At 45.5% G+C, this 115,343-nt stretch carries 99 protein-coding genes, 1 tRNA gene and 1 rRNA gene (1 of these 101 running past the window's edge); 46 read left to right on the forward strand and 55 right to left on the reverse strand.

The window, feature by feature from the left end; genetic code table 11:
• The 7 genes from rrf to FHS86_RS03030 all read left to right on the forward strand — a co-directional run.
• Positions 1-93 (forward strand): 5S ribosomal RNA (rrf, locus tag FHS86_RS03000); the annotation flags it as partial.
• A 1,088-nt stretch (positions 94-1,181) separates the two neighbouring features.
• Complete coding sequence (locus FHS86_RS03005; protein WP_429410998.1) at positions 1,182-1,556, forward strand: hypothetical protein; 375 nt, start codon at positions 1,182-1,184, stop codon at positions 1,554-1,556.
• 46 nt (positions 1,557-1,602) lie between these two features.
• The gene (locus tag FHS86_RS03010) at positions 1,603-2,544 is read left to right on the forward strand and encodes a hypothetical protein (protein ID WP_429411000.1); all 942 of its coding nucleotides are present in this window, start codon (positions 1,603-1,605) and stop codon (positions 2,542-2,544) included.
• Between the two features lie 8 nt (positions 2,545-2,552).
• Positions 2,553-3,434, forward strand: a complete 882-nt coding sequence (locus FHS86_RS03015) for a hypothetical protein (RefSeq protein ID WP_429411002.1) — start codon at positions 2,553-2,555, stop codon at positions 3,432-3,434.
• 179 nt (positions 3,435-3,613) lie between these two features.
• The gene (locus FHS86_RS03020; protein ID WP_429411004.1) at positions 3,614-4,528 is read left to right on the forward strand and encodes a hypothetical protein; all 915 of its coding nucleotides are present in this window, start codon (positions 3,614-3,616) and stop codon (positions 4,526-4,528) included.
• A gap of 59 nt (positions 4,529-4,587) precedes the next feature.
• The gene (locus FHS86_RS03025) at positions 4,588-8,298 is read left to right on the forward strand and encodes an Ig-like domain-containing protein (protein ID WP_429411006.1); all 3,711 of its coding nucleotides are present in this window, start codon (positions 4,588-4,590) and stop codon (positions 8,296-8,298) included.
• Between the two features lie 26 nt (positions 8,299-8,324).
• Positions 8,325-9,233 (forward strand): PorP/SprF family type IX secretion system membrane protein, encoded by a 909-nt coding sequence (locus tag FHS86_RS03030; RefSeq protein ID WP_429411007.1) that lies wholly within the window; start codon positions 8,325-8,327, stop codon positions 9,231-9,233.
• 266 nt (positions 9,234-9,499) lie between these two features.
• Here FHS86_RS03030 and FHS86_RS03035 read toward each other — a convergent pair whose 3' ends face one another.
• From FHS86_RS03035 to FHS86_RS03050, 4 genes are all read right to left on the reverse strand, one after another.
• Positions 9,500-10,414 (reverse strand): metallophosphoesterase, encoded by a 915-nt coding sequence (locus tag FHS86_RS03035; protein WP_429411009.1) that lies wholly within the window; start codon positions 10,412-10,414, stop codon positions 9,500-9,502.
• 96 nt (positions 10,415-10,510) lie between these two features.
• A complete protein-coding gene (locus FHS86_RS03040; protein WP_429411011.1) occupies positions 10,511-11,557 on the reverse strand; it encodes a UDP-glucose--hexose-1-phosphate uridylyltransferase in 1,047 nt (348 codons plus the stop codon).
• 17 nt (positions 11,558-11,574) lie between these two features.
• A complete protein-coding gene (locus tag FHS86_RS03045) occupies positions 11,575-12,738 on the reverse strand; it encodes a galactokinase (RefSeq protein WP_429411013.1) in 1,164 nt (387 codons plus the stop codon).
• Positions 12,739-12,953: 215 nt separating this feature from the next.
• A complete protein-coding gene (locus FHS86_RS03050) occupies positions 12,954-13,961 on the reverse strand; it encodes a GntR family transcriptional regulator (RefSeq protein ID WP_429411015.1) in 1,008 nt (335 codons plus the stop codon).
• A gap of 254 nt (positions 13,962-14,215) precedes the next feature.
• Here FHS86_RS03050 and FHS86_RS03055 point away from each other — a divergent pair, with 254 nt between their 5' ends.
• The 4 genes from FHS86_RS03055 (at position 14,216) to FHS86_RS03070 (ending at position 18,328) form a co-directional block, all read left to right on the forward strand.
• The gene (locus FHS86_RS03055) at positions 14,216-14,482 is read left to right on the forward strand and encodes a hypothetical protein (protein WP_429411017.1); all 267 of its coding nucleotides are present in this window, start codon (positions 14,216-14,218) and stop codon (positions 14,480-14,482) included.
• Between the two features lie 68 nt (positions 14,483-14,550).
• Complete coding sequence (locus tag FHS86_RS03060; RefSeq protein ID WP_429411019.1) at positions 14,551-16,464, forward strand: AMP-dependent synthetase/ligase; 1,914 nt, start codon at positions 14,551-14,553, stop codon at positions 16,462-16,464.
• A gap of 20 nt (positions 16,465-16,484) precedes the next feature.
• Positions 16,485-17,480 carry an alpha/beta hydrolase gene (locus FHS86_RS03065; RefSeq protein WP_429411021.1) on the forward strand — a complete coding sequence of 332 codons (996 nt, stop codon included), beginning with the start codon at positions 16,485-16,487 and terminating at the stop codon, positions 17,478-17,480.
• 17 nt (positions 17,481-17,497) lie between these two features.
• On the forward strand, positions 17,498-18,328 hold the full coding sequence (locus FHS86_RS03070) for a response regulator (protein ID WP_429411023.1): 831 nt from the start codon (positions 17,498-17,500) through the stop codon (positions 18,326-18,328).
• Here FHS86_RS03070 and FHS86_RS03075 read toward each other — a convergent pair.
• Together FHS86_RS03075 and FHS86_RS03080 are read right to left on the reverse strand one after the other, a co-directional pair.
• Positions 18,325-18,975, reverse strand: a complete 651-nt coding sequence (locus tag FHS86_RS03075; protein WP_429411025.1) for a DUF3267 domain-containing protein — start codon at positions 18,973-18,975, stop codon at positions 18,325-18,327. The two genes, FHS86_RS03070 and FHS86_RS03075, sit on opposite strands and share 4 nt — an antisense overlap.
• 1 nt (position 18,976) lies before the next feature.
• Complete coding sequence (locus FHS86_RS03080; protein ID WP_429411027.1) at positions 18,977-20,422, reverse strand: oligosaccharide flippase family protein; 1,446 nt, start codon at positions 20,420-20,422, stop codon at positions 18,977-18,979.
• A 179-nt stretch (positions 20,423-20,601) separates the two neighbouring features.
• Between FHS86_RS03080 and FHS86_RS03085 the strand changes: the two genes are divergently transcribed.
• The 7 genes from FHS86_RS03085 to FHS86_RS03115 all read left to right on the forward strand — a co-directional run bounded on the left by FHS86_RS03085 (position 20,602) and on the right by FHS86_RS03115 (position 32,048).
• Entirely contained in the window at positions 20,602-21,726 is a 1,125-nt protein-coding gene (locus FHS86_RS03085) for a glycosyltransferase family 4 protein (protein ID WP_429411029.1), read from the forward strand.
• Positions 21,723-22,337 (forward strand): ribonuclease HII, encoded by a 615-nt coding sequence (locus FHS86_RS03090; RefSeq protein WP_429411031.1) that lies wholly within the window; start codon positions 21,723-21,725, stop codon positions 22,335-22,337. The genes FHS86_RS03085 and FHS86_RS03090 overlap by 4 nt, the downstream gene beginning before the upstream one ends.
• A gap of 412 nt (positions 22,338-22,749) precedes the next feature.
• Entirely contained in the window at positions 22,750-24,903 is a 2,154-nt protein-coding gene (locus FHS86_RS03095) for a S46 family peptidase (protein WP_429411033.1), read from the forward strand.
• Positions 24,904-25,040: 137 nt separating this feature from the next.
• The gene (gene rnhA, locus FHS86_RS03100) at positions 25,041-25,502 is read left to right on the forward strand and encodes a ribonuclease HI (protein WP_429411035.1); all 462 of its coding nucleotides are present in this window, start codon (positions 25,041-25,043) and stop codon (positions 25,500-25,502) included.
• A gap of 9 nt (positions 25,503-25,511) precedes the next feature.
• The gene (locus tag FHS86_RS03105) at positions 25,512-26,735 is read left to right on the forward strand and encodes a 3-deoxy-D-manno-octulosonic acid transferase (protein ID WP_429411037.1); all 1,224 of its coding nucleotides are present in this window, start codon (positions 25,512-25,514) and stop codon (positions 26,733-26,735) included.
• 316 nt (positions 26,736-27,051) lie between these two features.
• Positions 27,052-29,607 carry an adenosylcobalamin-dependent ribonucleoside-diphosphate reductase gene (locus FHS86_RS03110; RefSeq protein WP_429411039.1) on the forward strand — a complete coding sequence of 852 codons (2,556 nt, stop codon included), beginning with the start codon at positions 27,052-27,054 and terminating at the stop codon, positions 29,605-29,607.
• A gap of 182 nt (positions 29,608-29,789) precedes the next feature.
• Positions 29,790-32,048, forward strand: coding sequence for an NADP-dependent malic enzyme (locus tag FHS86_RS03115; protein ID WP_429411041.1), 2,259 nt, complete (start codon positions 29,790-29,792; stop codon positions 32,046-32,048).
• Positions 32,049-32,096: 48 nt separating this feature from the next.
• On the opposite strand, the gene FHS86_RS03120 is transcribed toward FHS86_RS03115, so the two are convergent.
• From FHS86_RS03120 to FHS86_RS03130, 3 genes are all read right to left on the reverse strand, one after another.
• Positions 32,097-32,180, reverse strand: a tRNA-Leu gene (locus FHS86_RS03120).
• A gap of 116 nt (positions 32,181-32,296) precedes the next feature.
• The gene (locus tag FHS86_RS03125; RefSeq protein WP_429411043.1) at positions 32,297-32,677 is read right to left on the reverse strand and encodes a hypothetical protein; all 381 of its coding nucleotides are present in this window, start codon (positions 32,675-32,677) and stop codon (positions 32,297-32,299) included.
• Positions 32,678-32,750: 73 nt separating this feature from the next.
• Positions 32,751-33,119: a MotA/TolQ/ExbB proton channel family protein gene (locus tag FHS86_RS03130; RefSeq protein WP_429411045.1), complete on the reverse strand. Its 369-nt coding sequence runs from the start codon at positions 33,117-33,119 to the stop codon at positions 32,751-32,753.
• Positions 33,120-33,382: 263 nt separating this feature from the next.
• Here FHS86_RS03130 and FHS86_RS03135 point away from each other — a divergent pair, with 263 nt between their 5' ends.
• The 8 genes from FHS86_RS03135 to FHS86_RS03170 all read left to right on the forward strand — a co-directional run bounded on the left by FHS86_RS03135 (position 33,383) and on the right by FHS86_RS03170 (position 39,406).
• Positions 33,383-34,399, forward strand: coding sequence for a sensor histidine kinase (locus FHS86_RS03135; RefSeq protein ID WP_429411047.1), 1,017 nt, complete (start codon positions 33,383-33,385; stop codon positions 34,397-34,399).
• A 3-nt stretch (positions 34,400-34,402) separates the two neighbouring features.
• Positions 34,403-35,125: a LytR/AlgR family response regulator transcription factor gene (locus FHS86_RS03140; protein WP_429411049.1), complete on the forward strand. Its 723-nt coding sequence runs from the start codon at positions 34,403-34,405 to the stop codon at positions 35,123-35,125.
• 94 nt (positions 35,126-35,219) lie between these two features.
• Positions 35,220-35,672: a D-aminoacyl-tRNA deacylase gene (gene dtd, locus FHS86_RS03145; protein WP_429411051.1), complete on the forward strand. Its 453-nt coding sequence runs from the start codon at positions 35,220-35,222 to the stop codon at positions 35,670-35,672.
• Positions 35,673-35,690: 18 nt separating this feature from the next.
• Positions 35,691-36,026, forward strand: a complete 336-nt coding sequence (locus FHS86_RS03150; protein WP_429411053.1) for a nucleotide pyrophosphohydrolase — start codon at positions 35,691-35,693, stop codon at positions 36,024-36,026.
• 57 nt (positions 36,027-36,083) lie between these two features.
• Positions 36,084-36,557 (forward strand): ORF6N domain-containing protein, encoded by a 474-nt coding sequence (locus FHS86_RS03155; RefSeq protein WP_429411055.1) that lies wholly within the window; start codon positions 36,084-36,086, stop codon positions 36,555-36,557.
• A gap of 34 nt (positions 36,558-36,591) precedes the next feature.
• Entirely contained in the window at positions 36,592-37,452 is an 861-nt protein-coding gene (deoC, locus tag FHS86_RS03160) for a deoxyribose-phosphate aldolase (RefSeq protein WP_429411057.1), read from the forward strand.
• Between the two features lie 9 nt (positions 37,453-37,461).
• Positions 37,462-38,448: a 2-hydroxyacid dehydrogenase gene (locus FHS86_RS03165; RefSeq protein ID WP_429411059.1), complete on the forward strand. Its 987-nt coding sequence runs from the start codon at positions 37,462-37,464 to the stop codon at positions 38,446-38,448.
• A gap of 1 nt (position 38,449) precedes the next feature.
• On the forward strand, positions 38,450-39,406 hold the full coding sequence (locus FHS86_RS03170; protein ID WP_429411060.1) for a lipoate--protein ligase: 957 nt from the start codon (positions 38,450-38,452) through the stop codon (positions 39,404-39,406).
• Here the strand turns inward: FHS86_RS03170 and FHS86_RS03175 are convergent.
• The 16 genes from FHS86_RS03175 to FHS86_RS03250 form a co-directional block, all read right to left on the reverse strand.
• Complete coding sequence (locus tag FHS86_RS03175) at positions 39,403-41,940, reverse strand: carboxypeptidase regulatory-like domain-containing protein (protein ID WP_429411062.1); 2,538 nt, start codon at positions 41,938-41,940, stop codon at positions 39,403-39,405. The genes FHS86_RS03170 and FHS86_RS03175 overlap by 4 nt on opposite strands.
• Before the next feature lie 8 nt (positions 41,941-41,948).
• Positions 41,949-43,469, reverse strand: a complete 1,521-nt coding sequence (locus tag FHS86_RS03180) for a carboxypeptidase-like regulatory domain-containing protein (RefSeq protein WP_429411064.1) — start codon at positions 43,467-43,469, stop codon at positions 41,949-41,951.
• 33 nt (positions 43,470-43,502) lie between these two features.
• Positions 43,503-45,041, reverse strand: a complete 1,539-nt coding sequence (locus FHS86_RS03185; RefSeq protein WP_429411066.1) for an aspartyl protease family protein — start codon at positions 45,039-45,041, stop codon at positions 43,503-43,505.
• Between the two features lie 11 nt (positions 45,042-45,052).
• Entirely contained in the window at positions 45,053-46,030 is a 978-nt protein-coding gene (locus FHS86_RS03190; RefSeq protein ID WP_429411068.1) for a FecR family protein, read from the reverse strand.
• 95 nt (positions 46,031-46,125) lie between these two features.
• Entirely contained in the window at positions 46,126-46,731 is a 606-nt protein-coding gene (locus FHS86_RS03195) for an RNA polymerase sigma-70 factor (protein WP_429411070.1), read from the reverse strand.
• A 127-nt stretch (positions 46,732-46,858) separates the two neighbouring features.
• Entirely contained in the window at positions 46,859-47,404 is a 546-nt protein-coding gene (locus tag FHS86_RS03200) for a 2'-5' RNA ligase family protein (RefSeq protein ID WP_429411072.1), read from the reverse strand.
• An 81-nt stretch (positions 47,405-47,485) separates the two neighbouring features.
• Complete coding sequence (locus FHS86_RS03205) at positions 47,486-49,111, reverse strand: amidohydrolase (protein ID WP_429411074.1); 1,626 nt, start codon at positions 49,109-49,111, stop codon at positions 47,486-47,488.
• A 239-nt stretch (positions 49,112-49,350) separates the two neighbouring features.
• The gene (locus FHS86_RS03210) at positions 49,351-49,791 is read right to left on the reverse strand and encodes an ArsC/Spx/MgsR family protein (RefSeq protein WP_429411076.1); all 441 of its coding nucleotides are present in this window, start codon (positions 49,789-49,791) and stop codon (positions 49,351-49,353) included.
• Positions 49,792-49,926: 135 nt separating this feature from the next.
• Positions 49,927-51,012 carry a TIGR04133 family radical SAM/SPASM protein gene (locus FHS86_RS03215; protein WP_429411078.1) on the reverse strand — a complete coding sequence of 362 codons (1,086 nt, stop codon included), beginning with the start codon at positions 51,010-51,012 and terminating at the stop codon, positions 49,927-49,929.
• A complete protein-coding gene (locus FHS86_RS03220) occupies positions 51,009-51,443 on the reverse strand; it encodes a radical SAM-associated putative lipoprotein (protein WP_429411080.1) in 435 nt (144 codons plus the stop codon). Before FHS86_RS03220 ends, FHS86_RS03215 begins: the two co-directional genes overlap by 4 nt.
• Before the next feature lie 73 nt (positions 51,444-51,516).
• Entirely contained in the window at positions 51,517-52,221 is a 705-nt protein-coding gene (locus FHS86_RS03225) for a M48 family metallopeptidase (protein ID WP_429411082.1), read from the reverse strand.
• A 27-nt stretch (positions 52,222-52,248) separates the two neighbouring features.
• Positions 52,249-55,275 (reverse strand): glycosyltransferase family 117 protein, encoded by a 3,027-nt coding sequence (locus tag FHS86_RS03230; protein WP_429411084.1) that lies wholly within the window; start codon positions 55,273-55,275, stop codon positions 52,249-52,251.
• A gap of 112 nt (positions 55,276-55,387) precedes the next feature.
• A complete protein-coding gene (locus FHS86_RS03235; RefSeq protein WP_429411086.1) occupies positions 55,388-56,299 on the reverse strand; it encodes a rhomboid family intramembrane serine protease in 912 nt (303 codons plus the stop codon).
• 2 nt (positions 56,300-56,301) lie between these two features.
• Positions 56,302-57,135 (reverse strand): rhomboid family intramembrane serine protease, encoded by an 834-nt coding sequence (locus FHS86_RS03240; RefSeq protein WP_429411088.1) that lies wholly within the window; start codon positions 57,133-57,135, stop codon positions 56,302-56,304.
• 88 nt (positions 57,136-57,223) lie between these two features.
• Positions 57,224-59,071: a DNA mismatch repair endonuclease MutL gene (gene mutL, locus FHS86_RS03245; RefSeq protein WP_429411090.1), complete on the reverse strand. Its 1,848-nt coding sequence runs from the start codon at positions 59,069-59,071 to the stop codon at positions 57,224-57,226.
• A gap of 9 nt (positions 59,072-59,080) precedes the next feature.
• Positions 59,081-59,389, reverse strand: a complete 309-nt coding sequence (locus FHS86_RS03250) for a hypothetical protein (protein WP_429411092.1) — start codon at positions 59,387-59,389, stop codon at positions 59,081-59,083.
• A 325-nt stretch (positions 59,390-59,714) separates the two neighbouring features.
• On the opposite strand from FHS86_RS03250, the gene FHS86_RS03255 reads away from it, so the two are divergent.
• Entirely contained in the window at positions 59,715-61,256 is a 1,542-nt protein-coding gene (locus FHS86_RS03255; RefSeq protein WP_429411094.1) for a YifB family Mg chelatase-like AAA ATPase, read from the forward strand.
• 239 nt (positions 61,257-61,495) lie between these two features.
• Entirely contained in the window at positions 61,496-62,965 is a 1,470-nt protein-coding gene (locus FHS86_RS03260) for an OmpA family protein (RefSeq protein WP_429411096.1), read from the forward strand.
• Between the two features lie 63 nt (positions 62,966-63,028).
• Here FHS86_RS03260 and FHS86_RS03265 read toward each other — a convergent pair whose 3' ends face one another.
• Positions 63,029-64,237: a uracil-xanthine permease family protein gene (locus FHS86_RS03265; protein ID WP_429411097.1), complete on the reverse strand. Its 1,209-nt coding sequence runs from the start codon at positions 64,235-64,237 to the stop codon at positions 63,029-63,031.
• A 162-nt stretch (positions 64,238-64,399) separates the two neighbouring features.
• Here FHS86_RS03265 and FHS86_RS03270 point away from each other — a divergent pair, with 162 nt between their 5' ends.
• From FHS86_RS03270 to mdh, 6 genes are all read left to right on the forward strand, one after another.
• Positions 64,400-65,080 (forward strand): inorganic pyrophosphatase, encoded by a 681-nt coding sequence (locus FHS86_RS03270; RefSeq protein WP_429411099.1) that lies wholly within the window; start codon positions 64,400-64,402, stop codon positions 65,078-65,080.
• Between the two features lie 18 nt (positions 65,081-65,098).
• Positions 65,099-65,566 carry a nucleoside deaminase gene (locus FHS86_RS03275; RefSeq protein ID WP_429411101.1) on the forward strand — a complete coding sequence of 156 codons (468 nt, stop codon included), beginning with the start codon at positions 65,099-65,101 and terminating at the stop codon, positions 65,564-65,566.
• A 2-nt stretch (positions 65,567-65,568) separates the two neighbouring features.
• Positions 65,569-66,078: a DNA-3-methyladenine glycosylase gene (locus FHS86_RS03280; RefSeq protein ID WP_429411103.1), complete on the forward strand. Its 510-nt coding sequence runs from the start codon at positions 65,569-65,571 to the stop codon at positions 66,076-66,078.
• Between the two features lie 159 nt (positions 66,079-66,237).
• Entirely contained in the window at positions 66,238-67,902 is a 1,665-nt protein-coding gene (locus tag FHS86_RS03285) for a S41 family peptidase (RefSeq protein ID WP_429411105.1), read from the forward strand.
• 255 nt (positions 67,903-68,157) lie between these two features.
• Positions 68,158-68,880 carry a head GIN domain-containing protein gene (locus FHS86_RS03290; protein ID WP_429411107.1) on the forward strand — a complete coding sequence of 241 codons (723 nt, stop codon included), beginning with the start codon at positions 68,158-68,160 and terminating at the stop codon, positions 68,878-68,880.
• 246 nt (positions 68,881-69,126) lie between these two features.
• Positions 69,127-70,065 (forward strand): malate dehydrogenase, encoded by a 939-nt coding sequence (mdh, locus tag FHS86_RS03295; protein ID WP_429411109.1) that lies wholly within the window; start codon positions 69,127-69,129, stop codon positions 70,063-70,065.
• A 98-nt stretch (positions 70,066-70,163) separates the two neighbouring features.
• On the opposite strand, the gene FHS86_RS03300 is transcribed toward mdh, so the two are convergent.
• Both FHS86_RS03300 and FHS86_RS03305 read right to left on the reverse strand, forming a co-directional pair.
• Complete coding sequence (locus FHS86_RS03300) at positions 70,164-70,703, reverse strand: hypothetical protein (RefSeq protein WP_429411111.1); 540 nt, start codon at positions 70,701-70,703, stop codon at positions 70,164-70,166.
• Positions 70,704-70,807: 104 nt separating this feature from the next.
• Positions 70,808-71,284, reverse strand: a complete 477-nt coding sequence (locus FHS86_RS03305) for a globin domain-containing protein (RefSeq protein WP_429411112.1) — start codon at positions 71,282-71,284, stop codon at positions 70,808-70,810.
• 132 nt (positions 71,285-71,416) lie between these two features.
• Between FHS86_RS03305 and FHS86_RS03310 the strand changes: the two genes are divergently transcribed.
• Positions 71,417-72,091, forward strand: a complete 675-nt coding sequence (locus FHS86_RS03310) for a hypothetical protein (RefSeq protein ID WP_429411114.1) — start codon at positions 71,417-71,419, stop codon at positions 72,089-72,091.
• Between the two features lie 623 nt (positions 72,092-72,714).
• Positions 72,715-74,586 carry a CocE/NonD family hydrolase gene (locus FHS86_RS03315; protein ID WP_429411116.1) on the forward strand — a complete coding sequence of 624 codons (1,872 nt, stop codon included), beginning with the start codon at positions 72,715-72,717 and terminating at the stop codon, positions 74,584-74,586.
• Between the two features lie 16 nt (positions 74,587-74,602).
• Here the strand turns inward: FHS86_RS03315 and FHS86_RS03320 are convergent, their stop codons facing one another.
• The 9 genes from FHS86_RS03320 to FHS86_RS03360 all read right to left on the reverse strand — a co-directional run bounded on the left by FHS86_RS03320 (position 74,603) and on the right by FHS86_RS03360 (position 85,623).
• Positions 74,603-75,280 (reverse strand): RloB family protein, encoded by a 678-nt coding sequence (locus FHS86_RS03320; protein WP_429411118.1) that lies wholly within the window; start codon positions 75,278-75,280, stop codon positions 74,603-74,605.
• A gap of 2 nt (positions 75,281-75,282) precedes the next feature.
• Entirely contained in the window at positions 75,283-76,617 is a 1,335-nt protein-coding gene (locus FHS86_RS03325) for an AAA family ATPase (RefSeq protein ID WP_429411120.1), read from the reverse strand.
• Positions 76,618-76,805: 188 nt separating this feature from the next.
• Positions 76,806-77,369: a c-type cytochrome gene (locus FHS86_RS03330; RefSeq protein WP_429411122.1), complete on the reverse strand. Its 564-nt coding sequence runs from the start codon at positions 77,367-77,369 to the stop codon at positions 76,806-76,808.
• Positions 77,356-78,549, reverse strand: a complete 1,194-nt coding sequence (locus FHS86_RS03335; RefSeq protein WP_429411124.1) for a hypothetical protein — start codon at positions 78,547-78,549, stop codon at positions 77,356-77,358. Before FHS86_RS03335 ends, FHS86_RS03330 begins: the two co-directional genes overlap by 14 nt.
• Entirely contained in the window at positions 78,546-79,067 is a 522-nt protein-coding gene (locus FHS86_RS03340; protein ID WP_429411126.1) for a DUF3341 domain-containing protein, read from the reverse strand. Before FHS86_RS03340 ends, FHS86_RS03335 begins: the two co-directional genes overlap by 4 nt.
• Positions 79,068-79,069: 2 nt before the next feature.
• Positions 79,070-80,461, reverse strand: coding sequence for an NrfD/PsrC family molybdoenzyme membrane anchor subunit (gene nrfD, locus FHS86_RS03345; protein ID WP_429411128.1), 1,392 nt, complete (start codon positions 80,459-80,461; stop codon positions 79,070-79,072).
• Between the two features lie 35 nt (positions 80,462-80,496).
• The gene (locus FHS86_RS03350) at positions 80,497-83,433 is read right to left on the reverse strand and encodes a 4Fe-4S dicluster domain-containing protein (RefSeq protein WP_429411130.1); all 2,937 of its coding nucleotides are present in this window, start codon (positions 83,431-83,433) and stop codon (positions 80,497-80,499) included.
• 43 nt (positions 83,434-83,476) lie between these two features.
• Positions 83,477-84,619 (reverse strand): cytochrome c3 family protein, encoded by a 1,143-nt coding sequence (locus FHS86_RS03355; RefSeq protein ID WP_429411132.1) that lies wholly within the window; start codon positions 84,617-84,619, stop codon positions 83,477-83,479.
• A gap of 359 nt (positions 84,620-84,978) precedes the next feature.
• The gene (locus FHS86_RS03360) at positions 84,979-85,623 is read right to left on the reverse strand and encodes a trimeric intracellular cation channel family protein (protein WP_429411134.1); all 645 of its coding nucleotides are present in this window, start codon (positions 85,621-85,623) and stop codon (positions 84,979-84,981) included.
• 45 nt (positions 85,624-85,668) lie between these two features.
• Between FHS86_RS03360 and FHS86_RS03365 the strand changes: the two genes are divergently transcribed.
• Positions 85,669-86,469: a 2-oxo acid dehydrogenase subunit E2 gene (locus FHS86_RS03365; RefSeq protein ID WP_429411136.1), complete on the forward strand. Its 801-nt coding sequence runs from the start codon at positions 85,669-85,671 to the stop codon at positions 86,467-86,469.
• A 7-nt stretch (positions 86,470-86,476) separates the two neighbouring features.
• Here the strand turns inward: FHS86_RS03365 and FHS86_RS03370 are convergent, their stop codons facing one another.
• Complete coding sequence (locus tag FHS86_RS03370; RefSeq protein WP_429411138.1) at positions 86,477-87,271, reverse strand: cation transporter; 795 nt, start codon at positions 87,269-87,271, stop codon at positions 86,477-86,479.
• Between the two features lie 236 nt (positions 87,272-87,507).
• Between FHS86_RS03370 and FHS86_RS03375 the strand changes: the two genes are divergently transcribed.
• Positions 87,508-88,740 (forward strand): outer membrane protein assembly factor BamB family protein, encoded by a 1,233-nt coding sequence (locus tag FHS86_RS03375; RefSeq protein WP_429411140.1) that lies wholly within the window; start codon positions 87,508-87,510, stop codon positions 88,738-88,740.
• A 71-nt stretch (positions 88,741-88,811) separates the two neighbouring features.
• Here FHS86_RS03375 and FHS86_RS03380 read toward each other — a convergent pair whose 3' ends face one another.
• On the reverse strand, positions 88,812-90,452 hold the full coding sequence (locus FHS86_RS03380; protein ID WP_429411143.1) for a T9SS type A sorting domain-containing protein: 1,641 nt from the start codon (positions 90,450-90,452) through the stop codon (positions 88,812-88,814).
• 147 nt (positions 90,453-90,599) lie between these two features.
• Here FHS86_RS03380 and FHS86_RS03385 point away from each other — a divergent pair, with 147 nt between their 5' ends.
• Together FHS86_RS03385 and FHS86_RS03390 are read left to right on the forward strand one after the other, a co-directional pair.
• Positions 90,600-91,328: a hypothetical protein gene (locus tag FHS86_RS03385; protein WP_429411145.1), complete on the forward strand. Its 729-nt coding sequence runs from the start codon at positions 90,600-90,602 to the stop codon at positions 91,326-91,328.
• Between the two features lie 32 nt (positions 91,329-91,360).
• The gene (locus FHS86_RS03390) at positions 91,361-92,824 is read left to right on the forward strand and encodes a T9SS type A sorting domain-containing protein (RefSeq protein ID WP_429411147.1); all 1,464 of its coding nucleotides are present in this window, start codon (positions 91,361-91,363) and stop codon (positions 92,822-92,824) included.
• Here FHS86_RS03390 and FHS86_RS03395 read toward each other — a convergent pair.
• The 6 genes from FHS86_RS03395 to FHS86_RS03420 form a co-directional block, all read right to left on the reverse strand.
• Complete coding sequence (locus FHS86_RS03395; RefSeq protein ID WP_429411149.1) at positions 92,802-93,707, reverse strand: metallophosphoesterase family protein; 906 nt, start codon at positions 93,705-93,707, stop codon at positions 92,802-92,804. The genes FHS86_RS03390 and FHS86_RS03395 overlap by 23 nt on opposite strands.
• Before the next feature lie 290 nt (positions 93,708-93,997).
• Positions 93,998-94,768 carry a TIGR03915 family putative DNA repair protein gene (locus FHS86_RS03400; RefSeq protein ID WP_429411150.1) on the reverse strand — a complete coding sequence of 257 codons (771 nt, stop codon included), beginning with the start codon at positions 94,766-94,768 and terminating at the stop codon, positions 93,998-94,000.
• Between the two features lie 188 nt (positions 94,769-94,956).
• Positions 94,957-96,270 (reverse strand): putative DNA modification/repair radical SAM protein, encoded by a 1,314-nt coding sequence (locus FHS86_RS03405; protein ID WP_429411151.1) that lies wholly within the window; start codon positions 96,268-96,270, stop codon positions 94,957-94,959.
• 145 nt (positions 96,271-96,415) lie between these two features.
• Entirely contained in the window at positions 96,416-96,949 is a 534-nt protein-coding gene (gene rsmD / locus FHS86_RS03410; RefSeq protein WP_429411153.1) for a 16S rRNA (guanine(966)-N(2))-methyltransferase RsmD, read from the reverse strand.
• Complete coding sequence (locus tag FHS86_RS03415; protein ID WP_429411155.1) at positions 96,940-97,779, reverse strand: DUF3822 family protein; 840 nt, start codon at positions 97,777-97,779, stop codon at positions 96,940-96,942. Before FHS86_RS03415 ends, rsmD begins: the two co-directional genes overlap by 10 nt.
• A gap of 10 nt (positions 97,780-97,789) precedes the next feature.
• Complete coding sequence (locus FHS86_RS03420; protein ID WP_429411157.1) at positions 97,790-98,431, reverse strand: hypothetical protein; 642 nt, start codon at positions 98,429-98,431, stop codon at positions 97,790-97,792.
• Between the two features lie 92 nt (positions 98,432-98,523).
• Between FHS86_RS03420 and FHS86_RS03425 the strand changes: the two genes are divergently transcribed.
• Positions 98,524-99,963 (forward strand): ATP-dependent DNA helicase, encoded by a 1,440-nt coding sequence (locus tag FHS86_RS03425; RefSeq protein WP_429411160.1) that lies wholly within the window; start codon positions 98,524-98,526, stop codon positions 99,961-99,963.
• Positions 99,964-100,041: 78 nt separating this feature from the next.
• Here the strand turns inward: FHS86_RS03425 and FHS86_RS03430 are convergent, their stop codons facing one another.
• The 3 genes from FHS86_RS03430 to rpsA are packed head-to-tail and all read right to left on the reverse strand — an operon-like array spanning position 100,042 to position 103,320.
• Positions 100,042-100,974 carry a ribonuclease Z gene (locus FHS86_RS03430; protein WP_429411162.1) on the reverse strand — a complete coding sequence of 311 codons (933 nt, stop codon included), beginning with the start codon at positions 100,972-100,974 and terminating at the stop codon, positions 100,042-100,044.
• A gap of 31 nt (positions 100,975-101,005) precedes the next feature.
• Positions 101,006-101,356, reverse strand: coding sequence for an STAS domain-containing protein (locus tag FHS86_RS03435; protein WP_429411164.1), 351 nt, complete (start codon positions 101,354-101,356; stop codon positions 101,006-101,008).
• A gap of 47 nt (positions 101,357-101,403) precedes the next feature.
• Complete coding sequence (rpsA, locus tag FHS86_RS03440) at positions 101,404-103,320, reverse strand: 30S ribosomal protein S1 (protein ID WP_429411166.1); 1,917 nt, start codon at positions 103,318-103,320, stop codon at positions 101,404-101,406.
• 374 nt (positions 103,321-103,694) lie between these two features.
• Here rpsA and rfbD point away from each other — a divergent pair, with 374 nt between their 5' ends.
• Positions 103,695-104,570, forward strand: a complete 876-nt coding sequence (gene rfbD / locus FHS86_RS03445; protein ID WP_429411168.1) for a dTDP-4-dehydrorhamnose reductase — start codon at positions 103,695-103,697, stop codon at positions 104,568-104,570.
• 6 nt (positions 104,571-104,576) lie between these two features.
• Positions 104,577-106,322, forward strand: coding sequence for a phospho-sugar mutase (locus tag FHS86_RS03450; RefSeq protein WP_429411171.1), 1,746 nt, complete (start codon positions 104,577-104,579; stop codon positions 106,320-106,322).
• Positions 106,323-106,390: 68 nt separating this feature from the next.
• Here the strand turns inward: FHS86_RS03450 and FHS86_RS03455 are convergent, their stop codons facing one another.
• Genes FHS86_RS03455 through FHS86_RS03465 form a run of 3 tightly spaced genes read right to left on the reverse strand, consistent with a single transcriptional unit; the run spans position 106,391 to position 109,552 of the window.
• Positions 106,391-108,676, reverse strand: coding sequence for an FAD-dependent oxidoreductase (locus FHS86_RS03455; RefSeq protein ID WP_429411173.1), 2,286 nt, complete (start codon positions 108,674-108,676; stop codon positions 106,391-106,393).
• A gap of 49 nt (positions 108,677-108,725) precedes the next feature.
• Complete coding sequence (gene trxA, locus FHS86_RS03460; RefSeq protein WP_429411175.1) at positions 108,726-109,145, reverse strand: thioredoxin; 420 nt, start codon at positions 109,143-109,145, stop codon at positions 108,726-108,728.
• Positions 109,146-109,177: 32 nt separating this feature from the next.
• Positions 109,178-109,552, reverse strand: coding sequence for a thioredoxin (locus tag FHS86_RS03465; protein ID WP_429411177.1), 375 nt, complete (start codon positions 109,550-109,552; stop codon positions 109,178-109,180).
• Between the two features lie 149 nt (positions 109,553-109,701).
• Here FHS86_RS03465 and FHS86_RS03470 point away from each other — a divergent pair, with 149 nt between their 5' ends.
• The gene (locus FHS86_RS03470; RefSeq protein ID WP_429411179.1) at positions 109,702-110,397 is read left to right on the forward strand and encodes a Crp/Fnr family transcriptional regulator; all 696 of its coding nucleotides are present in this window, start codon (positions 109,702-109,704) and stop codon (positions 110,395-110,397) included.
• A gap of 60 nt (positions 110,398-110,457) precedes the next feature.
• Here FHS86_RS03470 and FHS86_RS03475 read toward each other — a convergent pair whose 3' ends face one another.
• The 4 genes from FHS86_RS03475 to FHS86_RS03490 all read right to left on the reverse strand — a co-directional run bounded on the left by FHS86_RS03475 (position 110,458) and on the right by FHS86_RS03490 (position 113,252).
• The gene (locus tag FHS86_RS03475) at positions 110,458-111,114 is read right to left on the reverse strand and encodes an NAD(P)H-dependent oxidoreductase (protein WP_429411180.1); all 657 of its coding nucleotides are present in this window, start codon (positions 111,112-111,114) and stop codon (positions 110,458-110,460) included.
• 38 nt (positions 111,115-111,152) lie between these two features.
• Positions 111,153-111,551: a hypothetical protein gene (locus FHS86_RS03480; protein WP_429411182.1), complete on the reverse strand. Its 399-nt coding sequence runs from the start codon at positions 111,549-111,551 to the stop codon at positions 111,153-111,155.
• A 15-nt stretch (positions 111,552-111,566) separates the two neighbouring features.
• Positions 111,567-111,746: a hypothetical protein gene (locus FHS86_RS03485; RefSeq protein WP_429411184.1), complete on the reverse strand. Its 180-nt coding sequence runs from the start codon at positions 111,744-111,746 to the stop codon at positions 111,567-111,569.
• Between the two features lie 105 nt (positions 111,747-111,851).
• Positions 111,852-113,252, reverse strand: a complete 1,401-nt coding sequence (locus tag FHS86_RS03490; RefSeq protein ID WP_429411186.1) for an MBL fold metallo-hydrolase RNA specificity domain-containing protein — start codon at positions 113,250-113,252, stop codon at positions 111,852-111,854.
• A 186-nt stretch (positions 113,253-113,438) separates the two neighbouring features.
• Between FHS86_RS03490 and sfsA the strand changes: the two genes are divergently transcribed.
• Together sfsA and FHS86_RS03500 are read left to right on the forward strand one after the other, a co-directional pair.
• Complete coding sequence (gene sfsA, locus FHS86_RS03495; RefSeq protein ID WP_429411188.1) at positions 113,439-114,131, forward strand: DNA/RNA nuclease SfsA; 693 nt, start codon at positions 113,439-113,441, stop codon at positions 114,129-114,131.
• 232 nt (positions 114,132-114,363) lie between these two features.
• Positions 114,364-115,343: the 5' portion of a tryptophanase gene (locus FHS86_RS03500; protein WP_429411190.1), read on the forward strand. 397 nt of this gene lie beyond the right edge of the window; only the first 980 of its 1,377 coding nucleotides appear in the window; the start codon lies at positions 114,364-114,366; its stop codon lies beyond the right edge, outside the window.

Below are 115,343 nucleotides of genomic sequence, written 5' to 3' on the forward strand. Positions count from 1 at the left end.
GGGGTCCCACCTCTTCCCATACCGAACAGAGAAGTTAAGCCCGACAGCGCCGATGGTACTGCAGCAATGTGGGAGAGTAGGTCGCCGCCAACTTAAAGTAAAGCCCGGTTCTCGCAAGAGAGTCGGGCTTATTTATTTGTGGTGTTTAAGTGCCTGAGTTCCTGAGTTCCTGAGTTCCTGAGTACCTGAGTAAGCCGTGGAGAAACAAGTTAGCACTCCACTATCCTCAGTAACGAGCATCCAGCCCCCTTGAAATATTCTCCTAACGTCGAAAGGTCACCGCAGCAACCAGCAAGCGTTTCCTATTGCTTTCAATTGCATTCTATCGCTTTCCACACCTTTGCGCCTCCGCGCCTTTGCGTGCTTTTTTTAGCCTGTTGCCATCGCGCTCATTTGTACAATTGCTTTCAATTGCTTCCTATTGCTTTCCATCGCTTTCCATCGCTTTCCATCACTTTCCATCGCTTTCCACACCTTTGCGCCTCCGCGCCTTTGCGTGCTTTTTTTAGCCTGTTGCCATCGCGCTCATTAGGACAACTGTCTTCAATCGCTTTCAATTTTCAATTGCCTTCAACTGTTTCCTATTGCATTCCATCGCTTTCCATCGCTTTCCATTGCTTCCCACATTCCTTTGCGTCTCAGCGCCTTTGCGTGCTTTCTTATCCGCCTTTGCGTGCTTTCTTACTGATATACAGCACAAGCGTTCCAATTATCCGATTTTTTTACTAGTTTTGTTTGCAACGAACATTTCAGACCCTAGCGATGTTGTTTACTTGTGTTTTATATACAAGTGCCAATCATTATTATTTTAGACTTGGTCGTACGAAAGCTGCTGTTAGTCACTAATATTTGCTGCTTCGTCAAAAGCAGTAGGAGATTTAACATTCAGCTTGTAATATTTTGAAATAATTGTTGTTTTTTTACCGTGCATTTTGGTACATGTATGAGGAACTAAACCAAAGGCAAAGAGGAAAACCAAGAGATATGAGGAAAGAAACGGGGTATTGTTTATTTACATGCTTCCCTGCCATTTAAAAACAACAGCAACAGGTGCTACGTGAACACCTGTAAGGGTAAATTGAGCTGTTTTTTTTAAGCTTCCCGCTCGTTTAAATACGAACTATCCGTGGTTTTTCCGTGAGGATGAACAACACAAGATCCATACAATGGTGTTTAACAGGATGAGGGAAAATTACGTACTTACGATTAAGCAAATCTTAGCGCTTGTGCCAGCCATGAGCCTTACGCAGGGTTATTTTGACATAACCGTATTTTTGTTGTTTGTATACAGCACCCTGATCCTTTCCTTTGAATTCAACCTTTTTTACCCCATATTCAGTCTTTTGCTTCCCATGGCCCTGTTGCTGTTCTACAGCAGCAAAGGCCATCGTTCTGCATTGCATGCAATGCTGCCGGGCACTTCCTCAAATTCATACCTGCCCGGATGTTTTATGACCCGTTCCCATGGTGGAAGTTTGGCGCCGCAGGCTGCGGCACAACGGCCGGATGGCCGTATGCGAGAGGAGAAAAAGCTTTTTAAAGGCAATTTAAAATGAAAATGAAAACAAATAATTTTATTACAAATCCTAAATTTTAAATGTTATGAAACAAAGAATTTTTACTTTAATGGTGGTCATCGCATTGGTAATTGCAGGTAATGCTGCTAATGCACAGACTAGTACTGCTTTGGAGCCATGGATTGGTGGACAGCACTCCTATAAATTCACAGGTTTAACAGATAATGATTTATATGCTTTTAGTATTAATACTTCAGGAACTGATACAGCACATGTTGTTTCTAATTCTGATTATACTATCACTGGTGCTCGTGAAGGAGTCGTTGCTAGTAATGAAGCATCTGTTTTAATTACTTGGAACGATGGTGATGGAGTGCAAACTTACAATGTATGGTTTAAAGTTACAGGGCCTGGTCTTGGTGATTGTTCTAACTACCGATATGTTACTGTAACACCTCAAGCAACCTATATTGTTAACTTTAATATTTATGCATTAGATGCTTCAAATAGTGATTATTCAACTCTAGGAGAACTTAATGCTCTAAATGAAGAAGAAACAATAGATGCTAGTTGTTTTGTGCCAGCAAATTATTTAGATGCGAGTGTACTTGAATCAAGTGAGGGTACTGAAGAAAATGGAAGCGTTTATGTATACTATAAAGTTACACGTACTGCTGCAATTGCAACAATGCAGTCAGATTGGAGTTTTCATACTAGTGTAAATCACGCCACTAATTGGGAATATTTCGATGGAGTTGATACCTGGACAGCTGTAGCAGGTACTATTAATAGGATTAATGTAGATAGTGGTACTGAGTTTATATATATAAGGGGTATTGCACAGATGCCAGAAGGAAGTGATGCAGCTATTGCTTTTGATATCAGTGGAGGTACAACACCAACTAATCCCTCCGACGTTGATGGTACCCTTGCTGTTGTTCAAGAAGATTATGATTTAACTGATAATACTGCCACAATAACTATTAAGGAAATTCCTGGTATTTCTGGTGGATTTGTAGGTGAATAATTAACAATATGAACCAATTCAAGCATATCATCCCACTCCTGCTGCTCTCACTTCTAACACTGGCAGCACAGGCACAAAGTACAGCGCTCGATCCCTACGAGGGAGCCATCCACAGCTATGGCTGGAACGGATTGACCCAGGGTGACAGCTACAACTTCTACCTTACGGCCAGTGCCGATGGTAGTGGCGTGTACGACGATGATATGACCGCTGAGTTCGATTTTTTGGATAATACCTTTGGTATGGTGGGTGCCGACGGCAAAGCTTCGGTAAACGTACAGTGGAACAATGGCGCTGCCCTGCACACCTATTACTTCTGGATAGAGGTAACAGGTGGCAGCAGCGGCTGTTCGAACTACCGTTACGTCGAAGTGACCCCGCAGCCCAACCAGTTCGACCTGCTGAGTGAAAACGTGCCGGTCGACAATACCATTAGCTGTCCGGCAACCGGTACAGGCGACGGGTTTAACCCCGAAGCCGGTACTTATGCCGCCGGATACACCACCCTGCAGTTCAGGGTGAGCAGGGAGAACGGTACCGACAACACACTTACCGCCGATGCCGGCGATACCCACAACTGGTCCTTTGTTCCGGTGCTCGCGGTCGATCCCGACCTGGGCCTCGACAATGTGATCATTACCATCGAAGGAGTGAACTCGGGCGTGATTACACCCGATGCCAACAAGCGCTACACCATCAACGGTTTGGATGATGAGGTGCTCGTATACGTATCGATCGAAAACGCCCCGGGCTACGACCTCGATGTTACACTGGGGGTATCCGATGTGAAGGAAGATCGGACCCAACTGTCAGACAGCAACCCGGCCAACAACACAGCCAAGCACACCATCCAGGTGATGCCGCTGATCGATGGCATGGGTGGCATTTAATGACCTACACTTTGCTTTAAGGGGGCGAAGTGGATCATATCCCTCCGGGTTTGGGAGTTATTTTTCCCTTGAGGAAAAACCGGAGGAATGCATACATTGAAATTTAGGAGTTTCTTTGGTGCCCCGGTTCCATAGCGGAACCGGGGACTAAAGAAATACCTGATTGAAAAAAAAGAACAATGAGGAAAAAAATAATATCGGGTACGATATTGCTCTTATTTATTTCTTTCTGGGCCAGTGCCCAGTCGACCTACTTAAACCCGTGGCGCGGAGCCACACATACCTACACTGCTGCCGTGACCGATGCCGGGAACGATAACGCCGTAAGGTGGTACGTGACCACTAATGCAGCGGGAACAACCAGGGCAGTACATGGTAGCGATTTCGATTTTATCACAAGCGGCTACAATGCCGGAACCGATCAGCTGGAGGGAACAGCGGTGTATTCGGTACAAATTCAGTGGGGAACCACCATTGCCGAGGCAGCCAATTATTACGTCTACCTCGAGGTGGACGACGAAACTTCGGGCTGTACCAACCGAATGGCCCTTCATATTCAGATTTCGGCCGATTTCAATGCCCTGGTATATGACGTAACAGGCTCGGCCTCGCCGGGAACTGTCGATCCCAATGCAGCAGCTTCGGATGTTGAAGATGAAAGCTGTCCCGACGACGTGGTCGACGCAGTCTGGAACGGAACAGGCCACAGCGACATTGGCTACAGTGAGCTGGTGTTCAGGGTGGAACGTCAGTTCAGCGTGCTGGCATGGCAGTTTGAATATGCATTGAGTGAAGCAGGCAGCAAGACCTTCAGCATCGAAAACATCCGTTTTGTCGATGAAGGAGGAACCGAATTGTACAGCGGAACCAATGCCACAGGAACTGTTTCTGTTAACAGCAGTGAAGACTATGTATTGGTATATGTACAAATAACTAACCAGCAGGATGTAAGCCTTGAACTCGACATGGACTTGCTTACAGCCAACAACCTGACCAAGGATGCCGACGACAACCTCGACAGCAGTGCGGCCGACAACAATGCCGACCACCGCATACTGCCGATGCCGGCCATTACAGGATTTAGTGGTAGTTAATTTGTAAAATATACGGGGACAGTTTGCGGTACGTTTGGATAAGAAAAAGGGTTAATAGCTTGTTGCTTACATTGCTATTATTGTTTTTTGTTGCCTTTAATTTGGCAGCCCAGACTTCTTTTACCGTTACTTTGGGTACAAGCTCAAACTACCAGATCGATCGTAAATCAAACATCATAGAATACACATGGGAGGTATTTACCGACCGTGAACTCACTTCGCAGGCCGGCATTTCGCAGGTCGAACTCAGGAGCCCCGGTGCCGGCCGCGAAAATGAGATTGAAATTCTTTGGAAAGAAGAAGGAACTTACTTCCTTAGCGTATCGGTTCTCGACAATGAAAGCTGTTCCAATAAAATGGCTTTTCAGTTTGAAGTGGAATCGGACCGCTACCTGGCAGTCGATGCCAACAGCTACTGTTTAAAGGATGCTCCCTTTGTTGACTACCTGGTGACTCCCGTAAATTTTGAAAGTACCGAAGGACTTACTGTTGATATCAGCTGGTTCGATAGTCGTGGCGTTGAAGTACTCACGCTGGCCGATCAGCCCTTAAATGGCACCTTGCTCTGGCCCGGAGCCGAAACCGACGAAAGCGGACAAGCCACCGACTGGCCGGGCTGGATCGTTCAGAACGGTCGCTGGGTCGAAGGAGCCGATGGCTTTGAATACAGCCGCGATGGATCCACCATTCGTTTCAGCATTAACCGCGATACCACCATCAATGTACTTTATCCTCCGGCCACCCCCGATTGTAGTTTAGCGCCTGATCTGGTGCTGGCCGACGACGTGCGTACGACCTTGTCGGGCCGTAATCTGGTCTTCGACGTGCTGAACAACGACAGTGGTGTGGGCAGTCTTTATCCGGTGACTATTATTGATCAGCCTGTTTCAGGCAGCCTTGTACCTTCGGGGCGCGGCGTTTGGACTTACATTCCCGATGAAGGTTTTACAGGAAACGACACCATTGTTTACCAGGTTGAAGGTCCCGGTGGCTCCGGGACGGCCCGTGTGATTATTACGGTAGAACCATCGTTGGTACTTATCGCCAATGCTTTCTGTGTGGGCGATATCCCGCATTACTCCTGGCAGGTCGACTATGAAGGCCAGCAGCCTTCGTCGGTCGACATCACCATTTACGACTCGGTAGGCAATGTGGTGGTAAGCCTCGAAGATACTTCGCTCACGGGTTCGGGTATCTGGCCCGAAGCTCAGGCCAGTGCCGGACAGAATAAGGTATACGGCACCCCGCAAATGCTGGAGGTAATCGAACTGAATGTCGATGTGCTTCGCGGAGGTGAACTGGAGCAACTGAGTGCACGGCTAAATCTGCCCAATTGTATCAGCAATTCCGTGGTGGCTGTTTGGGACTCTGCCTCGGTGTACAGCGAAACCATCGATCTCGATGTGTTGGCCAATGACTATGATCCCGATGGTGATGAAATTGATTCTGCCTCGGTGCGCATTTACCGCGACTCGCTCTCGCAGGGGCCTTATCATGGCGAAGTGCTGATTAATGAAAATGGAAGCATCAGCTACACGCCCGATCCGGGCTACATGGGCCCCGATTCCTTTGTGTATGTTGTATGCGACCTGAACGAACTGCGAGCCTGCGATACGGCCATCGTTCGCCTTCAGCTTTATTTTAACGACAAGCTGGTGGCCAACAACGACCGCTTTTCGCGCTACATAGGGCAGGGCGGCATCTTCGACCTGCTGGCCAACGACTTTGATCCCGACGGAGCACTCGATCCGGCTTCGCTGGTCATCATCAGCGATCCGGAAAATGGAAATGTCATTTCCAATGGCGACGGAACCGTCACCTATCAGCCTCTGCCCGATTTTGAAGGTACCGACGTGTTTACCTACAGGATATGCGACAACGGAGTTCCGCAGGAATGCGACACTGCCAGTGTTTTCGTAAGGGTACACGAAAATGAATGCATTGTGGCTGTTTACGACAGGGCCGAAACCACCGATCATACACCTGTTGTGATCGATGTGCTGAAAAACGATTTTGATGCCGAAGAATCGATCGATACCACTTCGCTTACTGTGAGTACAGCTCCTGCAAACGGAAGCACCGTGATTAACGACGACTTCACCATCACCTATACTCCGGCACCGCTTTTTGCCGGCATCGATTCCTTTGTTTACACCCTTTGTGATGGGGGAATCCCTGTATGCTGTGATACGGCCATGGTGTATGTACGGGTGATCAACACCAACCAGGTATTGATGGCCAATGCCGACAGGGTGAGTACCCTCGAGAACAATGAAATTTTAATCGATGTACTGGCCAACGACTACGATCCCGATGGCAACATCGATCCAACATCGCTGCAGATCATCAGTGCCCCTGCCGCAGGAAGCACTGTCGTGAACAGCGATGGAAGCCTGCTTTACACCCCGGAAGAAGGCTTCATCGGACGCGATTCGATTATTTACCAGCTTTGTGACGATGGTCCGATTGTTGCATGCGACACGGCCGTGATTTACATCAACGTAACAGAAAATCTGCCTCCGGTGGCTCTTAACGATACCTTCGATGTTTATACTGCCATCGATGCGGTGTTGACGGTTTCGTTGAATGACTTCGATCCCGAAGGAGCACTCGACTCCCTTTCGGTGAGCCTTGTCGATTCAAGCCAAAACGGAAGCATACGGGTGAACCCCGAAACAGGTGAACTGGTTTATGCAGCCAACTATTGCTTTACCGGTACCGACAGCGTGAGCTATGTTATTTACGATGCAGCCGGCAATGTTTCACAAAAGGCATGGGTCATCTTCAACGTGACGTATCATCCCATGCTGGATACCGATTTCGACGGGGTGCCCGATATGGCAGAAGACATTAACAAAAACGGAACACCCTGCGACGACGACAGCGATGGTGACGGAATTGCCGACTACCTCGATGCCGACGACGACGACGATGGGGTACCCACTGCACTCGAAGACATTGATGGCGATGGCAACCCGATGAACGACGACACCGATGGAGATGGAATTCCCAACTACCTCGACGTGGACGATGATGACGACTGTGTGCTCACCATCAACGAAGATTACAACGGAAACGGCGACTGGTTCGACGATCACATGGACAACGACGGCATCCCCGATTTCCTCGACAATGACCACGATGGCGACGGACTGCTGGGCTGTGAAGAACTGGAAGACCGCGATGGCAACGGCATCATCGATGTGAACGAGGCCTGGAATGTACAGGCTGTTAACGATGTGCTGACCATTGGTATTGACCAGGAAGCCTGGATCCCGATCTTCGAGAACGACTCGAGCCAGCTCGACGAAACGACGCTCACCATTATACAGTATCCGTCCAACGGACAGATTGAAGTGGATCGTGATACCTGGGTAATCAATTATACCCCCGATTTCAATTTCCTGGGTGTCGATTCCTTTGTTTACGAAGTATGCGATCTCTACGGAATGTCGTGTACCAGGGCCACTGTTTTCATTACCATCGAAGACATTGTGATTGCACCGCAGTTGTTTACTCCCAACAACGATGGAGAAAACGACAATTATGTAATTTCAGGCTTGCAATATTATCCGAACAACCGTTTCGAAGTATACAACCGCTGGGGTAACAAGGTGTACAGCTACGATGGCTACTACAACCAGTGGGATGGTACTTCCAACGTAAGGCTTTCCATCGGAAGTCGTAAACTTCCGGTAGGCGTTTATTATTACATCATTACTTTCGGCGACGGAAGAGAAAAAGGAGGGGCTTTGTTCCTCGAACGATAGAGAAAATGAAACACTGGTTAAAATATATGGTCCTTTTGTTCCTGATGCTGGCTGCCTTGCGCGGCCTGGCGCAGCAGGATCCCATGTTTACCCAGTACATGAACAACCCGGTATTGATCAATCCGGCCTATGCAGGCAGCTACGGAGACATGAACTTCAACGGGATTTTCCGTAAGCAGTGGGTGGGCTTCGACTGGCAGCCAACCACTACCTCGCTTTCGGTGAACTCACCATTCTTTAATTACAATGTGGGAGTCGGCTTTACCTTTTTGCACGACCAGATTGGCCCGCTTACCCAAACCGGGGTGTACATGGATTACGCCTACCACATCGATTACGACAATGGTGCACGGCTTTCGATGGGACTTAAAGGAGGCTTCAATTATTTCCAGAAAGACCTGCGCGAACTGACCACCGACGAATACGATACCTGGATTGCCCTGGCTCCCGTCAGCTCTAAGTTCCTGTTCAACGCAGGAATAGGGGTATACTACCGGGCCCCAAAATATTTCGCCGGTTTTTCCATCCCCAAGCTGATCCGAAACAGCCTGAGCGATGTCGAAAATACCTACGAGATTGTGGGACGCGAAGAGCGCCACTATTTCCTTACCGGTGGAGCCCTGTTCGATGTGAATACCATTATGAAATTCAAGCCTACGGCCATGATGCGGGTGGTGAACGGATCGCCTTTCTCGATCGATGTTTCGGCAACGCTTATTTTTTACGAGCGGCTGTGGGCCGGTTTGATGTACCGTTTTGGTGATGCCATGGGGGCGCATGCCCGTTTCGAGATTCGCGACGGATTGCAGCTGGGCTATGCTTTCGATTTGACCAATTCGCGTTTGAGGGGCTATAATGCCGGCACCCACGAGATATTTTTCAGCTACACCTTTGGGCAGGGTGGACAGCGTATTCTTTCACCACGTTACTTTTAGCAGCGTGATGTATAAAGTACCCGCCGGCGGTACAGCCTGAAGATCCGGCACAAAAAGAAGAACCCTTATTTTTTTCCTCAATAATAAATAAAATCAGTTTTTTTACCCCGCCTCCTCAGCGGGGTTTTTTTTGTTCTTTTATTTCCGGGGTGGCTTCCCTCCGTTGCACTCCGGGAACCGGGCTTTCCGCTGTATCTTTGCTCCGTTGCACTCCGCAAAGGATGCCGCTCCAATCCCTGCCACGGGCCGCTGCAAACACCGGGGCGCTACACCTGCACAAAATGCGCATCTGTCAGCACCTGTTCGCCCTGCCAGCGGTAGCAGGTCAGTTTCTGACTCCGTACCACACAGGTATCGATGCAACAAATGTTGCCCCTGAAAAGTTTGGCCTTTTTGTTCAGACAGTAATGCCCCAGAAAGACCGGTGGTGCCGTTTCAGGGTAAGGCTTTATCTCGGGTAAGAGTTCCCTGGGGATGGTATAAGCCGGAAGTTCAAAACGATTTCCAAAAGCAATTTCCTTAAATGTTTTTTCGTGGGCTGCTTCCCACCATTTTATTCTGAACGAACGACGCACCATGCCCGTGCTGTCTTTCAGCAAAAGGTCCTTGGGGAGTTGAAATTCTTCCCCTTTGATTAATCCGTTCATGGCGGTATTCAGCTCCTTATCGCTCAGGTAGCTTTTCAAGAGGCTTTTTTTCAGCTTGGCTTCTCCGTTTCTGTGTTTTTCAAACACGGCAATGTAGTGATCGTTCCAGGCTCCATGTACCACCCTGATACCGCCCAGATCGATGTACAAGGGCTGATGCCGGAACCATTTGATCAGGGAGTCAAATTCATCGGGATAAGCTTCATAGGCTTCGAGGGTTTTCATCAGGGGAAGCTTGTAGCGTGCCAGCCGCTTGCGGATCGATTTTCCGGTGGTCTTATCAAAAGTGGCATACAAGATGGCATTCAGTTCGTGATTCCCCAGTACCATCATGGCATTTCCGGCATCGACCATGCTGCGTACCAGATTGACGGCCGCCCTGATTTTGGGACCCCGGTTAATAATATCGCCAGTGAAAATGACTTTTCGTTCGGGATGGGCATATACCCCTTCGTGTTTTGTATAACCCAGGGTCTTCAGAAGCGTTACCAGTTGTTCATAGTGTCCGTGGATGTCGCCAATAATATCATACATGTTCGGATGCTTTTTGTTGTATTTTACAGTGGGTAAAATAAGAAAAGGGCTGCAAATGAACAGCCCTTTTGGTAAAAATTTCAAATTATGTTTTGCTTAGCGCGCCTTGTAATGAACCAGTGGAAGCGATCTCAAACGCCGGGCACTGGTCTCGGGAGTAATGTCACGCTGCGGATTCGACAACATTTCGTAACCTACCATGAACTTCTTCACCGTTGCCGAGCGCAGCAGCGGCGGGTAAAAGTGCATGTGAAAATGCCATTCGGGATGTTCCTTTCCGTCGCAGGGGGCCTGGTGTATACCGGCACTGTAGGGAAACGAAATCTCAAACAGATTATCGTACATGATGGTTAGTTTTTTGTAAATATCAGCCAGGGCATTTTTCTCCTCCTCGCCAAACTGATCGATCGATGCCAGCGGCTCCCGGCTGATAATCATGGCTTCGAAGGGCCAAACAGCCCAAAAAGGCACCAGGGCAACAAAATGGCTGTTCGAACACAACAACCGTTCTTCTTTTTCGAGTTCCTTGTCCAGATAATCACCCAGCAAAGTCCGGCCGTTTAACTGAAAGTAATTCAGTTGCCGTTCAGCTTCTTTTTGCTGTTCAACAGGAATCACACTGGTCGACCATATCTGACCGTGCGGATGGGGGTTACTGCAGCCCATTACCGATCCCTTGTTCTCAAAAATCTGAATGTAATTGATCGATGGATTGGCACCCAGTTCCCTGTATTCATGCTGCCACAGATCAACAACAGCTTTGATCTCATCCACTTCCATCTCCGGAATGGTTACATTGTGTTGGGGCGAAAAGCATATTACCTTGCAAATTCCGCTTACACTTTTGGCACTAAAAAGTGCACCGTCGGAAAAACCACCCTCCGGCGTGTCTGCCAACAAGGCACTAAAGTCGTTAACAAAGGCATAGGGCCCTTTGTAAGCCGGATTGTTAATTCCGCCTGCCCGTTCATTGCCGGGACATAGGTAACAGCCTGGATCGTACGAAGGCCGATCGTCGGCCGGTGTTTTCTCAACCTGCCCCTGCCAGGGACGCTTGGCCCTGTGCGGCGATACCAGTACCCATTCGCCGCTGAGCGGATTGAAACGCTGATGTGGATGATCTTCGAGATTAAATTTTTCCATTGCTTTTCTTCTCCCTTTTATAATACACGATGGCCACCCTGGCCAATTTCGGCGACATAGAATTCTGGTTTCAGTCCGGTGCGGGCTTCATAATTCTTACCAACCTGTTCGATGAAGGTATCCACGGCTTCGTCTTTCACCAGCGATACGGTGGAACCTCCAAAACCACCCCCGGTCATGCGCGAACCAATGACTCCGTCAATTTTACGGGCTTCCTCCACCATGGTGTCGAGTTCGTGGCCGGTTACCTCGTAATCGTCGCGCAGCGAGTCGTGTGAACCGTTCATCAGTGCTCCGAATTCTTCCAGTTTTCCGGCCTTCAGTGCACCCACGGCATCAACAGTACGCTTGATTTCAGAAACCACATGGCGCGCACGTTTCTTAACCGTTTCGTCAGCAATCTTGTCTTCAACTTTCAGAAAATCGTCCCAGCCGATCTCACCCAGATTGTTAATGGGGTGGTAGGGCTGAATGGCCTTTACGGCAGCCTGGCATTGAGCCACCCTTTCGTTGTATTGTCCGGCATCGAGCGAGTGCGGACTGTTGGTGTTGCCAATCACAATTTTTACTCCGTCGAGTTGAACAGGTACCAGCTCATAATCGAGGGTGTCGCAGTTCAGAAAGATGGCACGGTCTTTTTCTCCCATGCCCGATGCAAACTGATCCATAATGCCACAGTTGACACCGGCAAACTCATGTTCAGCTTTTTGTCCCATTTTAACCAGTTCTACCTTGTCGAGTCCGTAGGCATACTGGTCGTTAATGGCAACGGCGGTCACTACTTCGAGTGCTGCCGACGACGAAAGGCCTGCTCCTCCGGGTACATTGCCGTAATAGAGCAAATCGGCACCCTGCCCGGGTAAAAGTCCGCGCTTTACAAACTGTGCAAGGGTGCCCAGCGGGTAATTCACCCAGGTACCTTTAGGCAGCGGCGTAGTCAGCCCGTCGAAGGCAATTTCTTCGCTGTGATCGAGATTCAGCGAGGCAAAACGAAAACGCTTCTGCTCGGTTTTTCTGATCAGGCAATAGGTGCCAAAACTCAGTGCACAGGGAAATACAAATCCGCCATTGTAGTCGGTGTGTTCTCCAATCAGATTAACCCTTCCGGGCGAAAAATAAGCGGCTACTTCTCCTTCACCATATTTTTCAATGAATTTTTCTTTCAGTGTTTCTATGTTCATGATCTTAAATTTATGCCAACTGGTAGGTACTGGTAGGCTGTAAAGATAGTTGATATTTTCATTTCAAAAAATCTTAGCCGAAATTCACTGTTCACCCCTTCCCGCAAACGATCATCTGTCTAAAATCTAATGTCTATATCTCTTATCTAATATCTCTTGTCTAATGTCTCTTGTCTAATATCTCTTGTCTAATGTCTAAAATCTATTTCTCCCGCTCACACCGATGCTCTGACAACAAACATCCAGGGATTTCTGATGATTTCTTTTTGTCGTTGGCCGATCATTTGTGCCAGGCTTTCCCCCATTTTGATAAAATCGGTACTGATGGTGGAAATTCCTCCGGCAACCACTTCTTTTAGCATGGTGTCGTTGAACGAAATAATTCCCACATCGGTACCCAGTTGAAAGTGATTCTTTTCAGCCATCTTAATGAGTTGAACCAGTTCGCGGTCGGATGTTACGAGGTAGCAGCTGTTCTTTTTTAACGGAAGTTGATCGCTCTTTTTTACAAGCGTAAAAGAGCTTTGAGTTTGTCGGGCATACAATTCAAGTCCTTTGATCCTTTCTTCGGGTTCCTTGCCTCCCGGATGCACCATGATCAGTTCGTGGTATTTCTTAATCAGGTCCTGCCTGCTCAGCAATGCTTCATAAATGTCTTTCTCAAAATCCTGATAGATGGCAGGATAGTCTGTGAGCCCGGGTTTTAAACGGTCGAGCAGATACACCTTATCTTTGGGTAGCTGACTGATTACTGTTTTGCACTGATCAAAAGTGGCCGGCATAATCACGTAGGCGGTATAGTTGCCGGCCGCATTTTCTATCAGCTCATTAAATAGCTGAAAATTGAAATGATGAAAATAAATATCGACATCGGTGTTGGGACTCAGATGCCCGAGAAAGGAATTGTACATGTCTTCCTTAAAGGCATTCAATTCATCGAAAAGCACAAAAATCCGCTGCACGATATCGATTTGCGTATTTTGAACGAAATAGCCCTTCCCGGGGCGCGAAAAGATGACACCACGGCTCTTCAGTTCATTAAAGGCCATCATGACCGTATCGCGTGAAAGATGATTCAAACGGCAAATTTGTGTAAGCGAAGGAATTTTATCACCTCTTTTCAGGGTGCCGTTTTCAATGGCTGTTATCACCTGATCGATGATTTGCCTGTACTTGGGCAGTGAGGAACGCTCGTCGATACGAAAAGCAGAATGAAGTAACATATGGTTGATTTTGACCTCAAAGATAGAAAAATATTCTACTGGTAGGTACTGGTGGGGCATTGTCGTTTTCTAGGCCTTTTAGCCTACAGGCAAATAGGGGAGCGAATCATTTTTTGAACCATATTTTGCGTTTTTTGATTTTACGCTTACTTTTAAACTCGAAAGAATAATTGGAAATAAACACCTGCATGTAGGGAAAAAGCAAGTTTTAGCCTGGAAAAGGCATGATTTAGCCTGAAAAATGCAGGATCGGGATGGAAAATACCCTTTGCTGGCCGGAAAAATGCACCGTCAGCCTGGTAAAACAGAAAAGCAGCATTGGAAAATGCACGGGCGGCACGGAAAAATGCGGAAACCGGCAGGAAAATAGCACCGGTGCGTTGGAAAAACGTAAATGGAGCCTGGCAGGTACCCGGGAAGGCCCGAAAAAGCAGCTGAACAAGGGAAGCAAAGCAACTGAAACCATCCGTAACACGTTCTTTAAAGTCCAAAGTCAGTTATCTAATGTCTTTTGTCTATAATCTAATATCTAAAGTCTAATATCTAACATCTGCTATCTTTGTACTAAATACTAACTCAAGATAAACCAATGAAGACCTTAATTGAATTGTTTGAAACCAGTGTACGCGATTTTCCCGACCGACCTTACATGTGGGAGAAAATCGACGGTCGTTACCAAAGTTTTTCCTATAAGGAGGTGCACCAACGGGTCATCACTTTTGCAGCCGGCTTAATGGCCATAGGCATTCAAAAAGGCGATCGCATCGGTCTGCTGGCTGAGGGCCGTCTCGACTGGATTGTTGCCGAGCTGGGCATGTTTTATGCCGGAGCAGTGAATGTACCGCTGTCGGTGAAACTCGAAGCCGGTATCGATGTGGCTTTTCGTCTGAAGCACTCAGGTGCCCGCATGGTCATCATTTCTTTTACCCAGGTTAATAAGGTGGAAAGCATTTACAACGAATGCTCCGATTTGGAAACTATTGTTTACATGGATCAGATCGATCAGCCGGCGGCGTACAAAATTTCATTCAGCAGCATTTCGGAAAAAGGGAAGGAGTTGCTGAAAGATGAAGCCAGTCGGAAGGCCTTTGATGAGCGCTGGCAAAGTATTGGCCCCGACGATCTGGCCAATATTTCCTACACTTCGGGAACTACGGCCGATCCAAAGGGAATCATGCTCAGCCAGCAAAATTTTGCCGAGAATGTGAGGCAGGCCAACACCCTGATGAAAATTGGTCCCGATTTCAAAACACTCACCATACTGCCCTGGGATCATTCCTTTGCCCACACGGCCTGTTTGTATTGCTTCATGTACAACGGGGCCAGCATTGCCTGCCAGGAAATTGGCAATACAGCCCTTGAAACCCTGAAAAACATTCCAAAGAATATCAACGAAATTCAACCCGACATTATGATGAGTGTTCCTGCATTGTCGAAAGCTTTCAGGAAAAACATCGAAGGAGGAATCAGGGCCAAAGGCAAAACCACCGAAAAGCTTTTTAATCAGGCTCTGAAAACAGCCTACAGTTACAACGGAATTGGGTTTAACAGAGGCAAAGGATGGCGCATGCTGCTTAAGCCCTTATACCTGCTGTACGATAAGATTTTATTCAGTAAAATAAGACAAAATTTTGGCGGACAATTGAAATTCTTCATTGGGGGTGGCGCCCTGCTCGACATTGAGTTGCAACGTTTTTTTGCGGCCATCGGAATACCGGTCATGCAGGGCTATGGTCTGAGTGAAGCCTCTCCTGTGATTTCGTCAAACGCCCTTCATGCATACAAGTTCGGTTCGTCGGGACGTTTGGTGAAGTACCTCGACCTGAAAATCTGTGATGACGAGGGCAGGGAACTGCCGCAGGGGCAAAAGGGTGAAATTGTAATTCGTGGCGGAAACGTAATGAAGGGCTACTGGAAGAACGAAAAAGCCACAGCCGAAACCGTAAAGGACGGCTGGCTCTATACCGGCGACATGGGCTACATGGATGCCGACGGCTTTCTGATTGTACTGGGCCGCTTTAAAAGCCTGCTCATTTCGGGCGACGGCGAAAAATACAGCCCCGAAGGCATCGAGGAGGCGCTTGTCGATCAGTCGCCCTACATCGATCAGTGCATGTTGTACAACAACCAGAGCCCATATACCACGGCCATGATTGTCCCCAATATTCAGGCCATCAACCGCCACCTGAATGCAAAAGGTATAAAAACAGGAAGCGGGGAAGGAAATCGTGCTTCGATCGAACTGATTCAACAGGAAATAGCGGCCTACCGCACCGGTGGAAGGTACGAAGGTATGTTCCCCGATCGCTGGTTGCCTGCTGCTTTTGTAATTCTGCCTGAGTCGTTCAACGAACAAAACAAGTTACTGAATTCAACCCTTAAAATAGTAAGGGGAAAAATTGTAGATTATTTCGACAGTCAGCTTAAGCTGCTCTATTCGGCCGAAGGTAAAAATATTTTTAACCAGCAAAACATCGATGCCATGTCGAAATGGAACAGTTAATTGAATGTAAATAAAAGCAAATGAAAGCCAGAAACCGGATTGCCATCATCGGTGGAGCACTGTTGGTGCTCTACCTTGCGGGCCCCCGTCTAAAACACCACCCTTTAAGCGGTGAACTGCCTCAGGCCAGCTATGATATTTCGAATGTAGAAAGTTATGTGCAGGCCCGGGAAGCAGCTTTTCCGACAAGGCCCGATAACGAAGCCCGGATTATCTGGAACAACGATTCGTTGAAAAACCGAACGGATCATGCGGTACTTTACCTGCATGGTTACAGTGCCAGCTGGTACGAAGGCTATCCGGTGAATGTGAGCCTGGCCCGTTCATTGCAGGCCAATTGCTATCTTAGCCGTTTGCAGGGCCATGGGCTCGATGTGAGCGACCCGCTCATCGACATGGAACCATCCCTTTTGTACGAAACAGCCAAAGAGGCACTGCTCATTGCGGCAACTCTTGGTGATACGGTGATTGTGATGGGCACCTCAACCGGAGGCACGCTGGCTTTGAAACTGGCCGCCGACTTTCCTGAGCTGGTCCATGTTTTGGTCTTGCTTTCACCCAATATTGCCATCAACAACCCCGCAGCCTTTTTGTTGCCCATGCCCTGGGGCCTGCAGATAGCGCGCGTTTCGGCAGGTGGCGGCAAAATGCGGCAGGTAGAACAGGAAAGCGAGGCAGAACAAAAGTACTGGTACAGTACCTACCGTTGGGAAAGTACCATCTATCTCAGCCTCCTGCTGAAGGAAACCATGAATGCCGATTTGTTTGAACGCGTGAAGCAGCCCCTTTTCCTGGGCTATTATTATAAAAATGAAGAAGAACAGGATCAGGTGGTTCGGGTGGATGCCATGCTGAAGATGTTCGACCAACTGGGAACTCCAGAAAGTTTTAAACGAAAAGTGGCCTTTCCCGATGCCGGCGGACATGTGATAGGCAGTGAGGCCGTTTCGGGGGCGGCAAAAGAGCTTGAAATGACCGTGACAAGCTTTGTACAGGAGATCATGCCCCTTATTTAAGTTGAAATAATAGCAACATGCAGACGCAAAAGATTTTGATAGTCGACGATGAAGCTTCCATTGTCGACTGGATGAGTGATATTTTAAGCCGCAATGCCTACGAAGTGCTGGCAGCCTTTAATGGTGAAATGGCACTTTCAGTCATTCAGAAAACGGAACCCAACCTGATGATAATCGATTGGGACATGCCGGTAAAAAATGGCATCGATACCGTGAAGGAGTTGAAACAGCTGCCCAAATTAAGGGAAATTCCCGTCATCATGATCACCGGCCGGATGACTTCGGTCGATGATCTCAAAACGGCTTTCGATGCAGGTGTTATCGACTTTATCCGCAAACCGGTTGAGCCGGTTGAATTACAGGCGCGCATACGTTCAGTGCTATTGCTCGATAGCTATTACAAAGAAACACTGCGCATGAAAAACTGGGAACTCACCACCTTGTCGGGCATCAATCATCAAAACGACCAGTTGATGGGCGAATTAATGAAGCTTTGCGATGAAGTGATGGGCTCGTGCAACAACATCGATCATTTCAGGCAAAAGGACATTAAGGAGCGTGTTAACCGCCTGAAAGCCAACATGCGAAACAATTCGTGGGAGTTGTTCCAGGATTATTTCCAGAACGTACATCCGGGTTTTTCCGAAGCACTTTTACGCAGCTATCCCAAACTGAGCAGTGAAGAAATAAAGTTGTGTCATTTTCTAAGGCTAAACATGAGCAGCAAGGAAATTGCCTCGCTTACCAACAAGGCCATGAGCAGTGTCGATATTGCCCGTTACCGTTTAAGAAAGAAGCTGAAAATTGAGCATGAAGTAAAGCTTCACGAGTTTTTAGCCCGTTTTTAGTTGCTTTCGTTTTTAACCCGAAAGAAATAGCTTCGTCTTTCGTTCCGGTCATCGAAGCTCAGAATTTCATCTTCCTGCCTGAAATAGGCAATCATGGCCATGTCGCCTGCACAAAACAAAAAATGAAGCAGAAAGATCCCGGCAAAGAACCACACCGCAGGCGTATTCCAAAAATAAATACCGGGCAATATACTAACGAGTGCAATGGTAAACAGGGGAGCAAGTGCAACAAAAGTCATTTCACCTTGATTTACCACCTGTCGGTGCGCTTCGGCATAAAAAATAAATTTCTTCAGGTCGGCACCAAAGCCAATCGAACGTTTTCCAGCTAACAAAAAGGCCAGGGCATGAATGGCTTCGTGCAGCGGAATCAGCAGCGTAAACGAAAAGATCAGCGATGCACCCAGTCCTAAGAGGGCTTCATCGATGCTTCGCGCGCTGACAGAACGAAAGATGAAGAAGACGACAAGCGCAGCCAGTGCTGTTAATGCAATAATTTGAAGCACACTGTAGAAGGTGATAAGGCGTGATTTCTTTTGAATGGTCCGAAGGATAAAGGGTTTTAATTCGTCGTACGAAACAGTTTCGATCAGTTCATAGCGACTGTTGTTGAATAATTCTGAAGGAGTTATGTTCTTGCTGATCATACTATGCTTCAGGGTTACGTACCAGATTAATCATGCCCCTGAGGCTGATCAGGCGTACAGCAAGGGCAAACAGGGTGGCCATTACAAGCATGGCAAAGAAGCCCAGCAGTGCGTTGCTGAACAGGCGGCTTAGCAGACCGGCACCCACCAGCAAAAGTACAAAGGCCAGTATCCTGGTAATAAGTTTCACATTCAGCTTAAATTTGAAAATGCGCACGGCAATGGCTACCTGTGCAATGGCCGTGATGCTTTGTGTAAACAGGCTCACATAAGCTGCACCCAGAGCCTGCATTTTAGGGATCATGATCAGGTTGAGCGTGATGTTGATCACCATCCCGAATGCCGCCATAATGTTAAGCTGCCTGATGCTTCCGTTGGCAGTCAGCAGGGTGCCAAAAATGTAGGTAGTGGTGATGGGGATAAAACCGAACATCAGGATGGCAAAAATCGGAGCCGACTCGGCTACATGATCGTATTGCATCCATTCCATGATCTCATATTGATAGAAGAAGGAGCTGGTAGCGATGGTCAGCGAAATAAAAATGATGAGTGAAAAGGCAAAGTTGGTCATTTCTTCGATGCTTTGTTTCATCTTAATCATTCTCGAAAAAATGGGAAGCAGCATGCCGGCAAACAGCACCCCAAACATCGATGCAGCGTCTAAAAACCGGAATCCGTGAGTGTAAATGCTTACCTGTCGAAAGGCTTCAGCCTGTGGAAGCAGACTTTCGATCAGTACAGTGTCGAAGCGGTTGTAAAAAGCCATCAACAAAATAAGAATGGCATAAGGGTAGGTTTTCTTTAAAAATACAAGGCTGAAATTGAGATGAAATGCCACCTTCACCCTGCCTGCTTTTTGGAGTACAATCATGAAGATGATAAGCGCAGCAAGCAAGTAGGAAATAGACTGAATATATACAAACCATTGTATGCGGAATTGCCCTCCTGCAATATTGGTATAGAGCAAAATGCCACAAAAGGCAATCATGAAAATTCGGTCGAGCACCGAAACCAGGCTGTCGGTTGTAAAGAGATGAAGTGCACTCAGATTCGACCGCAGGTACAGAATCATTTGCAACAGAAACTGGTTGAAAATGAGAAAGAACAAGAGATGGAACTGGGTACCGTTGTAGTCAAGTATAAGCCCCATACTGAGTGCAATGATGCTGTAGCCAATGGCGAGTGCCAGCTTAATTCCCAGTATGTTACCCATGTGCTTGGGTAACAGGTGCTGGTAACGTGCAATGTTCCGGTTATTGTAATTGGTGATGCCCAGATCAAGCAGAATGTTGAGGGTGAGCGATAAGGCATACAATGAATAATACAGGCCATAGTCGTCACCGGTAACTATCTGAACTTTACGGTCGATACCAAATAACCAGAAGGGCTTAACCAGAATATTAACTGCCAGTAATAAAATCAGGTTTGTAAAAAACTTCCGCTTCAAAGTCCTGTTCTTAGATTTTCAAGGTGGTAAAGTAACAACCTTTGTAGCTTATATCCAATGAAAGCGGTTTAATTTTATCAGCCGCACTGAATTTTGGAAGTATACCAAAATTAATGGATCCCGGATGCTGATAAAAACAAGTAAATTTCCGTATTTTGCTTTACCCGTAAAAAACACAAATGAAGATAGCAGTCAATACGCAACACTTATTGAAAAACAGGCTTGAGGGAATCGGCTGGTTTGCTCACGAAACATTGAAACGCATGGTGTTGAATCATCCCGAACATCAGTTTCTGTTTATGTTCGACCGCCCCTGGGATGAGTCCTTTATATATGCATCGAATGTAACACCGATCAAAACGGTCCTTCCTTCGCGACACCCGTTTTTGTGGATGTGGCATTATGAAATGGAAATTGCGGCGCAACTCAGGCAGCACCGGCCTGCTTTGTTTTTCTCACCCGATGGATGGATGCCTCTGAATACCGGTATTCCTGTTCTTGATGTGATTCACGATATCAACTTTGTACACCGACCCGAGGATTTTCCCTGGCTGGTCCGCTCGTACTATAACTATTTCTTTCCGCGTTTTGCGAAAAAAGCCAAACGCATTGTAACCGTATCGGAATACAGTAAGAACGACATTGCATTGAACATGAAGGTGGATCCCGAAAAAATCGATGTGGCATACAACGGGGTAAATCCTTCTTATACCGCAGTAGGCGATGAAGTTAAACACGAAATCAGAAAGCAGTTTACAGCGGGAGCGCCCTATTTCATTTACATCGGATCGCGCAACCCGCGCAAGAACATTGCCGGCCTGCTCGAAGCCTTTGATAAATTCAAAGAGAACGATGAACTGGGATATCAACTTTTGTTTGTAGGTGAACCCATGTGGAAGAAAAGCTATCTCAACAGCATGATCAGCAACATGAAATTTAAAGACGATCTGGTGTTTACCGGCCGTTTGTCAAGCGAGGTTTTGCACCTGGTACTGGCCAGTGCCGATGCGCTTGCCCTGGTTTCCTTCGCCGAAGGTTTTGGTATTCCCGTTGTTGAAGCCATGAGTTGTGATGTGCCGGTAATTTGTGCCAATGCCACATCGCTGCCCGAGGTGGCCGGCGATGCTGCACTGCTGGTCGATCCTTTTTCAAGCGATGAAATTGCGCGTGCTTTTTCCCAGCTGGCTCAACATCCCGATTTGCGCAAGAGCCTGATCATTAAAGGACAGAAGCAATGTGTGCAATTCACCTGGGATCAAACGGCCCGAACAGTTTGGAACTCGATTGAAAAGACACTGGAATGAACAGGAAAGCAAAACTACTTCCTTTCTATAAAAAGAACGCTGTGGAAGCCGGATGCGACGAAGCCGGGCGGGGTTGCCTGGCCGGACCTGTTTATGCCGCTGCGGTAATTCTTCCTCCCGGTTTTGAACTTCCCTTGTTAAACGATTCAAAACAACTCAGCGAAAAGCAGCGTTACCAGCTTCGGCCACTCATCATCGAAGCAGCACTGGCCTGGGCTGTTGGTGTGGTCGACAACAACGAAATTGACCAGATTAACATATTGAAAGCATCGTGGCTGGCCATGCATCGTGCCATCGATCAGTTGAGCATTCAGCCCGAGCACCTCATTATCGATGGAAGCCGGTTTCAGCCTTATGGTACCATTCCGCATGCGTGCATTGTGAAGGGCGATGGAAAGTACCACTCCATTGCTGCGGCCTCGGTACTGGCCAAAACTTTTCGCGACGACTACATGCTTGAGCAGGCAAAGGAATTTGGCGGCTACGGATGGGAGCGAAACAAAGGCTATCCAACCAAAGATCACCGCGATGCACTGATTAGGCTGGGCCCCTGTCGCTTACACCGTCGCACGTTCCGTCTCTTTTCCCAACAACTGGAACTTGATTTTTAATGGTTTAGAAGTTCTTCAACATTTCGGCCAAAACTTTTGTAATGTAGCATTAAACCTGTGTACCTATTTGTAATCTTTTAAAGTGTAACATTTTCAACAGTTGTTTCAAGCCTTTGCCAAACAGGCAGAATTGGGTGTTTTTTTATTGCGATACGATGGCCGGGGCATAAGTCAGGAATTAGCTAAATTGTTCAAATGTTACGAATTACTGTTATATTAGTGGCCGTTTTTTAGTTGAACAGGGGACTTAATTTTTATCGACTTATCACGAACAGGGAAGCGTGGTATTTTAATTCCTTTGTTTTTGCCATTATCAATAGGAAGTTGGTGAAACCGGTGTTGACTGTAGCTACCGGATGGGTGCTTATTTTGAAAAAATTAAAAATCAATATTACACGACAAATTATTATTTATGAAGATTTACAAAGTGATAATGCTGCTTACGGCGATGTTGAGCATAACAGCATTGCAGGCCGACGAGGGCATGTGGCTGCCTTCCTTGTTGAACAAGGTAAACGTTAATACAATGAGTGAGCTGGGGGCAGAACTTTCAGCCGATGATATTTACAATATCAACAGCGCCAGTCTGAAGGATGCGGTGATCTCGCTCAACGGCGGATCGTGTACCGGTGAACTGGTTTCAGCCGAAGGTTTATTTCTTACCAACCATCATTGTGGTTACGGGCAAATTCAGAAACATTCGAGTGAGGAACAGAATATTTTACGCGATGGTTTCTGGGCTAAAAATCATGCCGAAGAGCTGCCCAATAAAGGGATGTTTGTTTCCTTTCTGGTAAGGGTTGAGGATGTGACAGCGCAGGTGCTGGCCGGCCTTAACGATGAGATGACAGAAGCAGAACGCGCCGACAGCATTCGTTCGGTGAGTGCAGATCTGGAAAGCGAAGCAGTGAAAGATACGCATTATGAAGCCAGAGTAAAAAGCTTTTTCAGCGATAACCAATACCTGCTTTTTGTTTATGAGACCTTTAGAGATGTGCGTTTGGTAGGTGCACCACCTCACTTTATCGGGAAATTTGGCGGTGATACCGATAACTGGATGTGGCCCCGTCATACCGGCGACTTTTCGATGTTTCGCATTTATGCAGCACCCGATGGAACGCCTGCCGAATATTCTGAGGAAAATGTTCCCATGAAGCCGCGTCATTTCTTCCCGGTTTCACTTAAAGGCTATCAGGAGAACGATTTTGCCATGGTGATGGGATATCCCGGTTCGACCGACCGCTATCTGACTTCCGATGGGGTTGAATTTACCATGAATGTGATTAACTCAACCCGTATCAACCTGCGCAAAGCCAAACTCGATATTATACGCGAATACATGGCCGGAAGCGACAAGGCAACCATTCAGTATGCCAGTAAGCATGCCCGTAGTTCAAACTACTACAAATACAGTATTGGCCAAAACAGAGGGCTCGAACGCCTGGGTGTTGTGGCTAAAAAAGAAGCAGTAGAAAAAGCATTCGATGCCTGGGTGAAGCAAGACGATGAACGAAAGGCCAGGTATGGCGAAGCGCTCGCTATGATCGAAAATGCCTATGCCGACCAAAACGATGATAAAGCCCTGAACTATCTTGCCGAAGCTTTTCTGCGTGGTCCTGAGATTTTTATGATGGCCCGTCGTTTTCAAACCCTCGAGGGTTTGTTGAAAAAAGACAGCAATGAGGAAAAAATAAAAGAAGAAACAGAGAAGCTGCGAGAACTGGCGATTGAATATTTCAAGGATTATGATGCCGAAACCGACCGGCGAATTGTGGCCGCACTGACAGAAATTTTTGTTAACGACATTGAGACGCGTTATCATCCGGAATTTATTTCCGATATACGTTCGAAATACAAAGGCGACTACAGCAAGTGGAGTGAAAAGCTTTTTGCTAAAAGCATGATGAATGATCAGGCAGCAATGATGAGCTTCCTCGATAATCCAAAACACAAAAGCATTGCAAAAGATCCTGCCTACCAGGCTGCAATTGCAATTTTTGATGCCCGCTCGCTGGCCCTCGAAGACAATAAAGAGGAGCAGACTGCCCTGACAAAAGGCTACCGTCTGTTCCTGGGGGGCTTGCTCGAAATGAACAATGATCAGCAGTACTACCCCAATGCCAATTCGACCATGCGTTTAACCTATGGTTCAATTTATGGTTACGAACCACGCGACGGCGTGGAGTACAATTACTATACAACCCTTAGTGGTTATATCGAAAAAGAAATACCCGGCGATCGTGAATTCGATGTGTGGCCCCGTTTAAAGGAGCTTTACCATGCCGGTGAATACGGACAATATGCAAGTCCGGCAGGTGAATTGCATACCTGTTTTATTTCGAATAACGACATTACCGGAGGAAACTCGGGGAGTCCTGTGCTGAACAAAAACGGGGAACTGATCGGCATTGCCTTCGATGGTAACTGGGAAGCCATGAGTGGCGACATTGCCTTTGAACCCGAATTGCAAAAATGCATCAACGTAGATATTCGTTATGTGCTTTGGGTAATTGATGTATTTGCCGAAGCAGGCCATCTGGTCGATGAAATGACGCTGGTTAAGTAAACTTTAGCTGTATTTTATATTTGGAATCATTCGTTATAAAATGATTCACGGGTTGATGGTATGAAATAACAACTCTTTTTTAATAAATTTGCCTGCCCCAAATGGCGGGCAAATTTTTTTTTTCATCAGGTAACAGCATGTCGCACAAAGTCATTATATATACCGATGGGGCATCAAGCGGAAATCCCGGACCGGGAGGTTACGGCGTGGTGCTAATGTCGGGAGGACATCGCAAGGAACTTTCGCAGGGATTTGCATGTACTACCAATAACCGGATGGAATTACTGGCTGTGATTGTTGCACTCGAAGCACTGAAAGCTGAAAAATGTGAGGTGACTGTTTATACCGACTCAAAATATGTAGCCGATGCAGTGACCAAAGGATGGCTTTTCTCCTGGGTGAAGAAAGACTTTAAGGGAAAGAAGAATGCCGATTTGTGGAAGCGTTTCCTGAAGGTTTATCCCAGGCATCAGGTGAAATTTGTATGGATAAAGGGGCATGCCAACATTCCCGGGAACGAGCGCTGCGACTACCTCGCAGTGCAAGCCTCCATGGCCCCGGATCTCTTAATCGATGAAGGCTATCAGCCCGAAAACTAAACTCTGAAAATGCATTTAATCTATCAACTCGGAATCTACTTATTTGGTTGGATGTTACAACTGGCAGCTTTGTTCAACCCACGCGCAGCCCGACTGGTTCAGGGCCGAAAGGGGCAGCTGAAAAAAATTAAAAACGAGTTTGCAGGAAAAGATAACGTTGTGTGGGTGCATTGTGCTTCCCTTGGCGAATTTGAACAGGGGCGTCCGCTCATCGAAGAGATTCGAAGACATGACAGCACGTTGAAAATTCTGCTGACCTTTTATTCCCCCTCGGGTTACGAAGTACGCAAAAACTATTCAGGCGTTGATTATGTAGCCTATCTTCCGCTCGACACCCGCAGGAATGCGCGTCGTTTTGTGAAGCTGGTGAATCCGGGCAAAGTCTTCTTTGTAAAATATGAGTATTGGTACAATTATTTATCGGTTTTAAAGAAACACGAAATACCTGTTTATTTTGTTTCGGCTATTTTTCGTAAAGAACAGCTCTTTTTTAAACCACATGGAAAGTGGTATCGTAAGTTGCTGAAACTGGCCACTCATTTCTTTGTTCAAAATGAAGCATCCGCTCAGCTGCTTGAGCAAATTGGAGTTCAAAACTATACCATCGCTGGCGATACCCGCTTCGATCGGGTGGCCCGACTTGTTGAAAGTGCCAGTCCGATTGAACTGCTTGAGGAATTCATCAATGGAGAAAAACTAATTGTTGTCGGAAGTAGCTGGAAAGCCGAAGAAGCAATGATCAGACAGTTTGTTCGTAAAAACACCAGTGTGAAAGTTGTGCTTGCCCCTCATGAGGTAAACGATAGCAATATCGAGCGCATTATGAAGCTGTTCGAAGGAATTGCTGTACGCTACAGTCAGGCAACATCAAATAATGTGTCTGACAAGCAGGTGTTGGTCATCGATTGTTATGGCATGCTCAACTCGCTGTATCAATATGCCTACCTTGCCATTATTGGTGGTGGTTTTGGTGTGGGAATTCACAATACCCTTGAAGCCGCTTGTTATGGCATGCCTGTAATTTTTGGTCCCAACTACGAACGCTTTCGAGAAGCAGTCGCGCTGGTAGAAAAAAATTGTGCCTTCCCCGTTAGTAATATCGAAGATTTTAATACCGTGTTAAATCATCTTTTAAAATCGGAAGATACTACCCGTAAGATTTCTGAAAATGCAGCGGCTTATGTAAAAGCAAATATTGGGGCAAGCGACAAAATTCTAAAGACTGTTTTTTGAACAGCTTTCTGTTAGTTATTCTTTCCAAAATATGTTTTTTAGCTATTGCTATTCTCATAAAAAAGCCGTATAAAAATAGAGCGTTTTGATTAAAGTGTTTTCTATTTTGGTAAACTTTCCTCGGATTTTATGTTTGTAAGTATCACATTATCAGCTTGAAAGCGACTGAAAGTTGATAACTTTTTAATAACTTCAACAAAACAAGTTGACATTTTTTGTCATCCCGGTGTTACTTTCGATAACTGAAATATCACTAAAATCCCTGGTGTTTCGCTTAGTTAAAATTTAATCGATAAACCCCTTTGAAAGAGTATTTATGGAGCTGAAAAATCTTGAAGTTGTAGCCGCCACGAAACGAATTTATTCATCGGATGAAGCATTTCAGGCATCGTTGAAGTATTTCAATGGTGATGATCTTGCTGCCCGCGTCTGGGTGAATAAATATGCCCTTAAGGATTCGCACGGCAACATCTATGAAAAAACGCCCGACGACATGCACCGTCGTTTGGCGCGGGAAATTGCCCGCATCGAAAGCAAGTATGCCAATCCACTGAGTGAAGATGAACTTTACAAAGTGCTGAAAGGTTTTCGTTACATCGTTCCTCAGGGTGGTCCCATGACCGGTATCGGAAATGAATTTCAGGTGGCCTCGCTCTCCAACTGTTTTGTTATTGGAAACGATGGTAACTCCGATTCTTACGGTGGCATCATGAAAATCGATCAGGAACAGGTTCAGCTGATGAAGCGTCGTGGCGGAGTAGGTCACGATTTATCAAGTATCCGTCCCAAAGGTTCACCGGTGAAGAACTCAGCCCTTACTTCAACCGGACTGGTGCCTTTCATGGAGCGTTTCTCGAACTCAACACGTGAAGTTGCTCAGGATGGACGACGAGGAGCCCTTATGCTTTCGGTATTGATCAAACACCCCGACTCAGAGCAGTTTATCGATGCCAAGATGGAACAAGGGAAGGTCACCGGAGCCAATGTGTCGGTGAAAATCGACGATGAATTCATGCAGGCCGTCGAAAGTGGCAGTGAATACCATCAGGCTTATCCTACCAACAGTAAAAAACCCATGTTCGAGCGCATGACCGATGCCTCAAGAATCTGGAACAAAATAGTTCACAACGCATGGAAATCGGCCGAACCGGGCATTCTGTTCTGGGATACCATCATTCGTGAGTCGGTACCCGATTGTTATGCCGATTTGGGATATCGTACCGTATCGACCAATCCTTGCGGTGAAATTCCACTTTGCCCTTACGACAGCTGCCGTCTGTTGGCGGTTAATCTCTATTCCTATGTTGAGCAGCCATTCACCAGCGAAGCACGCTTCGATTTCAATCTGTTTAAAAAACACGTTGGTCTGGCTCAGCGCATCATGGACGACATCATCGACCTTGAGCTTGAAAAAATTGACGGCATTCTTGAGAAAATCAAGAAAGATCCCGAAAGTGAAGAAATTAAACGTACCGAATTGAATCTTTGGTACAATATACGTCAAAAGGCCGAAGAGGGACGTCGTACCGGTGTTGGCATCACTGCCGAGGGGGATATGCTAGCCGCACTGGGACTGCAGTATGGAAGCGAAATTGCAACCGATTTTTCAGAGGAAATCCATAAAAATATTACACTCGAAGCCTATCGTTCGTCGGTGCAGATGGCGAAAGAGCGCGGAGCCTTCAAAATTTATGATGCCGAAAGAGAAAAAAATAATCCTTTCATCAATCGGATCAAGGAAGCAGACAAAGGGCTTTACGACGAAATGGTTAAACACGGACGCCGGAATATTGCCTTGCTAACCATCGCTCCTACAGGTACCACCAGTTTGATGACGCAAACTACATCGGGTCTTGAACCGGTATTTATGCCGGTGTACAAACGCCGTCGTAAGGTGAACCCCAACGACAAGGATACGCATGTCGATTTTGTTGATGAAGTAGGCGACAGCTGGGAGGAGTACACCGTTTTTCATCACAAATTCAAAACCTGGATGGAAGTGAACGGACATTCCCTCAACAAACGTTACCAGCAGGAAGAACTTGACAATCTTATTAAGCAATCACCATACCATGGTGCCAGTTCGGCCGATGTTGACTGGCTCAGTAAGGTACGCATGCAGGGGCGCATTCAAAAATGGGTCGATCACTCCATTAGTGTGACCATCAACCTGCCCGAAGATGTGAACGAAGAATTGGTGGGCAAACTGTACCTCGAAGCCTGGAAATCGGGATGTAAAGGAGTAACCGTTTACCGCGAAGGATCGCGCTCGGGTGTTTTGATCTCGGATAAAAAGAAGGGCAAGCAGGAAACCAACATTGCCAATTTTCCGACCAAACGCCCCGAAAGCCTCGAAGCCGATGTAGTGCGCTTCCAGAACAACCGTGAAAAATGGGTGGCTTTTGTTGGCTTGATCGACGGACGTCCCTACGAAATTTTTACCGGTCTGGCCGACGATGAAGAGGGCCTGTTAATTCCCCGTTCGGTATCGCGTGGCAATATTATTAAACGTAAAGTAGGAGAAGAAACCCGTTACGATTTTCAATATACCAACAAGCGTGGATACAAAACTACCATGGAAGGGCTCTCACATAAGTTCGACCCCGAAATGTGGAACTATGCAAAACTGATTTCAGGCACCCTGCGTCATGGCATGCCCATTCACAAGGTAGTGGAGCTTGTTTCAAGTTTGCAGCTCAGCGACGAATCAATCAATACCTGGAAAGCCGGAGTGGCTCGTGCATTGAAAAAATACATTCCCGACGGTACTTATGCCGAGGGAGCACAATGTACCCACTGCAGCTCTCATAACGTAATCTATCAGGAAGGTTGTTTAACCTGCCAGGATTGCGGACAATCAAAATGCGGATAAAGTATCTACCTCGCAGAATGATGAAAGGCCGTTTCAAACTATTGAAACGGCCTTTTTCATTTCGTAAAATCATCATGGCATTAATGATAAGTGATAGATCATCAATAACATGGGCATAAAGCATGTTTTTTCTGCGTTTGCTTTTGTAATTTGTATGCACGCTGAAATCAAAACCTTTTACCATGAAAAAAATTACGATTGAAGATGCGCTAAATTATCATTCAAAGGGACGCCCGGGTAAGATTGAAGTAATTCCTACCAAACCCTACCGTACACAAACCGATTTGTCGCTTGCCTATACGCCGGGAGTGGCTGAGCCCTGTCTTAAAATCAGTGAAAATCCTGACGATGTATACCATTATACCGCCAAAGGAAACCTGGTAGCAGTGGTTTCAAATGGAACAGCTGTTCTGGGCCTTGGTGATATTGGTCCATTGGCAGGAAAACCGGTCATGGAAGGGAAGGGGTTGCTATTCAAGGTTTTTGCCGATGTCGATGTGTTCGACATTGAAGTAGATGAGAAAGATCCTAAAAAACTGATAGAGGTGGTAAAGGCCATAGCTCCTACATTTGGAGGCATCAACCTCGAGGATATCAAAGCACCCGAGTGTTTCGAAATTGAAGAGGAATTAAAAAAAGCACTCAATATTCCGGTTTTTCACGACGATCAGCACGGAACAGCCATCATCTCGGGTGCAGCTTTACTGAATGCATTAAAGGTTACCGGCAAGGCCATCGAAACGCTTAAAGTGGTAGTAAACGGAGCGGGGGCTGCCGCTGTCTCTTGCATCCGGCTCTACTTCTCCCTGGGGGTGAAAGCCGAAAACGTCATCATGCTCGACAGCAAGGGCGTTTTAAATAAACGGCGTACCGGATTAAATTCAATAAAGCAACAATTCGTTGCAGACACAAATTGTGAAACGCTTGAAGATGCCATGAAGGGTGCTGATTTGTTTCTGGGGCTTTCAGTCGGGAATGTTGTTACACCCGAAATGGTAAAAAGCATGGCTCCCAATCCCATTGTTTTTGCCATGGCCAACCCGACACCCGAAATCAGTTATGAAGCCGCCGTTGATGCCCGCAGCGATGTGATCATGGCCACAGGTCGCAGCGACTATCCCAATCAGATCAATAATGTACTGGGCTTTCCGTTTATTTTCAGAGGGGCACTCGATGTGAAGGCGACTACCATTAACGAAGCCATGAAGACGGCTGCGGTAAAGGCCCTGGCCGAACTGGCACGCGAGCCCGTTCCGCAGTATGTTGTAGATGCTTACAATATCAAAAGCCTTACTTTTGGAAGAGAATACCTGATTCCCAAGCCGGTCGACCGGCGCCTGATCACCCGCGTGGCTCCGGCCGTGGCCAGGGCGGCCATCGAAAGCGGTGTGGCAAGGCACATCATCACCGATTGGGATGAATACCAGCATGAGCTGGACAGGCGGCTGGGCTACGATAACCAGCTTTTATGGAACATCAGGGACAAAGCCCGTAAAAATCCCCGCCGCCTCATTTTTGCCGATGCTACGCATCCAAGAGTGCTCAGGGCAGTGCGTACCGTTATGAACGAAGGTTTTGCCTTCCCGGTTTTATTGGGTGATGACAGAAAAATAAAAGAAGTAAGTGCACGCTACAACATCGATCTGGGCGATGCGCCCATTGTTGATTACCGTTCCGATGAGCAGGAAGAGCGGAGAGAGCGCTTTGCCATGCTGCTGTTTGAAAAACGACAACGCAAGGGACTTACACTGAACGAAGCACGTGAGCTGATGTTTAACCAAAACTATTTTGGAATGATGATGGTGGAGGCGGGCGAAGCCGATGCCTTTCTTTCCGGCTTTGGAAACAAATACAGCGAAACCATTCGTCCGGCCTTGCAGCTGTTTGGTGTTGAATCCGGATACCATCACATTGCCGGGATGTATGTGGTACTTACCCGCAAGGGCCCCTTCTTTTTTGCCGATGCTACCGTGAATGAACACTGTAAAAGCGATCAGCTGGTCGACACCACCCTGTTGGTGGCCCGTGAACTCAAAAAATTCAACATTGAACCACGCATAGCCATGCTTAGTTATTCCAATTTCGGTTCCGTCCGAAATGGCGATCCGTCCGAAGTAAGAGCTGCAGTGGATCGTCTGCATCGCGATCATCCCGACCTTATTGTCGATGGGGAGATTCAGGCCAATTTCGCATTGAACAGCAAACTCAGGGACAAAACGTTTCCATTTTCCCGCCTGTCCGGGCGCGAAGTAAATACACTCATTTTCCCCGATCTAAATTCGGGCAATATTGCCTATAAAATGATGCGTGAAATTGGAAATGCTGAAATTATTGGTCCTGTTCTGATGGGGCTTCCTCGTTCGATTCATGTATTGCACATGGAGAGCTCAGAGCGTGAGATTGTTGATATGGCGGCCATTGCCGTGGTGGATGCGCAATAAAATTTGTAGCATAAAAAAGGAGATTTCAAACGAAATCTCCTTTTTTAGTACCCGGAGTGGGAATCGAACCCACACTCCATTGCTGGAACTGGATTTTGAATCCAGCGCGTCTACCAATTCCGCCATCCGGGCGTTTTGTTGAATTGGTGTGCAAATATAAAACAATTTTTTATTGCCCGAAAAGTTTTTTCATATTTCAATCGCGCTGACTGCATCATTACGGTTATCACAATGATTTTACAATTTGCTCAGGCATGCTTTGGCAGGTACGACAGGTAAAAGAGCAGTCCAAAGGCCAAAAGCAAAACAAATGGAACCACTTTATGGACAAGACCTGCAAGCCTTTCTGTTTTGTAGGCACTTAACAAGGCACCGCTGATTATTTCCAATACAAACAATGCAGCTGCAGCAGTAAACAGTATCCAAAGGTATAGGTTGATTTCATTCAACTTTTGCAGATAATTAAACTGGATAACTGCCAGGACCAGTAAGGCCAGACTAATTAGTTTGTGGCTGGTTAACAGTAAATTGTTAAAAGGTTTTCCGGTTTTAGCCAGCCTGAATCCGGAGAAAAATGTGATTACAATTAGTATAGCAATAGTAATCATTCGAGAATCGGATGCATTCATATTTCATCATTTAAATGAACAGACCGATGCAAAGATAAGGACTAAAACAGTAATTTGTCCTATGTCTTGAAATTTAGGCCTTTCTGCCGATTGACCGGTAAACAAACCAAACTAAAAACGATACAATAAACAGCATAAAGCCATACATCGGGGCAATCATTGAAACTTTAAAACCGCCTGCCATTAAGCCCAACGACACATCGCCGGCTGCCTGAATGGCATCTAAAGCCTGCATAATGCCTATTGCCTGTCCTAAAATCCCCAGCAAGAACGCAAAGCTTCCAAAAAAGAGAATGGCCTCCGACATTCTTTTTGCATTTTTTCTTTGTTGCTTACGAATATAGCCAGCTAATAAAATGGCCAGCAGCACCAGGTTCACTGCGTACATTAAATAAATTGGAAGCATGAACCAAATTCCTCCTTCATACAAGTGTCTTAACATAACGGTAAATTTTTAGTTAATATTAACCAAAAATGAAACGATGGAAGGTAAGCAAAAAACTTTTTCGGCCAACAACCGGGTTTCAACCCTTAGCAACACAAGGTCGAATTTGAAACAACAATTTGTTGTTAAGGGGGGCAGATGATGCATTGACCGAAAAAAACTTTTAAGGGCTTCCTTTTTACTCAAATGCCAATATCTTTGGTGTATAAATGGAGTTCAACAAAATACATAATCATTTGCCTGCAAAGTTCAGATGGGTAATGCAGCTTTTTTACTGGTTGCTTGCCGCCTTGGTGCTTTTTGGGGTATTTAGCAACAAACAAAACGATTTGAGCATTCGCCTAATGGTTGTTGCCGTTTTAAGCACCATGAGCTTTCTGCTGACCCAACTTGTCAATCGTTACCTTGTACCAAAATACTTTTTTGAGGGGCGTTTGTTTTTGTTCTTTTACTTTTTACTCTTTGCTTTTATTGTTTCTGTTTGGATCAACTCGATGTGTATTGTGGTGATATTGTGGCATGTGGCCGTTAATGCCGTCGGTGGCAGTTTTCCCGGTAAAACCGATCTTATCTTGTTGCTGTCGGGCAGCTACATTATCATTCTTTTTGCCACCATTGTGCATTTTGTTCAGGAATCGTACCGCCGTACCATGGAGCGCGATCGTATCAACAGCATCAAAACCGAAACAGAGCTCAGGTTAAACGAAGCCAGGTTGCAACTGTTGCAAGGGCAGCTCCATCCGCATTTCCTGTTCAACATGCTGAATAACTTGTATGGTTTATGGATCGAAAAATCGGATACCACACCTGAAGTGATTCTGAAACTTTCGGCGCTGCTCGACTATATGCTTTACAAGTGCAACAAAGACAAAGTAGCGCTGAATGAGGAAATACAGTTTATAAGGAATTATATCGAATTGGAGACCATCAGGCACGACAAGCGGCTGAAGCTGGAAGTTGATCTGCCCGATCAGGCCGAAGACTTGCTAATTAGTCCATTACTGCTGTTTTCGTTCGTTGAGAATGCCTTTAAGCATGGTGCCAACAAAACATCGGGCAAAAGCTGGATAAGAATACACTTAGCTTACATTGACAGAGAGCTTCACTTCGAAGTAAAAAACAGTTTTGATGTTCCGGTCGATTCCTCTGAAAACAAAGGCATTGGCTTGAAAAATGTGAAGGAACGGCTGGTTTTACTTTATCCCGATAAGCACAGTTTGACCTTCGACAAAGCGAAGGGTATTTTTAGTGTTAAGCTAAGCATCGAAATTCAATAAAGTATGGAAGCGAAAACAACTTACAACTGCATCATCATCGACGATGAACCGATTGCCATCAGGGTGATACAGTCGTACCTTGAGAAGCTCGATGATTTTAAAGTGCTTGGGGCTTTCACCAACGCCCTCGATGCCTTGAAAGTCCTTCATGCCCAAGCCGTCGATTTGCTCTTCCTCGATATACAAATGCCCGGTATTAACGGCATGGAGTTTTTCCGTTCAATGCAACATCGGCCAAAGGTAATCTTTACCACTGCCTTCCGTAATTACGCTGCCGATGCTTTCGACCTCGATGCACTGGATTATCTTTTAAAACCAATTCCCTTCGACCGCTTTCTTAAAGCTGTCAACAAGTTCCTCGAACAACAGCCTGTTCAGTCTTTAAATGGGTATCGCGAAGAAAACCAGGATTTCATTGTTGTAAAATCGAACAAGAAAAATCATAAGGTCATGATTGAAGATATCCGCTATGTTGAAAGCCTCGACGATTATGTGAAAATCCATTTACGGCATAAGTCACTGGTTTGCTATTTGCGCCTTGCAGCCTTGGGAGAACAAATTAATGACCCTGCGTTGATCAGGGTGCATCGGTCGTATATAGTGAATTTGAAACATGTTTCCGTTTTTACACATTACGAGCTTGAGCTTGAAGGCACAAAAATTCCTGTTGGTCGAAAATACAGATCTGACACCATCAAATGTCTGAGTGAAAGAAAGGAACATTGAGATAAGAAAAAGCATAGTTCATCCTTCCTGCCATCATTTCTTGTTTTTTAGGCTATTCAATTATCTTTGACGGCAACAATTCAAATTCCTTGAAATGCGTACATTGATCCAGAAAGTAAGCCGTGCCAGCGTAACAGTCGAACATAAAACCACTGCCAGCATCGGACATGGACTATTGGTTTTACTGGGCATTGAAAATGCCGATACCAGCGAGGACATCGAATGGCTTTGCAACAAAATTGTGCAACTGCGCATTTTCGACGATGAAAATGGCGTGATGAACCGGTCAGTACTCGACACTAATGGCGAAATTATCGTAGTGAGTCAGTTTACCCTGCATGCTAAAACAAAAAAGGGCAACCGGCCTTCGTACATTCATGCTGCCAAACCTGATTATGCAGTTCCCATGTATGAGAAATTTTGCGGGCAACTATCCATGGCTTTAGGTCGAAAGGTGCAAACCGGGGTGTTTGGTGCTCACATGGATGTGGAATTGGTAAACGATGGTCCGGTAAGCATTTGGATTGACACAAAAAACAAAGAATAAAATGTTAATTTTGATTCTATGTCCGAATTAACCATTAAACAAGCCCAGCAACAGGTCGATGAATGGATCACCAGCATCGGAGTTCGCTATTTTAGTGAACTCACCAACATGGCCATCCTCACCGAAGAGGTGGGGGAACTGGCACGCATCATGGCCCGCAAATTCGGTGACCAGTCGTTCAAACAGGGCGAAAATCCCGAAAATCTGGCTGATGAGATGGCCGATGTGCTGTGGGTTTTAATTTGTCTGGCCAACCAAACGGGAGTAGACCTTGAAGATGCGTTAAGGAAAAATGTTGAAAAGAAAACCCGGCGCGATCAAAACCGTCATCAAAATAATCCGAAGCTGAAATAATTGCTTTTTGATATTTTGTACTTTTACTGAATTATAAATCGCCAAATCCCCTGTATCATGGAACCAGATGTAATTTTTAACAAGATTTTTGAGATGAGGGGCCAACGGGTAATGCTTGATTTTCATTTGGCTGAACTTTATGGGGTAGAAACCAAGGTTCTTAAACAAGCTGTTAGGAGAAATATTGGACGATTTCCCTCCGACTTTATGTTTGAAATTTCATTGCAGGAATATCGTAAATTAAGGTCACAATTTGTGACCTTAGACTGGAAATCAATAAAGTACGGGCCTTTTGTTTTCACTGAACAGGGTGTTGCGATACTTTCGAGTGTTTTAAAAAGCGATACCGCCATCAATGTAAATATTGAGATCATGCGTGCTTTTGTTTCATTGCGAAAACTGGCTTTAAATTATTCTGAACTGGTTTCGCGCATCGACATTTTGGAGGCCAAATTTGATCATCAGTTTACAGAAGTCTTTCAGGCCTTGCGTTACCTTATTGAGCCTCCTAAAAAGCACGAAAAAGAATAGGTTTTATGAGTGAAGAAGAAAACAATGAATAGTTATGACAACAGAAAAATTTAATATCGACCATGGTCAGCTAGAAAGCGACCTGAACAGCATTCTCACCAATGCACGTACAATTCACAATACCCTTGAAAACAAGCAGCTGGCCTTGTCTCTGATCGATTTAACCACGTTGAATTCAACCGACACCGAAGAGCGGGTAAGGGCATTTACCGAAAAAGTAAATCAGTTTCCTTCCGAATTTCCTGAACTTGAGAACGTGGCGGCCATTTGTGTATATCCCAACATGGTAAAAGCAGTGGAAGAAACCCTGCAACTGCCCGAGGTGAATATTGCCGCTGTATCGGGAGGTTTTCCTTCGTCGATGACCTTCACGAAAGTAAAAGTAGAAGAAACCAAATTGGCCATTAAAGCCGGAGCCGACGAAATTGACATTGTTTTAGCATTGAGCCATTTTTTAGCCGGCGAGTTCAATGAAGCCCATGCCGACATTGCAGCCATCAAAGCAGCCATGGGCGACGTACACCTGAAAGTGATCCTCGAAACCGGAGCGCTGAAAACACCCGAGAACATTTGGAAAGCTTCACTGTTAGCGATCAATGCCGGAGCCGATTTTATTAAAACCTCCACCGGGAAAATGGAACCCGCAGCAACGCCAATGGCAGCCTATGTAATGTGTTTGGCCATTGCTTTTCATTTTGAGGAAACGGGTGAAAGAATCGGCTTCAAACCTGCTGGTGGAATTGTCACTTCAGACGATGCACTGATCTATCTTTCAATTGTAAAAGAAGTGTTGGGTGATGAATGGCTGAACCCACAACTTTTCCGCCTTGGAGCCAGTCGCCTCGCCAATAACCTGTTGTCCGACATTTACAACAAGGAAATTAAATTTTTCTAAAGCGAAAACATGAGCAAAAGAATTCTGCTTACCCGCAATTTTCCTCCACTGGCGGCCGAAATGTTGCGTGATGCGGGTTTTGAAGTGAGTACACAAAGCAGCGATCGGCCTTTAACACAGGAAGAATTGTACAGCCAGGCCAAAACGCACGATGCATTGTTATGCACCTTGTCTGATAAAATCGATGCTGGTTTTATTCGTGCCAATTCACAGCTAAAGGTGATTTCGCAGTTTGCAGTTGGTTACGACAACATTGCACTCGATGTGGCCAGCGAACTGGGCATCCCGGTTGGCTTTACTCCCGATGTGCTGACCGATGCAACGGCTGATGTTGCTTTTGCTTTGATGCTCGCCACCTCACGAAAAATGTTCTTTTTACATAAAGGAATTATCAATGGTAAGTGGACCCATTTCAAACCCAATGCCAATCTGGGTATCGAATTGAAGAACAAAACACTGGGCATTTTTGGCCTGGGACGTATAGGTTTTGAGATGGCCAAACGTTGTCGAGGCGCCTATAACATGAAGGTGGTTTATCACAACCGAAAGCCCAACAGGAAGGCGGAAGAAGAACTCGATGCAACTTATGTTTCTTTTAATGACCTGCTGGAGCAAAGCGACGTACTTTCGGTCCATTGCTCCCTCTCGGAGGCCACGAAAGGTATTTTCAACAAGGAAACATTTGAGAAAATGAAGCCCAATGCCATTTTCATCAATACGGCACGCGGATTGGTTCATAATGAGGGAGATTTGATCGCGGCACTCAAAAGCGGCACGATTTGGGGAGCGGGTCTCGATGTTACCAACCCCGAACCCATGAGCCCCGACAATGAACTGTTGCACATGGAAAATGTATGTGTACTGCCGCATATTGGTTCGGGAACAGTCGAAACCCGCAATGAAATGGCTCGTTTGGCCGCGCAAAACATCATCTCCTTTTTCGAGAATGGCAGCATGCCGCACATTGTTAATCCCGAAGTATTGAAAAGTAATTAAGATGCGCTGTATTGTATTACCAGGTCAGGAACCTGAATTTAATCTTGCTGCCGAGGAATACCTTTTCAGGAATTTCACCGACGATTTGTTGTTGCTGTATGTAAATCTGCCATCGGTTGTGGTGGGGAAGCATCAGAATGCAATGGCCGAAGTCAATCCAAAATTTATTGCTGAAAACAACATTAAGGTGATCAGGCGTTTAAGCGGAGGCGGTGCTGTGTATCATGATCCCGGAAACCTGAATTTTTCTTTTCATCAAACGGTCGATGATCCTGCCAGGGTCTCGTTTAAATCGTTCAATGAGCCCATTGTTGAAGTGTTGAAGCTGTTGGGTGTTCCGGCTGAAATCAGTCCCCGAAACGATATTTTTGTAAATGGATTTAAGGTTTCAGGTCATGCCGAACATGTATTCCGTAAAAGGATTTTAAGCCACGGTACTTTGTTGTACGATGCCAACCGGGAGCACCTGTCGAAGGCACTTAAAAACAACTCGGGAACATTTCATGGAAAAGCCATCCAGTCGGTTCGCAGCAAAGTGGCCAACATTGTCGATTTTATGGAACATCGCTTAAGCCTGAATGATTTTATTCAGCATTTGTTGAATTTCATGTTGTCGGCCCATGCTGATAATGCAGTATATCAACTTTCAAAGAAGGATATAGCAGCGATAGCAGCGCTGGTTTCAGAAAAATACAGCCAGTGGGAATGGAATTTTGGCTATTCACCCAAATATGTTTTTGAAAAAGAAGCAGGAAACAGCAAGGTAAAAGTTCAGGTGGAAAAAGGTCATATTGTTGATTTGGAGTTGAGCAACGATGGATTAAGTACCAAAAAGCAAAATGAACTTGTTCAAAGCCTGCTTGCCTGCCCGCATGAATACCAGGCAATCAGCGAACGGCTTACAGCGCTTTTGCCCAACACCCCAATGGTGGAACAATTGATGGAAGTATTTTTCTAGTTGTCGATGGTTGAGAAAGTGCTGAGCTGACGGTGAACGATCCCATCGGCCGAGGTGATTTCAACCTGAATTACAAATTCTGTTTTTAACTCGCTGATCCGAATATTTCGTGAAATGATACCATCGGGTGGAGTGGGGATTCCTGTTTCCCAATGAAGGGTGGTGTGGTAACGGAAAATGTCGGGTGCAATGTCCGACTGTTGAAAGCTCAAATTAAGGTGTTCTGTTTCTTCTGCTTGTCGCTGTTTTTCAGAATTCATACTTCCACCGGTTTTGATCTCGATGATTCCGATGGAATTAAGTCCGGTGTAGCGTTGAATGTCGCTAGGGTTGGTGCTGATGTTAACCGAAACGACATCGAAAGGATTGACTTGTTCGAGGGCCGAAATACTGGTCCCCATTTTTTGCCCGTCGATTACAATGAGTGCTCCCTGCTGATTATTGATCGAATTGGTGCTTCCGTAAAAAACAATCTGATTACTGACGATGGAGAAGGGTTTCAGCATTTTGATTACATCGAGCAGGCTGGCGCCCGAACTCAGCATTTTTTGTGCATTCGAGGGAGATGCAGGTCGTTTGTCCCTGTTTTCGCTGCCAACTTTTTTCAGCAGTTCCTGATTCTGTTCGAAATATGCAGGACTGGTGGTGTTGTGATAGCAGTTGCTATGACCGAATGATTGGATGAGCATGATTTCATCGAGGGTTTCATCAAAACTTCGGTCAAGTTGAACCAGGTAGTTTTTCTTCCCATTTTCACTCACGGCTTTGATATTCATTTCTTTGGCTTTTCCTATGTTTGAGAAGGAGAAGCGCCCGTTTTCATCGCTCCTGGCCGAAGCAAGTGAAGGATGGTTGGGATGATCGACCATGATGGTTGCGTTGGGAATCCGGCATCCGTTTTTGTCGATTACCGTTCCGCTGAGCTGTCCGCCTTCTTTGCTTTTCCCGTAATCGACGCCATTGAGCAGATCCTGAAAATTATGGTATTTGTAGCGGTTGGCAATCAGTTCGATGTTGGTAAGAAAAATATCGAGTACTGTTTTGGGCGGAGTGTTTTGCAGTGGATAGGCAAGAAAATGAGCCTGTGGCTGAACCTCATTGTTGCAAAGGTTTTGTTGGTCAACTACTTTCAAATCGACGGTACCCGGACCAAAATGTTGCATGAAGTTGCTCAGATCAAGCTGGATGTTGGCTTCACCATTGTTTTGACTAAGGTGAAGCTGCGTGGCGATCGAGATATCAATGTCACGGTAGGGAATATTGTAAATGAGCCGTTGCGATAACACCTTAAGTTGCTTGTTGAGCACCACAAATTGTATGATGCCTGTTGGAAGATCTTTTGTAGCAATGGAAAACAAGTTGCGGTTTTTTGCATCAAAACTGAAATGATTAACAATTGTTCCCTTTGAAATTGCCAGCACAGTCAGGTGCTCACCAAGCATTTTCCCGCCGTTACTAATGGCGACACGCAGGGTAGCGTCTTCGGTTTTTACAAGGCTGAATGCACTCCCGTCGATTACCGCTCCGGGCAAGTCAAACGACTGTCCTTTCCCATAGTCCGATTGAACGATAAACTGATATTTTTGATCGGGCATGGGCATCAGGTTAATCATGCCAACTCCGTTGCTCAGCATCTTTCCAAGCCCCACTTCGTTGTGCATGGCATCGACAATTTTACCATGCACATCGATCGTTTTACCAAAGGGGTCGGTGGCTCTGTAGGTAATGCGCTGAATGGTGTTCGACAGCAGGGTTTCTCCTTCGGGGAAGAACTCGATGCTAAGCCGATCTTTACTGGTCCGAACAGGTACTTTTTTACTTGCAGTACTGTTTTTACCTGTTGTTGCAATTTGAAAAAACAAACCATTTTCTATGTTCGAAGGCAGTTTGAACCTGAATTCAGTAGTTTGACCAACTACGATGTTTTCTTTTATACTGTATAATTCATGCTGGTAGTCGAACAGGGTAAAGCTGATTTTTTCTTTTTTCGCATGCTGGGAAATGGGGCTCAGTTTTACCTGCATTTTTACCTCATCTCCTGTTTTGTAATGCTTTTTATCAAGTTGGGCACTCAGCAGGTAATCATTCTTTTTTAGAGCATTGATTAATACAGGTTGAATGGCTGCCAGCGATGCTTCGTTGATTACTAGAGTGCGGGGAGGATAGGCTATCAAATAAGCATTGCCCTCGGGGGCCCAACCGGGAATGGTGAGAAAAGCTCCTGCTTTGCCTTCCTGTAAAAGGTATTTAGCATCTACAATTACTTCGCCACTTTCCTGTTTCAACATAAGCACAATGCTTTCATTACCGGTCGGCTGCTCTAATAAACTGTTAAATGCGGTGATATCGAACCAGATTTTTTCTCCCGGAGCATAGATGTCCTTATCGGTTTTGATCACCGTTTTACTGAGCGGAAAAGCGCTTTGGTAGTGTTCGAGTTTTTCACCGACCGCTTTTACCATCTGATCCTGAGCTGTTAGGCTAGTCAGTAGTATGGTAAAAAGAAGGAGTAGGGGTGTTTTCCTGGTATTCATATCGCACTTTATTTTTTGTAGGTAATAATGAGATTGTTGTCATCGAAAAGCCGAAGGGCTTTCACCAGTTCTTCTTCCGGTTCTATGATGTTGTAATCTTCCCAGAATGAAGGATCATAACTTACAATCTTATCGGTAAAAACTTCGTTCGACTTAAATATCTCCCTGTTGCTGAATTTCTGTAAATCACCTTTTTCGATGTTGGTGGTAAGCATTTCGGAAATACTGTGAAATCTGGTTTTTTCTCTTTTTCCCCGGTCGTTAATTTTTATCTTGAATGAACTTCGGGCGGATAACAGGTACCATTTTTCGTCGATTAATTTATACTGAATGGTATAGGTGAGCTCGGTGGGAATGGCTCGTGTGTTTTTGGGTTCCTTATGAATAAGCGTATTTCGGGCATCTTTGAGTCCCTGCCGGGTGTAGCCAAATTCAATCATGGCAACGGCCCAGGTGTCCATGTCGATGTAAAGTTCACCTTCAAAAAGTATGTCTCTCAGATTGAAAACCGGTTTAAAGCTCACAACTGCAGTTTGTCGGTCGCCAATGAAGGTCATGCGCTCGAAATGGAAATCATAAAGGTGCCGGAGTTCGGCATTTAAAAAACTTTCGTTGTTTTTAACCACATCCAGCTGTGTTATGTAATACGGGCCACCCAGCAGTTTAAAGCGAATATCACTGTAAGGGCGCACTTCGGCACCTTTGCGGCCCTTAATGAATTTTACATGATCGTTTCGTAGTTCATTGTGGTAGGGAGCTTTCATCACCTGCAATACGGCTTCGGAGATGTCGGTGTAGGCATCGTTCTCGATGGTCAGTTCGCGATAGAAAGTGGTGAAAAGGGTGTAGTCGGTTTCGTAGTTTTTAACATAATTGTCGTCAAATTTTCCAAGCAGGAAATCAGCTTTGTAATTAACTACATCGACTGTTTTCAGCGCATAGGTTTTTTCATTCAGAACAACGGTTAATTCCTGTTGCCTGGTTGTGTCGGGTGCAAGGTAAGCGGTTTCGTAACCCAGCGCCGAAAAGGCCAGGGTGTCGGTCCACAGGTGTTCGGGTAGTTTGATTGAAAATTTGCCGTTTTGATTCGACATGGTACCCAGGGCTTTCCCTTTGATAGTGATATTACAGTAGGGTATGGGCTGTTGATCGGGGGAACTGATAATTGTTCCCCTGATTGTTTTCCGGTCGGGAGGTAATGTGTTTTCATGCCTTAGCGGAAACAGAACAATTTGATTGTCGAAAGCTTTATAGGTGACTTTTTCTCTGTCGATGAGCTGGTCAAGGATCCTGTATAGTGGTTGTTGTATAAACGAAGCCTTCACTTTTTCTGTTGCTTCAAGCAGTTCAGGATTGTAAGAAAAATGGAGCGCATATCGCCGGGCCAGCGAATCGAGTAACTCAGATTTCGTAATGGAATCGCTTTGAAAAGTGATTTCAACCTTGAGTCCCGGATTTCCGGATTGTGCCTTTAATAAAACAGTAGAAAGGCAAAACAGAACCAGCAGATATGTCGCTTTTTTTCTCACTATGCTGAATTAAGCAAGTTTTTTCCTTTTATCTTAAAATACTTCACTCAAATGAAAGGTAGAAGTAATCTTTTCTCCGTTACGCAAAACAGTCATTTTTATTTTTTTATCTTCTTTTTGGCGGAGCATGAGGTTCAGGTCATTCAGGGTCATTTCTTTGTGATTTTGATAGTTGACACTGAGAATCTGGTCGTTGACCCTGAAGCCGGCTTCCCATGCAGGCGAGCCTTCTATCACATTGTCGATGGTGTACACAGGGACTCCCGGTACCGGATTGATTACTTCGAGACCACTCATATTGTAATAAAACTTTTCTCTCACATCGGAGTTGGGCCGCAAAATGAGTCGTTTGTTGTAGTAGTCGAAAGTGGTTTCAAAGCGGCGCAAAACTTCGCCTCCAATAGAACCGTTCCGGTGCTCACCGGTAATAATTTGATTAATGAGATCGGACTGGGGATAGGAAACAATGGGATTACTCAATGCTTGTCCGCCAAGCCACAAGGCACTTAAGCGGGCTTTATAGCCAAAAAGATCGCCTCCCAAACCAGCTCCCAGAAATGCGTAGATGTTGTTCTCGGGTACCTGCAGGGCACTGTCGCTGGCCGATGAAAGCCATAGCGCATCACTGGCTCCTGTGTCGATCAGCAATTGTACCGGGACCACATCGCCGTTGTCCTGAATTACTTCGGAATGAACGATTGGCTTGTTGCGTACAAACGTGATGGGTAAAACAAGATCGTTTTTTCGGGGCCGGTATTTAAAAAACTGTGGTTTGTACAAGCGGATTTTTTCCGCTTTGTAATCAACTTTAATAATGTAGTGTTTGAATAAATTGAAACCAATCAAACCATGAACCGGCATGCCCAGTATTTGCGAAATCTGAAAGTTCTCATCCAGAATTACGTTGATTTTTTGATGACTGGCAGATAAGCCGGGAAGGGTAATCGTGTTGTCGCCCGACTGGTAGGCCTGGGTGGTCATTTCGCCGCCCAAACCACGCAGTTCAATCGATTTCAAATAGTTCAGATTCAGTTCTTCAACCAGTGTGAGTTCTGTAATAATTGGTTCTCTTACACCCGTGTCGAGAATGAAATTCATGGTGTCGGAACCGTTAATGCTCACGGGAATAATGATCAGGTTGCTGATTTGTTTGAAATCGATTGTGAGCGATTTTTTGTTGGTGTTTTCGAAAAGAAAACCTGTTGAAGGCTGATTGTATAACTTGTCAAAATTGATGTGTTCCGACATGGGGACATAGTCGCGTACAACCAGCAGATTATCTTCAATTTCAAAAATCAGAAAGTAGTCTTTCATGAGCATGTTGAGCACTTCCTGTACCGATTTGTTTGAGATGCTGAGGTTAATTCTTTTCCCCTTAATGAGTTTTGAGTTGTAATCGAAATCGAGATTGAACTGATCGCATATTTTTCTGATTACATCCTCAAGGGGTTCATTTTCGGCAAAAATTGAAATGTTTTGATCGAGAATGTTCTGAGGCTGCTGGGCATTTGCCCTGCTTATATTCATCAATACGATGAACGCAATCAATACGAGTTGAGTTAGTGTTTTCATGGCCGTACTTTTTATTTATTACTTAGCTGGTAGTCGTTATTTTCGGTACTTACTTCGAGCTGCAGGGTGAGCGCCAGCACATCGAGAATGTATTCGACATTCTGCTGATTAAAACTGGCGGTGATGGGCTGGTTCTGATTCACTCCATCTTCGAGCCGTATATTTACTCCATAAACTTTTTCGATGGTTCGAATGGCTTCGTTGAGCGGGGTATAGTTAAACCGAAGCTGGTGATTGGTCCAGGCAAGGCTGTTGTCATAGTCGCTGGTGTGATGCTTGCTCAGCTGACCATCAGCAACACGAAGAAGACCCTGCTCCCCGGCAGCGAGCAGCAGTGGGGGTACAGTATTGTTTTTTCTGCTTTTTAGTTCAACCTTACCGGTTTTAACCGTTACCGCCGTTAGTTGCTGTTCATCATAGGCATTCACGTTAAACGAAGTTCCAAGTACCCTGATTTGCGCATTGACAGTTTCAATTACAAAGGGTTTGTCTTTATCGGGAGTAACTTCGAAAAATGCTTCGCCACGCAGCTGTATTTTACGTTCTTTTTTACCAAATTTTTTGGGATAGCTGATTGAGGAACCCTGGTTAAGCCGGATGCTGCTACCGTCGTTGAGTTCAATCAGTGGCCTGCTGAAATCGTTGGTAGCAGTCTGAATGCTCATCATTTCAGACTTGCCCGTCATATAGTTGATAAAAAAGGCAGCTGCCAGCAACACCACTGCAATGGCTGCAACTTTAAAATATTTGTGGTAAAGATTTCTGGTGTTGGTTTTAAGCTGACTGTTGACCTTCCTCCATGCTTTATCTGCATCGTATTTTTGGTATTCAAAATATCGGTCGGCTTTTCTTAGCGCCCGCTCCGTTTCTGAATAGATCCGGTTCAGTTCCGAATCTTCCTGTTTTTCTTTCAGGAATTTTTCTTCCTCTTTACCGACAGGTTCTCCGCTAAGGATACTTGCCAATAGCTTCCATTGTTTCCGCTTCATTTTCCTGATACTAATTGTTTGTTTCTGTATTTAAGACAGCCTGAAGGCAAAATACCCTTATTGGGTTTTGAGAAAATTGTATTTTCAAGCAGAATTCAGAAGTTATTTTTCGATAAGAAAATTGAAAAACTGATTAACAGGGTGTGATAGTCTTTCAGTTCGCTGCGCAGGTGTTTGAGCGCATGGCCCATTTGTACCTCCACTGTTTTTACAGAAAGGTTCAGTTGGTTCGCAATTTCGCGGTATTTTAGTCCGTGCTGGCGGCTCAGAATGAATATTTCTCGTCGTTTGGGAGGCAATGATTCAATGGCTTTCTCAATTTTCTGCATGAGATCAATCTCCGGAAAATCATTGAATTCATCCTCGTTTTGAACATGCAGCAATTCGTCCCGGTAATTGCGTTTCACCTTTTGGTGCTGCAGGAAGTTCAGGCAGCGATTGCGTACCGAGCTAAACAGGTAGGAAGGCAAAGAACCGGTAATGTTGATGGTTTTTCGGTTTTCCCACAATTTTAAAAAGAAGGACTGAACAAGTTCTTCGCACTCGTCGGGATCGTCGATGTAACGCCGGGCAAAAACACACAAAGGAGCATAGTAGCTTTTAAAAAGCAATTCAAAGCTTTTTCGCTTTCCTTTTTTTATGTCATGAAACAATTGATTTTCGTTGTTCATTCCGCGGTGCTCCTTTGCGTTCGTTTGCATTGCGACGGACAATGTTTTGCTGCAAATTACAAATTTTAGGCCGATATTGTTAAGACAGCCCGGGATGTCTTTACCACTATCTGGTTTTGGAGTTTTATTGGGAAGACAAAGGAAAAATTGGTTTTCACTATTGGCAGAAAGGGAATTCCTTAAAAACATCCCAGTTTTTCCCGTTGTGTTTCAGGAGGTAAAGACTTTGGACCTCAAATGTTGCATCGAAAGTATGATCTTTGAATTCATTCCAGGCCTTGTGAAACATGCTTGCACTCAAATCGCGGTGTGCCAGGGTCATGTGCGGATTGAGTTGCTGACTCACTTCATTTACTTCAAAATTTAGTTGTTTTATCAGTAGGTCTTTTAAGCCGGCGTGCAGGTTCAAAACCGGATCGGGATTATTCACTGCAATGTAAATAACTCTTGGTGAAAAACTGCCATAGCCTTTTAGTTCAACTCTAAATGGTTTTTGCTGCGAGGCAAAAGCAGCAAGTTGCTCTGTCATTTTCTGCTCCAGTTTCACCACTTGTCTAAAGGGCTTTTGAAGGGTGATGTGCGCAGGAGTTTTCAGGGCATGCTGAGCCCCATAGGAGGTTTTAAATGCTTCCTTCAGTTCGTTAACTTTTACTTTTAAGGCCTCGTCGGGCATGATGGCAATAAAATAGAATCCCTGGTCCACAAGCGCATTGTTTAGTGAATTCTTAAATTCCTTTTAATATACATCCTTAAGCAACGAAATCAAAAATTGTACTTTCCGAAACTACTTATTTTCATAAATTTTCCGGCCTCCAAGCCAGGTTTCCTTTACCACTATATCCTTAATGTCAAGCGGGTTGCTTGTCAGCAAATTTTCATTCAGAATTACAAAATCGGCCAGTTTGCCCGGCGCTAAAGATCCTTTATTTTTTTCTTCAAAAGCAGCATAAGCCGCATTGCAGGTGTAGGCATCCAGTGCCTCTTTCACTGTGATTTTCTGTTGTGGAATCCAACCCCCGGGATGCAGTCCATCGAGGGTGCGGCGTGTCACCGCTGCATCGATGCCCTTGAGTGGCGATGGCGGAGCTACGGGCCAGTCGCTGCCTGCTGCAAGCAGGGCACCGGCATTGGTGAGCGAACGGTAGGCATGGGTGCCCGAAAGCCGCTCGTTGCCAATGAGTTGCTCTGCCCAGCGCCCGTCGTCAATGAGCTGGTAAGGCTGTACACTGGCAATGACCTGGTAGTGGGCAAATCGGTCAAGGTCTTCAGGAGCCACGTGCTGTGCATGTTCGATCCGAAAACGACGGTCGCGCTTAGGATGCTGTTCTTCGATTGCCTGATAAGCATCGAGCACCTGAGCCACGGCTTCGTCTCCAATGGCATGAATCTGTACCTGACGGCCCGCAAGGTCGGCCTGCTTTACCATGTTGTATAGTTCTTCTTCTGTCGAAACCAGTATTCCCCGGTCATCGGGCTGATCGGCATAAGGCTGTTTGAAGGCAGCTGTGTGCGAGCCCAGCGACCCGTCGGCAAACCATTTCAGTGCTCCGGTTTTCAGCCAGTGATCTTCTTTGAAATCAGAAAAATGCGCAGCTTCATTTGGCAGGTCTTTGAGAGAGCTGCTGTGACTGATGCGGGTAAGCAATTTTTTTTCGTCGCGGGCACGTAACAGTGCATCGAAGTATTCCGGCCTGTCCGACGATTCCCACATGTGATGAACCGAAGTGACTCCCTGTGCCGCCAGGTAATTCATGGCTGCATTGATGGCCTGGTCGATTTGTTCTTTCGAATAAGGTGGAATATGCCGGCTGATCAGTGCCATGGCATTGTCTTTAAAGATGCCGCTAAGTTCACCTTGTTCGTTTTTTACGATGGCACCTCCGGCAGGTAAAGTGACCGGGGCAGCTATTCCTGCCTTTTGCATGGCCAGTGTGTTGGCCAAGGCCATGTGCCCGTCGAGCCGACTGATAAAAACAGGGTGGTCGGGTGTTACCTTGTCGATCCACGATTTGTCGGGCAGGGTACCCCCCCAGTTGTGATGGTCCCATTCGCCACCGGTAATCCAGGTGCCTTTGGGTGTTTGCTTGGCAAAGGCTGCTATTCGATGGATGAATTCATCAGGAGTTTGAGCAGAGCGCAACTGAACCGAAGTTAGATTGAAACCTCCCATAAAAAAGTGCAGGTGGGCATCGATGAACCCAGGGCAAATGAATTGCTTTCCTGCATCGATAATTTGGGTTTGTCTGTTTGCCAGCTTTTCAACAGAACTTCGTGTTCCCAGCAGGAGTATGCTTTCACCGGCAATGGCCATGGCTTCGGCATGTGGCTGAAGCGGATTGCCTGTATAGATCGCTGCATTTACGATGATGGTGTCGGCCTTCGGTGCCAGGCCCTGTATGTTGTTTGTCATTTGTATTCGATAATTATAAAGAATACAAAGAAAAGATAAAATCCTGTTGATACCACGCTTTGCTCCCTTATTTGAAACGCTGATCAGAACGGGCTGCCCGAACCTGTTCAGGGGTTTTGTTTTCCAGCCATCCGCTTGTCGAATGTTCGGGAACATCAAACTGGCGGGCAAAGGGCTTGATGTCGAGCAAAGGGGTATGAATCGTAATAGTTGTTAAGGTTTGGTTTGGTGGTTAAGGTTTATGCAGGCTGCACTTTCTTTTGTTTCTCATTTGCTTTGGCGATCGGTATGCTGCTGATGGCAAAAGAGAGTTTTTGACTTTCCTGCGTCTTTAAGCCAATCAGCTGGTGGAGTTCTTTTTCATTGAAGCCCGCCAACTTCCGCTGATCAATAATCAGCAGCGGACGCCGGATCCATCGGGGTTTTCTGAGTAAAATATCCAGTGCTTTTGCTTCATTTAATGTTTCAAAATCGACTTTGCCTGTTGCACATAGTTTGTTAAAATTATGAAACCACGCGTTTAACGGCAAATCCTTTAAAAAACTGTAAAGCTCCTCCCTGTTCCAGGGATAACGGGTAATTTTGATTGCACTAACAGTGTGTCCCGCTTCAATGAGTTGTTGTTTTTGCTTGATGTTGTCGATGCAGCCTGTCTCTTCAAAAAAAGTGATCTGTGCCATAACATCTTCATTTTAAAATAAATAAGGCTTGTGCCCTGTAAAGGTAACAAGTCATCGGGCTTTTCGGTTCTTAAAAATTTAAGTTGGAGCTCCGTTTAAATTGGATCGCTAAAAATTATTTTGCCGCAAGTTGTTTTATTCAGCCTCTTTCAGTCGCTTAAGATGGCAAAACAACAGTTCACCCGTTTTTTCATTTCTTAGGTGCAAACCGTTGCCGAGGCATTTGTCGTAGTCGGCGCATTGGGCACATTCACCGGTTTTTGTCCAGCTGCGATCGCGGTATTTTTGATAGCGATTGCGCCAAACATCGGCAAAATTGTCCTTATAAATATTTCCCTGAATGAAATTTTCTCTCAGATTGGGGCAGGCCGATATGGATCCATCGGCCAAAACCGAGGCGACGTTGATTCCGGCCCGACAGAAAAAGAAATGGTCGCGTACTTCGTATTCGTAGTTTCCCAGATAGCCTTCACAGCCGTAACTGATGTGAATGCGCTCATCCTTTCTTTCTTCCCTGATGAAGTCGAAAAGCTGTTTGAATTTTTTAGCTTCGAGTTGTAGTAGCGGATCGTTGGCTGCGCGTCCTACCGGGAAAATGGTGAAAAGACGCCAGCGCTTTACACCCAGCGAAATCAGCATCTCCTTCATCGTAAGCAGTTCATCGATGTTGTGGCCATTGGCACAGGTAACCACATCGAATGCAAGCTGAGTATATTGGCTTAGCAATGAAATGGCTTCGAGGGCCTTTGCATAGCTTTGAGGATGTTGTCTTAACCAGGTGTGGGCAGCTTCAAGTCCGTCGAGGCTGATGGTAATTGCTCCCAGGCCGGCACCGAGTAATTGTTCGAGCCGGGCTTTGTTGAGCAGCATGCCATTGCTTACCAGTCCCCATGCATAGCCCTTTGCATTACAGGTAGTGCCTATTTCAGTCAGATCGCGCCGCAATAAAGCTTCACCGCCGGTAAGAATCACCATGGGCAGCTTATTGGGCGAAATTGCTTTTACTTCGTCGAGCACACGATAAAAATCGGAAGCAGGCATGTCGTTTATCCGGCTGTCTTTTGTGCAATCGCTTCCGCAATGGCGGCAATTCAGGTTACAACGGAGCGTGCATTCCCAAAAAAGTTGCCGAAGCTCGTGCAATTGCATTTCATTGTCACGTCGTTTCCGGTACAAAGCCCATGCTATCTTCTTTTTCAATGGCAGCTTTTCTACCTTCATTCTTGTTCTTTCAGCTGAATGTTGAATTCCTGCTCCGTTTCACCATCGTACCAGCCCTTGTCTCCGTTGACAAAATCGGGATCGGTGAAGGCAACTGTGGTATCAAGGGGAGCAAAGTTGCCATTTGCGTCACCATCGGTGTCGGTAAAACTCAATTCGAAAGTAAGGTCGCCCGGAAAATCTTCATGAACAAGCTGGTAGCTTCCGTTGGCATCGGTAGTCGTGGTATCCTGTTCGCTTGCAACCTGAATGTGCTCTATCGCTCCGCCCGATTTTGCGGCAGTTACTTTTCCTTTTACAATGTATTTGGCATGCGGTGTACCGTATTCAACCGGAGCGTCAATATCGCAGGCAGTTGTAAAACCCATCAGTGACAGGAGCGCAGCAATGATGACATTGACTGATTTCAGGAAGTGCTTTTTTAATGGCATTGGGTTGTATGTTTTGGTTTTATGCATTCAGGACTTAGGTTGCAAAGAAAAGGTTGCGTTAGTTATGAATAAATCAGATTTTTTGCATCTTCATGGCCCGATCGAATTGTTTGGCTTTTCCCTTGCAAACCTTGTTCAGCAGTTGCCAGAATTGAGGACCATGATTCATCTCAACGGTATGACATAATTCGTGAAGGATGATGTAGTCGATCAGCTCATCGGGCAGTCGCATCAGGTGAAGGTTCAGGTTGATGTTGCCCTGTGAGGAACAGCTTCCCCATTTGCTTTTCAGGTTCTTTATAAAAACTTTTTCGTAGCTGAAGCCATGCTCGTCGGCCAGCTGCCTTACTCTTTGCGGCAGAAACATTTTTGCTTCGATGCGGCATGCTTCGGTAAGCACCCTGAAAATGAAATGTTGTACTTTCTCCGATTCAACCGGCTCGTTAAGAGGAACAGTAATTACCAGCAGACTTTGCCTTCGTACCGCACGCAGGCTTCCCTGTTCTATCTGCTTGATTTGAATTTCGAATTGTTTGAGTTCAATGACTTGTCCAATGGTGCAAAGTGGCTTTTTTTCCGCTATTTTATTCTGTTGTTGTTTTATCCAGCTGGTATTTGCTTCAATAAAGGCAATTACTTCCTTTGCCGAAGCGTACCAGGGATGGTTTACACTTACGCTTCCATCGGGCTTTACCCGCATACTGATGCGCTTCGATGCCTTGCGCCGGGTAATGCTTATTTTTCCTACTCCTTCGAGCTGATAAAATGCTGTACTCACAAGCTTATTAATTTGAGCAAATCATTGTCAGCTATTGAATAACTGCTGAATTTCCCGTAATTGAACTTCCATTTTCTGAATTAGTTCAGGTCGCTTCATTTGTTCTGCGAGTTTCATGGCTTCCTGAACGATGCTGATTTCCCTGTTGATTTCTCTTTGATAGCTGTCGATATAAAAACTTCCAAGTGAGAGATAAAAAGTGATTTTTTCAAATGCTTCGTTGCTGATTATTTCAAGCAAATGATCTGCTTTTTGAGTGGCACCTGCTCCGTAACTAACATTTGCCAGCGCCAGATCGTAGTAAGTGCTGGCATAACGACCTGTGGGCAGTAGCTGATACAGCCGATCGATCACCTGAAGCGCTTTGACACTGTCGCCCTGGCTGGCTAGTGAGTGCGCCAACTGGTAGAAATTATTCTTCATCTGAACAATCTGCACGGTTTGGCGCAGGTTCTCATCAATGAAGATCGATTCGTCGCCAATGTTGCCCCATGAAAATTGATTCATGAGTCGTTCATAAAGCAAATCACTTTCAATAAGTGCTTTTTCTGTTTCATTTTTAAGCGGAAGCAAACGATAGGCAAAGCCTTCATGACGCAGGTATTGCTCCAGCTTCAAATTCGATGTTTGTATTACGCTCAGATCGAAATATATTGGGCGTTTCCATTCATTATTCGCCAGCATATCGAGGATGATCAGGTCGCTTTTTGACAGGTAGTTTCCTTTGAGCCCGATGATTATTGAATCGGCAATTTCGGCTTCCTGTTCTTGCAACATGGTGCCGCTGCTTAGTACCTGCTCCTTATCGACCGTAATTTTTAGCTGGCGTGTTGGTACATAGTTATAGCGCTTACCTCCCTGGGTTTGCAGCATGGCTCTTGGATTATCGCTTGTAGCAATATTTACAATGGTTGAGAGCTCAACCGGTCGCTGAAGATCTTCACGGACGAAGATGGTATTGCGCTGATCGTGTTCATATTTCTCGCGGGCAATATTGATGGGCAATGGATCCGACTCATAAACCTTCAACTTCATCTGATCGATGTACCAGTCGCCATTTAGCAGGGTTACATTACAGATCCTGACATCGGGGCGGGTGCCTTCAACATCCTGTGCGTACCACAGTGGAAAGGTATCGTTGTCGCCGTAAGTAAACAGAATGGCGTTGGGAGCACAACTGTTTAGATAATTTTTCCCAAGGTCGCGAACAATGTAGCGGCCCGAACGGTCGTGATCATTGTAGTTCTGACTAATTAATAACAGTGGAATAAGTGTACTAACAGCGCTTGCCCCCAGCGCTGCCTTGCTCCTGAGTATTTTTTGGAGTGCTGCAGTAAGTGCCAGCACTCCGAGACCAATCCATATTGAATAGGCATAAAACGACCCCACATAGGCATAATCGCGTTCGCGGGGCTGATAGGGAGGCTGGTTCAGATAGCCCACGATGGCAATACCGGTCATAATAAACAACAGCAGAATGACATAAAAATCCTTTTTGCTTTTTCGGTAATGAAACAGCAAACCGGCCAGGCCCAGTAAAAATGGAAGCATGTAATAACGGTTGCTGGTTTCAGGATTACTGAGCGAGGCGGGCTGGTCACCCTTGTGTCCGAGACGTGCTTTGTCGATGGGCCCAATTCCTGTGAGCCAGTTTCCGTTTAGCACATCGCCATGTCCCTGATTGTCGTTTTGCCTTCCCGAAAAATTCCACATAAAATACCGGATGTACATGTGATTGAGCTGGTAAGAAATGAAATAGCGAATGTTCTCACCAAAGGTGGGTATGTATTCTGTTTTACCATTTAAGGGTACTGGCTTCCCTTTTATTTCTCCCCACATTTTGTATCCCTGACGGTGGTTGGCCTGCGTACTGTACATGCGCGGGAAGATGGTTTTAAAGCGTGTGTCATAATGATATTCGGGGCTTCCTTCTACTTTAACATATCGTTCTCCATCGGGATAATACAACGGTTTTCCATCGCTCACCTTAGTAACCGGGGCATTGTAGTAATAACCGGTGAATAAGGGGGTTGATCCGTATTGCGACCGGTTGAGGTACTTCATCAGCATGTAGGCATTTTCGGGATTGTTCTCGTCCATGGGCGGATTGGCATTCGAACGGATGATGATCATGGCATACGAGCCAAAGCCGATATAAATCATCAGCATTGAAAGGGCAATCAGATTCAGTACCGCTTTTTGTTTCTTGTGTGAATAAATGACCAGGGTTCCCAGCAAAATGGTAAGCAGAAGCACAAAGAAGAGCAGTCCCGAATTAAAGGGCAAATGTAAGGTGTTGACAAACAGGAGTTCGAACTGTTGTGCTACATTGGGCGTTCCCTGCACGAGTCCGTACATTATAAACAGAATGAGGAAGAAAGAAACTGCGAGGGTAAGCACAATCCCCTGGGTTGTTGATTTGTATTTTCGGAAATACCAGATCAGTGCAATGGCCGGAATGGCCAGCAGGTTAAGCAGGTGTACACCAATTGAGAGCCCTACCAGATAGGCAATGAAAACAATCCAGCGGTTGGCACGGGGTTCATCGGCAACATTTTCCCATTTTAGGATGGCCCAGAATACAATGGCTGTAAACAACGACGAAAATGCATAAACTTCGGCTTCGACGGCCGAAAACCAGAAACTGTCGGTAAAGGCAAAAGCCAGCGAGCCTATGAGGCCGGCAACAGTATTCAGCCATTCACGTTTTTCAGCAAGCTGGATGCGTCGTGCCAGATGTACAATGGTCCAGTATAGAAACATTATGGTGGCAGCACTGGCAAGGGCAGAAAAGGCATTCATCATGTAAGCCACTTTGTCGGGCGACGGGGCTAGCAGGGAGAAAACGCGCTGTACCAGTTGGAAAAAGGGAGCACCCGGGGGATGTCCTACCTGCAACTTGTATGAAGAGGCAATAAATTCACCACAGTCCCAGAAACTAACGCTTGGTTCAAGGGTTAACAGGTAAACTACAAAAGATAGCAGAAAAACACTCCAGCCTGCAAGCAGGTTAATTGTTCTGGCTTTTTGGGATAGTTGCTTTGTACTCGGCATCGATGTTCAGCTTTCACGGGCAATGGTAAGCATTTAACCCGTTTCGTTTATAAATTAATACGAAACAAATATAAACGAATTGTACGACTAAACCTGCACAAAAAGGTGGCCTTTAATTGGGTCGGCCTTTGTTGTTGCCCATTCTGAAAAGAATTTCTTTTTCTCTTTTTGTCAGGCTGTCGTAGCCTGAGCGGGCGATTTTATCGAGAATGTGATTGATGTTTTCTTTTTCGCTGTTTTTATTTTTGTTGTATTCCCAGTCGGTCATTTTTTGTGTAGCATTCCGACGATAGCTCACCTTCAATTTGCTTTTTCTTTTAAAAAGCTGATCAATATTGTAGAAGAAGCGGTTGAAGCCAATAGTGAAATCATTCCCTTTTTTCAGTTGCATAATGTAGAGATATCCCCACAAGGCACCTCCCAGGTGGGCGATGTTTCCACCCGCATTGTTGCCTGTAATTCCCAGAAAATATATTAATACTGAAGCGGCAGCAATCCAGATAATTTTAACAGGACCAGTAAGCAAACTGACAGGGAAGAGGTGCAGCGATAAGTTGGGCGCATACACGGCGCTGCCAACTACGATGGCAATGATCGATGCAGAGGCTCCGAGTAGTATGCCCGAACTGGCAATGCTCTCAAAGGCAGGGAAAACATTGTAGGCGGCAATGTATAGTACGCCACCGGCAAAACCGCCTGCTAGGTAAGTTCCAAGCAGTTGCTTTTCGTCGAAATAGCGCAGAAAGATCTTTCCAAACCAGTATAACCAAAGCAGGTTGAAGATAATGTGGATGAAATCGTAATGCAGGAACATGTAGCTGATCAGTGTCCATGGGCGTGTAAGCAGAACACTCAGGTCGGATGGCAAAGCAAGCCATTGGATGATTTGTGCTTCTACATTGAAAAGTGCCAGCACCACCATGATCATCCGTACCAGTAAAAATACAGCGAGATTGATGTAGATCAGCCTGGTAATAATGGATCCGTGTTTAAAGGTTTGTTTGATTTCGCCCCAAATATCCATTGTTAATAAAAGTTTGTACGGTTACTGTTCCAGTATTTAATCAGCATAAAGCCAAAAATCATTCCTCCCAGGTGGGCAAAGTGGGCCACATTGCTTCCCGGCATCGATAAGCCAAGAATCAACTCAAGCGCACCGTAGCCAATTACAAAATATTTGGCTTTGATGGGGATGGGTGGGAATAACAACATCAGCTGGGTATTGGGAAATAACATACCAAAGCCGAGCAATACACCAAATACAGCCCCCGAAGCACCTACAGTAGGAATGTTCATGCGGGCATTCACCAGTTTGCTCATGAAACTGATTGCTTCGTTTTCGTGCGAAAGCGAAGCAGGCTGATCATGCCATTGGGCAGCAAACTCCATAACTGAGGCTTTACTGAAACCCATGCTTTGAATAATACTTTGGTATTTGTTTATGAAGGTTGAAAATAACTCGGGTGTGGGTGTATTGCTAAATGCGGTAACTGCTTTAGCCATCGGTGCAATTTCGAGATAATTAACAAACGAGTGAAGTGCAGCAGCTCCAAGTCCGGTTACAAAATAAAAGATGAGAAAACGTTTGGGCCCCCATACACTTTCAAGAACACGGCCAAACATGTAAAGTGCAAACATGTTGAAAAAGAGGTGTCCTATCCCGCCATGCATGAACATATGGGTCACAAATTGAAATGGCCTGAAATATTCCGAAGCCGGATAGTAAAGCCCTAAGATCCTGGTAAGATCAATGCCCCTGGTCTGCAATAGGTAAGTGGCAAAATAAACGAGGGCATTGATGATAATCAGATTTTTTGTAACCTGCGGTATTTGTGCGAAAGGTGATCTTTGATATTGCATGTCTAAATATTTGTTCGTCGATATAACAAGTTTCGAACCATTTCGGTTTCTGTGTCAATGTATCAATTTTTACTGCCAGGTTGACACATTACCTTAGCTTTTTTTCAATTTCCTCGAGTGGTATAATCTCAAGAACCGGTTTGCCGGCCGGGGAATAATTGGGTGTTTGGCAGGCAAACAGGCTGTCAATCAGTGCGCCTGCTTCTTCTTTCGACATGGGATAGTCGTAATCGACTGCCGAGGCAATGGCCAGCGACATGGCCAGATGCTCGCGCGCCTGCTCTTTCAGGTTGCCGGCAGTACTTTTGTAATCTTCCAGCATTTTCTCAATGATCCCTTTGGCGTTGGTATCGTGCAAAAATCCTGGTATGCCATTAATTATAAATGTTTCGGGCCCAAATTCCCTGATGTCGAAACCAATGGCATTCAGGTCGGGCAACATGCTCACAAGCAGGGTGGCATCCGAAGAATTCATTTCGAGTGTTTGCGGAAAAAGCAGTTGCTGGCTGATTCCTTCCTCATTGGTGAGGATTACCATGTATTGTTCGTACAAAATGCGTTGATGGGCACGTCGCTGGTCAATTACCATCAGTCCCGATTTAACAGGAGTGAGGATGTACCTGTTTTTCATGATCAGGAAGTTTTTACCCTGTTCGGCCGGCTGATGAAAGCCCTGATCGATGAAACTGGTCTGATGATGCTGTTCATGGTTTTCCAGTTTGATTTCCTGATCGGGTGTTTGGTAAAGTTGCTCCCAATGTGCTGTATTTTCATCATTCCTGCCCGAAGAAGAAAACCCTCTTGAAGGGATCGAAATACTGTTTTCCTCAAAGGGATTGAAGTTAGGGTTAATCCTGATCTCAGGCTGAGTAAGTCCGGCATCACTGCGGGGAGGTACAGGAATGTCGATGCTGCCACTTTGATCGAAATCGATGCTGGGGGTTACATTGAATTTTCCGAGCCCCTCGCGTACTGCAGCATGCAAGAGCTGCCACATGGCCGTTTCATTTTCAAATTTTATTTCCGTTTTGGTAGGGTGAATGTTGATATCGATGGTTGAAGGATCTACATCGAAAGCGATGAAGTAGGCCGGAACCATGTCTTTGGGTAAGATTTTCTCGTAAGCCTGCATCACCCCGCGATGAAAGTAGGGATGTTTCATGAAACGCCCGTTTACAAAGAAAAACTGTTCGCCAAAGGTTTTACGTGCATACTTGGGTTGTCCAATGAAGCCGCTGATTTTGACGATTGAAGTATCATTCTGTATCGGAACCAGACTTTGATTCATGCCTGAACCAAAGATGTTTACGATGCGTTTCCGAAAGTTGGCTGCAGGAAGGTCGTAAACCGGTGTGCCATTGTGATATAATGAGAAGGCAATGCCTGGGTTGGCCAGTGCTACCCGTTGTATTTCGTTAATAATGTGTTTGAATTCAGTAGTGTTCGATTTAAGAAACTTGCGCCGGGCAGGAACATTGAAAAACAGGTTTTTAACCATAAAATTGGTTCCCTTGCTGGTCGAAACTGCTTCCTGCTTTAATAATTCCGAACCTGAAATGTGAATCAATGTACCAATTTCATCTTCGCTACGACAGGTTCTCAATTCAACTTCGGCGACCGAAGCAATCGAGGCCAGTGCTTCGCCTCTGAAACCCATGGTGTGAATGGCAAATAAATCGGTCGCTTCCCTTATTTTTGAGGTTGCATGCCGTTCAAAAGCCATACGGGCATCGGTGGGCGACATGCCCTGCCCGTTGTCGTTGATTTGTATAAGGGTTCGACCGGCGTCTTTTATCTGAACCTGTATTTTATCGGCACCGGCATCTATCGAGTTTTCAACCAGCTCTTTAACAACCGATGCCGGACGTTGAATCACTTCACCGGCTGCTATCTGATTGGCAACCGCGTCGGAGAGTAAATGAATAAGATCAGCCACTTTTCCTCCTTATCTGAGCATCAGGTACAACAATAAACCAAGAATAACTACCAGCACCAAAAGGCGTGTATTTGATTTACGCCGTTGCGAACCTGACGACCATTTGCCTTTCGATAGTCCCTTTTTAAAATCTCCTTTGGAGATGATGGGCCGGTAGTTTTTTCCTTCCTCCCTGATTCCCATTTCGGCTTTGATGCGTCGCTCGCGGGTTTCTCTTTTCTCCTTTTCCGGATCCCAGTATCTTGGTTCTACCCTGTATCCCTTGGGCTTGGGTGTATGAAAAAATCCTGCCATGGTTTTCTTTTTTATTCTTTTCATCTTACTCCGCAGTTTCATTGTTGCGGAGTAAATGATAGTAGAGCGTGCCCGTTTCTTGTTCAAAATTTATGCCGTAGCACCGCCTAACTTTCAACAAACAGGCAGATGCTTAACTTTCGTGACCTGTTTTATTGAATGAATCTACAAAGATAAGTTATTTTTCAGCCTGTAAAAAGAATGGGTGAGGAACCTTGAACTCCCCTGTTCTTTTGTGCCCCTCGGAGCCAATTTTGCAGTGCTGGTAAAAGCAAAGTGTTAAAATGGGGTCGATATAAGCACTTAACCAACAGCTTTTTGTAAATTGGGACATAAAAACATCCAGCCCATGTTGGTAAAAGTATTTGGAAGTGCAGTTCAGGGAATCGATGCGATAACCATCACCATTGAGGTGGCAGTTAGCAGAGGCATCAGGTACCACATTGTTGGTTTGCCCGATAATGCAGTGCGCGAAAGCCAGCAACGAATCGATTCAGCCCTTCTTGAAACAGGGTACAGGCTACCCGGCAAGAAGATCATCATCAATATGGCACCAGCCGATATCCGCAAAGAAGGATCGGCTTACGACCTGCCCATAGCCATTGGTATTCTTGCCGCTTCAGAGCAAATCAAAGTCGACCATCTTGAAAAATTCCTTATTATGGGAGAACTCTCACTCGATGGCAGTCTTCAGCCGGTGAAAGGAGTTTTACCCATTGCTATCAAAGCCCGTCAGGAAGGTTTTGAAGGTTTTATATTGCCCAGGCAAAACGCACGCGAGGCTGCGGTGGTCGACCGGCTGAATATATATGGTGTGGAAAATATCAGAGAGGTAATCGCTTTTGTTGAAGGCCGAAAAGAAATTCAGCCCACTGTGGTCGATACCCGCAAAGAGTTTTTTGAAAATATAATGCACAACGATCTCGACTTTTCGGATGTGAAAGGACAGGAAAATGTAAAAAGGGCACTTGAAATTGCAGCTGCCGGAGGTCACAACATCATTATGATTGGCCCGCCGGGATCGGGAAAGACCATGCTGGCCAAACGTATTCCTTCAATATTGCCGCCTTTTACCCTGCATGAGGCGCTCGAAACTACAAAAATTCACTCTGTTGCAGGGCAGCTCAATGGTGAAACCTCGCTAATGACCTGTCGTCCTTTTCGTTCGCCTCACCACACCATTTCCGATGTTGCCCTCGTTGGCGGAGGTACCTATCCCCAGCCCGGTGAAATTTCACTCGCTCATAATGGTGTTCTCTTTCTTGATGAACTCCCTGAGTTTAAAAGGGCAGTGCTTGAAGTAATGCGACAACCCCTGGAGGATCGGAAAATCACCATCTCGCGTGCCCGCTTTTCGGTTGAATATCCAGCCAGTGTTATGCTGGTTTCAAGTATGAACCCTTGTCCGTGCGGGTATTATAACCATCCAACACGCGAATGTGTTTGCGCACCGGGGATGGTGAGCAAATACCTTAACCGTATCTCGGGTCCCTTGCTCGATCGCATTGATATTCATCTGGAAGTCGTTCCTGTTCCATTTGAAAAATTGTCTTCTGACCCCCCTTCTGAGAGTAGCATTCCTATCAGACAAAGAGTAATCAGTGCCCGTCAGTTGCAGGCACAGCGCTTTAAGCCCCACGAAGGTATTTACTGCAATGCACAGATGAGCTCCAAAATGTTACGGACCTATGCCTTGCCCGATGAAGGTGGGGCTGAATTACTGAAAACAGCCATGGAGCGCCTTGGGCTGTCGGCCAGGGCTTACGACCGGATACTGAAAGTGGCACGAACCATCGCCGACCTCGAAGCCAGTGAATCCATTCTCTCACATCATTTGTCAGAAGCTATTCAGTACCGTAGTCTCGATCGTGAAAACTGGGGCGAGAAATAGAATATTTTGCAACGGTATTTCAATTCCTTTGCAATTTCCTTGCACTTGGGAAATGAAAACCTTAAATTATTTATGTTAATTAATAATCTTCTTAAAATTACCGGTAATGTTGAAGTCAATGCTTTTAACTTCTTATATTGTCGGCCGGATTAAATTTTGAGTTGTTTGGAGGAATGCATTTTGACGTGTATACAATGGGTTAATGGGGTGATTTATTGTTTAACACAAAAAATGTAATTATGAAAAAACCATTAATTGGAATGATGACATTGTTAATGATCATCATTAATGTTCAGGCTCAAACCATCGAAAAGAAATGGGGCTTTGGTGCCGGAGCGGGAGGATATTACAATCTTCAGAGTTCAAGTATCGGTTTATCACCCGAAGTCTATCTGAGTCGTTATTTGTCTCCATCGTTCGACCTGATGGGTGATATGTTAATTGGTTATTTTGGTAATCAGAATATCAACGAACCGCTTGATAATGTAAATGCTTCACTGAAATTGCGGTACAAGCTTTTTAACGGAAAAATTCTGCCTGTGCAAAATCGTTTTCAACCTTATCTTTCAGCGGGAGTGGGCTATTTATTCGACAACAGTGAAGCAGGACCTAATTTTAATTTGAGCGCTGGTATGAAATATCCGCTCAATAAGACCCTTTCGCTATTTGCTGAAACAGGTTATATTCATGGTATTGAAACCGAACGTACGATACCTCCGGCAAATAACCTGGTAACCGAACGTGATAACTTTTTAAAACTGGTTGCAGGTATCGAAATCAGCTTTATTCGCCAGAAAGATGGGGATAAGGATGGAGTGATTGATTTGTTGGATGAATGCCCCGATACGCCCAAAGGTGCTTTGGTTGATCTTAAAGGTTGTCCCTTCGACAGCGATGGTGATGGCGTTTTCGATGGCATTGATCAGTGTCCAAATACCATGACGGGAATTAAGGTAGATGCTGAAGGTTGTCCGCTCGACAGCGATGGCGACGGTGTTGCCGATCACATGGACGACTGTCCTGATACCCCGGCAAAAGTGAAGGTGGATGACAGGGGTTGTCCGTTTGATGAAGACAACGACGGAGTTTACGATGACGATGACCGTTGTAAAGGCACACCAGCCGGAGTAAAGGTTGATAAAAATGGTTGTCCGGTCGATAGTGATAACGACGGAGTTAATGATGATGTTGACCAGTGTCCCGATACGCCAAAAGGTGTAAGTGTTGATGAACTTGGATGCCCGGCCGATGGGGATAAAGATGGTGTAAGTGATGCGCTCGATCAGTGTCCTGAGACTCCCGAAGGAGCCATTGTCGATGATAAGGGCTGTATTAACCACAGTGCCAATATCGAGCTGATCAACGCTAAGCTTGCCCCTGTATATTTTAATACCGATCAGTCTGAAGTGTCAAGTGCTCAGCATCAAAAAGTGGATGAGCTGGTTAAAATTCTAAAGCAATATCCCGAATACAAGGTAAATCTTTATGGCCATGCCGATAGCAGGGGAAGTGAAGACTACAACCTGCAATTATCGAAAAAGCGTGTTGATCGTGTTGTGGCATTGATCAAAGCAAGAGGAATTGCCGACGAACAAATCAGAACAAAGGCGTTTGGCGAGTCTGAAGCTGATGAACAGCTCGAAACAGAAGAACAAATGCGCGAAAACCGTAAGGTGGCTTCCTATATGTTTATTTCATTTGAAGACTAATACAGCATATTAACCAGATAAAAAAAGGAAGTTGAGATCAACTTCCTTTTTTTATCTGTCATTTTATTTTTTCATTTTAACTGGTTTCGATTTATCAGGGAGAATCAGGTTCAGCAATACTCCAACCAGCGATGCAAGTCCTATTCCGGCCATCGAAAAATTTCCAAATTCAACTGCAGCACCTCCAATACCCACAGTCAGGATCACTGAAATAATGACCATGTTTCGGGTTTTGTTCATGTCGGTTTTTGAGTTGATGAGGGTTTTAATACCCACACTGGCGATCATTCCAAATAATAAAAGCATAATACCACCCAGAATGGCCGAAGGTATTGATTTCAAAATACCACTTACCTTGCCAATTACAGAAAAAAGGATGGCTGTAATTGCTGAAATCCTCAGAACCATCGGATTGTACATCTTGGTTAACGAAACTGCCCCCGTAACTTCCGAATAAGTGGTGTTGGGTACACTTCCGATTAAACCGGCAAATGATGTGGCAATACCATCGCCCAGCATGGTGCGGTGAAGGCCGGGATCTTTTACGTAGTCTTTACCCGACACGGCACCAATGGCATACATGTCGCCTACATGCTCAATAAGGGGAGCTACAGCAACAGGGATCATGTACAAAACAGCATTCCAGTCGAGTTTTGGCATGGTGAATTCGGGAAGTGCAATCCAATTGGCTTCCTGAACTAAGGTAAAATCTACCTTGCCAAGAATTACAGCCAGCACATATCCGGCAATAATTCCCATAAAAATTGGAATCAGTTTAATAAGCCCTTTGGTGTAAATTACCACTGCAATGGCTGTGAGCAGCGAAACAACCGCCAGTAACCAGTCTGTTTTGGCCATATCGACTCCGGCTGAAGCCAGTGATAAGCCGATCACCATAATAATAGGGCCAACAACTACTGAAGGAAAAATTCTTTCAATCAGTTTTTTACCACGCCATTTTACAAGTGCAGAAACAAGGGTGTAAACAAGGCCCACTGCAACGATGCCCGAAAGCATTCCGGCATAACCGTATCTTTCGGTCGCCTGAATGATGGGTGCAATAAATGCAAAACTACTGCCCAGAAATACGGGTACTTTCCCCTTGGTAATCAGGTGGAAAATCAGGGTGCCCACACCTGCCGAGAACAAGGCCAGACTGGGTTCTATGCCTACCAGTAAGGGCACAAGAACAGTGGCTCCAAAAGCGACAAAAAGGAACTGAATCCCGATAATGGTCTTTTTTGGAAAAGAGAATTTTGAGTCGAATTCCATTGAGATTTGATTTTTTTTTTCGCCGCCTAAGATACCTATTTAACAGTTGTTGTACAATGCTTCTTTTTCGGTTGTATAACAGCTTATTCTATTTTTTAGGCCCGCTTTTAAACTCCTTTCATCAAAAGGTGTTAATATTGTCGACAAACAAAAGATAAAAAAATGGCTGATAAATTCTCCGATCCCATTGGTCGACTCATGGGGCTCAGGTACAAATCGCACCCATGGCACGGTGTTAACATTGGCACCAATGCACCTGATGAAGTAGTTGCTTTTATAGAAATGGTATCGACAGATACTGTTAAATATGAGATTGATAAAGATTGCGGTTATCTGAAGCTCGATCGTCCTCAGAAGTATTCAAGCCTGCTTCCTGCCCTTTATGGTTTTATTCCTCAAACTTTCTGCGGTGGTCGTGTGGGTGATTTTTGTTCGGAAAAAACCGGACGCCCGGGCATTATCGGTGACGGTGATCCCATCGATATTGTGGTACTGACTGAAAAAACAATTGCACATGGCGACATCCTGGTCGATGCAAAACCGATTGGCGGTTTCCGCATGATTGATGGAAAGGAAGCCGATGATAAAATCATTGCCGTACTGCGCAACGATGTGGTGTATGGTGAATATGAGGACGTGTCGGAATTGCCCGAAATTGTTGTGAAGCGACTAAAGCATTATTTTCTGACTTACAAGGATCTGCCCGGTACTGCCATGGTGGCTGAAATTCCGGATACCTACAGCGCTGAAGAAGCCCGTAAGGTGATCCAATTGTCGATGGACGATTACAGTGAGCGCTTTGATAACCTTGGAGCCCTTTTATACAAAAAAGGATCCAGGTAAACTGATTACTTTTGCCCTATGATTGAAAATAAATTTATGACCCGCGCGCTGGAGCTGGCTGCCGAAAATGTTGATAAAAAAGGGGGACCTTTTGGTGCGGTGATTGTGAAGGATGGTAAAATTATTGCAGAAGGAGTCAATCAGGTTCCTGTGTTGAATGACCCGACAGCCCATGCCGAAGTACAGGCCATCAGGGCCGCCTGCAAGGTGTTGAATACTTTTAATCTCGAAGGCTGCGAGATCTATACCTCTTGTGAGCCCTGCCCGATGTGTTTTTCATCGATTTACTGGGCTCACCTCGATAAAGTATATTATGCGGCCAACCAGTTCGATGCCCGCCAGGCAGGCTTCGACGATGCTTTTATTTACGACGAAATAAAGCTCGACATCAAAGAACGAAAGATCCTGTTTGTAGAGTTGCCTCACGGGAAAAAAACTTTTCCTTTTGAGCAATGGGATCAACTGGAAGATAAAATCACTTATTGATCATGACAAAACGGCTTGATCAGCAGTTTTTTCTTTCCGATGCAGTCGATGTGGCAAAGGCCCTGCTTGGCAAGGTATTGGTTCGTCGTTTCGACTCCGGCCTCATCATTCGCCGGCAAATAACCGAAACTGAAGCTTATCGGGGGGAGGATGACCTGGCCTGCCATGCCTGCAAGGGACTTACCCCGCGTACCAAAGTAATGTACCAACAGGGTGCCCTGGTATATGTTTATCTGATTTACGGCATGCACTGGATGCTAAACTTTGTTACTTCAGAAGCAGGCTTTCCGGCGGCCGTGCTTATCAGAGCTGTAGAGGGTACCAGCGGCCCGGGCCGTGTTGGCAGACTTCTGGAACTGGATGCTTCATTTTATGGTGAAGACCTAACTGTATCACAACGCATTTGGATTGAAGACCAGGGCCACGTCCCACAAATCAACGCTTCGGCGCGCATTGGCGTAGCTTATGCCGGCAGCTGGGCCTTGAAACCCTGGCGTTTTACCGCAGAATAAAACGATGGTATTTTGTTGGATTTAGCGCGTTGTTCTTCCGCTGTAACATTCCGTTCAGCATCAATTCACAAAGTTTAATACTTTTTTAAATCTCCCATTCGGTGGATTTGTTATTTTTGTTCTTTCCTTTAAAAAATTAAGTAATTAAAATATAGATAGATGAGAAGAAGAAAGCTGATATTTGGTATTTCGGCCTTATTGCTTGGTGGTTTTTTACTGAGTAGTTTGACCAATGTTGACAACAAAAATTTTGAAATTGCCAAAAACCTCGATATTTATTATTCCCTTTTTCGTGAATTGAATACTTTTTATGTCGACGAAATTGATCCTTCCAAACTGGTAAAGGAAAGCATCGATGAAATGCTTAGTGAACTCGACCCCTACACCACCTTCATTCCTGAAAGTGATATTGAAGACTACCGCTTTATGACCACCGGTGAATATGGTGGAATTGGTGCCTTAATTGCCAAACATGACGATCAGATTGTGGTGTCGGAACCTTACGAAGGTTATCCTGCCCAAAAATCAGGACTGATGGCCGGAGATGTTTTTCTGGAAGTGGCCGGTGAAAAGGTCGATAAAATGGATACGGAAGATGTGAGCAATCTGTTGAAAGGGGCAGCCGGACAGGCAGTAAAGATTAAAGTGAGTCGTTTGGGCGAGAAAAAACCTTTGGAATTTAGCATTGTACGCGAGAAGATATCCATCGATCCCGTGAGTTATTCGGGCATGCTCGACCAGCAAACCGGGTATATTCGCCTGACCAACTTTACCAAAGATGCTGCCGAAAAAGTAAAAAAGGCATTGCTCGAACTAAAAGACCAGGGAGCACAACAGCTGGTACTCGACCTGAGAGGAAACCCCGGCGGACTGCTGATGGAATCGGTGAATATGGTGAACCTGTTTATCGACAAAGATCAGGAAGTGGTCAGTACCAAAGGCAAAGTGTCGCAATGGGATAAAAGCTATGCTACCACAGGAACCCCTGTCGATTTGGATATTCCGCTTGCAGTGCTGGTTAACAGTGGTTCGGCTTCAGCCTCCGAAATTGTTTCGGGCACCATTCAGGACCTCGACCGTGGTGTGGTAATCGGTTCGAGAACCTTTGGCAAGGGATTGGTACAAACTACCCGCGACCTGAGCTACAATGCCAAACTGAAAGTAACCACCGCAAAGTATTACATTCCCAGCGGACGCTGTATTCAGGCACTCGACTACTCCCATCGCAATGAAGACGGAAGCGTGGGCCATGTTCCCGACTCGCTGATCAGTGAGTTTCAAACCTTGAACGGTCGTAAGGTGTACGATGGCGGCGGTATTATACCCGATATTGAAATTGAAAATGAAATGCTCAGTAACCTTTCGATTCAATTGATTCGTCAGTTTAAGATCTTCGACTATGCTACCCGCTACCGTATCGAAAACCCTGTTATTGCCGATGCTGCTGTATTTGAGATCAACGATGAGATTTACAACGATTTCATTAACTATGTTGAAAGTTCAGATTTCACTTATACCTCCGAAACGCAAAAAATGCTTGAACAGCTCAAAGAAATGGCAGGAGAGGAGAAATACCTCGATATGGCTTCGGATGAGTTCAGTGCACTGGCTTCCAAACTGGAACTCGATCTTGATCGTGATTTGAAAAAATTCAGGGAAGAGATTGCCATGATTCTCAAAAATGAACTCGTGTCGCGCTATTATTACCAACGTGGTAGTGCCATTGCCGGCGTAAACGACGATAAAACCATCGCAAAGGCACTGTCGGTATTGAACGATCAAGCACAATATGAACAACTGCTAAGCCCATTGGCACAACAGTGATAAAATATGCTAAGCTCCTAAAAAGCCCCGGTTCGTCCCGGGGTTTTTTGTTTAAAGTGTTTATTCCTTACTTCACCGGTGTTTTTACTTCGTTCACATATTTTCTTCCGTGGATGTAACATTCAGCGATTATCTTCGTCTTGTTTTTAGTGGTCAGGCATGAAGCTGATTTCAAAAGGAATTGATTATCTGCAAGTCTTGTGCTGGTGTTTCATAAACAACACGAATAAATTACCAACTTAAAATAAAACAGCAATGAAGCAATTCAAACTTTATTTGTCACTTGCAATGGTGATGATTTTAGCCTTTGCGGGCAATGCAAATGCTTGGAGTAAAAAAGTAAAGGGTAACGGAAATGTGGTGAAGGAAACCCGTGAAGTGGGCAGTTTCACTACCATTAAGGCCAGCGCCGGTGTCAATGTGTTCCTCTTTCAGGGCGATGAAGAAAAGGTAGTGGTCGAAGCCGATGAAAACCTGCAGGAATGTGTTGTGGTCCGTACCAGGGGCGATGTACTCACTTGCTACATCGACTGCAGTATCCTTTATTCAAAAAAACTGAATGTGTATGTTAACTTCAAAACACTAAAGCGTGTAGACGCTTCTTCGGGAGCCGACGTGTACGGCGAAACACTCATCAGGGCCGAAACTCTGAATCTGCATTCTTCGAGCGGGGCCGACATCAAACTCGAAATCGATGCCGATGAAGTGGAATGCTCGAGCGATAGCGGAGCCGACATCGTATTGAAAGGAAAAGCCGACCGCTTCGACGGCAATGCATCGAGTGGTGCCGATATTAAGGCTTCCGACCTCGAAGTAGACCGATGCAAGGCCTCCGCTTCAAGCGCAGGAGATATTAGCATCAGGGTACACGATGAAATCAATGCCAATGCAAGCAGCGGTGGCGATGTTACTTATTATGGAAATCCCGATCGGGAGTACATTTCCGAGTCGAGCGGCGGAGATGTGAGAAAACGTTAGCACTTTATTACATTTACCATAGCATTAGGGCAGGATATTCTCCTGCCTTTTTTTATCTTTGCAATATATTGATATATAGATTGTTTAATACGAATGTCCTTCCTTTTATCTAATTGTTAACTTGTAGTAGGCACGATCTTATTCATTTTTTTGTTAGCTTAATCGGTTTAATTTTGTTAACACTGAGTTAAAGAAGGAAAGTTTAAACACAAATTATAAACAAGTAGAATAATAAAATCTTTAAAGATGACAAAAGTAACAGTAGTAGGTGCTGGTAATGTGGGTGCTACATGCGCACAGGCCGTAGCCGAAAAAGGAATTGTAAAAGAGGTTGTGTTGCTCGATATCAAAGAGGGTCTGGCCGAAGGAAAATCGCTCGACCTGTGGCAAACAGCTCCTGTTAATTACTACGATACACGCATTGTAGGATCGACCAACGACTATGAAAGAACGGCAGGTTCAGAAGTTGTAGTAATTACCTCGGGTGTACCGCGTAAGCCGGGCATGAGCCGCGACGATTTGATTTCGATTAACGCAGGCATTGTGAAAAGTGTTACTGAAAATATTGTGAAATATTCGCCCGATGCAAAAATCATTATCGTTTCGAATCCGCTCGACGTAATGACGTATTGCGCCTTTTTGGCAGCCAATAAAAGCAAAAACGAAGTATTTGGTATGGCCGGAATCCTCGATACGGCCCGTTACCGTGCTTTCCTGGCCGAAGCACTCGATGTAAACCCCAAAGACATTCAGGCCCTGCTCATGGGCGGTCATGGCGATACCATGGTTCCGCTGCCACGTTATACCACCGTTGCAGGAATTCCGGTCACCGAGCTAATCGATGAAGACCAACTGAACGCCATTATCGATCGTACCAAGAAAGGTGGCGGCGAACTGGTGAACCTCATGGGTACTTCAGCCTGGTATGCTCCGGGTAGTGCTGCTGCTCAGATGGTAGAAGCCATTGTGCTCGATCAGAAACGCATTTTCCCTTGCTGTGCTTACCTCGAAGGAGAATACGGCCTGAACAACATCTACATTGGTGTTCCTGTAAAACTAGGTAAGAACGGTATCGAAGAGATCATCGAAGTGAAACTGAACGATGAAGAGAAAGCCCTGCTCGATGGTTCGGCCAAATCGGTTAAAGATGTGATGGACGTGCTCGATGGCATGAAACTGTTTTAATAAATCTTCTGAATTAAAAGTAATAAGCCATCCCGGTAATTCGGGATGGCTTTTTTGGGCCCCGGGGCAAGGGCCGTATCAAGGGAAAACATGGCTATTTATTTTCGCTCTTTTCGCTTTCTTGCAATGCGGTCAATGAGTTCAATGAAATTCAACTCAAGCATTCCGGTATGTTGTTTTGAAGGATTGTAAGGGTTGCTTACAAAGCCGGACTGATAGTTACAGTGATATTCTTTTTTCAGCTGCAACATCATTACTTCCCAGTTTTTACTGAGGTTCTTTAATTCCTGTTCCTTTACCTCATCGCGGAACTTAACACTTACAGGTTCAATCTCGTAGCTGCTGTATTTTAATATGATTTTTTGCGGGTGATGGCCCAGGGGTTTCACGATCAACTTTTCACAGCCCATGTGATGCACCATAAGCGAATCGTCACGATGCAGATAGATTCCAAAGCTGCCGTTGGCACTGGTAGCCCAGGCTCTGAGCGTTTGATAGCTGATAAGATAGGCGTTTTCGGCCGGAAGGGAATCGGGTGTGAGCACCACGCCTTCGAACCAGATCAATTCGTTTTGCTCCGCTACCACAGTACTGGTGTCGGGTAATAGAAGTAAGGGAAATAGTAGCAGCGGCATCATGGCTTTCGTTGATTGATGGCTGCAAGGTAGGTATTAGTTATGTTAACAGGGGTTAAGCAGCGCTAACGAAAGCTAAGAAAGCTTAAGCAGTATTAAATGGTGCTTCAGGGTACCACCTGATAGCCGGTGTCGGCTTGTTTCCCGTCGACGCTGTTGATCATCCAGCTCGAGAAATTGTTCAGGTAGTTCCAGTAACTCTGAATCAGATGATCGGGCAGGGGCAGTTGAGGCATTAACTGCTGGTAGCAGCGCAGCCATTCTTCCCTTCCTTCGGCATCGATCTTAAACTGGGCATGCCGGCGCGTCATGGCCGGTTGGCCGCGGCGCATATTAAAGTAAGACGGGCCACCCATTACCTGAATGAAAAAATCGGCAGCATGTTGCTTGGCCATCTTCAGTTGTTCCTCATCGTGGGGAAAAAGATGCTTGATTTTACTCTGAACCAACAGGTCGTAATGGTCGCTCACCAGTTTCCGGATGCCTTCTTCCTTTAATACAGTCAGTATTCCCGGGCTGGGTTTCTGTACATTGAGTCGCTCACCATAGGTGGCAGGAGTTATTGTTAAGTCGATGTTCTTCATTTCTTTTCAGTTTATGCCTGAATCTGTTTTGCTTTAACACCCGCGACCCCTAAATGTTTGGAGAAAGTTGCAGAGAATGCAAAAACGAAACATCCTTTCCGGCTTTTCTTTGTTATCTTGAAAAAACATCACATGTCATCACTTCATACTACCTACCTGACTGCTGTTGCAGCCAAAAGCGCGGAGGAAATCTGTCGCGAAGGTTTTGCCGTTTTTCATCATGCCCTGCTTCCGCGCCTGCTTGAGGCAGGGAAAGAACCCGGTTTCGACCGGCAGGTGCTGGCACAATGCTGGGTGCTGGCGGGACAGGTGTACGGGCTTACCGGCGCTCCGCTAAAAGCGCAACAGTGTTTTCGCAAGGCCCTGGCTGCCGATGCAGCACATGCCGAAGCCCTGCATCAGCTCAGCTTGTCGCTGAAAGCTTGTGGCCGCTACAACGAAGCCTTCGAAAAGGCTATGCTGCTTACTGAACTTTTCCCCGATGAGTTGGAGTACCATTATCTGCGACAGGCAGTTCAGGACGCCATGGTTTACGATGAAGAAGCGGAGTATGCTGACGATGATTACTTGTGGCAGCTCAACGAAATGCTGGCCAACGAACAGTTTAATCAGGTGATCAATGACGTGCTCGAAAGCGACTTTGAAGAAGAACAACAACTACGCTGCCTGGCACGTGCCTTTGGTGCGGTGAGCCATCATGCCAATTGCCTTCAAACCTGGGAGACAATCAGGCGCATCAACCCCGAATCACAGACCGACCATGCCGACCTTTTTTATCTGCCCCGTGAACTGCAGCAAGGGTTTTAAAATAAAAGATAAAAGATGGAAGACAAAAGACAAAAGATGGAAAAATGGTATCAGGTATCAAGAATCAAGACAAACCCCGTTGAAATATTCTCCTTCGTCGAATTTCACGGGGCAAGCAATAAGAAATGGACTCAGGTACTCAGGTACTCAAATAAGCAATATCCAATTAGACAAAGCACGCAAAAATTAAGACTTTAGGCTTCTCCACGGCTACGGAAGATAAATCGCTTTTAGGTTTTTTTGCTTAATGCCGTTAGGCATGGTGCATATTGTAACCTGCGATTTTAATCGCAGGAAAACAGATGATATGGAAAAAGAATGCCGTTAGGCATGGTGCATGTTATTGAAAAAAAGCTGAGTGAGATAGAGTTAACTCTGTCTCACCGAAATATCCAGGATTTAAACCACAATAGAAACAATAGTACACAATAGAAGGTAGGAGATGCAGTTCTTGCTCCTTAACTCATATCCAGAAGAAATGATGGAGCTCTGTTTTTACGATCCATTGCTTTCACTCCGAACTTTTTGGTGATCATGTTTTATGATATTAGTTTTACCTGCCATGGTGTTGGGCTTTGTCAGAAAATTTTAATTTTGAAGTACTCAACGAAGAAGTGATACTGATGAAGACGATTTTATTCCTGCTACTATTTCTGGCATGTACTGCCTTTGCCGGTGAACCGGATGATGTAAAATTTTTTCAGGCAAACTACACGAAAACCGAAGTGTATATTCCCATGCGCGACGGGACGAAACTGTTTACCATTATTTATGCTCCGGTCGATCAGTCGGAAAAGTATCCGATATTGTTGAATCGCACGCCTTATGGTATTCCACCCTATGGCGATGAAAAAGAACTTGTTTTCCGTCGGGGCCTGCACCCCGGCTTTGTTCGCGAAGGCTTTATTTTTGTGTACCAGGATGTAAGGGGACGCTTCATGTCGGAAGGTGTGTTCGAACACATGAGGCCCCACATTGCCCTTAAGGAGAAGAATGAGCAGGTTGATGAAAGCTCCGATGCCTGGGATACCATCGACTGGCTGGTGAAAAATGTAAGGAACAACAACGGCAGGGTAGGAATGTGGGGCATTTCCTATCCCGGGTTCTATGCCTCATGTGCTGCCATCGATGCCCATCCGGCTCTGAAATGTGTTGCGCCCCAGGCGCCTATTTCCGATTGGTTCTTCGACGATCCGCATCACCACGGTGCCTTTTTTACTTCGATGATCGATTTTCTGGGCGTAATGGACATACCCCGTAAACAGCCCTGGCAAAACTGGTTGAAACCTTACGACTGGGGAACTCCCGATGGCTATCAGTTTTTCCTTGAGCTGGGTGCTTTGTCGAACGTTTCAAAAAACTACTTTGGCGACAGCATTGCTTTCTGGAATCACTTAATTGAACATCCCAATTACGATCAGTTCTGGCAGGAGCGCAATATTCTTCCTCATCTGAAAAACATTCAACCGGCCATTCTGGTCACCGGTGGCTGGTACGATGCCGAAGACCTGTACGGAACTTTTCATACCTACCAGGCCATGAAGCAGCAGACCAGCGAAAACGAGCGGATACAACTGGTGGTGGGGCCATGGATTCATGGAGGCTGGGCCCGTACCGATGGCGATCACCTGGGGAATGTCTCTTTTGAACAGAAGACTTCGCTGTATTATCGCGACAGCATTGAGCTGCCCTTCTTTGTTCATCATTTAAAACAAGAAGGAAAGCCCGAATTATCAACAGCGACCCTGTTCATGACCGGGCGCAATGAGTGGAAGACCTTCGACAGCTGGCCGCCTGACGGTGCTGTGTCACAACAAATCTTTCTTGGCGCTGGGCAGCAGCTTCATTTCAATTCTCTTGAAAAGGAAACGACTGCCTACGATGAATTTGTGAGCGATCCGATGAAGCCGGTTCCTTATACCGAAGATATCGCCTTTGGGATGACCAAAGAATACATGACCGACGATCAGCGTTTTGCCGGGCGCCGTCCCGATGTGCTGGTTTACCAAAGCGAAGTGCTGAGCGAAGACCTCGTACTTGCCGGCCCGCTGACTGCTCATCTCCATGTTTCAACCAGCCAGTCGGCAGCCGACTGGATTGTAAAACTCATCGACGTGTATCCGTCTGATGCGCCCGACCATGAGTTCACGGGCGAGGGACAGCACATGGCCGGCTATCAGCAAATGGTGCGCAGTGAGGTTCTGCGTGGCCGGTTCCGTAAGAGCTATGAACAGCCCGAAGCTTTTCAGCCGGATGAAATCACCGAAGTAAGCATTCCCTTGCAGGATGTACTGCATTGTTTCAAAAAGGGGCATCGCATCATGATTCAGGTTCAGAGTACCTGGTTCCCTTTGGTCGACCGCAATCCGCAAAAGTATGTCGAAAATATATTCAAAGCCACTGATAATGATTTTACCAGGGCGGTACACCGGGTATATCATAGCCCGGAGTATCCTTCGTATATCGAGTTCAGAAGCATTGATGGAGGTGAATAATTACTATTAACTGTATCTATTTTATAAGCTTTTCGACGAGCAAACAAACGCTGGTGCCTAATTCGTCAATGATAGCCAGATTGTCAACAGATAATTCTTTGGCCCGGCTCACTGCATCTTTGATTCCTTTTTCAAATTTCTCAAAATGCAATTTATTCTTGTTGTATCCGCCGAGAAGTTTTGAAAGCTCTTTTTCTAGATATCGTTTTTTACTTTTGGCTGTGGCTTTTGGGTTTGATAGTAATATTTCTTTGTTGTATAATTCAATAGATGTCAAATGCAATAACAGCCAAAATTCAAATGTAGGGTTTGATAGCGCTAAGTTATAGCCTTCAATTTTACATCTTTTAATAATCTTAAGCAACTGGTCTTTATTTACATTTTGTTGGTCTCTGTCAACGACCATCCATAATTCATTGGGGTCAACTCCATGAGCTTCCCAATACTCTTTTCTTTCATCAAGTAATTCAATTACATGGTTTGGGTGGCTTTTGGTGTCAGTCTCGTCGGCTTTTTCCAATCGTTCAATTCGAATCAACTCAGAGCGATTCAAATCATATATACCATCAAAATATTGTTCTTCTGTTTTTCCTTCGCCTGCAATTGAAATTACATACAAAGATTTTGCTGTTCTTGTAGCAGATTCAACCGGTCTTTCTCCAAAAGTGTTTTTTATCCTTAAACGACTTTTCATAATTAAAACTTTAAATTCTTAAAGCTTTTGAAAATTGGAATGGCGCCATATCTGCCTAATAAATAATCTTTGCTTACGATCTTATCATTCCGTACTTTGAATTCATCTAAGGAATACAGGCGGGATTGATTTTTCTCCTTTTCAACAAACCAGATTTCATCGCGACGCAATAATTCCAAGTCGAGTAGTAAGGATTCGTGAGACGTTGCAATTAGTTGACTTTCGTTATTCTCTGTTAGCTTGAGGAACAACTCAAAGATTCCATAGGTTAATTTTGAATGTAGGCTTCGGTCTAACTCATCAATTATAAATGTTGAATCCGTTTTTGATAGTTCATGAATTGCTGGTATAAAATCAAATAAGCGTTGAGTACCGTCCGATTCGTCCTCAATATCAAAAACAATTGAACTTCCTTCATCTGTGAGGTGCTCAAGACCTATTTTCTTCATCTTGTATTCATTACTTTCATTCTTCTTTAATGAGTAGGTAATACCATTTATTTCAAAAATTATCGTTTTGGCCTTCTCTATGTTCTTGGTTAAATCTTCTTTGATTTTTTTAGGAATATCGAAACTAGCTAAATCGATTTCTTCAGAAGTTACGTTGTTGATTCCGGTTTGAAAAACATTTAGAAAACTGTTAAAGGTAAGCGACATCGCAATGTCGTCACCGATGAAATTCAATCCGGCGAATTTAGAATCGGGTTTCAGAACCGTTAATTTTTTATCGAACCAATTATAAACATCGATGAAACTTACCACTTCGGGAAAGTCATCGATACTTTTCCTGTTCATTTCGCTCAGGAATAACAGACTATCCGCGTTTTGAAAATCTTCTTTGTAAACATCGAAACGTTTTTTGGCTTTTGGACTTAACTGAATTCCAATCTCAATTTCATGTCTTTGGGAACCATTAACGACCCTTTCAAATATTTTTTTCTCTTTACTATTTCCAATCTCGTAAAGCCATTCTTCAATTATTTTAAGTTCATTAAGTTGTACCGCAAAACCATAAGAATAATACCTGCTTCCGCATTTTATTTCATAATTAAAGATGGTGGGTTTATTCAAATTATCTTTCTTCAACCGAAAGTGACAATTTACAGGATTTAGCTTTTCAATTCCTTTTGTGATTACTTTTCGTGAGAAATCAATTGCCTTAACAAGGTTGGATTTGCCAGAAGCATTGGCGCCATAAATCACACCTGATTTTAGGATATTCACTCCGTCGCCTTTGACAATATGCGATGGAAGTCGCCTTTCTTTATTTGCGATTAATGAGAACTCAGTCTTTTCATTGAATGACAAAAAATTCTCAATATTAAATCTTATTAGCACGATACATTCTTTTAATTCGCCACAAAGTAACGAAAAAATCTCATATCATCTCATTGTCCTCTTGTTTATTTTACCTGCACTACCCTATATTATAATGTATGCCTACATCATTTTAAGGTCTGACACCTGGATATAAAAAAAGGCCGGAAAAATTTCCGACCCCTTTTTGCCTTATGTCAGTTTACGATTTATTCCAGTCCTTTTTCCTGAAGGTAATTAATGTAGTTTACCAGTTGCCAGGTATCTTCAATCGATAGTTGGGGGCCATGTGCTCCCATTACGCCAAAGCCTGCACGGATGTTATGGAACAATTGCCCGTCGGTTTTGGCCATGGCCCTTTCGGCATGGTAGCTGGCTGGAGGGTAGGGGTATTTTTTACTGGTAAAAAGAAATCCCTGTCCGTCGCCCTGCTCTCCGTGGCATATCATGCAGTAGATGTCGTACATTTCTTTGGCATGTTCCTGGTCGAACGCATCGGCCAGCGGGTTTTGCAGGCTGGCCGCCTTGAGTTCGTCTTCGGGAGTTTTTACAAAATGATAGGCATATTCGTGGGTAGCCACGGTTCCTTCAACCGGACCGGCCATGGTTTTGCCGTCGGGGGCATTGGGGTTCGCACTGTAGGTTTCGTAGGCCTGCGAATGTTCCATGTCGTTAAAGTAGCTCCATCCCGGATCGTTGCGGTTCGTGTCGCAGGCAGAGAGCAGCAGTGCTGCCATAATTCCGGGCAGAAGGTAGTGCTTAAAGATTTTCATAATGCAAGCTTTCTTTAAAATAGGGATGATTTTCGGGTACGGCTTTGGCCTTGCTGAACGAAACAAAAAATACAGCCAGAAACACGCCCAGGTACAGGAAGGGCAAGCCGATTTCGAGTACTCCGATTCCTGCAGCTTCGTGACCAACAGCTCCGGGCATAATGGCCAGGTACAGGTCGAGCCAGTGGCCTGCCAGAACGACCAGTGCAATTATGGCCAGGTACATGGGCTGACGTTTGGCGCCACGGGTCATCAGAGCCAGAAAGGGAAAGAGGAAATTAACCAGCACATTGACGTAAAACAGCGTTTCAAAGTGCTGCACTCTTTCAACATAATAATGCGTTTCTTCGGGAATGTTGCTGTACCAGATCAATAAGTACTGACTAATCCAAAGGTAAGCCCAGAATATGCTGAAGCCAAAGAGGTATTTTCCAAGGTCGTGCAAATGCTCTTCATTCACATTGGGCAGAATGTTGTATTGTTTGAAAAACACCGTCAGGATAATAATCAGCGCCAGTGCAGCCACAAACATGCCCGAGAAAATGTACCAGCCATACAGGGTGCTGAACCAGTGGGCATCGATCGACATAAGCCAGTCCCAGGCCGACATGGAGCTGCTGATGGCAAAGAATACAATGAACCATCCCGAGGTACTTCGCAGTCGTTTCAGGTAGTTTTCGATGGGTTCGATGTCGTTTTTAAGCGAAATCTTTCTCAGGTAACGTGCAAACAGGATCCAAACCGTAAAGTAGATGGCAGCCCTGATCAGCCAGAATGGAACATTCAGGTAGCCCTTCTTCATTTCGAGTATTTTATCGAGGTGTTCAGTATGGGTCCACTCAAAGAGGTCTTTCATTCCGGGCAGGGCCAAAAGGAAGAAGATGGCTGCAACGGGAAGTGTTTGTGCCATGGCTTCGGGTATGCGCTGTATGCTGGTTTGCCAGCCCGATTCTCCCAGGGTATTCACCGAGAAGAAAAAGAGGGCGCCCAAACCGAGGAAGAGGAACAGCATGGCATTTAACCACAGGTTGGCCCACAGTCGTTCCGATGGCAGGGGGTCGATGAACAATGCCCATATCAGCGCCAAAAGGCCAATGGAAACTCCGGCACCCACCAGTTGTTTTAAGGGTTTTCCAAATTTAAAAGGAAGGGCTTCAGGTATATTTTTCTGTTCAATCATTGTTTTCCTTTTACAAGTTTAACATCGAGTGCACCGGTACCGGCCAGTGCCGCCGACAGCTCTGTTTCGTTCATCTGGTTGTTTTTATCGCTTAGTATGATCTGGAAATGATCGTCGGTAACCAGTTCGTCGAGTATATCGGGTTCTGATCCCGGCCCCAGCTTTGAGCGTACCAGAAAGGCAATGCCCATGGTGTAGGCTGCAAAAAGCACGGTCAGCTCAAAGGTAACGGGTATAAACGATGGCAGCGAAAGGAAGGGTTTTCCTCCGAAATTAAGGGGCCAGCCCTGGGTAAAAACCCAGATTTGAAACAGTAAGCCCAGTGTTCCTCCGACCACACCAGCCAGAAAGGCCACCTTGGGCAGGTGGGAGCGGTGGTATTTCAGCACCTGATCGAGGCCATGAACAGGAAAGGGAGTACGCACATCGTCAATTTGAATGCCTTTTTCCTGAAGCTCCCTGATCCCTTCGAGCAGGTCGAGTTCGTCGGTAAAATGTCCGTAAATGATGGCAGCCATAGTTAATGTTTTTCCTGGTTATGATTTTTAACTGATTTCGGGATAAACTTTTTGGCCGATGAACGGGCAACCGATTTTACTTCGGCCAGCGCAATCACCGGGAATACCCTGATGAACAGAAAGAACAGCGTAAAGAACAAACCGAAGGTGCCCAGGTAGATGGCTACCTCGACCCAGGTGGGTTTGTACATGCTCCAGCTCGATGGCAGGTAGTCGCGGTGCAACGAAGTTACCACAATCACAAAACGCTCAAACCACATCCCGATATTCACAAAGATGGAAAGAATGAAGGTGAAGGTGAGGTTGGTTCTTAGTTTCTTGAACCAAAGCAGCTGTGGTGAGATTACGTTGCAGGTCATCATGATCCAATAGGCCCAGGCATAGGGGCCCAGCGCGCGGTTCACAAAGGCATAGCGCTCGTACTGAACTCCGCTGTACCAGGCCATGAATAACTCGGTAATGTAGGCGATGCCGACTATGGAGCCGGTGGCGATGATGATCTTATTCATCGATTCAACATGACCCACGGTGATGTATTCTTCCAAATGCAGGGCTTTGCGTGTTACAATCATCAGGGTGAGCACCATGGCAAAACCCGAGAATACGGCACCCGATACAAAATAAGGTGGAAAGATGGTGGTGTGCCAGCCGGGAATTACCGAAGTGGCAAAGTCGAAACTCACAATGGTATGTACCGAAAGCACCAGTGGCGCTGCCAGCCCGGCAAGTATAAGGCTCATCGATTCGTGGCGCTGCCAGTGGCGTGCCGAGCCTTTCCAGCCAAAACTAAGGAAGTTGTAAGCTTTTTTCTTCCACAGGGTTTTCATACGGTCGCGAATGGTTCCGAGGTCGGGCAGTAGTCCCATGTACCAAAACAGAAGCGATACCAGTAAATAAGTCGAAATGGCAAAAACATCCCACAACAGGGGCGAGTTAAAGTTAACCCACAGCTCGCGGGTATTGGGATAGGGGAAAATGAAAAATCCCAGTGGCAGTCGTCCCATGTGTATGAGCGGAAACAAGCCGGCACACATTACCGCAAAGATGGTCATGGCCTCGGCTGCCCGGTTAATACTGGTTCGCCATTTCTGACGGAAAAGGAGCAAAATGGCGGAAATAAAGGTGCCGGCATGGCCAATACCCACCCACCATACAAAGTTGGTGATGCTCCATCCCCAACCAATGGTGCGGTTAACGCCCCAGGTTCCTATACCAAACCAGATGGTATAGGCAATCATGGCAAATCCAAATACCATGACCACAAACGAGAGTCCAAATCCCATGTACCAGAGTTTACCTGGTTTGGCATGGATTGGAGCGGCCACATCGTTTGTAATGTCGCTGTAGCTTTTTTCGCCGTTGATTAATGGTTCTCTGACCGTTGATGTGTACATAAGCTATCGGTTAGTTTTAGCTATTTCGTTGTTAATCAGCTTTTGTTTCTAATCTTTGTTAAGTATCCCACACTTGGGAGGGTGTGAATTTCTTCGAGCAGGTGATAGTTGCGCGGATCTTTCATCATTTTTGCTACTTCGCTGTCGGGATTGTTTACATCGCCAAACACGATGGCATCGGCACTGCATACCTGCTGGCAGGCAGTGAGCAGTTCGCCGTCGTAAAGCGGGCGTCCTTCCAGTTTGGCATTCAACTTCTTCTCCTGAATACGCTGAACACAGAAAGAGCACTTTTCGATTACCCCTTTGGCCCGTACGGTCACGTCGGGATTGTGTCGCATCCGGCTCAGGTCGAGTGTCAGATTGGCCGGGTCGTAACGGTTGTTGGGGATGGCATCGGCCCCGGTGTAGTCGAGCCAGTTAAAACGACGCACCTTGTAGGGACAGTTGTTGTTGCAATAGCGCGTTCCAATGCATCGGTTGTAGGCCATTTGGTTCAAACCTTCGCTCGAATGGTTGGTAGCGGCTACCGGGCATACGTTCTCGCAGGGCGCATTGTCGCAATGCTGACACATTACCGGCTGACGAACTACTTCGGGATTGGTATCGTCGCCATTGTAGTAGCGGTCGATGCGAATCCAGTTCATTTCGTGAACCTTCAGCACTTCCTGCTTGCCCACTACGGGAATATTGTTTTCGGTATTACAGGCCAGAACGCAGGCACTGCATCCGGTACACTTGCTTAAATCGATGGCCATGGCCCATTTGTGCCCCTTGTATTCATGAGGAGGGTACAAGCTGGTTTTATGGTGTTCCACTTCTTCGTGCATCTCGTTGCCGGCATTGGGTTGGGCCTTCCATTCACTAAGGGTCGCCTCACGCACAATGGGACGCCCTTCCATCGACTGATGACCCTGAACCAGGGCGAGTTGGTCGAACTCGCCGGTTTTTTTGAGATCCAGCCCGTGCACTGTCAGTGAACGGAAACCTTCTTTCTCATCAATCAGCGGATAAGCATTCACTCCGGTGATTAATTCCTGAGGAATGCCGGTACTACGGCCGTAGCCCAGCATGATGCTGATGGTACGATCGGCCTGACCGGGTTGAACAAAGGCCGGTAATTTCAGTGCTCCCACCTGAACCACGTCGCCGTTTTTAATTCCCATCTGACGGGCAACTACAGGAGCAATCGATGCATAGTTGCCCCAGGCAATCCTTGTTACCGGGTCGGGGCATTCCTGCAGCCAGGGGTTGAGCGGACCGTGTCCGGTACCGGTGTTAATTCCTTCGGTGAGTTCGACTGAATAGCCGGCAGGAAAGCTTTCGTCATTCACTTTCCTAAGGGCAGTGGCTGCTTCGTTGCTTTGTATGCTGATGCTTTGTGCTTCAATATTGTATGCGAATTCGCCCCGTCGGAGTACATCGACCCAGAAACGATCGGGATCGGTGCTTTCGTTTTGTTTTGGATAGTAATTCTCTGTCCAGTAGTTTTTTATGTAGTCGCGCCAGCCGGTTTCGTTGCCCAGCCAGCTTAGGAGTGTTTCCTGTGCCTGCCTCGAATCGAATAATTTATACAGCGTAGGTTGAAGCACGGCAGCAATTCCGCTTTTGTATTCCGCATCGTCCCAGCATTCGAGGTAGCCCGGCGACGGAAGCACATAGTTGCAAAGGGCTGCACTTTCGTCGGGCAGCGCACCCAGCGCAACCGATAAACGGGCATTCTGAATGGCTTCCTTTATTTTTTCTGCCTGCGGGGCATTGTATACAGGGTTGACATCCCACAGAATGACCGCAGCGGGATTGCCTGAAAGCAGGGATTCCGACCAGTTGTTATTTCCGCGGTAATGATTGTAAGAATGGTCCCAGGTGATGGTTTGTCCCACATTGCCGAGCATGTAATTGATGCTGTTCACCAGTACCTGGTAGTCGGGATTGTTTTCACCGCATACGAGTAACGATTGTCCCTTGTTGCGGCTCAGGTCGGCCAGCACTTTTCCCAGGTCTTCACGTAACTCTTCCGGTGGAAGTTTTCCTTCGATAAGTGGCAGATCCTGTTGTGAAGCAAGGTGATTGTGCAGGTAAAGCAGAATGGCTCCGTAATCGCTACGGTCGGCACGAATTCGGATGTCGGCGTTGGAGCCGCTTAGCGACATGCCGGCTTCGATCTGGTAATGCCGGTTGAGGTCGTGTTGGCCTTTTCGCAGGTCGCGGCGCTGACTGTACTGTGTCGAGAATTCTACCGGCGAAAGCCAGGTTCCCAGAAAGTCGCAGCCCAGGGCGACAATGCATTCGGCCTTGTCGAAACGATATTGAGGCAGGGCCTCGTTACCAAAGAAGCGACGATTGGCTTCGCGGTATGCATCCATTGGGATGGCATCGTACATTTGCCACTCGGCACTGTATGCCCGTGTGAATTCGCCAATGAGCTGACGGGTGGAAGGACTGATGATGGTAGGGGTAAGGAGTACAATCTTTTCACCTTTTTCAGCTATTTCTTTCAACTGGGCACTGATTTCCTGATCGGCTGTGGTCCAGTCGGCTGTTTCCCCATTTATAAGGGGGGAAGCATAGCGGTTTACATTGTACACATCGAGTACCGAAGCCTGTACCTTTCCGCTGGTTCCTCGTGGCGTAATCAGCGATTTGGGGTTGGGTTCCAGTTTGATGGGCCGGCTGTCGCGTACCTTCACCAGAACACTGCAATATTCGTTCTGATTAAAATACGACGATGCATAATAGGCTGCTTTTCCCGGTGTGATTTCTTCAGGTTTAATGAAGTAAGGAATTGCTTTTTCGACCGGGCGCTGGCACGAGGCTATCAGTGCAGCCGAAGCTGAACCAAGTCCCAGCACTTTCAGGAAATTTCGTCGTGATGTCGGACTGCTAACGACTTGCTCGCCGGCTGCCAGTCTTACATCTTCTTCCGGCTCAAATTCGTCAAGAATATGCCAGTATTTGTTTTCTTCACTCATCAAGTTAACTTTTGAACGGTGACGGAATGGTTTATATATCAGATTAGTAATGACATTTTGCACATTCGTTGGCGCCTATGTCGCTGGCCATGATCGAATCGCGCACTCCTGCATCGAGGTTCTTGTGGAAATCCTCGAATACCGAATGATAATATTCGTTGTTTTCAAAATCGACCTTGGTGTCGCGGTGACATTCGAGACACCAGCCCATCGACAGATCGTTTTCCTGTTTCACAATGTGCATTTCTTCAACTGCACCGTGACACGAGGCACAATCCTGCTTTCCGGCTCCAACGTGCTGGGCATGGGCAAAAAATACATGATCGGGAAGCTGGTGAATTCTGATCCATTCAATGGAACGTCCTTCTTCGTGTGCCTTCACCAGTTTATCGATTTCGAAGCGACCAGAACGGGAACCCTCGCGAACAATCACATGGCAATTCATACACAGGTTGGTCGAGGGGATGTTGGCCGATTTCGATTCATCGGCAGTATGATGACAATACATGCAATCGATCTGGTTATCGCCGGCATGTACTTTATGTGAAAACTTAATGGGCTGATCGGGCTGATAGTTCTCGCTTCGTCCCAGTTTAACAGCTTCTTCATAGAGCATAAAAAGCTGGTAACTAAAAGCTCCCAGGAAGATAAGCAGCGGAACGAGCTTGAACTTTACTTTATGAAAATACAACAGATCGAGCAGGGCCCATGTAAGCACAAGTCCCAGCACGATAAACAGCATTAAGCGCAATGCCGAAGGTTTTTCTGCCGGCAATCCATGGTCGGCCATGCTGTCCATGTAAGCTTTTACGTAAACATACTGGTCTTCGGGTACATCAATTTCGGCATGCGCTGTCGACATCACTTTACCAAAAGGAGACGACAACACATCTGTCAGCTCTTCAAGTGTTTTGTCACGGTACTTTTCTGCAATTTCGATGGCTGCAGGATTCCAGTTGATGGTGTCGGCAGGCTGAAGGTAGTGGCACGATACACACGAAGGAGCCTTGCTGCCCTTTGGCAGCAAACCCTTAAAATAACGTTCGCCTTGTTTAACATCACTTTTGGAATAGCTTCCTGAACCGGGATCGACATCATTGGCCTGAACGGCCATGAATGAGAATAAGAAAAGTGCCAGCAATGTGAGGTTGACATAACTTCGCACTTTAAGATGCTGATGACTCATGTTCAATCGTTTAATTAAATTAGCATTGATTAGCGGAACCGACCCGCATCGCTTTATGTTTTGGCTCTTGGTATTATCAAACACAGAAAACTAAGCTTTGTTGGTAACAGTTAGTTGTTTAGTGAATAAAAACCATTGAATATGCGATGAATTGCTGCGAAATTATCAGCTGGTCAACAACACACTCTGTGATCTTTATCACCAAAACAACACAGGCACCAAAAAAAAGTTGAAAGAAAACTGAACACTTTTTAACTTTTTTTTCAAAATGTTCATTCCGAAGTTTTTAAGATGAACAATTCCATAACGATTCAGCTGATCATTAAGGCGACAGAAGAACTAAGTAGTAGCCCAAGGGCTTATTTTTCAGCTTGCTGCTGCTTGTTTGATGCTTCTTTACGGTAAAGCGAAGGCAGAGCAATGTCGTAATAAATTACAACAAGCCGTAAGGTAATAATAAGCACTACGGGAATGATTTGTAAATAAGGCTGATGGATGTTGAGATAGTAAAGCGTAAGGTAAACCATTGAGCCCAAAATACTAACAGTGGCATAAATTTCTTTCTTGAAGATCACCGGGATTTCGTTTACCAATATGTCGCGTACCACTCCACCGAAAGCGCCCGTCATGGTTCCCAGTATGATGCAGTTGATGGCATTGAGATCAAACTGAAGTCCGATTTGTACCCCTGTTACCGTATACAATCCAAGACCGATGGCATCGAAAAATAACAGAGGCTTGTTAATGTGGTTCAGCTTCGATCGAAAGATGATGGCGATGATGGTGCCGGCAATGATAAAATAGATGTACCATGATTGTTCGATCCAAAAAACGGTTTTACCCTCAAGCAGTATGTCGCGCAAAGTTCCACCACCCACTGCTGAAACAAAGGCGATAATGAATACACCAAAAGGATCAAAACGGTTTTTCATGGCGGTTAAGGCACCCGAAATGGCTAGTGCCAGTGCTCCGGCAATGCTGATATAATTGAGGATGGTATCCATGTTTTAAAGTTTTCGGCAGCAAGATAAAAAATATATTTTTGCAAGATGCTTAACAACGATTCATTAAATTCCGACTGGCGCAGGGTGGCATCGACCATTTACCGCAAACCGCTTGATTCAAAAATCTTCGGGCAGGTCGATCTGGATGTGACCCGTTTGGAGGAATTTGTTAGTGACAAACGCAGGAAAGGGATCAAAATCACGCTCACCCACATGATGGTGCTGGCCGTAGCCCGCTGCCTGCGCGATGAAGTGCCGGCACTGAATACCTACATTCGAAGGGGAAGGGTCGTGTCGCACCAAAGCATCGATGCCATGGTGAGTGTGCTAAAAGCCGATGGAGGTATGAGCTCGGTAGTGATCAGGGAAGCCGACCGGCTCAATGTTAGCTCACTGAATGAACGCATGGCCGAAGCCATTCAAAATACCCGGCAGGGGAAAGAAGGCGCATCGATGGAATCGAAAAACATTGTGGCCCGATTGCCCTGGCCATTCCGAAGCTGGGTGTTTTCTCTTTATCAGTTGCTGACCATCAAATGGGGATTGCAACTGCCGTTTTTGAAAGCTTCGCCCGACAGCATGGGCTCGTTTGTGATCAGCAATATTGGAAGTATTGGTTTAGAAACAGGTTACCCGGCACTTTTGCCCGGTGCCAACATGGCTTTTGTTCTGGTGATGGGAGGAGTGGCCAAAAAGCCCGTGGTAATCGACGATGAAATAGTGATTCGCCGCATCATGTCGCTTTCCATCGTAATGGATCATCGCATGGTCGATGCCTCACATGGTGGCAAACTGCTGCGTTATCTGCGGAGAGTGTTTAAGGAACCAGAGCTGCTCGAAAACTAGTTGCTGATTATTTTCCCAGCTTCAATATGCCGAAGGCCCCCCTTACCACAATGATGAAAACAAGGCCCCCCACCAGCAGGTCGGGGTATTTCGATTGGGTAAACAGCACGAGTATACCAGCTATAATAACGCCTGCATTGATGATGATGTCATTGGAAGTAAAGATCATGCTGGCCTTCATGTGGGCTTCCTTGCTTTTCGATTGTTGAAGCAGAAACAGACTTACCGCGTTGGCAATCAGTGCCAGGGCCGAAACAATGATCATGGTTCGGAAATCGGGCAGGGCTTCGTCGGCCACAAAGCGACGAATTACTTCGGCAAGGCCTACCGTGGCCAGGGTCAGCTGAAAGTATCCGCTTAAAGTCGCTACCTTTTTCTTGCGTAAAACAGTTGAACCCACTGCCCATAAACTCAGCCCGTATACCATGGCATCGGCCAGCATGTCGAGCGAATCGGCCACAAGTCCCATCGATCGCGAAAGCAGGCCGGTGGTCATTTCAAGCAGAAAGAAGCCAAAGTTGATGATCAAAACAGCCCAAAGCATCCTTGTTTCAGCCACCGTGTCGGCTTTGTTCAGTTTTTCATTGTAAGCGATGGTCGCCACTTTCTTCGAACCCAGATTCAATTCGCTAAGCCCTTTTTCAATGGCCTCGTTTTCCTTTTCGTGATAAACATACAAGCTGCGTGCGGCGATATCGAATTCCAGCTTTTGTATTTCATCAATTTCTTCAAGTTTCATCCTGATCAGAGCTTCTTCCGAAGGACAATCCATTTTTGAAATATGGTAGGTACTTTTGAACATGCCGGCAATTTTAGAATACCATAACAAAAAAACAAAAAAGGTGTTCAGTTGGCTAAAATTTGTTTTCTCAGCGGCATTGACGGGCCGGAAATTCAGATTCAAATCTACGGTAATATTTGCCGCTTGTGTGTATTTAGCGGTTGTTTACTGATCTTTTCCGTTTTTATTCTGTCAGCAGGCTTCATCGTGTAATGCTTTTCGTTTCTTTATGACTTATGATAAAAAAAACCGAGACAATGAAGACCATTATTATTTGCCTGGCACTTGTAAGCCTGATGAGTTGTAATTCGCCTGTAAGTGTTTATGAATGGCGCGGTGCCAATCGTGCCGGAGTTTATAACGAAAGTGCATTGCTGCGCGATTGGCCTGCTGAGGGACCTGATTTGCTCTGGTCGGTCGATGGACTGGGGCATGGCTATGGATCGCCTGTGGTGGCAGGCGACAGAATTTACCTGACAGGAACCAACGATTCGACTGCTGTTTTGCGGGTTTTCGAGGCAGATGGTACGCCGGCCGGTGAAGTATCCTTTGGCGATGAATGGAATGTGAACTTCCCCGGATCGCGCTGTACGCCTACTGTTTATGGCAACGAGGTGTACGTGCTTTCAGGAAAGGGCGATTTAGCCTGTATCAGTGCTGAAAGTCTGGAAGTGTTGTGGACAAAAAGTCTTTTGCGCGATTTTAACGGCATCGCTCCCCGTTTTGGTTTTGCTCAATCGCCGGTGGTCGATGACGAAAAGGTGTATTGCACGGCCGGTGACAGTATTTACAATGTGGTAGCTCTCGACCGAAAAAGCGGAGCACTCAGCTGGTCGTGTAAGGGCATGGGAGAGCGTCTGGCTTATAACTCAGGTCGCATAATCGATCATAAAGGAAGGAAAATTGTGCTGCTTTTTTCGGCTTACCATCTGATGGCAATCGATGCCGAAAAAGGAGAGTTGCTGTGGACACACGAACAACGAAATACGCCTGTTGAAAAGCGGGAGCCCGGAGCAGGCGATACCCACGGAAATACAGTGCTGTACGAAAATGATACGCTGTATTATGTTGAGGGAGATGGAAATGGTGCCGTAGCCCTTCGATTGGCTGATGATGGAAATGCAGTGGAAGAAATCTGGCACAGGCAGGAAGTCGATAACTACATGGGCGGAATTGTGAACTACGATGGTTTTCTTTACACCTGCGGTTTTTCGAAGCGCAACTTGCTGAAGATGAATGCACGAAGCGGACTTGTACTCGATTCGCTTGATCTGGGCCGTGGTGCACTGATTGCCGCCGACCAGCTGCTGTTCTACTACAATTTCAGAGGAGAGGTACACCTGGTTGATGTCAGGGATCAAGCCTTCGAAAGCAGGGCTTCATTTAAAATAAAGAAAGGAACAAAGGAGCATTTTGCCCATCCGGTGCTGCACAATGGAACTTTACTGATCAGGCATGGCGATTATTTGGGAGCCTACAAAGTGCAGTGAGAAATAAATGAGCCAGACTTGATGCAGCAATGGTTGCACAAGCCTGGCTTTTTGTTGTTTATCAGTTGAAGTTAATTGCTGATCTGCAGCTGGCCGCTTACATAGTTGCCGCTTTCGTTTTGAATCCGATAAAGGTAAAGCCCGCTTCTTAGTCCGCCCCGTTCAAGCAGTAGCTCGTTGCTGCCTGTTTCCTGTGTCGTTTCGCTGAAAAGCATTCGACCACCAGTGTCATAGATGCTTAGCAGCAGTTTTTTGCTTCCCGAAAAAGGGTGGGTAATTCGCGCTTTCTGTGTGAAAGGGTTGGGATACACCTTTGAGCCTGACTGTATTGTTTTTTGTTCATTGATGGTATTGGGACCTTTGGTGTTGACCATGGTAATGGTCGAAATGGTCAAAGGGTCGATCGAAAAAACCGAATCGCTGAGTTCGCCCGTAAGCTGACAGTTGATCCTCATGTTGGTTTGGTATACTTCCGATTTGTCGAAAGAAAAACTTCCCGGAAAAATCTTGATATCACGCGCACGGTAGTCCGAACGATTGACAACCACCACAACCGCCGAATCGCCGGTGCTGTTCATGAAACCCACGGTGGCTATTTCGCTGCTGGCCAGCTGGGTGTTGATGCGTTGCCATCCGGGTTCGATAAAGGCAGAAAATTGCTTGAAGGCAAAAAACATTTTATTCCGGTAATAACCCCGGGGATATTTCCACGATCCGGGAGTCCATGGATTATCGAGCGTTACCAGTCCGCCTTCGTTCCAGATGAGGTCCCAGTAAAAATAAGCTACCACATTTTCATCGACCAGCGATTTGTAAATGAGTCCCGAAAGGTTGAACCAGTCACTGCGTTCGTACTCTGTTTGATAATGAGGGATTTCAGGATACAGTTCGCCCACTTTTTTCATGTCGGCTGTTACCCATGGATTGTTTTCATCCACCCCGTGGTAGAGGTGGTGGGCAATGCCGTGCAGGTATTGTACATCGATTTGTTTCATGTAGTTCTGAACCACATTGTAGCCAATGCCAATGGTTTCGGGGCCCAGCAGCTTTGTTTTATGACCGGAAGACTCAAAGGCCTTGTAAACCGTCTCGAGTGCTTTGTTGTAACCGGCAATGGTGTCGGTGCTGTTCACCAGTTCGGCCGGGGCGAGCCGGCACGATTCATAGGTGGCGGTAAAGTCGGGCTCATTTTGGATGCTAACAAAAGTAGGGTAAATTCCGGCAGCCTGATAGGTATTGAGCGATTCGACCCACCATTGGGCGAAAGCGTCGTAATCGAAGTTCACTGTTGCGTCTTCGAGTGTGTACCTGAGGGTACCGCCGTTCGATCGGTCGTTGTTGCTCTTCAAATAGGCGGGAGGTCCCCACGAAGTAGTCAAAAAAGGAATGGGATTTCCTCGTACTCTTTCCGACTGGGTAATGTATTCCTTTACCCGGCCAATCATGTCGGCATCGTAACCGTGGGCATTGCGTACACGCAGGAAGTCGAGACTTAGTTCGCCAAATATAATGTCGTAGATTTCTCTTTTATTGGGATGTGCATTTAACCAGCCTTCATAATAAGCCAGTGAGGCACCGAATCCTTCGAAAGTCTGAAATTTTTCTTCGGGAGTCATGTTCAGTTTTAATACCTGGGCCTTACTGTTTTTTGGCGCAACACCCGGAAAGCTCAAAACGCAGAGCAACAAAAAGAGTTTGTAAATAAAATTCATATTCACCGTGTTTTTAAATCACTAAAGGCTGGTAAAAATATAAAAAGCCTTAGAGTAGAAGGGCTATTTTATTGCAGGAAGTGGGGGACAAATCTGTTGATTATTGTTGCTTTTCACTATATTTGATCGAACCTAACTGAAGAACAGATGCTTGTAAAATTGATCACTTCGCTGCTTTTTGTGTTCATGATTGTTATGAACTATTTAGCCAATGCCCTGCCGCTTAACGGAAAAACCACCGGCGAATTGTCTGATGCTTATCCCAATTTGTTTGTTCCGGCCGGAATTACTTTCTCCATCTGGGGGGTGATTTATCTGTTGCTGGCGCTTTATGTTGTGCTGCAATTTTTCCCTGCTTATTCGAAAGTTGCAAGTGATATTGGATGGCTCTTTGCCATCAGCTCGCTTTTCAACGGACTATGGATTATTGCCTGGCACTATCAGCGCCTGCCGCTGTCTTTGCTGGTAATGGCCGGAATGTTGCTAACACTTCTACTCATCAATCAGCGAATTAGCGCTTTAAATTATGGCTGGGTAAAAGCTGCGTTCGGTGTTTACCTGGGTTGGATATGCATTGCTACCATTGCCAATGTTACCGCAGTATTGGTGAATTACAACTGGGGCGGATGGGGTATTTCGGAACAAAGCTGGGCGCTGATAATGATGACGGCCGGCATGTTAATCGGAATCATTACACTTGTTAAAATGAACAATCCCTTTGTCGGGCTCTCTGTTGCCTGGGCTTTTGCAGGCATTGCCATCAAACGACAAAGCGATTACCCGCTTATTATGGGTGCTGCCATTGTAATGGCTGTTCTTGTTCTGGGCGTTTGTATTTATCAGCTGTTTTTTTCATCACGCATGCTTAATGCCTGATTTGTTTATTTGTTGACTCCCAAATTTTAAAAATGACTTTTTTCAAACTGTTTCTGGTCAGTATCTTCTTTGGCTTAAGTGCTGCATCATTTTCACAAAGTGATTCACTCATTTTGATTGGCGATCTGGCCAACGATCTGGGTAAATCGGTATGTACAACATCCAACGGCGATCTGATCCTGCTGGCCGAAGTTCAAAAAAGCAGATTCAGTCAAAGAACCTCTTATTATGCGCGCTTCAAAAAAAATGGAAGTATGCTTTGGCAACACACTTATCAAAGTGAGCATGCAATGGAAGCAAACCATATTACACCCCTTAAAAATGGCAATTTTGCACTGACAGGTACCTGTTTCGGCGAACGAAGTTTAGACATGCATGTACTGATTATCGATGACGACGGGAAGATTGTCTCAGATATGCGCATCGACAATGGGGGAGTGGATAAAGGATATAAATCCATTGAAACACGAAACGGTCAGCTGATAACTTTGGGCTTTGCCGAAAATAAGTCACCTCTTTTGGACCTGTTTATTTCATGTCATAGCAGCGAGGGAAAAACGTTATGGAGAAAAGCAATCGGCTCGAATATTTATGATTATGCTTTCGATGTGCTGGAAGCCGAAAATGGTGATTTGCTGCTTTGTGGAACGCTGGGGGGATTTTATTACCGCACAGGCTGGGAGTACCGGAATCACGATGCCCAGTTCTTGATTTATCGCCTTGATAAAAATGGTGAAGTGCTGTTTTCGAAAGATTGGGGCGGCAACGGTCATGACGAAATAAAGCGAATTGTTGCAGACCCCCGTGGGGGGTTTTTTCTGTTTGGATCAACACAATACAACGATTCGCTCAGCTTCGATATGTTTCTTCAAAAAACGGATGACGATTTCAATGTTTTATGGAGCAAGTCCTTTGGAGGCGTTTTGTGGGACAAGGGAAACGATTTGCTCTTGTCGAACAACAATGAACTGTATTTGATAGGAACATCGCAAAGCGAAGGAAGTGAAAGCGGAGCTGATATGCTGCTAATAAAATGTGATCTTTCGGGGGAGGTACTTTGGGAAAAAAGACTGGGCTCGGCAGGAAGTGACGAAGGGGTAGCCCTGGCTGGTGACTCTTCGGGTGATATTATCATTACAGGATCGGTATCGGCCGGGCAACAACTAAAGCAGGCCGCCGTGGCCCTATTTTCTTCCGAAGGAAAACAAAAAGCATTTGATAAGCTTCAAATCAAAAAGATGAATGAAACCAAGGTTTATCCTAATCCGGCCAGTAGTTACCTTCACATCGAAATTGATCCGCTTTATAAAGGACCTTTTACCTTTCAGCTTTATAATTTTTCCGGGCAGGTGGTCAAGTCAATCAACATTGAGGCTGTCCCCTTTACCTGTACTGACCTTGAGCTAAGCAACGGAGTGTATTTGTACCGCATAAGCAATCAGTCGGAGCTTATTCATTCGGGACAGTTGATGCTTAATACCGATTTTCTGAATTGAGTAAGGAATCGAGATTGACAAACTGGTAGCTAAGCGTTCTTTCCGACTGAGAGAATTCGAATTCAAGAAAGCGATCGTCGGGTTGAAGCGCGTATTCATCCGCTTGTTTGAAATACTTTGACTTCTCTAAGCCCGAAGCCATAAAAGTAATCCCGTCGGCCGAACGTTGCGCATAGTGTGTTCCGTTCGATCCTGCATCTCCCATAATGCAGTAAACATCAATCCCCCTTTGCTGTACTTTCACCAACATGGGGTAAATGGCTTCCTTAAAAGTGCTTTCCGAACTGTTGCAATGTGCATTATAGTGTGTAAGAAGGGTATGACCGATCAGACTTGGATTCTTTATTCCGGGAATATCTTTCCAGATTCCATGATGAAAAATCAACAGGAACTGCGATGACTTACTGATTGTATCACAAAACTGGGTCAGCATTTCGTACTGGGCATTCAACTGCTCACAATCGGAGGGATTGAGCGACGAGTCGTACACAAAAAATGATACTCCTTTATGGTGGTAGCTGTAAAATGTTTCTCGCCCGGTTAAGAAGCGATACCAGTCGACATTCCCATTCAGGTAATCATGGTTGCCAAGTGCCCAGAGGGTATTCTGACTTTTTACGTCAAATACCTCATCGACATGCTCCAGGGTGCTGTACTTCGACAAGGTGGCCGGAGTGACATCACCACCCAGCATGATGACATCGTAATTCGATAAATCCATCTGCTGCACTCTTTCGTCTACACGGCTGGGGCCACCATTGTTCCAGTGTTGATAACAATGTCCCAGAAAAATAAATCGGCTAACTTCACCTTGTCCATAGCTGTTGGTAATCGTCACGCTAAAAAGCAGCAGCAACACTATTTTGTAAACGATTCGTTTCATAGAAAAAGTTTTTGGGTTCAGGTAGATGGACTTCGTTTTAACACTCAGACTATTTATTTTGCTTTTACCAAATATTGGCAACGCATAAATAATTGATCGTGTATCACTACAAATATAAATAGATTTTCTCCCGAACTTTAGGAAAATGAGTTTCAACATCAGGTAAAATTGAAACACCTCATCTTCTTTATTGTTATTAACAGTTAATGAGAGCAGCAGCACCTCCAAATTTTCCATTTCTTTCTATTGTCTCCGATTGCCTTCCATGGCTTCCAATCGCCTTTCATCACTTACCCTTTTGTTCTTTTCTCCGTCAAATACTTCCAGTAGCGCCGGGGCATGTGGTTTTTCTGGCACTTCAGATTGAGTCGCTCCATGATGGTGATGTGCTCGCAATAGTTTTTCCACAGTCGCTGGTAGTTTACTTCTCCTTCGTGCAGTGCCGATTCCTGAAGTGTTCCGTCGCTGCGGTTAAACGTGGGCTCGTTCAGCATCACTTCCTCCGTTTTCCGAAGGTTGTAGTAAAAGCCATAATCGCGTTTCAGGTCATACAGCAACCATTGTTGATCGGCAAAACGATCCTTAAAATGCTTCAGCAGCATGGGCAGCACATCGTAGCGTGGACTGATGGCCGAAAAATAAATCCCGTCGCGGGTAAGCTGAAAACGCACCAGTTCAATCATACGCATGGCTTCGTGACTCACCCTGCGCGCTGCCTGTCGAATGGCCAGCACATGCTCGTCGGCATAATTGCCTTCGATGGGCGTTTTGCTGTTGAACGATAACTGAGCAAAGCGAAACAGCTGCATTTCGATTCCGCTTTCACCCGACAAAAAAGCCATGAATGGAAGCTGGTCGAGCTGCCAGCTCAGTTTTTGCTGCCACGCATCCCAAACCCTGTCGGCATGCACCTTGTTCGTGGCAATTGTTCTGGTTTCAGCGAACATCGTAACCTGAAACAAATTGTTGGCACCAATTTCTGTAGGTTCAATGCGCTGTTCGTAGCATTCAAAAATTAAGCTTAAAAAACCCTCAAAAGTTCCGTCGTACAATAAAATCATGTTTCCTGTCTTTATTATTTGGGGGGCCAATCGGCCTTCGGCTGCAAGTGGCCGCGTGTTGCCCCTTGTTTCGCAGGGCGGGCAGTCGGCTTCCGCTGGTCGCCACCTGTCCGCCCGCTCAACAGCGGTGCAACCCGTGGCCCGCTTTCCGCCTCCGTCCGGCCCCAAGCCGCTGCAGGCTGTCAATATCAATGTGTAATAAAGCGCTCCCGGTTGGCCAGCAACAATGCGTTTGGCTGAGCCGTAAAGTCAAATAATTTTAACTGGGTGTCGGGCTGGAGTCGTTTTTGCCGATCAGCCCTTAATAGTTGTACTTTTAGCCGCGCCGGATCGTAGTCGTGCAGGGCAGGGGGCAATTCATTGTTCGTTATAAAATATTGAGCCCGCTTCATCACCACACCAATTTTTTTCAAATGGCTGGCAGTTAATTTTCCAAAGCGTCGTGCCTGTATAATCCGCTGGGCCGATTGTACACCAATGCCTGGAACACGCAGTATCATTTCATAATCGGCACGGTTCACATCGACCGGATACAGGTGGTAATTTCGCAGGGCATACGCCAGCTTGGGATCTACGTCGAGATCGAGAAAGGGGTGTTCGTCCGACACAATTTCGCTGGCGCTGAAACGATAAAAACGCATCAGCCAGTCACTCTGATAGAGCCGGTTCTCTCTTACCAGAGGAGCTTCCTTTAATACCGGCAGCCGTTTGTCGTAACTGTTAACAGGCAGATAGCCCGAATAGTACACCCGCTTTAGTCTTTGCTGCTCGTAAAGATTGCTTGCCAGGGTCAGAATCTGCTGATCACTTTCGGGCGTTGCTCCAACAATTAATTGAGTGCTTTGTCCGGCAGGAACAAAGGGGTGGGCATGCTGGTATTTTTTTAGTGCTTCGCGGTTTTCATTGATCCCCGAGCTGATTCGGTTCATTGGCAAAAATACCTCTTCATGATTTTTTTCGGGAGCCAGTTTTTTTAGTTCCTGGTTGGTGGGGATCTCAATGTTAACACTCATCCGGTCGGCATATTTGCCGGCTTCGTTAATCAGTTGTTCACTGGCGCCCGGGATGGCTTTCAGATGAATGTAACCATTGTAGCGCTCTTCGGTGCGCAGTTTCTTAGCCACCAACATCATGCGTTCCATGGTATAATCGGGATTTTTAATTACACCCGAACTCAAAAAAAGCCCCTCGATGTAGTTGCGACGGTAAAAACCAATGGTAATGTCGACCAGCTCCTCCGGAGTAAGGGTGGCACGTTGATGATCGTTGCTGCGGCGGTTAATGCAATAGGCACAATCGTAAATACAATGATTGCTCATCAGTATTTTTAGTAAACTGATGCACCGACCGTCGGCCGTAAAACTGTGACAGATGCCGGCCGAAAGCGTATTTCCGATGCCTTTTCCCCGATTGGCTCTGCTGTTTCCACTCGATGAGCAGGACACATCGTACTTGGCCGATTCGGCCAATAGGTTTAGTTTCTGAATAGTGTTTTCATTCATGGCTGATTATTTTGGCTTAATCAGCGACAAGATACTAAAAATATTAGCTCAATTGGTTCCGGATTTTCAACAAATGAAAAATCGTCGATTGTGGTTTACAATGAAGGTTGGTGAAGATGCTGTTACGATGTTGCTTTACTTGTTGCTATTGCTTTGCAAAAAAGCTAAAGTGAACCTTTCCGTATTTACGGGTTTCGGTGTAAGCCGGAAGTTTACTGAAATTAAATTCTTTGGGGTGTTCAACAATGAGGATTCCATCGTCGCTAAGCAGGTTCTTCTCCAGTATTTTTTCGGGTATTTCATCAAAGCGGGGATGGTCGTAGGGCGGATCTGCAAAAATCAGATCAAATTTCGTTTTTTCTGCATCGATCATTCTGAAAACATCAGTGCGGTAAATTCGGGCAACTTCATCGAGTTCCCTGAGTACCGATTTGATGAATTGGGCATGTTTGAAATTCACTTCAACCATGGTCACATCGTCACAACCCCTCGAAATAAATTCAAAACCAATGCTGCCGGTACCTGCAAACAAATCGAGTACCCTGATGCTTTCGAAGTCAATCCGGTTATTCAAGATATTAAAAAGACCTTCGCGTGCAAGGTCGGTTGTTGGTCGGGCTTTAAAACTTTTTCCCGGATGAAACAGCCGGCCTTTGTATTTTCCTCCTATTATTCGCATAAGGCTAAGGTTAAAAGTGGAAGATAAGCAGTTTCGCTTTCATCGAGGAAAGTATAACTGATGGTATAGGGAGCCGGAAGTCGGGCCGTCTTAACCCGCGGGATGTATTCCCTGAGAAGCTGATTGAGCTCCGTAGTCTGCCAGGTATCACCTGTAATTAGTAGTTCTTCGGGGGCTTTAGTGCCCAGTGCTTTGAGCGTGCTCAAAATATAATACAAACAATCGGCATCGTTTTTAACAAAAAAGGCATTGATGAGTTGAGGGCTTTGTTCATTCACCATCAACACATAAAGCTGGTGATGGTGACGTTCGATTAACAGAAGGTTTCTGTCGTAATGCAGTTTGGGGGCATGAAGCAACATGGTCTCAAGGGGTGAAAAAAAGCGTACATGCTGAAACTGCTCTTTGAACAGCTTGACTAAAACCCCGGGTATCGACCACAACAGGAATTTGTTATCGGCTAAGCTTTGTTCAAGAACCAGCTCATCGCGTTGATGTCCATAGGTGAATGCAAAGAGTTCATCTTTTGCTTCCTGTTCATAAAGTGAAGCCGGAACCATGGTTAGCTTTCTCCCATAATAGAGCACATTGGTTTTTCGGTATTTTTGCTGCAAAACCCGGTTTGAACTGATCAGTGTACTGATTTCGTTTTTGAGTTCAAAAGCAGTAGCTGCTGTCATGAGCGATTTACCCATAACGATGAACTTACCAACTGTGTTGTCAAGTACCGAAAAAGAAAATCCATCCAGTGCACACTGGATGGATAGACTGTATTTTTGACAAGCGTTGATATCGAAAGTTTCGTCGATATGCAGGGATGTAAGCTCCATCAAAGTGCTGTTATTCCCAGTTACCGGCGTTGTTGTTGGGCTCGCTTACCGAACCAACTTTCAATCCCGGGTAACGGCTGTTTTTGCGTCGCTGCTCATTCAAATTGATGATTTGCTGTTCGTACTCATCTTTCAATTCAACCAAGATCTGGTTGTTGTGAGCCCGGGCTTCAAATACAGGTACACTTACTCCCGACCCGGTAACAATGGTGGTTTGCCCCAGCCAGAATTTCTGACCACCGGAATTCGGAATGGTGCTGATTTTATCAATCGGATATTCCTTTCCAAAAGTTTCTTCGAGTACGCTTGCTTTAATGGTGTCACGAATTATCAGTCCTTTTTCCATTGCAGCTCTTTCATCAAGCCCGGCTTCAATCATGCTGTCGGTTAACATCCCGATTTTACGAATTTTTGGAACTGAATCATACTTAACAAACGAAATGAGTGAGTCCCAATCGCCTGAAAATTTCTCGTGTACATCTTTGTAAGCCAGCTGTGCTTTACGAATGTCTTTTAATCTTTCTACCACATCTTCATACCTGGCATCTTTCTCTTTTTCAAATGCAATGGGAGTCTGAATAGTATCCCAGATCAGATAAGCCAAAAAAGCTGCTAAAGCAATTAAGACAACTTGAATGATAATTCGTTTCATTATTATGATGTTAAAAGGTTTTTGTGTGCTATGCCTGCAAATTTATAAAAAAAATTAGATTATGTTTCTTCATAAAAATTAAATTAGAGGATATGTTTGAAAAGAAACTATCGCAAATAATACGCCAAAAATTAATTGTTGAACCAACCAACAGTCAGCAGGGGGCAATCGACGGCATTGCGCACTTCCTTTACACGCACGATCAGTACAGTATGTTTTTGCTGAAAGGCTATGCAGGGACAGGTAAAACGCTGCTGGTGAGCACGCTGGTCGAAGCCCTGAAACTTTTCAAAGTGAAGACTGAACTCATGGCTCCCACCGGGCGCGCAGCCAAGGTGCTTTCACAATATGCCGGCAAGCCTGCATATACCATTCATAAAAAAATTTATCGTCAGCAATCGAATAACGACGGAATGGGGCGTTTTGTGCGCGATTACAATAAAGCTTCGAATACCCTCTTCATTGTCGACGAGGCTTCGATGATTTCGAATGAGTCGGGAGAACAGGCTTTGTTCGGAACCGGCCGACTGCTCGACGATTTGATAGAATATGTATACAATGGTAACAATTGCCGGCTGATGTTGGTGGGCGATACGGCTCAGTTGCCGCCTGTTGGGCTCAATGTAAGTCCTGCACTCGACGAAACAGTGTTGAAAGGCTACTCAATGGAGGTTTTTAGCGCTGTATTAAGCGATGTGGTAAGACAGGCTGTAGCTTCGGGTATTCTTTTTAACGCAACGTCCATCCGGAAATTAATTGATGAACAAATAAGCGGAAGTTTTTTCTCCATTGCAATTGATCGCTTTCCTGACCTGTACCGCGTGAGTGGTGAAGAACTGATAGAAACCATCAGCGCCTGTTACGACCGTTATGGCGAGTCGGAAACCATTGTGGTTACAAGGTCGAATAAACGTGCCAATGTGTTTAATCAGGGAATCAGGGGGTCCATTCTTTATCGTGAGTCGGAATTAAGCAATGGCGATTTGCTGATGATCGTAAAAAACAACTATCACTGGACCGACCCTGACGGGAAGCTCGATTTTATTGCCAACGGCGACATTGCACGGGTGATGAGGGTGCATAAGCACGAAGAGCTGTATGGATTTCGCTTTGCCAATGTCACACTGCAATTTATCGATTACGATGATGTTGAGCTTGAATGCAAGATCTTTATCGATACCCTGAATATCGAAAGTGCATCGTTTACCTACAACGACAGCCAACGGCTTTATCAGGCCGTGCAGGAAGATTATATGCACATTGGAAGTAAGGCCAAACGCTGGAAGGAAATTAAGGAAGATCCTTATTTTAATGCCTTGCAGGTAAAGTTTGCCTATGCGGTGACCTGCCACAAAGCACAGGGGGGGCAATGGGATGCTGTGTTTATCGATCATGGCTATCTCACCAAAGAAATGCTGGGCATCGATTACCTGCGCTGGTTTTATACGGCTTTTACACGTCCAAAAACGAATTTATACCTGGTTAACTTCGACAAACACTTCTTCGGTGAGGGCGATGAAGAATTCAAATAGGTGGGCAGGCTGCATCCTTGAGTGGGATTAACAAAGTTCAAAGCTTAAATGCTCCCCAAAATCAGACTAAGCAGCGTGCTATTTTTCCCGTTGCTGAGGAATTTTAATTACCATTCCTTCGCGGGCAGCTTCCGTGTTTTTGAATACTTCCCGGGCTTCCTCTATCATAAAGCCGACATCCTTGTAGCGTGCCGAGAAATGGCCGAGTAATAGTTGTTCCACATTGGAGTCGCGAGCCAGCATGGCCGCTTGCCGGGCTGTTGAATGAAAGGTTTCCTGTGCTCTTTTTTCATCGGCATTGCTGAAAGTTGCTTCGTGATACAACAGGGAGCTTTTATTCACTTGTTCACTCAGACCGGGCAAATAGGCAGTGTCGGTGCAAAAAGAATAGCTTCGCTGTTTGTAAGCAGGCAAGGTGAGTTCACTATTGGGAATCACCCTGCCTTCGGGCTTGATAAAGTCTTCTCCCTTCTTGATCTTATAAATTTCTTTAAGCGGGATCTGGTAAGCATCGATTTTTTCTTTCCGAATATTTAATTCAGCTGGCTTTTCAGTGAAGCGGAATCCGCAACAAGCGATGCGGTGTTTTACGGGAAATGAGGTCACTGTCAGCACTTCATTTTCAAGCACCAGTTGCGGACGCTTAAAGTTGAGCGGGTGCCAGATAATATTATAGCCAATATCGTCGCCCAGGAATTTCAGCTGTGATTGCAGTATTTCGGGCAGTTCGGAGTGGGCATAGATGTGAAGATCGCTTTTTCGTCCCAGTAGTACATAGGTGGTCAGCAGTCCGATAAGGCCGAAGAAATGATCGCCATGCAGGTGGGAAATAAAGATGTGATTGATACGGCTGAATTTGACTCCGTATTTACGCATCTGAATTTGTGTTCCTTCACCGCAGTCGATTAAAAAAAACCGCTCACGTACATTCAGTACATGAGCGGTATGGTATCTTTCAGAAGTTGGCAGTGCCGAACTTGTTCCTAATATGGTTAACTCGAATGGTATCATCTTTGAAGCATTTTAATGCTCAAAGATAGGATTATTCAATTTCTTTTTCCATCCAGGCTTCTGCTTCATCCAGACTTTCCTTGATATTTAAAATAGTATCAAGCAAAGAAATCTTAATGAGACTGTCAACTTCGGGTTGTAAACCGGTTAATACAAATTTGCCTTCGAGCTGTTCGCAAAGGCGATTGGCAACCAAAATGGCACTGAGCCCCGACGAATCACAATACTCACAACTTTCCAGATTAAGAACCAGATTTTTAGTTCCTTCATTGGTCATCAGTACGAATTCTGATTTCAGATCGGGCGCATTGGTCGTGTTCAGTTTAGTAGCAGTAGTACTAACTACTACATATTTGCCTTTTTTATCAATTGTGTAATCCATAGCTCGAACAAGGTACAAATTTCGGTTTTAATAATCCAAACAGAAAATTACTTTTTGTCTTTTTCTTCTTTTTCCATTTGTGTTTTCAAGGCAGCAAGATCAGAAATATCACCAAGGGTTGTTTTTTCAACGTTTTCATTTACGTTCTTCATTGCCTTGGCAGTTTGCTGATTTTGTGTGCGTTTGCTGTCTTTCTCTTCGGCGCGTTTTACATCTTCCCAAACACGTGAGTGGGAAAGGATGATGCGCTTGGCCGATTTTGAGAATTCAATCACCTTGAATGGAAGTTTGTCTTCAACTGCCACATTCGATCCGTCTTCCTTGGTCAGGTGACGAGGAGTTGCAAATCCTTCAACACCGTATGGAAGGGCAATAACAGCACCTTTGTCGAACAGGTCAACAATGGTTCCTTCGTGGATCGAATCAACAGTAAAAATGGTTTCGAATACATCCCATGGGTTTTCTTCGAGTTGCTTGTGACCAAGGCTCAAACGACGGTTTTCCTTGTCGATGTCAAGAACAACCACTTCGATGTCTTCACCAATTGAAGTGAATTCTGAAGGGTGTTTGATCTTTTTGGTCCAGCTCAGGTCGCTGATGTGGATGAGTCCGTCAACACCTTCAACAATTTCTACAAAAACACCGAAGTTGGTGAAGTTGCGTACTTTTGCCTTGTGTTTTGAACCAACAGCATACAGCTCTTCGATTTTTTCCCATGGATCGGGGTGAAGTTGTTTGATTCCCAGTGACATCTTGCGCTCTTCACGGTCGAGTGTCAGGATTTGTGCTTCTACCTCATCGCCAACGGCCAGGAAGTCCTGGGCACTGCGCAGGTGCTGGCTCCAGCTCATTTCTGAAACGTGGATCAGACCTTCAACTCCGGCAGCAATCTCAACAAATGCACCATAGTCGGCCAGTACCACTACTTTGCCTTTTACGGTGTCACCTACCTTAAGTTCGGTGTCGAGGTTGTCCCATGGGTGAGGAGTGAGTTGTTTCAATCCAAGGGCAATGCGTTTTTTCTCATCATCGAAGTCGAGGATGACCACATTGATTTTTTGATCGAGCTCAACAATTTCGTTGGGGTGTGAAACACGTCCCCAGCTCAGGTCGGTAATGTGGATCAGGCCGTCGACGCCACCCAGGTCGATAAATACACCATACGAAGTGATGTTTTTAACGGTACCTTCAAGGATCTGACCTTTCTCAAGTTTCGAGATGATTTCTTTTTTCTGTTGCTCCAGTTCTGCTTCAATAAGTGCTTTGTGTGAAACAACAACGTTGCGGAATTCGTGGTTGATTTTTACCACTTTGAATTCCATGTTCTTGCCAACATAAATATCGTAGTCGCGAATTGGTTTCACATCGATTTGTGAGCCGGGAAGGAAGGCTTCAATGCCAAATACATCGACAATCATACCACCTTTGGTGCGGCACTTGATGTAACCTTTGATTACTTCGTCCTTTTCGAGGGCTTCGTTTACACGATCCCATGAACGGAGTGCGCGTGCTTTTTTGTGTGAAAGTGTTAATTGTCCCTTTCTGTCCTCAAGGCTTTCTACGTATACTTCTACGGTATCGCCTACAGATAACTCAGGATTGTAACGGAATTCATTGAGACTGACAATACCATCCGACTTATAGCCAATGTTAACAACAACTTCGCGTTTGTTCATCGAAATAACACTGCCGTCAACTACTTCTTTCTCCTGGATGGTCGAAAGTGTATTGTCGTAAAGTGATTCGAACTCCTGGCGCTTCGATTCGCTGTAAACATTCTTTTTATTGCTCAGGTTTTCCCAGTCAAAGTCTTCATCAGCTTCTGCCACCGGATCGACCTGACGTGGTTTTTCCTGTACTTTTTCTTCGGCAGGTGCTGCTTCTTCTTTGCTTACTTCTTGTTGAACTTCAGTGTTTTCTGTAACTTCGTTCTGTTCAGCATTTTCTTTTTGTTCTTCAATCATTGAATTGTCTTAATTTAATGTGTTAGACTTTATATTGCTTTACATTTTGCGCGGCAAAAGTATAATTTAATAGTTAATAATCAAAAGGTTTAGACCATATTTTTGATGCGGACAAAATAAAAGCGGATGAAAGATCAGACTTTAACAGAATGGTTTTTTTTTTATTCCTTTTACGAAAAAATATTTGACAATATGCAATTAAATTACACCTTTGTTCAGGATGATGTTTTATAAGATGTCACAATAAACAGGATTTTTTCAAATTCTCTGCTAAATTTTGATTGGAAATTACCTGAAAATGACATTCATTTGTGTAGAAAAGACAAATGAGTACCATTTGCAGGCCATAGTTAAGATAACTTTATTATTAAGAAATGAACAGTAAAATATTAGTAACAGGAGCAAACGGACAGTTGGGAAACGAGCTCAGGAGGTTGTGTAAGAATTTTCCGGGTCTGGAGTTTATTTTTACCGATGTTGATATGTTGGATATTACGAATCCCGATGCCGTATCGGTATTTATGGAAGCAAGTAAGCCGGCCATTGTGGTTAATTGCGCTGCCTATACCGATGTTGATAAAGCCGAGGAGGATGTCAAAAACGCCCGTAAGGTGAATGCATTGGCTCCCCAGGTTTTGGCAGCCGCCTGTGCTATGCAGAATGCCTTCCTGATTCATGTTTCCACCGATTATGTTTTTGATGGTACTTCGACCGTCCCTTATACCGAAGAAGATGAACCCAATCCGCAATCGGTTTACGGAAGCTCAAAACTTGAGGGAGAAGAAAAAATCAGAACCGTTTTCGACGATTATGTTATTATTCGTACTTCATGGTTGTATTCCGAATATGGAAGTAATTTCCTGAGAAAAATACTGGCACTTGGTGCCGATCGTGAGCAGATTGAAGTCGTGGATGATCAAATTGGATCTCCAACCTATGCCCGTGATCTGGCCAATTGCATCATCGACATCATCATTAAATCGATATTGAATCCGCAGGCGTATTTGCCTGGTATTTACCATTACGCCAACCAGGGAACCTGCTCATGGGCTGGTTTTACAAAAGAAATTTTCGAACAGGCCGGAGTCGATTGTGAAGTGATTCCCGTGAGTTCCGATAAATTTCCAACCAAAGCCAAGCGGCCCGCCTACTCGGTACTCGATACCAGTAAAGTGCGTCAGTCATTTGGCATTGGAATTCCTAACTGGCGCGACAGCCTTAAAGAATGTATTGGAAAATTAAATCGTTAATGTAATATGGAAAATAAGGAACTGCTGGCCCTGGTTGAAGAAAATGCAAAGAAGTGGCTCAGTGATACTTTTGATCAGGATACCCGTAATGAGGTTCAGGCAATGCTCAGCAATGAGGATAAAACTGAACTGATCAATTCATTTTACCGTGATTTGGAATTTGGTACAGGTGGTTTGCGGGGCATCATGGGGGCCGGTACCAACCGCATGAATATTTATACCGTTGGAGCTGCCACTCAGGGACTCTCGAATTATTTGAAAAAGGCATTTGCCGATCTCGATGAAATTAAGGTGGCCATTGGTCACGACTGTCGTAACAACAGCCGTAAATTTGCCGAAGCTTCAGCCCGTATTTTCGCTGCCAACGGCTTTAAAGTATATCTTTTCGAAGATCTGCGTCCAACCCCTGAGTTGTCGTTTGCCATAAGAGAACTGGGATGTCAGAGTGGGATTATTCTTACTGCATCGCATAACCCCAAAGCTTACAATGGTTATAAGGCGTACTGGAACGATGGATCACAAATTGTGGCTCCACACGACGAACTGATTGTTGAAGAAGTCAGAAAAGTAAAGGTTGAAGCGATTCAATGGGATGGCAGCGATGATCAAATCATTTCGCTGGGTGAGGAATTCGACCAGAAATTTATTGAAAAGGCGGTATCGGTCGTAATTAATCCGGAGCTGGTAAAAAAGCAAAGCAATCTGAAGATTGTTTATACTCCGATTCACGGAACAGGTGTAAAACTGGTTCCCGATGCCTTGAAGGCAGCCGGATTTGAACAGATCATTCACGTGCCCGAACAGGATGTGGTAAGCGGCGATTTTCCAACTGTGGTGTCACCCAATCCCGAAGAGCCTGCAGCCATGGATATGGCTATAAAAAAGGCCATTGAAAGCGATGCCGACATTGTGATGGCTACTGACCCCGATGCCGACCGCATTGGCGTTTGTACCAAAAACGACCAGGGAGAATGGATCATCATTAACGGAAACCAGACAGCCCTGCTGTTTTTGTATTACATTATTACACAGTACAAGGCACTTGGGAAACTCAAAGGAAATGAATTTGTGGTGAAAACCATTGTTACCTCCGAACTGATAGCCGAAATTGCCCGCAAAAACAAGATCGAATATTTCGACTGTTATACAGGTTTCAAGTTCATTGCCGAAGTAATTCGTGATAACGAAGGAAGTAAAAAATACATTGGCGGTGGCGAGGAAAGTTTTGGATTTATGCCGGCCGACTTTGTTAGAGACAAAGATGCTGTTTCATCCATTGTTCTGATGGCAGAAATTGCTGCCTGGGCCAAGGAGCAGGGACAGTCGCTTTACGATTTGCTGAAGGCCATTTATGTTGAATACGGATTTTCGAAAGAAAAGATGAAGTACATTGTTCGCGAAGGTCAGCAGGGCGCAGTCGAAATCGAAAATATGATGAAGAAGTTCCGTTCAGCTCCGCCTCAGGAACTGGGAGGTTCAAAGCTTGAGTTGGTGAAGGATTATAGTACCCTGCTTGCAAAAAATGTTTTGACCGGAAAGGAAGAAAAAATCAATCAGAAAGTTACTTCCAATGTCCTTCAGTTTTTTACCGAAGATGGAACCAAAATATCGGTTCGTCCTTCGGGAACAGAACCTAAAATCAAATTTTACATCGAAGTGAAAGCACCGCTCGGTAAGGTCGAAGACTTTGATGCGGTGAATAAAACTGCAGAGGAAAAAATAGATCAGGTGATGGAGCAGCTGGTTGGCTGATCCTTTCTATAAAGCACAAAAAAACCGCCCTGATTCAGAGCGGTTTTTTTTGTGCTTTATTATCTTATTTAGCGCGACATCATCATGTGCATGATTCCACCGCCATTTTTCACTTTGGTATATCCCATCTGTTGTAAAATGCGCTGACCATAAGCCGATCGTGCACCCGATGCACAATAGAGTGTAATTTCTCTCGATTTGCTTCCCAGTTCATCAAGGCGCATTTGCAGTTCATCGAGCGGTATATTAACGGCTCCCGGATAGGCACCACCATGGAATTCTTCGGCTGTACGAACATCGACCACCAGCGGTTCGTTCGAAGGCTGAGCTTTTTGATTCTGCTGAGCATTCCGGCTCATCATCATCTGGTTGATGCCGCCACCATTCTTCACCTTCATGTAACCAATCTGCATCAGTACCCGCTGGGCATAGGCTGAACGGGCACCAGTTGCACAGTAAACAACAATTTCGCGCGATGCATTGTTGCCCAGCTCTTCAAAACGATAATTGAGTTCATCGAGCGGAATGTTGATGGCACCCGGGTAGGCTCCTTCGGCAAACTCTTCGGGTGTACGAACATCAACCACAATGGGTTCGTTGCTGTTGCTCACTTTTGCAGTGCTTTGTTCTTCAGCAGCTGCTGTTTCTTCCTCGAGCGACTTTTCCTCAATGGGTAGCAATTCAATTTCTAGATTTTGGAAACCCAGGGTGCGGGCATGCCGTTGCAGCGAAGTATGTCCTCCCGAAATATTGATCACCTGATCGAATCCTGCTCCCTTTAAGGTACGGAGGGCCTGGTGACCTTTTTTACCACTTTCGTCGTATACAATCAGTAAACGGTTTTCAGGAAGGGTATTTAATTTTTGTGGCAGGATCTCAAGCGGCAAATGCAAGGCTCCTTCGATGTGAGATTTTTCAAAGGCAAATACATCGCGTACATCGATGAATACCGGATTCTTTCCGGCAACAAAGGCATCGAGTTCGCTGGCAGTGAGCGATGGACTAAAGCCGGTCATTTTGTTCTCGGCCGTATAAGCAGCCATGTTCAAGGCGTCGTTTGCAGTACCAATCGGCGGTGAATAGGCAAAGTCGATATCGGCCAGGTCGCTCACCTTTAAGCGGGCTGCCGTGGCAGTGGCCAGCACGTCGAGGCGCTTGTCGGCACCCTTGTAGCCGGCTGTTTGTCCCCCCAGAATGGTCCCGTCGTTTTTGTCGTACACCAGCAGGGTGCTAACTGTTTCGGCACCCGGATAGTAGGAGGTGTGGTGTTCTTTGTGCACTACCACTGCATCGGCATCGATGCCGGCAGCACGCGCTTGTTTCAACGATAAGCCGGTAGTTCCTGCTACTGCTTCAAAAACCCTTACCACCGAAGTGCCAATGGCTCCTTTGTAGGCATGATTTCCACCCAGGGCATTCTCGGCTGCAATACGTCCCTGGCGGTTGGCCGGCCCGGCAAGCGGGATACGTACTTTGATACCATTTACACGGTGCTCAATTTCCACCATGTCGCCACCTGCATAAATGTCAGGATCGGAAGTTTGCAGATTGGAATTAACGAGTAAACCACCAGCGTCACCCAGCTCTAGTCCGGCATCTTTTGCCAGCTGCAGGGTAGGGCGTACCCCGATTGAAAGCAATACCATGTCGGCATCGAGCAACTTTCCGTTGTTGAGGCTAACCGAAGTACTGTTGATGGCACTTACTCCGGCATTGGTATGTACACCCACTCCGTACGACAAGAGTTCGTTTTCGATGAAACCGGCTGTTTCGGCTTCCATCAGCGACATCACATGGGGCATCATTTCCACCACATCGACCTTTAAGCCTCTTTTTACAAGCGCTTCAACCATTTCGAGACCAATAAAACCCCCTCCAACAACAACTGCCTTTTTGGGCTGACGTTTTTCAATGAAGTCAGAAATTTTGTCCATGTCTTCAAGGGTCCATAGCGTAAACACATGGTCGTTGCCGGCTCCCGGAAGATCGGGCTTTACCGGACGTCCACCCTGAGCCAGGATCAGTTTGCTGTATTCAAATATCAGTTCTTTCCCGCTTTGGGTGTTGCGTGCCTTGATGGTGCGATTTTCGCGGTCGATGGTACTTACTGCTGTGTTGGTATACACATCTACATCGTATTGCTCCTTGAAGCTTTCGGGACTTTGTAAAATCAGCTTCGAACGGCTTTTAATGTCGCCTCCGATGTAGTAGGGCAGGCCACAATTGGCAAACGAAACATCGGGTCCGGCTTCAAGCATTACAATTTCGGCAGAAGAGGAAATGCGACGTGCCTTGGCTGCTGCGGTAGCACCGGCTGCAACTCCTCCTATGATTACAATTTTTTCTTTTTCCATTTTTATTCTCTTTTATTACGAAACAATCTTGTTTTATCGATTATGGTTGTTACTGTGCTTTCTGTATTTCATTAATAAGAAAATCTTTGTTTTTTACTCCAACAAAGCGTTTGATCTCTTTCCCGTTTTTGAAAAGAATGAGCGTTGGAATGCTTCTCACCCTGAATTGCTGTGCCAGCGACTGGTACTTTTCAATGTCTACTTTTCCAACCAGCGCATTTCCTTCGAGATTTTCAGCTACTTCGTTTAAAACCGGTGCCATCAAACGACAGGGGGCACACCATGCTGCCCAAAAGTCGACCAGCATTATTTTATTTTTAGTTTTCAGTGCAAAGTTTTTATCACTCAGGGTGACAATCTTCTGATGATCGTCGACCAGAGGAGCATTCTTAATTTTTCGCATGGCAAACCAGCGTAGTGCGATGAACAGAACAACGAGGCTGCCTAAAATCAGTAGTACAATTTTCATATCTTTTTCTTTTGTTTTATTCTTAAATCAATTTATACCTTGGCCATCGAATTGCTTACCGGCTGCAATTCAAACAGCGATTCGATCAGGCTTGTAATTTGTTCGCTACTTTGATTGCCGGCAGTATGGTGAATCATAAGGCCGTTTTGATAGTAGAATATCAAGGGCAGTTGAAGCGGGGCGCCGGCTCCTGCTAATTCACACAAAAATGCCGATTCAGGATTATCGTATTCCATATCAAAAAATTTTACTTCGGGATAAAACACCTGTAATTGTTCGGCAATCCGGTAAACAGGAATCGAATAAGTGCCCATGCGGCCACAAATGATGATCACCTTGCTGTGTTCATTAATTATGTCCTGATGAACCTGTTCTGTTTCGATATGTTTTAAGTTCGTGTAAAGCATCTTTACTTTTATTAATCCGACGGTGCAAAAATACAGCCGCCAGGGCAGCCGTGAAAGCAAAAGCGTAGCGGGTACAGCAAGCTATTAATTGAATTGCGACAACTTTTTTATTGATATAATTCTAACTTTACCGAACAAAAGAAGAATAGATGAAAACCATCATTTCGACCGACAGCGATTTTATCTGTGACATCCAGGCTCCCTGTTTTCAAACCTTATCGGCCAGTGAGGTTGATTTGGTTCGCAACAGTAAAACCCAGATTTTATTTCGAAAAGGCGATAACCTGACCAAGCAGGGGGCATTTACCTCGTATACCCTGTTTGTAATTAAAGGAATTGCCCGGCAATACATCGAGGATGACGGGCAGAAAAGTCACAATTTAAGGATCATTCAACCGGGTGAATTTGTTGGCCTTTCAGCGGTCTTTTCCAGCAAGCATTTTGATTATTCATCGGTGGCGATCACCGATTGTCAGGTATTTCTAATCGAGAATGAGGCAATTAACCAGGTGTGTAATCAGAATGGTGAGTTTGCCATGAGCATTTCGAAACGTTATTTTGAACAGAATGTTAATTTGTATGATAAGCTGCGTAAGCTGTTGTACAAGCAAATGAATGGCCGAATGGCCGAAACCCTGCTTTATCTCGATTCGCTGAGGAATGAACACAGTGATCTATTTCAATTGCTCACGCGTAAAGAAATTGCTGATTTTGCCGGGGTATCAACCGAAAGTGCAGTGAAGCTGCTTAAGCGCTTCGAAAAAGATGGTCTGATTGAACTGAATGAAAAAGACATACACATAGTGAATCATCAAAGTTTGATGGAAATAAGCAGGCACGGTTAAAGTCGTTTCCCGTAGATCGGCTTTCTTCTAAATCTTTCAATAATTATCGTATTAAATATCTTAAGCGTAAGGTTGAGCAAAGCGCTGTTCATATACCTTGTTTTTTTTCAGTTGCTGATCCCAGTATTGATTGGCCAGGCCGGTTTTGAGCATCAGTCTGTACCCGAATTTTCGTGCTGCACTCATGCGGTAGGGCTTTGCCAGTTTTTCAACAAGGTCGGTATTGAACGCTCCATTCAGCGCAAAACAATGTCCCAACTCTAAAAAGCTTCGGTATACTTTCCGGGTCATCCACGGGGGCATTACCTGAATGCCTTCGATGCCTCCCCTGATTACTGTGCCGAGGTACTGACAGCCCAAACGATGCCTTAGCTTTTCGAGGTATTGTTTTACAAAAATGGAATGATAGGCTTCGGGAAAACCTGACTGAACAATGAAGCCGATTTTCTTGTCTTTCAAATGAAGTGGCTCAAGCGATTCAAAAAACAGTTTAACCTGGCCGGGCATGGCATCGGTATAAAGCGGAAAGATTATCAGCACGAAGTCGGCTGCTTTTATTGCCCGGAGGTGTTCCTCCGTTTTCGCAGTTGCTGCCAGATAATGAACAGGAGTGTTATTGTTAGCGTAATCATGGTATCCTTTTAAAAATTGCTCAATTAATAGTGTTGAGTTACTCTTGGTTCCGCGAGGTGAACCGTTGAAGATCGTTAGTTTCATTTTGTATTATTTCAATTTAAAAATTCACGGTTTTATTCTTAAACGGTTTGCAGAATCTGATGATGAGACGATTTGAGCTTCATTTCAGTTGCCTGCTCTTCGATTTCGGAGATCAGTTCGTTCATGGACCGCAATGTGTTTGAGAAAAGTGAAAGGCGTGTTTTCAGGTTCAGGGCCATTCGTTCGTACAAGATTCGGGTAATGCGGAGGTCTTCCTCATCGGCATCGTCAGGATCAACAATTAGTCCCAGCAAGGGGTAGGCGTCGTAACGCGCCATATGGTGGCATTCCCCCTGAACCAGTTCACCGTAAGGATGAACCAGCGGGATGCTGCGGTCGTTCACTGTTTTCAGTAAACTTGAAACAAAGCCCATTATTAAAGGGGAATAATGCAGTACCAGATCAGCCTGCAAATAGCTTCGGTACAACCCTGGCATGTCGTCGTGATGGACTCAGCGGCCGGGCGTTTTCAACCAGCAATTCCAGCAACCGTTGCAATAGTTGACTTTCTTTTCACTGATTTTGAATATAAATACTTCATGGCCCCTGCGCTTCAGCTCCAGGGCCATATCGTTTGTGAAATGCTGTTTTTGGGCAGTAGGCAGATTTCCATCTACTATCGTAATCTTCATGGCTTCGTTTTTTTAACAAAACCAAAAGTAGGCTGAAATGGAGCCAATTGCTTCTTCTTATCGGTAAAACGACGGAAACTTTAGGCCATTCAACTTAAATACATTTTATAAAGCAAACCAGTTTCCCTTTTCGGGAATTTCTACATTGGAAAATCCGTCTTTTTCAAGATGTTCTTTGTAGGCAAGCTGTGCTTCGTATTCTCCATGAACAATGAAGGTCTTTTTAATTTCTTCCTTGTTCTGACAGTTGAGAAATTCAATCATTTCTTTATAATCGCCATGACCACTGTAGGCATCAATGCGGAAGACTTCGGCCCGCACCGGATATACGTTGCCATGAATCGATACCTCTTCGGCTCCCCTCAATATTTTTGCTCCCAGGGTACGGGGAGCACAATAACCCACCGCCAGAATGGTGTTTCGTTGATTGCTGATGGTGTTGGCCAAATGGTGTTTTACGCGGCCTGCTTCCATCATGCCCGAAGCGGCGATGATTACACAGGGCTCTTTCCGCTCGTTGATTCTTTTTGATTCACTTACACTGCGGGTGTAGTAAAGGCGGTTAAAACCAAAGGGATCGGGGTCGAAATGCATTTCGTCGAGCAGGGCATCGTTAAAGCACTCGGGATGCATACGGAAAACTTCGGTGGCATTAATGGCCAGCGGACTGTCGACAAAGATGTCGATACGTGGAAGTTTCCCTTCGTTGAATAACTGGTTCAGGGTGTACACAATTTCCTGGGTGCGCCCCACGCTGAACGATGGAATGACCAGTTTTCCTTTTTTCTCAATACAGGTGTGTTTGATTATTCTTAACAAATCCTCGCGGGCCGATTGCTGGTCTTTGTGCAGGCGATCGCCATAAGTGGCTTCGGTTATCAGGTAGTCGCACTGCCTGAAGATTGCCGGGGGACTGAGTATTTTGTTGTTTTTCCGTCCTATATCTCCTGTATAGGCAATGCGTTTTAAGCCGTCGCTTTCGTTTACTTCCAAAAAAGCAACGCCGCTTCCCAGCATGTGGCCGGTGTTGGTAAAGCGTACTTTGATATTTTCATCGATGTAGAATTTACGTTCGTAAGCAATACCAATAAAGAGTTCCATACATTTTTGCGCATCTTTTTTGGTGTAAATGGGCTCCACCGGTGGCAAGCCGCGGGCAGCCAGCTTTTTGTTGTACTGAACGGTATCGGCTTCATGAATGGCTCCCGAATCGGCCAGCATGATGGCACACAAATCACGGGTGGCATTGGTGCAAATTACCGAGCCTCTGAAACCCAGCTTGTAAACGTAGGGAATCAAACCCGAATGGTCGATGTGGGCATGTGTCAGAACAATGTGGTCGATTTCTTTTGGGTCGAAACCCAGCTCACGGTTCAGGCTGTCGGTTTCCATTCCTTTACCCTGATACAGTCCGCAGTCGAACAGTATTTTTTTATCTTTCTGTGTAATAATAAGATGTTTGCTTCCGGTTACTTCGCGGGCGGCACCTAAAAATTTTATGATCATGACAGGTAGTTTTAGTGAGTAAAGTGCAGATTAAGTTAAGAAATTTATTGTTAAGAACGAGAAGTAGGAGCAAAATAGTGTTTCAACTGTTGGGAAAACTGGTATTTTTATGATTTCAGATTTGCAGGATGACAGTTAAGCTTATTCAATCAAGCAATTATTGATTCATTCATTGAAATAGTAACAATGGAGTTCAAAAGCGATTTAATACATGGAAAACTGATCAGGCGCTACAAGCGCTTTCTGGCCGATATTGAGCTTGACGATGGAACAAGGGTTGTCGCTCATTGCACCAATTCGGGCAGCATGAAAAGCTGTATCGAGGAGGGAGCCGAAGTGTATCTGTCACCGGCTGCCGACCCTAAACGCAAAACCCGTTATACCTGGGAAATGATTAAAATCAATGCAAAATGGGTGGGCATTAATACCCTTGTTCCTAATCAGCTGGCTTTTGAAGCGCTTAGTAAAAAGCTGATTCCCGGACTTGATCGATATGATTTCGTTAAGCGGGAAGTCAAATGGGGTGACAGTCGTTTCGATTTGATGGCCACCAACGAAGAAGAAAGTTGCTTCGTCGAAGTGAAAAATGTGACCATGAAAGTGGGCGATGCCGCGCTTTTCCCCGATGCTGTTACCAGCAGGGGATTGAAACATCTCGAAACCTTAATCAGGGTGAAAGCCGAAGGCATGCGTGCTGTAATGCTGTACATTGTTCAGCGGAGCGATGTGAGCCATTTCGGGCCTGCCGAAGTAATTGACCCCGATTATGCTAAGGGTTTACGAAAAGCTGCGGCTGCCGGTGTTGAGCTGTTCGCAGTGCAGGCCCTGGTAAGTCCGTCGGAGATTACGCTTGGCCGGCGCCTGCCGGTGGTTTTGTAAGCAATTGAATGGATGCTCCCTGAAGCCTAAAAGCATTTGCAAAAGCCCAACTGATGTTTGTCATCGCATTCCACCAGCAAAGCTTTTAACTTTACGCAAAATCATATCATACAACCATGAGGTTGCAGATTAAAATTCTACATCGCTTCGAATGCATTAAAAGGCGGGATGCTTTTAATGGATAATTGATTGTGCAGTTTTCAATTAATTTTTTTCATTAAAAGACTTTAGCATGGAATTACCATTCGCCGAATCGTATCGTATCAAAATGGTGGAGCCCATTTATCGCAGCACCCGCGAAGAGCGGGTTCAGTGGCTCGCCGAAGCCAAATACAACCTCTTTAAATTGCCGAGTGAAAGAGTATTCATCGACTTGCTGACCGACTCAGGTACGGGAGCCATGAGCAAAAACCAGTGGGCGGCCATGATGCAGGCCGACGAAAGCTATGCCGGGGCAAAAAGCTTTTACCGTATGCGCGATGCCGTTCACAACATCATGGGTTTCGAGCATGTGTTACCGGCCCATCAGGGGCGGGCTGCCGAAAATGTACTTTTTTCAACCTTCATTAAAGCCGGCGACATTGTTCCCGGCAACTCCCACTTCGATACCACCAAGGGTCACATCGAATTCCGGAAAGCTACAGCCATCGATTGTACCATCGATGAAGCTTTTGACATTAGCAATCCACATCGTTTTAAAGGAAATGTTGATCTTCAGAAACTGAAGGCCGTGATAGAAGAGCACGGTGCCGAAAAAATTCCGATGATCATCTTAACTGTAACCTGTAATTCATCGGGCGGGCAGCCGGTGTCGATTGACAACATGAAGGCCGTTTACGAACTGGCACATCGCCATAACATTCCGGTTTGTTACGATTCGGCACGCTTTGCCGAGAATGCTTACTTTATCAAAGAAAGGGAAGCAGGATATGAACAGCACAGCATCAAGGAAATTGTGCGTGAAATGTACCGCTATGCCGACATGGCAACCATGAGCTCGAAGAAGGATGCCATTGTCAATATCGGTGGTTTTATGGCATTTAAAGATGAAAGCCATTACCGGCAGGCTTCAACCTACGACATTATGTTTGAGGGCTATGTTACCTACGGCGGCATGGCGGGTCGCGACATGGAGGCACTGGCTGCGGGACTCGACGAAGGGACGGAATTCGATTACCTGCAAACCCGCATCAATCAGGTGCATTATCTGGG

Source organism: Roseimarinus sediminis (genome assembly GCF_050433125.1).
Lineage (GTDB): Bacteria > Bacteroidota > Bacteroidia > Bacteroidales > Prolixibacteraceae > Roseimarinus > Roseimarinus sediminis.

Bases quoted from the DNA above. Each gene is read 5' to 3' on its own strand.
- FHS86_RS03005 (WP_429410998.1), top strand. From the start codon at position 1,182: ATGAGGGAAAATTACGTACTTACGATTAAGCAAATCTTAGCGCTTGTG.
- FHS86_RS03010 (WP_429411000.1), top strand. From the start codon at position 1,603: ATGAAACAAAGAATTTTTACTTTAATGGTGGTCATCGCATTGGTAATT.
- FHS86_RS03015 (WP_429411002.1), top strand. From the start codon at position 2,553: ATGAACCAATTCAAGCATATCATCCCACTCCTGCTGCTCTCACTTCTA.
- FHS86_RS03020 (WP_429411004.1), top strand. From the start codon at position 3,614: ATGAGGAAAAAAATAATATCGGGTACGATATTGCTCTTATTTATTTCT.
- FHS86_RS03030 (WP_429411007.1), top strand. From the start codon at position 8,325: ATGGTCCTTTTGTTCCTGATGCTGGCTGCCTTGCGCGGCCTGGCGCAG.
- FHS86_RS03035 (WP_429411009.1), bottom strand. From the start codon at position 10,414: ATGTATGATATTATTGGCGACATCCACGGACACTATGAACAACTGGTA.
- FHS86_RS03040 (WP_429411011.1), bottom strand. From the start codon at position 11,557: ATGGAAAAATTTAATCTCGAAGATCATCCACATCAGCGTTTCAATCCG.
- FHS86_RS03045 (WP_429411013.1), bottom strand. From the start codon at position 12,738: ATGAACATAGAAACACTGAAAGAAAAATTCATTGAAAAATATGGTGAA.
- FHS86_RS03050 (WP_429411015.1), bottom strand. From the start codon at position 13,961: ATGTTACTTCATTCTGCTTTTCGTATCGACGAGCGTTCCTCACTGCCC.
- FHS86_RS03055 (WP_429411017.1), top strand. From the start codon at position 14,216: ATGGAAAATACCCTTTGCTGGCCGGAAAAATGCACCGTCAGCCTGGTA.
- FHS86_RS03060 (WP_429411019.1), top strand. From the start codon at position 14,551: ATGAAGACCTTAATTGAATTGTTTGAAACCAGTGTACGCGATTTTCCC.
- FHS86_RS03065 (WP_429411021.1), top strand. From the start codon at position 16,485: ATGAAAGCCAGAAACCGGATTGCCATCATCGGTGGAGCACTGTTGGTG.
- FHS86_RS03070 (WP_429411023.1), top strand. From the start codon at position 17,498: ATGCAGACGCAAAAGATTTTGATAGTCGACGATGAAGCTTCCATTGTC.
- FHS86_RS03075 (WP_429411025.1), bottom strand. From the start codon at position 18,975: ATGATCAGCAAGAACATAACTCCTTCAGAATTATTCAACAACAGTCGC.
- FHS86_RS03085 (WP_429411029.1), top strand. From the start codon at position 20,602: ATGAAGATAGCAGTCAATACGCAACACTTATTGAAAAACAGGCTTGAG.
- FHS86_RS03090 (WP_429411031.1), top strand. From the start codon at position 21,723: ATGAACAGGAAAGCAAAACTACTTCCTTTCTATAAAAAGAACGCTGTG.
- FHS86_RS03095 (WP_429411033.1), top strand. From the start codon at position 22,750: ATGAAGATTTACAAAGTGATAATGCTGCTTACGGCGATGTTGAGCATA.
- rnhA (WP_429411035.1), top strand. From the start codon at position 25,041: ATGTCGCACAAAGTCATTATATATACCGATGGGGCATCAAGCGGAAAT.
- FHS86_RS03105 (WP_429411037.1), top strand. From the start codon at position 25,512: ATGCATTTAATCTATCAACTCGGAATCTACTTATTTGGTTGGATGTTA.
- FHS86_RS03110 (WP_429411039.1), top strand. From the start codon at position 27,052: ATGGAGCTGAAAAATCTTGAAGTTGTAGCCGCCACGAAACGAATTTAT.
- FHS86_RS03115 (WP_429411041.1), top strand. From the start codon at position 29,790: ATGAAAAAAATTACGATTGAAGATGCGCTAAATTATCATTCAAAGGGA.
- FHS86_RS03125 (WP_429411043.1), bottom strand. From the start codon at position 32,677: ATGAATGCATCCGATTCTCGAATGATTACTATTGCTATACTAATTGTA.
- FHS86_RS03130 (WP_429411045.1), bottom strand. From the start codon at position 33,119: ATGTTAAGACACTTGTATGAAGGAGGAATTTGGTTCATGCTTCCAATT.
- FHS86_RS03135 (WP_429411047.1), top strand. From the start codon at position 33,383: ATGCAGCTTTTTTACTGGTTGCTTGCCGCCTTGGTGCTTTTTGGGGTA.
- FHS86_RS03140 (WP_429411049.1), top strand. From the start codon at position 34,403: ATGGAAGCGAAAACAACTTACAACTGCATCATCATCGACGATGAACCG.
- dtd (WP_429411051.1), top strand. From the start codon at position 35,220: ATGCGTACATTGATCCAGAAAGTAAGCCGTGCCAGCGTAACAGTCGAA.
- FHS86_RS03150 (WP_429411053.1), top strand. From the start codon at position 35,691: ATGTCCGAATTAACCATTAAACAAGCCCAGCAACAGGTCGATGAATGG.
- FHS86_RS03155 (WP_429411055.1), top strand. From the start codon at position 36,084: ATGGAACCAGATGTAATTTTTAACAAGATTTTTGAGATGAGGGGCCAA.
- deoC (WP_429411057.1), top strand. From the start codon at position 36,592: ATGACAACAGAAAAATTTAATATCGACCATGGTCAGCTAGAAAGCGAC.
- FHS86_RS03165 (WP_429411059.1), top strand. From the start codon at position 37,462: ATGAGCAAAAGAATTCTGCTTACCCGCAATTTTCCTCCACTGGCGGCC.
- FHS86_RS03170 (WP_429411060.1), top strand. From the start codon at position 38,450: ATGCGCTGTATTGTATTACCAGGTCAGGAACCTGAATTTAATCTTGCT.
- FHS86_RS03175 (WP_429411062.1), bottom strand. From the start codon at position 41,940: ATGAATACCAGGAAAACACCCCTACTCCTTCTTTTTACCATACTACTG.
- FHS86_RS03185 (WP_429411066.1), bottom strand. From the start codon at position 45,041: ATGAAAACACTAACTCAACTCGTATTGATTGCGTTCATCGTATTGATG.
- FHS86_RS03190 (WP_429411068.1), bottom strand. From the start codon at position 46,030: ATGAAGCGGAAACAATGGAAGCTATTGGCAAGTATCCTTAGCGGAGAA.
- FHS86_RS03195 (WP_429411070.1), bottom strand. From the start codon at position 46,731: ATGCAAACGAACGCAAAGGAGCACCGCGGAATGAACAACGAAAATCAA.
- FHS86_RS03205 (WP_429411074.1), bottom strand. From the start codon at position 49,111: ATGACAAACAACATACAGGGCCTGGCACCGAAGGCCGACACCATCATC.
- FHS86_RS03210 (WP_429411076.1), bottom strand. From the start codon at position 49,791: ATGGCACAGATCACTTTTTTTGAAGAGACAGGCTGCATCGACAACATC.
- FHS86_RS03215 (WP_429411078.1), bottom strand. From the start codon at position 51,012: ATGAAGGTAGAAAAGCTGCCATTGAAAAAGAAGATAGCATGGGCTTTG.
- FHS86_RS03220 (WP_429411080.1), bottom strand. From the start codon at position 51,443: ATGCCATTAAAAAAGCACTTCCTGAAATCAGTCAATGTCATCATTGCT.
- FHS86_RS03230 (WP_429411084.1), bottom strand. From the start codon at position 55,275: ATGCCGAGTACAAAGCAACTATCCCAAAAAGCCAGAACAATTAACCTG.
- FHS86_RS03235 (WP_429411086.1), bottom strand. From the start codon at position 56,299: ATGGATATTTGGGGCGAAATCAAACAAACCTTTAAACACGGATCCATT.
- FHS86_RS03240 (WP_429411088.1), bottom strand. From the start codon at position 57,135: ATGCAATATCAAAGATCACCTTTCGCACAAATACCGCAGGTTACAAAA.
- FHS86_RS03250 (WP_429411092.1), bottom strand. From the start codon at position 59,389: ATGAAAAGAATAAAAAAGAAAACCATGGCAGGATTTTTTCATACACCC.
- FHS86_RS03255 (WP_429411094.1), top strand. From the start codon at position 59,715: ATGTTGGTAAAAGTATTTGGAAGTGCAGTTCAGGGAATCGATGCGATA.
- FHS86_RS03260 (WP_429411096.1), top strand. From the start codon at position 61,496: ATGAAAAAACCATTAATTGGAATGATGACATTGTTAATGATCATCATT.
- FHS86_RS03265 (WP_429411097.1), bottom strand. From the start codon at position 64,237: ATGGAATTCGACTCAAAATTCTCTTTTCCAAAAAAGACCATTATCGGG.
- FHS86_RS03270 (WP_429411099.1), top strand. From the start codon at position 64,400: ATGGCTGATAAATTCTCCGATCCCATTGGTCGACTCATGGGGCTCAGG.
- FHS86_RS03275 (WP_429411101.1), top strand. From the start codon at position 65,099: ATGATTGAAAATAAATTTATGACCCGCGCGCTGGAGCTGGCTGCCGAA.
- FHS86_RS03280 (WP_429411103.1), top strand. From the start codon at position 65,569: ATGACAAAACGGCTTGATCAGCAGTTTTTTCTTTCCGATGCAGTCGAT.
- FHS86_RS03285 (WP_429411105.1), top strand. From the start codon at position 66,238: ATGAGAAGAAGAAAGCTGATATTTGGTATTTCGGCCTTATTGCTTGGT.
- FHS86_RS03290 (WP_429411107.1), top strand. From the start codon at position 68,158: ATGAAGCAATTCAAACTTTATTTGTCACTTGCAATGGTGATGATTTTA.
- mdh (WP_429411109.1), top strand. From the start codon at position 69,127: ATGACAAAAGTAACAGTAGTAGGTGCTGGTAATGTGGGTGCTACATGC.
- FHS86_RS03300 (WP_429411111.1), bottom strand. From the start codon at position 70,703: ATGATGCCGCTGCTACTATTTCCCTTACTTCTATTACCCGACACCAGT.
- FHS86_RS03305 (WP_429411112.1), bottom strand. From the start codon at position 71,284: ATGAAGAACATCGACTTAACAATAACTCCTGCCACCTATGGTGAGCGA.
- FHS86_RS03310 (WP_429411114.1), top strand. From the start codon at position 71,417: ATGTCATCACTTCATACTACCTACCTGACTGCTGTTGCAGCCAAAAGC.
- FHS86_RS03315 (WP_429411116.1), top strand. From the start codon at position 72,715: ATGAAGACGATTTTATTCCTGCTACTATTTCTGGCATGTACTGCCTTT.
- FHS86_RS03320 (WP_429411118.1), bottom strand. From the start codon at position 75,280: ATGAAAAGTCGTTTAAGGATAAAAAACACTTTTGGAGAAAGACCGGTT.
- FHS86_RS03330 (WP_429411122.1), bottom strand. From the start codon at position 77,369: ATGAAAATCTTTAAGCACTACCTTCTGCCCGGAATTATGGCAGCACTG.
- FHS86_RS03335 (WP_429411124.1), bottom strand. From the start codon at position 78,549: ATGATTGAACAGAAAAATATACCTGAAGCCCTTCCTTTTAAATTTGGA.
- FHS86_RS03340 (WP_429411126.1), bottom strand. From the start codon at position 79,067: ATGGCTGCCATCATTTACGGACATTTTACCGACGAACTCGACCTGCTC.
- nrfD (WP_429411128.1), bottom strand. From the start codon at position 80,461: ATGTACACATCAACGGTCAGAGAACCATTAATCAACGGCGAAAAAAGC.
- FHS86_RS03350 (WP_429411130.1), bottom strand. From the start codon at position 83,433: ATGAGTGAAGAAAACAAATACTGGCATATTCTTGACGAATTTGAGCCG.
- FHS86_RS03355 (WP_429411132.1), bottom strand. From the start codon at position 84,619: ATGAGTCATCAGCATCTTAAAGTGCGAAGTTATGTCAACCTCACATTG.
- FHS86_RS03360 (WP_429411134.1), bottom strand. From the start codon at position 85,623: ATGGATACCATCCTCAATTATATCAGCATTGCCGGAGCACTGGCACTA.
- FHS86_RS03365 (WP_429411136.1), top strand. From the start codon at position 85,669: ATGCTTAACAACGATTCATTAAATTCCGACTGGCGCAGGGTGGCATCG.
- FHS86_RS03370 (WP_429411138.1), bottom strand. From the start codon at position 87,271: ATGTTCAAAAGTACCTACCATATTTCAAAAATGGATTGTCCTTCGGAA.
- FHS86_RS03375 (WP_429411140.1), top strand. From the start codon at position 87,508: ATGAAGACCATTATTATTTGCCTGGCACTTGTAAGCCTGATGAGTTGT.
- FHS86_RS03380 (WP_429411143.1), bottom strand. From the start codon at position 90,452: ATGAATTTTATTTACAAACTCTTTTTGTTGCTCTGCGTTTTGAGCTTT.
- FHS86_RS03385 (WP_429411145.1), top strand. From the start codon at position 90,600: ATGCTTGTAAAATTGATCACTTCGCTGCTTTTTGTGTTCATGATTGTT.
- FHS86_RS03390 (WP_429411147.1), top strand. From the start codon at position 91,361: ATGACTTTTTTCAAACTGTTTCTGGTCAGTATCTTCTTTGGCTTAAGT.
- FHS86_RS03395 (WP_429411149.1), bottom strand. From the start codon at position 93,707: ATGAAACGAATCGTTTACAAAATAGTGTTGCTGCTGCTTTTTAGCGTG.
- FHS86_RS03400 (WP_429411150.1), bottom strand. From the start codon at position 94,768: ATGATTTTATTGTACGACGGAACTTTTGAGGGTTTTTTAAGCTTAATT.
- FHS86_RS03405 (WP_429411151.1), bottom strand. From the start codon at position 96,270: ATGAATGAAAACACTATTCAGAAACTAAACCTATTGGCCGAATCGGCC.
- rsmD (WP_429411153.1), bottom strand. From the start codon at position 96,949: ATGCGAATAATAGGAGGAAAATACAAAGGCCGGCTGTTTCATCCGGGA.
- FHS86_RS03415 (WP_429411155.1), bottom strand. From the start codon at position 97,779: ATGGAGCTTACATCCCTGCATATCGACGAAACTTTCGATATCAACGCT.
- FHS86_RS03420 (WP_429411157.1), bottom strand. From the start codon at position 98,431: ATGAAACGAATTATCATTCAAGTTGTCTTAATTGCTTTAGCAGCTTTT.
- FHS86_RS03425 (WP_429411160.1), top strand. From the start codon at position 98,524: ATGTTTGAAAAGAAACTATCGCAAATAATACGCCAAAAATTAATTGTT.
- FHS86_RS03430 (WP_429411162.1), bottom strand. From the start codon at position 100,974: ATGATACCATTCGAGTTAACCATATTAGGAACAAGTTCGGCACTGCCA.
- FHS86_RS03435 (WP_429411164.1), bottom strand. From the start codon at position 101,356: ATGGATTACACAATTGATAAAAAAGGCAAATATGTAGTAGTTAGTACT.
- rpsA (WP_429411166.1), bottom strand. From the start codon at position 103,320: ATGATTGAAGAACAAAAAGAAAATGCTGAACAGAACGAAGTTACAGAA.
- rfbD (WP_429411168.1), top strand. From the start codon at position 103,695: ATGAACAGTAAAATATTAGTAACAGGAGCAAACGGACAGTTGGGAAAC.
- FHS86_RS03450 (WP_429411171.1), top strand. From the start codon at position 104,577: ATGGAAAATAAGGAACTGCTGGCCCTGGTTGAAGAAAATGCAAAGAAG.
- FHS86_RS03455 (WP_429411173.1), bottom strand. From the start codon at position 108,676: ATGGAAAAAGAAAAAATTGTAATCATAGGAGGAGTTGCAGCCGGTGCT.
- trxA (WP_429411175.1), bottom strand. From the start codon at position 109,145: ATGAAAATTGTACTACTGATTTTAGGCAGCCTCGTTGTTCTGTTCATC.
- FHS86_RS03465 (WP_429411177.1), bottom strand. From the start codon at position 109,552: ATGCTTTACACGAACTTAAAACATATCGAAACAGAACAGGTTCATCAG.
- FHS86_RS03470 (WP_429411179.1), top strand. From the start codon at position 109,702: ATGAAAACCATCATTTCGACCGACAGCGATTTTATCTGTGACATCCAG.
- FHS86_RS03475 (WP_429411180.1), bottom strand. From the start codon at position 111,114: ATGAAACTAACGATCTTCAACGGTTCACCTCGCGGAACCAAGAGTAAC.
- FHS86_RS03480 (WP_429411182.1), bottom strand. From the start codon at position 111,551: ATGCCAGGGTTGTACCGAAGCTATTTGCAGGCTGATCTGGTACTGCAT.
- FHS86_RS03485 (WP_429411184.1), bottom strand. From the start codon at position 111,746: ATGAAGATTACGATAGTAGATGGAAATCTGCCTACTGCCCAAAAACAG.
- FHS86_RS03490 (WP_429411186.1), bottom strand. From the start codon at position 113,252: ATGATCATAAAATTTTTAGGTGCCGCCCGCGAAGTAACCGGAAGCAAA.
- sfsA (WP_429411188.1), top strand. From the start codon at position 113,439: ATGGAGTTCAAAAGCGATTTAATACATGGAAAACTGATCAGGCGCTAC.